We start from the raw sequence: 110,736 nt of genomic DNA on the forward strand, positions 1-110,736 counted from the left end.
GCCGACAACAATCGCAAACAAGACAGAGCTTGTCAGCCACAGTAGAGGTTGAGTGTTGTGTTGATGCTTGGTTTTCAGCCACATGGCGGCACATACTCCCGAGGCCAGTGCAAGCATGATCATGGCCCGTGAGCTTTGACTGCCCTTTACGGCAAGCAGGTGATGCCAAATAGCCCATTCAGGCAGAGGGTGAACGTGATGAACAAGCACCACCAAACTTGTAAATAGCCCACCCCAGACCAGACCCTTGAATGTGATCAACCGCTCTGAAGATGTCGTCATCAAACCCATTTGTAGCATCAAGGCGACTCTCGCCATGTGGAACAAACGTGTGGTGGTATCGATGTACCAACCGGAATAAGCTGTAACGATGAAAGGCCACAGTGCAAAAGCAGCAAGCAGCAGCATGATCGTTTTTGGTGGCATGCGCTGGATATGCAAATGCCGTTGTTGACTTGAAACTAGCCACAGAATCAAGACAAGCAGCAAAGCTGCTGCACTCAATCCCTGAGGAAGAAATGCTGAAAATCCGAAAACAAAAAACAATGCATGGATGCTTATCTGTGTTCTGTTCATTTTTGTAGCGGTTGTTTCAGTCACTTTGTTCTCGCGGGTGTCACTGCAAGATCGAATTTTCGCATGCTACTGTAACCTTTGGCTGGTCAAATAGTTGGCAAAAATGCCCAATAGCTCTGCTAAGTCGGTCGCATAATTGGTAAAAACTGCCTGTGCTCATTGGGTATCGGACGACCTGGATTATCACGTTGCCTCACTCGATGGACGATTCAAAGAAATACCCATGGAACTTGTTTACCTATGTCATCCCATTAAAAAAGCAGTGGGTGGCGTCAAAGTCATCTATCGTCAGGCTCAGCTTGTCAACCAATTGCTCCGTAGCCGTGGCCACTCTGCGTCAGTCATGCATCCAAACACTTGGACATTCAAGGTTCGGTGGTTCGAGTCCCAAGTGCCTGTCAAGCATGGTTTTTTTAAATGGCGCTGGGTCGGCAAGCCTTCGCGCTCGCGTATTGATGGCTGCTTTGATCCTCAAAGGCACATGGTTGTTTTGCCCGAGTTGTGGGCGCGTAAATATGGTGATCAACTTGCTTGCATGAAGGTGCCTTTCGCCATATATGTTCAAAACGGCTACTACATCAGCAAAGGGCGAGCAGAAGTACTGAACGAAGCTTATCGGAGTGCTCGTTGTATTTTGACCATTTCCGATGATGCCAGTCGCTGTGTTGCTATGGCATTTCCGGGTACCGAGTCCAGAATTCTGCGTGTTCACTATTCGGTAGATGCCAGTCGTTTTAATCCGTTGCAGCCGAAAGAAAATTTGATCACTTACATGCCGCGTAAGCTGGTTGATCATTCGTCAAAGGTGCTGTTTTTTTTGCGGAACCATTTGCCTGCTCACTGGCGCGTGGTTCCCATTGATGGCCTCAATGAGACTGGCGTAGCTGAGCTATTGCAGCGCTCCAAAATTTTCATGTCCTTTAGCCATTTCGAGGGATGCCCTTTGCCGCCGCTTGAGGCGGCTCTTTCCGGCAACCAAGTCATTGGGTATACAGGGCAAGGCGCTAAAGAGTACTGGGCGCCGGAGGTATTTGAAGAAGTCGAGTCAGGTGACGTTGTGACTTTTGCGCAACGTGTTCTGAACAAGGTTCAAGTCCTAGACGAGATGGATCACTTTCCGATTTATGCTGAAGCGATTGAGAAATTGGCCAGTACTTACAGCCCTGATCATGAGAGTCAAGACATGAAAACCTTTCTTGACTTGATGCGACTCTGAAAAATGCCATTAAATTACTTGGCACTGCTCCCATTTCCAGCTGTGCGTCACAATGGTGCGCAGGTCTGTATATTGCGGGTTCCAACCCAATAATTGCTTTGCGCGCGTTGCATCGGCGACCAGGTGGGTGGGATCTCCATTCCGGCGTGGGGCATCGAGCACTGAAATGGGTTTTCCAGTGATCCACTTGGCAGTGTCGATCACTTCCTGCACTGAAAACCCATTGCCATTACCAAGGTTGTAGTGCTGGCTACCCGCACCGTGCATCAGACTTTGCAATCCCAACCAGTGCGCCTCACACAAGTCGCTGACGTGCACATAGTCACGTATGCAGGTACCGTCAGGCGTGTCGTAATCACGCCCAAAAACCGAAATGTGCGATCGTTTGCCGGACGCAGCTTGTAGCACCAATGGGATCAAATGTGTTTCAGGTGAATGTCGTTCTCCCAGTTTGCCCTCTGGGTCCGCGCCTGCTGCGTTGAAGTAGCGGAGACAAACGGATTTCAATCCATACGCCCGATCAAAGTCCTCCAGCATCTGCTCTACCATCAGTTTGCTGCGCCCATAGGGATTGATGGGATTTTGGGGGTGCGTTTCGTCAATGGGTGTGTATTGTGGCACCCCAAAAGTAGCGGCTGTAGATGAAAAAATGAACCGCTTGATGTTGGCTATTCGCATGGCCTCAAGTAAGTGCAGTGTGTTGGCCACATTGTTGTCATAGTACTTGGCGGGCTGCTCGACAGACTCGCCGACCTGAATGAACGATGCAAAGTGCATGACGGCGTCAAAACGACCGGCATGCAAAACTTCTGCCAATAAGGCGCTGTCGGCCAGATCCCCCATTACAAACTTCCCGTGCAACACGGCATCACGATGGCCGTTGCTCAAGTTATCCAGTGTCGTCACTTGGCAGCCCATGCCCCCGAGTTGTTTCACCATGTGTGAACCAATATAGCCTGCGCCACCAATCACCAAAATATTCATGTTCGTTTTTGATTCATGGATTCAAAACCAAGTTTAAAAACCTGGAATTTCAGGGCGTCGTCATGACCTGTGATTGGGTAAAGCTAAGTGCGGCACTGTAATTTTTTTAAATCATTTCTGCAGCAGGTCGTTGATGCTTTGCACGTCTTCAGCCTTGAGAACCCCCGCAGCCTGGCGCAGTTTCAGTTGTCCTTGCAGCACGTCGTAGCGTGCCTTTGCCAGATCGCGTTTGGTTTGGAACAGCTGGGTTTGGCTGTTGAGCACATCCAGGTTGGTTTTGACGCCCACTTGGTAGCCCAGCTTGGTGGCATCCACCACACTTTGACTGGAGGTTTCTGAGGCCACGAGTGCTTTGACCTGGCTCAAGCCTGTCAACAGGCCAAAGTAGGCCGAACGCGTGTTTTGATCGACCGTGCGCTCTGCCGCTTCCAATTCGGCTCGGGTTTTCTCTTGCAGTGAAACGGTTTCTTTCACACGGTTTTGTACAGCGAAGCCGGCGAACAGCGGGATGTTGAGGGTCAAACCCAAGGATTTGGCGTCGTTGGGGCTGCACAAAGTCCCAGCGGTGCCAGAGCACCGTGTTTCACCGTATTTGGCCGACAGCTCCAGCGTCGGCAAATGTCCGGCTTTTGCTTTGTCGGTATCGAGTTTGGCTACTTCATGGGCCACGCGCAGTTGCTGGAGTGTCGTGTTGTTCTCCAGTGCCTGTTTGACCCACGCTTCCACATCTTGTGGCTGGGGCGCAGTCAATGCCGACTTGAGGTTCAGGGGCGCTGGTTGCAAGTTGGTTTTGCCCGCCAACTGGTCCAGCGCGAGCTTTTTGGTCCGCAGATCGTTTTCTGCACTCAACTCCAGAGAAATGACCCGGTCATAACTGGCTTCAGCTTCGCGCGTGTCCACAATGGTGGCTGTGCCCACTTCAAAATTGCGCTTAGCAGAGGCCAATTGTTCAGAAACGGCCTTTTTTTGCGCCTGCACCGATGTCAAGGCTTCTGCGGTGGTCAAGACGTCAAAGTAGGCTTGACTGACCCGCAGGATCAGTTCTTGTTCTGCCACCAGCAATTGTGTTGCTGAAAGCTGCAGCGATTGCTCGCCTTGCTTGTATGTTGCCCAGTTGGAGGCAGAGAAGATGGGTTGAGTCAAGCTCAGGCCTGCGCTTTTGTTGGTGTAATCCGCCAAAGCAATACCTGAGGGCCTGTCAACCTCGTTTTTCGTTTGAGAGAAGCTCATCCCCAAAGTGGGCAGCAACGCTGCTTTGGCCTGCGCCGCTTTGGCTGCCGTGGCTTCTGATTGGGCTTTGGCTGCCGCATAAGTCGCATCGTGCCCCTTGGCTTCTTGGTAGATCTGCAACAGGCTTTGCGCTTGCGCGCCGCTGGCCGCAACCAATGCGGTGGCCAGCACCAAGGACAGGTTCAGGGGATGCAGTTTCATGGAGACTTCTTTCGGAATTCGGTGTGACCAGTGGGCTCAATAGACCGGAATGGTCGGATCGACTTGCGCAGACCAGGCATGGATGCCGCCTGCGATGTTGGCCACCTGGAAGCCATGTTGGGCCAGGAAGGCGGCCACTTGCATGCTGCGGCCACCGTGGTGGCACAGGCAGGCAATGGGCCGTGATTTGTCCAGCTCATCCAGTCGCGCAGGAATGGTTTGCATGGGCATGTGCACCAAGTCCATGGCGGCGCATTGGGCGCTGGCGGTCTGGCATTCCCAGCCTTCACGCACATCGAGCAGGACAGGGCGCTGCGACTGGTTTTTGGCCCAATCGGCAACTTCGGCTGGCGAGATCTGTTCCATTGGGCTGTGCAATCAGAACTGGAAACGGGAGTGCTCGGCAAAACCGCTCAAGCGTGGGGCATTGCAGTCCCAAGGCTCGGTGGTGGTCCAGCTGCTGTCGCTGGTGCGGGTGATCACGGTGGCGCGCATGATGGGCTCATCCCCCACGATGGCAGCCAATCGGCCACCCACGGCCAATTGCTGCAGCAAAGCCGCAGGCACTTCGGCCACGGAGCCATTGAGCAAAATCACATCGAACGGACCGTCTGCAGCTGCGCCTTGACTGCCGTCCGCGTTGCGCACGGTGACATTGGTGATGCCGGCTTTTTGCAAGTTGGCCTGGGCTTGCGCGGCCAAACCAGAGTCGATCTCAAGACTCAGCACCTGTGCGGACTGGTGGGCCAGCAAGGCGGCCATGAAGCCGGAGCCGGTGCCAATGTCCAGCACTTTGTCGGTTTTCTGCACGGCCAAGTCTTGCAGCAGGCGAGCCTGCACGCGGGGGGCCAACATCACCTGGTTGGGCACCGAGCCCAAAGGGATTTCCATGTCAACAAAGGCCAAGGCTTTGTGCGCCAAAGGCACAAAGTCTTCGCGGCGCACGACCGAGAGCAGTTCCAGCACTTGCGGGTCCAGCACTTCCCATGGGCGGATTTGCTGTTCGATCATGTTGAATCGGGCTTGATTCAGATCCATTCGGGTACTCCTGAGAGGGTTATCGCTAAATAGGGGTGATTTTAAGGGGCTGGCGCGTCGTGGTCCTGACGGGCGGGGGCAAGGCCTGCTTTGCGTCGAATCCATTGCGCCAGGTCATCCATGTAGCAATAAACCACGGGCACGACCACCAGGGTGAGCAAGGACGAGGTGATGACCCCGCCAATCACGGCCTGGCCCATGGGGGCACGTTGTTCCGAGCCTTCGGTCATGGCAAAAGCCAGTGGCACCATGCCGAAAATCATGGCAAGGGTGGTCATCAAGATGGGGCGCAGTCGGACGCGCGCGGCCATCAAGAGCGCTTCGCTGCGTTCCATGCCTTCTTCTCTGGCGCGGATCGCAAAGTCCACCAGCAAAATGGCGTTTTTGGTGACCAGGCCCATCAGCATGATCACGCCAATGATCGAGAACATCGACAAGGTGGAGCGGAAGGCCATCAAGGCCAGCACCACACCGATCAGTGTGAGCGGCAAAGCCGTCATCAAGGCCAGTGGTTGCAAGAAGCTCTTGAACTGGCTGGCCAGAATCATGTAAATGAAGATCACCGCCATCGCCAGGGCCGAGACGGCATAGCCAAACGATTCGGCCATGTTTTTGGTCGAGCCGCCAAACTGGTAGCGGTAGCCTGGGGGTAAATTGACACCGTCCATGATTTTGCGGATGTCTGCGGATACTTCGCCAGCGGCGCGACCATAGGTGTTGGCGTTGATGGCCACTTCACGGGTCAGGTCGCGTCGGTTGATCTGGTTGGAGCCGGTGGACTCGCTGACCTTGGCCACTTGGCCCAGGCGCACCACACGCGGGTTCCCGTCAGGACCGGTGCCCACTGCAAAGGGCAGCCGTTCGAGGTCTTGAGGGGCATTTCGGCTTTCAGGTGAAAGGCGCACGTTCACGTCGTAGGTTTGGTCATCGGGCGCACGCCAGTTGCCCACAGTTTGGCCTGCGACCAAGGTGCGCAAAGGTCCGGCAATTTGACCCGTGCCCAAGCCCAAGTCGGATGCAGAGTCACGCAGCAGCTCTACGCGAATGGTCGGCTTGTTGGCCTTGACGCTGGAGTCCAGGTCGACCAGTCCGGGAATGCTGCGGACCTTGTCCATCACACCCAGGGCCAAACGTTCCAGCTCGCGCTGGTCGGGGCCTTGCAAGGAAAACTCCACCTGCTTGTTACCGCCCACCGAGTCGAGCAGGCCGACGTGGGTGACGGTGATGCCAGGCACTTTGCTCAAGCGGTCGCGCAAGATGCCCGACATCTCGTCCACGTTGCGCTGACGGTCCTTGCGGTCAATCAGGCGGATGTAAATGCTGGTGCTGTTTTTGCCCAAGGCATTGCCCGTGTTGATCGTGGCCAAGGTGTAACGCACCTCGGGAAACTCGCGGATGATGGCCTCCACCTGACGTGATTTGGCCTCGGTGGCCTCCAGCGAGCTGCCAACAGGGGTTTGGAAATTGACGGTGGTCTCTGAAAAGTCGGCCTTGGGCACAAATTCGGTGCCCACAAAGCGCAGCATGAAGATGCTCAAGACAAAAATGCCCACCGCCAGCAGCACGGTTTTGCGTTTGTGCACCAGAGACCAGGCCAGAACCCGCTGGTAAGCCTCTGCCATGCGTTCCGTGGCTTGGTCAAACCAACCCGTGACCCGGCCAATGGTCTTGTCATACAACGTCACGGGTGCGTGGTGCTTGCCGTGTGCCTCAATGCTGGGGTCGTGCCAAATGCTCGACAGCATGGGGTCGAGCGTGAAGCTCACGAACATGGAGATCATGACGGCAGCCACGATGGTGATGCCAAACTCGTGGAAGAACTTGCCGATGATGCCTTCCATGAAGCCAATCGGCAAAAACACGGCCACGATGGACAAGGTGGTGGCCAGCACCGCCAGACCAATCTCTTGTGTGCCGTCCATCGAGGCATTCCAGGCATTTTTGCCCATTTGCACATGGCGCACGATGTTCTCGCGCACCACAATGGCATCGTCAATCAGCAAGCCCACACACAGCGACAGCGCCATCAGCGTCACCATGTTGATGGTGAAGCCGAACATCTGCATGAACATGAAGGTGCCGATCAGCGAGATCGGCAGCGTCAGGCCCGTGATGACCGTGGAACGCCAAGAGTTCAGGAACAAAAAGACGATCAACACCGTCAGGATGGCCCCTTCAATCAGTGTGCGGCGCACGTTGTCCACCGCCACGCGAATGGGGCGTGAGTTGTCGGTGATGGGCTCCAGCCGGATGCCTGCGGGCGTCTGGCTTTTCATGTCGGCCACGGTTTTCACCAGGCCATCGATCACGTCAATGGTGTTTTCGTCCTGGGCTTTTTGCACCGTCAGCAGCAAGGTGCGCTGGCCGTTGTAAAGCGCCATGGTGTCGAGTTCCTGCGCGCCGTCTTGCACGCGGGCGACTTGGGACAGCCTGATCGCAGTGCTGCCTTTGCGGGCCACGATGATGGGTTCGAAGTCTTCGGGCCGTTTCATGCGCGACTCGATCTGGACCATGCGCTCTTGCTCGAGCGAGCGGATCGCACCCACCGGCAGATCCTGGTTTTCGTTGCGCACGGCAGTCACCACTTGGTCTGCCGTCACACCCAGGGCTTCCATGGCGGCGGGCTGCAGGTACAGGTTGATCTCACGCCGCGTGCCGCCGACCAAAGACACGGAGCCGACGCCGCGCACGTTCTCCAGGCGCTTTTTGAGCACTTGCTCCGACCAATTGGTCAACTCCACGGCGTTGAGGGCCTTGCCCTGGGCCGCCTGCGGCACCACGGCGAGCGACCAGATGGCGCGTGCAGAGGGGTCAAACCGCAGGACTTTGGGCTCTTTGACTTCGGTGCGCAGCGAGGGGCGAATGGCGGCCACTTTTTCGCGCACATCTTCGGCGGCTTTGCGGCCGTTGATGTTCAGTTGAAACTCGATCACCACCACCGACTGGTTTTCGTAGCTGCGCGAGGTGAGGGCGCTGATGCCGGCGATCGAGTTGACGCCTTCTTCGATCTTTTTGGAAACTTCGCTCTCGACGATTTCAGGCGATGCGCCGGGGTATTCGGTGCTGACCACCACCACGGGGAAGTCGATGTTGGGGAACTGGTCAACTTTGAGGCGTTGGTAAGAGAACAGACCCAGCACCACCAGGGCCAGCATGACCATGGTGGCAAAGACGGGGTTTTTCAGGCTGACGCGGGTGAACCACATGGATCAATCCCTCTCAGCGCACGCCAGCGGTGAACTTCACCGGGGTGCCTTCGCGAACCGCGCCAGCGCTGGCCGTGAGCACTTGGGCTCCTTCGGTGAGTCCTTGTACCTCCACCCAAGTCAGCGTGGTATTTTTCAGGGTTCTTTCGGTACGGGCGCCGGTTTGCACGGTCACATGACGCACTTGCCCGCCATCGACCACCTGGACGTAGGCTTGAGGCTTGTCAGTGCGCACACTTGACAAAGGCACGGCCAGTGCTTGCACGGTTCGAGTGCCCAGGCTGCCCTCGGCAAACAGGCCTTGTCGCAAGCCACCCTGACCCGCGAGGCCCAGATAGACCAGCACGCTGCGGCTGCCCGCTTGGGCTGCTGGGTTGATGCGCAAGACCTTGGCAGAGACAGGCTCTTCCATGCCTTCGATTTTCAGTTGTGCCTTCATGCCGTTGCGCACCAGGCTGGCATCGGCAGCGGGCAAAGCCGCTTCGAGTTCAAGTTGGCTGAGGTTGACCACCTCCACAATGCGGGCGTCGACCGCCATGCGTTCGCCGGGTTGCGCCAGACGTTGGGCAATCTGGCCGCTGATCGGCGAGCGGATACTTGCATCTTCCAAAGCCTTGCGTGTCACGTCGAGTGCTGCCAAGGCCGCCATGTGCGTGGCCTTGGCACCGTTGAGGCTGGCGGCTGAAGTTTGCAAAGCGGTTTGCGAGATGAAGCCTTGGTCTACCAACGCTTTGTTGTTGTCGAATTGCTTCTGTGCAATTTCGACTTGGGCCTGTGCCGCATCGGCTTGCTGTTTGGCTTGACGCTCGCGAGCTTGGTATTCTGTGGGGTCGATTCGGGCAATCAATTGGCCTGCTTTGACCAAATCGCCCTCACGCACGACCAAATCCATCAGTTCGCCTGCCACGCGGGCTTTGACCATCGCGCTTTGGCTGGCTTTCAGCGTGCCCGAAACCGGCAGACCCAAAACCATGTCCATTTTCTGGGCTTCGATGACATCGCTGGCGCTCAGCTCAATCTGGTTGGTCACCGGTGAACTCGTTTTTGTGGTTTCTACCGCGGTCTTGCGCAGGCTGGCCCATCGGGCACCCCCAGCGAGCAAAGCGGCCACAGCCACGCCAGAGAGGATCCAGAGGGTAGAACGTTTCATAAGCATGTAGGTAATGAAAGTCCACGCACCAGCAACTGGGCGTGTTGGGTGATGAATTGTTCGGGCTTGACTTGCTCCGACACCGGACAGCAAGGGCCCATGGAGTGTTTCCACATGACCAAGAAAAGCAGAGGTGCCATGACCGAGTGCAAAGCCAATTCGACATCGACCGGCCGAAATTCGCCCCGGTCAATCGCACGTTGCAGCACGGTGCGCACCAAAGCTTGGCCGGGTTCGATGACTTCTTGGCGGTAAAACGCTGCCAACTCCGGGAAGTTGGTGGCCTCGCTCATGATCAGTTTGGAGATTCCCGAAGCTTTGGTGGCGCCATAGCGGTGCCACCATTGCAACATCATCCATTCGAGCAATTCGCCAGAGGTGCCCTTGAAATGTTCAATTTCGGCTGCGCCCTGGGTCACAGGGTGAACCACGTTCTCGCGCACCACGGCTTTGAACAGGTCTTCTTTGCTCGGAAAGTACAAAAACAGGGTGCCTTTGGACACGCCCGCGCGTGCCGCCACTTCTTCGACCCGTGTCGCGGCAAAGCCTTTCTCGACAAACAAGTCCAACGCGGCATCAAGCAGCTCGCCGGGGCGGTCTTGCTTGCGGCGCTCGCGTTTGTGCGGGACGGGGAGGTCGGTGGGGTTCACGATGTTTTGTTAATGACTGACTGGTTAGTAATGTAAGCCCTGCGCAGGGCTTCGTCAAGGTGGTGGCGCACCCTGAGCATCCAACAAAAAAGGCTGCCCCTTGGCAGCCCCTCTTGTGCTTGAAAGCTCCGACTCAGTTCGAGAAAGCCGGAATCCCGGTGATCGCCCGGCCCAAGATCAGGGCGTGCACATCGTGCGTGCCTTCGTAGGTGTTGACCACTTCCAGGTTCACCAGGTGGCGGGCCACGCCGTATTCGGCGCTGATGCCGTTGCCGCCCATCATGTCGCGTGCCATGCGGGCGATGTCCAGCGCCTTGCCGCAGCTGTTGCGCTTGAGGATGCTGGTCACTTCCACCGGGGCGTTGCCCGCATCCTTCATGCGGCCCAGCGCCAGGCAGCCTTGCAGGCCCAGGCTGATTTCGGTCAGCATGTCGGCCAGTTTCTTCTGGATCAGCTGGTTGGCGGCCAAGGGGCGACCAAACTGTTGGCGGTCCATCACGTACTGGCGGGCGCGCAGGTAGCAGTCTTCGGCTGCGCCCAATGCACCCCAGGCGATGCCGTAGCGTGCGCTGTTCAGGCAAGTGAAGGGGCCTTTCAAACCGCGCACTTCGGGGAAGGCGTTTTCTTCGGGGCAGAACACCTCGTCCATCACGATCTCGCCGGTGATTGAGGCGCGCAGGCCCACCTTGCCGTGGACCGCAGGAGCCGACAGGCCTTTCCAGCCTTTTTCGAGGATGAAGCCACGGATCTGGCCGCCGTCGTCCTTGGCCCACACCACGAACACATCGGCGATCGGGCTGTTGGTGATCCACATCTTTGCACCGCTGATGCTGTAGCCGCCGTCCACCTTTTTGGCGCGGGTGATCATGCTGCCGGGGTCGGAGCCGTGGTTGGGCTCGGTCAGGCCAAAGCAGCCGATCCACTCGCCACGGGCGAGCTTGGGCAGGTATTTCTGCTTTTGTGCTTCGGTGCCGAAGTCGTTGATCGGCACCATCACCAAGGACGACTGCACGCTCATCATGGAGCGGTAGCCCGAATCCACGCGCTCGACTTCGCGGGCCACCAGGCCATAGCAAACGTAGTTCAGGCCCGCGCCGCCGTACTGCTCGGGGATGGTGGGGCCCAGCAGACCCAGCTCGCCCATCTCGCGGAAGATGGCCACGTCGGTGGTTTCATTTAGGAATGCGTCTTTCACGCGGGGCAGCAGTTTTTCCTGGCAGTAGGCGCGGGCAGCTTCTTGCACCTGACGCTCGTCGTCGGTCAGTTGGGCGCTGAGGTTGAAGGGGTCTTCCCAGTTGAAAGTGTTTTTGGGGTTGGCCATGTTGGAGGTCTCCGTTTAAAAATCTTGAAGTGGATTGTCAGGGTGAGATGAATAGTTGTCTAATATCAATTATCGATTCATTAATACATTTTTTAAATACATGGAATTTCGTCACCTGCGCTATTTCCTCATGTTGGCCGAGGAGTTGCATTTTGGTCGGGCTGCGCAGCGCCTGTCGATTTCGCAACCGCCTTTGAGTCTGAACATCCAGCAGCTCGAGGCCTCTGTGGGGGCGCAATTGTTCAATCGCAACAGCCGTGGCGTGCAACTGACGGCTGCGGGGTTGGCCTTTGTGCCTGCCGCACGGGCCTTGCTGGCGCAAGCCGGTGCTGCTGCCCGGGAAGCGCGTGACGTGGCCGAAGGCCAGTCGGGTCAGCTGCACATCGGCTTTGCCGGGACCATGCTGTATTGCGGTTTGCCGCAAATCATGAGCCGTTTCCAGGCCAGCCATCCGCGCTTGCGTTTGGTTTTGCGGGAGTTGAGCTCGACCGAGCAGCTGTCCGAGCTGTTGCGCGATCGCCTGGACGTTGGATTTGTCCACACGCCCCGGGTGCCACCCGGCTTTGAGCATATTTTGGTGGCCAGCCAACCCTTGGTGGCCTGCCTGCCCGCCAGCCACCCTTTGGCGGGTGCGGCCAGCCTGGGCTTGAATGCGCTGTCAGGACAAGACTTGGTGGTGGTGTCCCGCACTGTCTCGCCCGATTACCACGAGCGCATCCTCCTGTTGTGCGAGCAAGCCGGCTGGATGCCTCCCGTGGTGCACGAGTTGCGCCATTGGCTGAGTGTGGTGTCTTTGGTTTCGCAGGGTTTGGGCGTGGCGCTGGTGCCGCAGGCCTTGCAGCAATCTGCGCTGGCGGGCGCGGTGTTCGTGCCGCTGCGCGAGGTGGATGTGCGTTACGACACGCGTTGCCTCTGGCGCAGCGACCGAGACCAGACAGCGCTGGGGGACTTTGTGCAGGCGGTGCAGGCGGGGCTTGTGGGCGACTGATAATCCAAATTGCCTGGGGTGGGCTTGGTGGGCGCATTTGTCACCCCGGACTTGATCCGGGGTCCATCTTCAACATCGTAAAAGGAACAAACATGACAGAAACATTGGTGTTGGGTGGAGGGTGCTTTTGGTGCACCGAGGCGGTGTATGTCAAGGTGCGCGGCGTGACCGATGTGGAGTCGGGTTACTGCAATGGCCAGACAGTCAATCCCACTTACGAAGAGGTGTGCACCGGCCGCACCGGACACAACGAAGTCGTCAAGCTCGAATATGACCCTTCACAGATCAGCATCCGTGAACTGCTCGAAATTTTCTTTGTCATCCACGACCCGACCACGCTCAACCGTCAGGGCAACGATGCAGGCACGCAGTACCGAAGCGGCATTTACTTCACCACTGCCGAGCAAGCCCAAGTGGCGCAGGCGCTGATCGCCGAGCTGACCGTGGCCGATGCCTTTGGCCAGCCTATCGTGACTGAGGTGCTGGCTTTGGCCAATTACAGTGGGGCGGAGGCATACCACCAGGACTTTTTTGAACGCAACCCCTATCAAGGTTATTGCATGGCGGTGGCAGCGCCCAAAGTGAGCAAGTTCAAAAAGACGTTTGCACGCTTGGTGCGTGAGTGACCAAAGACCGAGTATTCTTGTCTTGTGCCCAGTTCAAAGGGTATGGTCAAGCTCCTTGACCCCATCGCCAAAAATCAGACCATGAATAAAATTGTTTTTTGCTTAGTCACTTTGACCTTGTCCTTCGGGGCTGCAGCCCAGCACAGCACCAAGGAAGTCCAGGAAGACATTGCCCGTCACCGTGCCGTGGCCGAGGCCCACGAGGCGGCGGCCAAATGCCTAGAGTCCGGCAAGAAGCCCGATCAATGCACCAAGGCGTTGCAAACAGCCTGCAAGGGCTTGGCCTTGGGCAAGTATTGCGGCATGAAGCACGCGCATTGATCCACCACTGACCACGCGCCTGCCATGAGTTCTGCCCGTTCAAGCCTGCCGCGCTGGCTGAATATCCTGCTGCTGGGCGCCTTGTTGTGGGCCCCGCTTTGGGGTCAGTTGCATGGCATTGCGCACGGGACCCGGCAGGCGCTCTCGGTTCCCGTTGAGCGGCACGAGGGGCATGTGCTTGCTGGGCCTGTCCAAGATGAACATCGACACGAAGGCCATTCGGCTGACCTGGGACATGAGGCCGACTCTGACCTGTGTCGTGTACTGGATCACCTATCCCAAGCCGAACGGCTGAGTGCATCGTGCTCATCCGGCCTGGCCCCGATGGGGACGACCGCGCCCCCCATCTTTCGGCTTGCTTTTTCTTCAGACCGGGACCGCTGGTCCCCGGCGCAAGCCCGTGCGCCGCCTGTGTTGATTTGAATCCCTGATCTTGTCTGGCTGGCTTTCCGTCTGAAGCGGAAGGCGCTGGACTGTTCCTGTTTTTCAAATCACACAGATATGACCCATTCTTTTCAGCTTTCGGCCTTGGCTTGCGCCTGCTTGGCCACTTTGTCTTTTTCAAACGCTTGGGCGCAAAACGCCGCACCAAGTACGCTCCCAGAAATCGTCATTACCGGCAACCCCTTGGGCCGCGACAGCACTACCGTGCCTGTCAGCACCATGGGTCGTGCCGAGCTGCTCGAACGCGGGCAAAGCACTTTGGGCGAAACCCTGAACGGCTTGCCCGGCGTGTCCAGCACTTACTTTGGACCCAACGCCAGCCGCCCCACGATTCGCGGGCTCGATGGCGACCGCATCCGGGTGCTGAACAACAGCGCCTCCAGCCTGGATGCCTCGGCGCTCAGCTACGACCACGCGGTGCCACTCGATGTCTTGTCCACCGACCGCATTGAGGTGTTGCGCGGCCCGGCCGCCTTGCTTTATGGCGGCAGCGCCGTGGGCGGTGTGGTCAACGTGATCGACAACCGCATCCCGCGAGAAGCGGTCTCGGGCGTGTTGGGCAAAGCCCAGCTGCAAGCGGGCACAGGCAACGACGAGCGCAGCGTGGCCGGTTTGGTGGAGGCGGGCAACGAACGTTATGCCCTGCACCTGGACGGTTTTGACCGCCGCACCGGCGATGTGCGGGTGCCGGTGGCACTCGACTGCACAAAACCTGGCGCACCTGCCAACGCCCGGCGCATCTGCAACTCGGCCAGCTCCACCTGGGGTGGGGCCATCGGGGCCAGCACCTTCTGGGACCATGGCTATTTGGGCGCATCGGTCAACACCTACCAAAGCGATTACGGCACCGTGGCCGAAGACGAGGTGACGATTGGCATGAAGACCACCCGCTACGCGCTGGAGGGCCAAGTGCGCCAATTGCCGGGCTGGTTTGAGAGCGTCAAAGCCCGCCTGAGCCACACCGATTACCAGCACACCGAGTTTGAAGGCGCCCAAGCGGGCACCGTGTTTGCCAACAAGGGCCAGGACCTGCGCATCGAGGCGCGGCACCGCCCGCTGGCGGGGTGGCAAGGCGTGGTGGGTGTGCAGACCGAGTCGAGCCGTTTTTCTGCGGTGGGCTCAGAAGCTTTTGCCCCCTTCAGCCGCACACGCAGCCAATCCCTTTTTGTGCACGAAGAGCTGCCCACCGCCTGGGGCCAAGTCACGGCCGGGGCGCGTTGGGAGTCGGTGCGGGTTGAATCCTTGGGCAACCCCGAGCTGGAGCGGTTTGACGAGGGCATCGGGTCCAAAAAATTCACCCCCTTCAGCTTGGCCGCTGGGGCGGTGTTCAAGCTCTCGCCCACTTGGTCGATGACCGGCAATGCGGCCTTGACGCAGCGTGCCCCCAAAGACTACGAATTGTTTGCCAATGGCCCACACCTGGCCACCCACGCCTGGGAAATCGGCAGCGCAGCATTGGGCCTGGAAAAGTCCAAGAGCCTGGATGCGGGTGTGCAGTGGAAGTCCGGCCCTAACAGTGCCAATGTGACGGCCTTTGCCAGCCAGTTTGCCAACTACATTGGCCTGATGAACACGCAAGACGTGGAAGACGATTTGCCCGTGCAGCGCTACCAAGGCGTGAAGGCCCAATTCAGAGGCTTGGAGGCCAGCGGTCGTCAGCGTCTGTGGCAAAACACCTCTACGCTCGATCTGGACTGGCGTGCCGATACCGTGCGGGCCACCAACACGAGCACCAGCGAGCCATTGCCCCGCATTGCGCCCATGCGTGTGGGCGCCACGCTGGTGTATGGCCAAGGCCCATGGAGCGCCAAGATGGGCGCTGACTGGCATGCCGCGCAAAAGCGTGTGCCCGAAGGCAGTGTGGCCACGGGTGCCTACACCTGGGTCAACGCCAGTGTGGCTTACCGCCAAAAGCTCGACGCCACGGTGCTGCATTGGTTTGCTCGCCTGGACAATCTGAGCGACCAACTGGCCTACAGCGCCAGCTCGATCCTGACCAGCACCGCGTTTGGCAAGTCGCCCTTGCCGGGCCGCAGCTTCAAGCTGGGGGTTCAGGCCACGTTTTGATGGCCTGCGTGGCGTCGCCTAGGCGGCGGCGCTACGTGGTTTCCGCCATTTGAGCGGCTGAGTCAACGGGATAATCCGGGCATGTACCTTGATCATCCCGTTTTGTCGTCATTGCTGCCCGTGGTGTTGCTGATCTTGATTGGCTTTGTGGCGGGCAAGGCCAAGCTGGTGCGCGGCGAGTCGGTGCGCGACTTGTCCAATCTGGTGTTTTTGGTGCTGACCCAAGCACTCTTGTTTCGCACCATGAGCAGCGTGCGCATTGAGCAGCTGGATTTCAAACCTGTGGCGCAGTATTTCCTGGTGGCTGGGGCCTTGTTTGTCACCATGCTCTGGCTCTATGGTCGTAACAGCCGCGCTTCGGTGCTGGCATTGGCCAGTATTTTCAGCAACACCTTGATGATCGGCGTGCCCTTGATCGGCTTGGCCTATGGGCAAGAGGGACAGGTGTTGCTGTTCACCTTGATCTCATTGCACGCCTTGGTCTTGCTGAGTGCGGCCACGCTGGTGCTGGAGTTGCAAGTCGCCAGCGAGCACGCCGCTCTGTCCGGCGAGCGCCGGGCTGTTTGGCGCACGGTGGCGTCTGCGGTGCGCAACGCCATCATCCACCCCGTGCCTTTGCCGATTCTGGTGGGTTTGGTCTATGCCCAGACCGGCTGGGGCTTGCACCCGGTGGTGGACCGACCCTTGGCCTTGCTGGGCAGTGCTTTTGGTCCGATTGCTTTGGTGCTTGTGGGCATCACGTTGTCACAAACGCCGATTGGCAAGCAGTTCATGTCTGCCCTGAAATTGTCTTTGGTGAAAACCGTGGTCCATCCCGTGCTGATGCTGGCGGTGGGCTGGTTGCTGGGTTTGCGTGGGCTGCATTTGGCCGTCATGACGGTGGCGGCGGCTTTGCCCATCGGAGCCAATGTCTTTTTGTTCTCGCAGCGCTACCGCAAAGAAGAAGACGCTGTCACCGCGGGCGTGGCCGTGTCCACCGCGATGGCCGTGGTGAGCGTGACGGCGGTCATGGCGGTGTTGCCTTTGTTGCCCGTCTGACCGTGTCGCTGGTTCAGGGGGCCAGGCGCTCGCGCAACCACTGGCCACCGTCTTGCGTGTAACGCAGGCGGTCATGCAGGCGGCTCTTTCGACCTTGCCAAAACTGCCATTGGTCGGGTACCAGTCGGTAGCCGCCCCAGTGGGGTGGGCGAGGGGGGTTGAGCATGAACTGCGCCGCGTATTTGGCGGCGTTGGTCACCAGCACCGTGCGGCCGTCGATCACTTGGCTTTGGGGTGAGGCCCAAGCGCCGATGCGCGAGTCCAGTGGGCGGCTGTGGAAGTATGCATCGCTTTCTTCGTCGCTGATTTTCTCCACACGGCCCTCGATGCGCACCACCCGTTCCAGCTCGACCCAGTGAAACTGCAGCGCCGCAAAGGGGTTGCCTGCCAACTCCTGGCCTTTTTGGCTGGCGTAGTTGGTGTACCAGACAATGCCGCGTTCGTCGTAACCCTTGATCAGCACCACCCGAGTGCTGGGACGCAGGTTGCTGGCCACCGTGGCCAGTGTCATGGCGTTGGGCTCGGGGACTTCCGAAGCGATGGCCTCTTGCAGCCATTGCTCGAATTGCTTCAAGGGGTTGGCGTGGGAGGCGTTTTCGTTGAGCTCTGCTTTTTCGTAGCTCTTGCGCAGGTCGGCGATGTTCATGGTGTCAAGTATAGGCAGCGGTTTCGGTGCCGCATGGCTTCAGGTCAGTCAGGGGTCGGAAAGCGTCAGAACATCTCAGTCGGCATGACGCAGCAAGGCGGCCAGGGCCCGGTCTTCGATGCCATGGGCCTGCAAGCTGCGGTAGGTTTGCAAAGCGTAGTCGCGTGTGGTGCCAAAGCGCCCGCTGGCTTGCTGGAAGATTTGCCGGTAAGTGTCGGCGGTCAAATTGCCGGTGAAGCTGGGGCTGCTGCGGGGCAGGGTGAATGCCAGGGCCTTGACCGGACCCTTGGGGGTTGAGCAAGGCAGCCAGTTGGGCGTGTAAACGTCCATGGGCATTTCTCTGGCCCACAGCCGGGTCAGCACTTCGTCTGCTTGGTCCTTGGCAATCTTGTAGGCCACGCCTTGGCAGCTGCCGCCAGGCAGCAGGGCAAACACCAGCCCCGGGCATTGCGGACTGCCCCGGTTCAGGCGGCTCCACATCTTGAGTGCGCGGTGCCATCCCCAGACCTTGGTGGTGTGCTGCTCAACGGCCTCAAATTCAGGCCGCCACAACAAGGATGCGTAAGCAAACACCCACAAGTCCTGGCCCATGGCGCATTGGCTGCGAAAGCGTTCCAGCAAGTCACTTTGAAATGCCGTGGCCTCCTCTGGTGGCGAGGGGTGGGTTTCGGTTTGGGTGAAGCTGTCAGTCATGTGCAACAAGGCCCCATTACAATCTCGCCACTATTTTCGGAGAAAACACACATGTCGACCCCTCAAGATGACAATCAACCCGTAGTTTGGGCCGTTTTGGTGGCTGTGATCGTGCTGGCCGTCGGCCTGGCGATTGGCTTTGGCATTGCCAAAAGCAAAAAAGCAGCGCCTGCAGCGCCAGCGGCCGTGACCGCCCCAGCCGCTGAGGCCTCTGCACCCGCAGCCGAAGCCTCCGCCGCCCCTGCTGCTGCCGAGGCATCTGCCGCCAAGTGATCCGTCACTGGCCTTCAAAAAAACCCGCCTTGGCGGGTTTTTTTACGCCTTCAATCCAGCGTTTGCGAGTTGTACCCCTTCTGTAACTCGCCAAACGCCCCCAAACCATGGAACGCGGTTACCATCGGTTATGTAATTTAGTTACCACGCCGACCCCGGCGTCAAAACATGACACTCCATCCGATTTTGGCCGCTGTGACCGCCCGCATCACCGAGCGCAGCCGCCCGACCCGTCAGGCCTATTTGCAGCAGGTCGATGCCGCTGCCCAGCGCGACCCCGGGGCCCAGCGCCTGGGTTGCGCCAACGTGGCCCATGCCTTTGCTGCCATGCCCGAGGGCGACAAGGGCCGCGCCACGGCGCTCGACAAAATCAAGGTGGTGGCCCCGCGTGCGCCCAACATTGGCATCGTCAACGCCTACAACGACCTGCTCTCGGCCCACGCCCCGCTGCAACACTACCCCAACCTCATCAAAGACGAAGCCCGCAAACTGGGCGCCACCGCCCAGGTGGCCGGCGGCGTGCCCGCCATGTGCGACGGCGTGACCCAGGGCACACCGGGCATGGAATTGAGCCTGTTCAGCCGCGACGTGATCGCCATGGCCACGGCCGTGTCGCTCAGCCACGATGTGTTTGACGCCGCCCTGATGCTGGGCGTGTGCGACAAGATCGTGCCAGGCCTGCTGATCGGCGCTTTGCAGTTTGGCCATTTGCCCACGGTGTTTGTTCCCGCAGGCCCCATGACCAGCGGCCTGTCCAACAGCGAAAAATCCAAGGTGCGCGAACAAGCAGCGGTGGGCCTGGTGGGCCGTCCAGAATTGCTCGAAGCCGAATCCAAGGCTTATCACGGCGAAGGCACCTGCACTTTTTATGGCACGGCCAACAGCAACCAAATGCTGCTCGAAGCCATGGGCTTGCATGTGCCGGGCACGGCCTTCATCAACCCGGGCGAGGGCGTTCGCGCTGAACTCACCCGCGAAGCGGCCCGCACCGTGCTGGCGCTGGTCAAAGGCCAAAACTTCACCCCCATCGGCCGACTGGTCGACGAGCGCTGCATTGTGAATGCCATGGTGGCCCTGCTGGCCACCGGCGGCTCGACCAACCACCTGATCCACTGGGTGGCGGTTGCGCGTGCGGCGGGCATCGTGATCGACTGGGACGACTTCTCGGCCCTGTCCGATGTGGTGCCCCTGCTGACCCGCGTGTACCCCAACGGCAGCGCCGACGTGAACCAGTTCCAGGCCGCAGGCGGCCCGGGCTACGTGATCCGCGAGCTGCTCGACGCCGGGCTGATGCACGCCGATGTGCTGACGGTGCGCGCTGGCGGTTTGCGTGAATTCACCCGCATCCCGTCTGCCCAAAATGGCCAATTGGTCTGGTATGACGCCGGGGCTAGCAAGGACGATACCGTCGTGCGTCCTGCGTCCAGCCCGTTCAGTGCCTCGGGTGGCCTCAAGTTGTTGCAAGGCAATCTGGGTCGCAGCGTGATCAAGATCTCGGCCGTGCCCGAAGAACTGCACACCATCGAAGCCCCTGCGCGTGTGTTCAGCTCGCAAGACGAGCTGCATGCCGCGTTCAAGGCGGGCGAGCTGGACCGTCTGTGTTTGAGCCACCCTTCGGGTGGGGTCGTGTGTGTAGTGCGCTGGCAAGGCCCGCAGGCCAATGGCATGCCCGAGCTGCACAAACTCACCCCGCCCATGGCCGTGCTGCAAGGCAAGGGCTTCAAGGTGGCGCTGGTCACCGATGGCCGCATGAGTGGTGCTTCGGGCAAAGTGCCCGCCGCCATCCACGTCTCGCCCGAAGCCGCCGCCGGTGGCCCGCTGGCCAAAGTGCAAGACGGTGACCTGATTCGCCTCGATGGCGTGAATGGCACCTTGCAGGTGCTGGTCAGCGAGGCCGAATGGGCCGCCCGCCCACTGGCCCAAATGCCCGCCGGGCTGCGCGCCGCCAACGGCGTGGGCATGGGCCGTGAACTGTTTGCCAACCTGCGCCGCAATGCGCTCAAAGCCGAAGAAGGAGCCTGCACATGGCTGTGAATCTGAGTGGAAATTTGACCGCCCTGCAAGTGATGCAGGACGCCCCCGTGATCCCCGTGATCGTGCTCAACGACGTGGCCCACGCCGTGCCCATGGCCCGCGCCCTGGTGGCAGGCGGCATCCGCATGCTCGAAGTGACCCTGCGCACCCCGCAGGCACTGGCCTGCATGGAAGCTATAGCCAAAGAAGTGCCCGGTGCCGTGGTCGGCGCGGGCACGGTGCGCAGCGCCGCCGATGCGGCTGCAGCCGCCAAAGCCGGTGCCCGTTTTGCCGTCAGCCCCGGTTACACACGCACGGTGGGCCAGGCTTGCCGCGACAACGGTTTGTCGCTGTTGCCTGGCGTGGCCACCGGCAGCGAAATCATGATGGCCCAAGAAGATGGCTACACCGAACTCAAGTTCTTCCCGGCCATGCAAGCGGGCGGCCCCGCCATGCTCAAGGCCTGGGGCGGCCCGTTCTTTGATGTGAAGTTCTGCCCCACGGGCGGCGTGACGCAGCAAAACGCGAATGACTTGCTGAGCTTGCCCAACGTGGCTTGCGTGGGCGGCTCATGGTTGGTGCCTGCGGATGCGCTGGCCCAAGGCGACTGGGCACGCATTGAAGCGCTGGCGCGTGAGGCGAGCCAGTTGCCGCGTTGAAATTGGCAGTGGTGTATGAGCGAACCCGCTCATGAGTCATCGCTTCCCTTGTGGGAGCGAGCCCCTGCTCGCGAATGGCGGCCAAGCCACTGCATTCATTCGGCTGCGGGGGCAGCCTCCCACAAAACAGCCTAAGCCCAATAAACAGTCCAAAGTCCTCCCTCAGTGGAGGTGCCTCTCTTCTTTGTGGGAGCGAGCCCCCGCTCGCGAATGCCGGGTGTGCAAGTGCATCCATTCAGGCCACGATGACCATTCGGCCGCAGGGGCAGCCTCCCACACCAGAGCAATGGGGTGACCATCTGCACCAGCGCACTGGGTTGACCACCCACACCCGTCAGGTGTCAGGCTTCAGCGAAGCCCCTGCCCACCCGCGTATTCGGCCCGCTGGATCAGCTCCACCTTGTAGCCATCGGGGTCGGTCACAAACGCAATCACGGTGGTGCCGCCTTTGACGGGGCCTGCTTCACGCGTCACTTTGCCGCCAGCAGCCTTGATCTTTTCGCAAGCGGCATAGGCGTCGGGCACACCCAGCGCGATGTGGCCGTAGGCCGTGCCCATCTCGTAGGTTTCGACGCCCCAGTTGTAGGTCAACTCCAGCTCGGCATGATCCGGGTTGTTGCCGTAACCCACAAAGGCCAGCGAATATTTGTACTCGGGGTTTTCCGAGGTGCGCAGTAGTTTCATGCCCAGCACCTGGGTGTAGAAGTCGATGGAGCGTTGAAGGTTGCCAACGCGCAGCATGGTGTGTAGAAGTCTCATGATTTCGATTGTGCAGGCATTTCAAAAACAAGGCAGGCCGTGCTGGCATGGGCGTACAAGGTGCCATCCGGGCCGACCAGTCGGGCCTCGGCGGTGGCCAGCTGGCGGCCGCAGTGCACCACCTGGCCAATGGCCCGCACGCGCTGCACTTTGGGGGTGAGGGCCTTGACCAGTTTCACGCTCAGGTCGGCCGTGGTGTAGCCCCGCCCGGGCGGCATCATGGTGTGCACCGCGCAGCCCAGGGCCGAGTCGAGCAGGGTGGCAAACCAGCCGCCATGCACGGTGCCCAGTGGGTTCATGTGCTGCAGGCCAGGCGCCCCTTGAAAAATCGCCTGGCCCGGGCTGACTTCGATCAGCAAAAAGTCCAGTGTTTTGGCAATGGGGGCGTAGGGCAGCTCGCCGCTGAGCAGGCCTTGCATGACCTCCAGCCCGGTTTTGCCGGCCACTTGGTCAGGGCGGGCTACGCCGGGGCCTGCGCCTGCGTCCAAGCGGGTTCGTATTTCTTGCTCTTGCGCCAGCCAGGTGTCGAGCAGGTTGGTCGGTGTGTTCAAAGTCGTGTCCAGATTTAAAAAGGGCCTTGCAGCCTGGGTTCAGATGGAGGATGGCATCGAGGGCAGAGCTTGCCGCATGGCCACCCGCCAAGGCAACCACCTTGGCGACTTTGTGGCTCGGTTGCTTGTATCTCATGGCACAGCGCTTCAAGTACCATTGCCAGATTCAAATCGCCCGATCCCGGGTTCTAACGGAGAAAAGCCATGTTCAGTCATGTGATGTTGGGTGTGAATGACCTCGAGGTCTCTAAAAAGTTTTACGACGCCGTGCTCGGCACCTTGGGTCACGGCCCGGGCGTGGCCAACAAGAACCGCTATTTCTACCGCAGCCCCACGGGCACCTTTGCCATCACCACGCCCATCAACGGCGAGCCCGCTACACATGGCAACGGCAGCACCATTGGCTTCACCGTGCAGTCGGCTGAGCAGGGCGATGCTTTTCACGCGGCGGGCGTAGCCAACGGCGGCACCACCTGCGAAGACCCACCGGGTTTCCGTGAAACCCCTGCGGGCAAGCTGTACCTGGCCTACTTGCGCGACCCGGACGGCAACAAGCTCTGCGCCTTGCATCGCCCTGGATGAAGGCTCCGCCCAGACTGCAGACCCTCGTGGAAGAGGGGCTGATCGACACCGTGGTGCGCCAGCTCATGAGTGGCAAAGAGGCCATGGTGTTCGTGGTGCGCTGCGGGGACGAAACCCGCTGCGCCAAGATTTACAAAGAAGCCACCCACCGCAGTTTTCGCCAAGCGGTGGACTACACCGAAAACCGCAAGGTCAAAAACTCGCGCTCGGCCCGGGCCATGGCCAAGGGCAGCAAGTTCGGTAGGCAAGAGCAAGAAGCCGCCTGGCAAAGCGCCGAAGTGGATGCGCTGTACCGCTTGGCCGCAGCCGGCGTGCGCGTGCCCAAACCGTTCAACTTTTTTGATGGCGTGCTGCTCATGGAGCTGGTGACCGACGCCCATGGCGACGCTGCGCCACGCCTGAACGATGTGGCTTTCACGCCTGCTCAGGCCCTGCAACACCACGCTACCCTGATCGCCGAAGTGGTGCGCATGCTGTGCGCGGGTGTGGTGCATGGCGACTTGTCGGAGTTCAACATTTTGCTGGCGCACATCCCTGACGAGGGCGATCAGCCTGGGGTGGACGAGCCCGTCATCATCGACTTGCCCCAGGCCGTGGACGCGGCAGGCAACAACCACGCCCAGCGCATGCTGATGCGCGATGTGGGCAACTTGCGGGATTTCTTTGGGCAGTTCGCGCCCGAGTTGCGCCAGACCGAATACGGCCCCGAAATCTGGAGCCTGTACCAAGCCGGTTTGCTGAGCAACGAGACCCCGCTCACCGGCCGCTTCGAGCGCTCGACGGCCGATGTGGACATGCAGGCCGTGTTGCGTGAAATTGACGACGCTCGCGATGAAGAAGCTGCGCGCCGTTTGCGCATGGCTGCGGCGGTTTGACGATTGACTCAGCGCATGAGTTCGACAACGTCTGAGCTGGACCCCATGCCGCACGCGGTGTCGCGCTTGCGCACCGCCCGGCTGGCCCGCAGCGCCAAACCCTTTCTGGCGCGGGGCGGCATCAAGGGCGAGCGCTGCCCCGGCTGCCGGCTGGTGCCCAGCCACTGCCTGTGCGACTTGCGGTCTGTTGTGCCCACAAAGGCTGGCGTGTGTTTGCTGATGGCCGACATTGAGCCGCTCAAACCCAGCAACACCGGCTGGCTGATTGCGGATGTGGTGCCTGACACCTTTGCTTTTGGCTGGGCCCGCACGGAGGTTGACCCCGCTTTGCTGGCGCTGCTGGCCGATCCGCAGTGGCAGCCGGTGGTGGTTTTTCCGGGTGAGTTTGTCGAACCCGAGCGGGTCACTGACACGGTTCAGACGCCGGATGCTGGCAAGCGAGTCTTGTTCATCTTGCTCGATGCCACATGGCCCGAAGCGCGCAAGATGTTCCGCAAAAGCCCGTATCTGGACAAGCTGCCGGTGCTGAGCCTGAACCCCGAACAGGTCTCGGCTTACAAGCTACGACGCTCGCGACGCGACGACCACTTTTGCACCAGCGAAGTCGCCTCGCTGTGCCTCGATCTGGCAGGCGAAGCCCATGCGGCACAGACCCTGCAGGCTTGGCTGGCGGTGTACACCCACCATTACCTGCAAGCCAAACACCAGCTGCCGCCTGACTTGGGCGGGCCAGCGCATTCACAATTGAGGGGTTTGAAGTCGGGCTGAGCCCGAGCCCCCTGAACTTGAACAAGGAGCCCCCATGTCCAACACCCCATCTACCGTCCATATGTCCCGCACCATCGAGCGCCTGGTCACCGGCCAGGCCACATCGGATGGCGCAGGCGTCAAGCTCAACCGTGTGCTCACGCAAAACCTGCAGCAGCGACTGGACCCGTTTTTGATGCTCGACGCCTTTGGCAGCGACAAGCCCGACGACTACATCGCCGGTTTCCCGGACCACCCGCACCGGGGCTTTGAAACCGTGACCTACATGCTGGCCGGGCGCATGTTGCACCGCGACAGCGCGGGCAACGAAGGTTTGTTGGAAAACGGCGGCGTGCAATGGATGACCGCAGGCAAGGGCGTGATCCACTCCGAAATCCCGCAGCAAGAAGAAGGCGTGATGGAGGGCTTTCAGCTGTGGCTGAACTTGCACAGCAGCGAAAAAATGAACGCGCCCTGGTACCGCGACTTCCAGAACGAGCAGCTGCCCAAACTGACCACGCCCGATGGCGTGCAGGTCACGGTGATCGCGGGCTCCAGCCACGGTGTGCAAGGGGCCGTGACCCGCGAGATCACACAGCCGGTGTATCTGGACGTGCACATGCCGCAGGGCGCACGTTTTGAGCAGACGCTGGCCGAAGGCCACAACGCCTTCATCTATGTCTACCGTGGCGAAGTGCAAATCGTTGGCCAGGCCGTGCCCGTGCAGCGCATGGCCATTCTGGCGAACACCTCGCAGGCCGATGGCGTGGTGATCGAAGCCAGCACCGATGCCCGGTTCATTCTGGTTTCGGGCAAACCGCTCAAAGAGCCCATCGTGCAGTACGGCCCGTTTGTGATGAACACCACCGAAGAGATTTACCAGGCGCTGGCGGATTTCCGCGATGGGCGTCTGGGTGAGACCGCCTGAGGTTCATCGCCTCTGAAAGGGCCTCGACATCCCTGTCTGCACCGAACCCGGCGGTGCTGTGTTGCGCGTGCTGGTGGGCGAGGCCTTGGGCCAGCGCAGCCCGGTCCGTGCTGCATCGCCCACCTTGTATCTGGATGTGCAGCTGCCAGCGCACAGCAGCTGGGCCTTGCCTGCGATGGCCCGCGAGATGGCCATTTACAGCCCGGAACAGGCCTTGCAGGTCAACGGGCAAGACGTGGCTGCGCAGGAGATGGTGGTGCTGGTGCCCGGCGAGACGTCTGCCATCGCTGCAGGCGCGCAGGGCGCACGCTTTGTGGTGATCGGCGGTGCGCCTTTGGCACAAGCTGTGCGCATGTGGTGGAACTATGTGTCGGTTGACCCCCAGCGGATTGCCGCTGCGGCCAGACGCTGGAACGAGGGCGGGTTTGACGCCATTGCGGGTGAGACGCAGCGTGTCGCCGGGCCTGCGGTGCCGTTTTAAGCCGGTGTAAATGCAAGGCCGAGGCCTTGGCTCGTGGGTCACCCAGGTGCAGCCAAAGTCGTGACATCAAAACCAGCTACCAAGCTTGTGGCAGATGGGGTCACGAGACACGGGCTCACGAGGGTAAAGAAGCCTGATTGAAATACATTAATAACAATAATTTCATTAAAATTAGATTATAAATTGAAATTCATATTTTCATTGGAAACGTGAAGCGCCGTGGTGTTTTGACACAGGCCTCATCAAGTCAGGAAATACCGTCCATGAACGAACCGAACAAGCCACTGGTCAGCGCAGCCGAATTGGAAGCGCTCATCGTCGGCTGGGGTCAGCAAAACAGGCCGTTGGTCGACCGCTTTTTCCCGCTGCGCTTCTGGTTTGTGGCCGCAGTGGTTTTCACTTATGCCCTCGCATTGCTGCTTTATCCGCATGTGCTTGCAGCGCGGCTGTCGTCGGAGCCCATGGTGGTCAACCAGATGGCCAATTTTCTGTATTTCCGCGGCTGGTTCCTGTCGGGGGTGCTGTTCATTGGCGTTTACGCTTACCTGCGCACTTGGTATCCGGGCATCGTCTTCGGGTCCTTTAGCCTTGTAGGGGCCATCAATCTCGTGTTCGATTTGTTCACGGTCTATCCGGAACGCCTGGCCAATCCCTCTGTCTCGTTCACCCTGCTCATGCTGTTGCGCTTGTTGGCATTGAGCATGGTGTTTGTCAGCATGCGCAACGCAGGCCGTTTGCCTGCCGTGCGTGATCGCTTTGATCTTTTTTTGCCATGGAAGAAAGAATCTGACATGGCGTGAGCCCGCGCGACAGGCTTCATTTTTCGCGCTGCACAGGTCATGCCCAGTCAGCGTAGCCTGCCAAACGCCCGCACAAACAGTTGCGCCTTGTTTTGCACTTCTTGTGCATTGCACCCCGGCGCATACAAAGCCGAACCCAAACCAAAACCGGTGGCACCTGCGGCGCGGTAAGCTGCCATGTTGTCGGGGGTGATGCCGCCCACGGGCATCAAAGCAGCGTCTTTCGGCAGCACGGCGCGCAAGGCTTTGACGGTGGCCGGTGAAATCATCTCGGCCGGAAAAAGCTTGAGGCCATGTGCGCCCGCGTCGAGCGCGGCAAAGGCCTCTGTGGGGGTGGCCACACCGGGCAGCACCACCATGCCCAGCGCCAGGGCTTGCGTGACCACGGCGGGGTTGAAGTTGGGCGAGACTACGAGACGGCCGCCGGCGGCATGCACGTCCTTGACTTGCTGCATGTTGAGCACCGTGCCTGCGCCGATCAGGGTTTGCGGGAACAGCTGCGTGAGCGTGGCGATGCTTTGCAAAGGCTGGGGCGAGTTCAGGGGCACTTCAATCAAGGCAAAGCCGCTGTCTACCAGCGCCTGTCCTGTGGCTGACGCTTCGGCCGGGGTCAGACCGCGCAAGATGGCGATCAGGGGCAGCTGGGTCATGGCTTGGGCCAATGCCTCTTTCGGGTCGTAGGCGGTGTTCAAGGTGTTCATGGCGGGTTCGTCAAGTTGGAGGCCAGGGCATGCAGACCCGCCCAGGTGGCCTCGGCCCCCCGGCTTTGGCAGGCGATGCCCAGGTGTTGCAGGGCCAGGGTGTAGCGCAAGGTGAGGGCATCGCTGCCGATCAGGATCACTGCTCCCTGCGCTGGGTGCACCTCTTGGATGCGCAGTTCTTCGCCAATCAGCAGGCCCGACAAGTAGCTGGGCAATGCTGCTGCGGGCAGTCGGTCAAACAGACCCAGGGTGCGCACTGCAAACAGTTTGTTGAGCACGCTGCCCGCTTTCTGGCTTTGATCCACGCCTTGCAGGAACGCTGCTTCATCGAAGGCGCCGTTCAAATCGAGGGTCTTGCCCAGGATCGAGTGTTGGCTGAGCAAGGCGTAGACCTCGCCCGTCATGAAGGTTTGGAAATGCGTGACGCGGCCACTTTGCACTTGCACCCATTTGCTGTGCGTGCCCGGCAGCACCAGCGTGGCGCTGTCTCGTCCGGCCAGTTGCAGCGCTCCGAAAATTTGCACTTCTTCGCCCCGCATCACATCGGGCGTGTGCAGGGCGTCCTGGCCCATGCAGCTCAGGCCCGGCACCAGAGCGATGCGTCCGGGCTGCAGCCACAGCAGGTGCTGGCCCAGTTCGGCAAAGCCCGCAGGGCAAGGGCAGTAGGGCGCTTCTTGCCAGCCCTGTCGGTTGCCCGCCATGCCCGAGATCAGGCACAGTGCATCGGGCGCGTGCATCCAGTCGCCAAAGTGCTCATCGAACACCGCTTCGAACTGGCCTGGTGGCACGGTGAGGATGCCACGCGCAAATTCGCGTGACTCAAGCACTTGACCGTCTTGGCCCAAGCGTGCACCGCGCAGCGAAGAGGTGCCCCAGTCGATGGCGATCACAGGTCGTTGGTGTGCCGAAGTGCTCATGGGTGTGTGGTTTTCATCAACTGGCCCAACACGGCATCGCGCCGAGGCAAGGGTGCCACGGCACCGTAGCCTTGCACCGACAGGCAAGCTGCGGCATTGGCATAAGCGGTGGCGTCCCACAGGCTGTCACCTGCCGACAAACGCGCCAACAGGTTGCCCGCAAAACAGTCCCCTGCGCCCGTGGCGTCTACCGCTGGCACGGTGTGGCCCGGCACGATACGTTGCGTCTGGCCATCGCTGGCCAACGCGCCATCGGCCCCCAGTTTGAGTACCACCTGCGATGCGCCGTGTGCATGGCTCCAGCAGATGATGTCCTGCGCTTGCGTCAGGCCCGTGAGTGCGGTCATGTCTTCGAGGCTGGGTAAAAAGAGATCGCACAGGCCCACGGCATGGCGGATGCAAGCCTGCGCACGCGCCAGCGGCCACAGCGACAGGCGCAAGTTGGAGTCGAGTGCCACGCGCGTGCCCACGCTGCGAGCATGCTGCATGGCGGCCAAGGCCGTGTCGCAGGCTGAGCTTGAGATCGCCAGCGAGATGCCCGACAGGTGCAGCCACTGGCTGCTGGCGATGGCGTCTTGCCAATGCGCCAAGTCTTGTGGTTGCATGCGGCTGGCCGCAGAGCCTGCACGGGCGTAACTGAAATGGTGGCCTTGCGCGTCGTGGCTCACAAAGTACATGCCGGTGGGCGCTTGGGCGTCGCGCAGCACGGTGGTGGTGTCCACGTTCTCGCGCTGCCACAAGTCCATGAGGCGGTCGCCCCAGCGGTCGCTGCCCAAGCGGCTCAGGTAGGCCACGCGAGCCCCCGCCCGTGCTGCGGCAATGGCGGCGTTGCTGGTGTCGCCGCCAAAGCCTTGCAAGTACAGCGGCGCTTCATCGGGCTCTTGGCCTTTGGTTTGGTTGAACTCGACCATGGCTTCGCCGAGGGCCACAATGTCGAGGGTTTTGGCGGTATGGATCATGTGAATAAAAGCATAAAGGGCTCAGCCCGCAGTGGGAAAATCACAGGCAAGCGGTCCACGCGATGAACGGAGCACAGCAACATGGAACACGATTTTGTATTGAATGCCGCTTGCAAAGGCTACCCCTTGGCGGCCGAGCCCTGCGCGGTGTCGCAGTTGGGTGAGCGTGGCTGGAACCTGCTCGACGACGCGCTGGCCTACCCGGTGGCCGTGCTGCGCCGACCGGCGCTGACGCACAACCTGGCCTGGATGCAGGACTTTGTGCAGCGCAAAGGCGTGGCCTTGGCACCGCACGGCAAGACCACCATGTCGCCCGAGTTGTTCCGCATGCAGCTGCAGGCGGGCGCTTGGGGCATGACCTTTGCCAACGTGCACCAGCTGCGCGTGGGCCTGGCGGCGGGGGCGCAGCGCGCCATCATCGCCAACCAGCTGGTGTCCGATACCGATCTGGATGGACTGGATGGCTTGTTGCGTCAGCACCCGCAGTCGCGGGTCTGGTTTCTGGTCGATTCGCTGGCGCAGCTGCAGGCCCTGGCCGATTGGGGCACGCGGCGCGGCAACGGCCGGTGTTGGGACGTGCTGCTGGAGCTGGGCATTGCGGGCTACCGCACCGGTTGCCGCACGCACGAGCAAGCCTTGGCCTTGGCGCAGGCCATTGCGGCCTCGCCAGTCGTGCGCCTGGGCGGGGTGGAGTGTTACGAGGGTGGACTGGGCCGGTGCGACAGTGCGCACGACATCGAGGCCGTGAGCGCTCTGGTACGCAGCGTGAATGCGCTGGTGCAGCAGATCGATGCGCAGAACCTGTGGGGCAGTGACGAAGTCCTGCTCTCGGCCGGTGGCTCGGCCGTGTTCGATCTGGTGATACCGATGTTGAAACTGCAGGTTCAAAGTCGCCCGGTGCAAGGCGTGTTGCGCTCGGGTTGTTATGTGACGCACGACCACTGGAACTACGCCCGCTACCTCAAGCTGGTGGAGGTGCGTGAGGGCTTGAGCGTGTCGCTGCAGCCCGCGCTGGAGGTCTGGGCCGTGGTGCAGTCGGTGCCTGAGCCGGGGCTGGCGATTTTGAGCGCCGGTCGGCGTGATCTGTCGTTTGACCAGTGCATGCCCATGCCGGTGCGTTGGGCGGCACGCGGGCAAAGCGGGCCGGATACCTTGCAGACCACGCCGGTCAGCTGGCAGGTCAAGGCGCTGAGCGATCAGCACGCCCACATGGCGTTCGATGCACAGGGCCTTTGGCCGCAGGTGGGGGATCGGGTGGCTTTGGGCATTTCTCACCCCTGCACCACCTTTGACAAGTGGCGCTGGATGGCGGTCATCGAAGACGATGGCCGCATCAGCGGGGCGATCAGCACGCATTTTTAAAAAACAAAAAGCCGCCACGCAGCATCCACGTGGCGGCTTTGTGGCAACTCACTTCAAACCACTCAGGGCTTCGGCAGGGTAGCCGGGGCGTGTTTTGCAGTCGGCAATGTATTGTTCGATGATGGCCTCGAAGCTGGCATCGGCGCGCAGCCCCAAGGCATATGCGCGTTCAAATGTGCAGCCTTTGGCCCAGTTGTCCACAATGCCCGCGATGCGTTCATCGCGTTCAAATTTCACGCGGGCACGGACTGCAGGGCCTGCAACTTTTTCGAGTGCTGCCAACATCTGGCCCACGGTCACATTCAGGCCCGGCAGGTTCAGGGCCATGCGGCCACCCATGGCTTCTCGGCTGGCCTCGAACACGGTGATCAGGCCGTGGATGGTGGTGCCTGGCGATGACAAAGGGTGCGAGACGCTGGCATCTACCGGGCAAGTGGTGTCGGTGCCTGCCAGAGGCTCGCGGATGATGCCGCTGAAAAACGAAGACGCTGCGCCGTTGGGCTTGCCGGGGCGCACCGCCACCGTCATCAAACGGGCCGAGCGGCCGTCGATGTAACCCTTGCGCGTGTAATCGGCCACCATGTACTCGATCATCAGCTTGTGCGTGCCGTAAGAAGTTTGCGGCGTGGGCAATGTGGTGTCGGCCACCAGCGCTGGCATGGGGTTGGCGGCGTCAGGACCAAACACGGCCACCGAGCTGGCAAACACCAGGCGTGATGCCTTACCCGAGGCGCGGATGCTGTCCAGCAGCAAGCGCGAGCTGTCCACGTTGGAGCGCAGGCCCAAATCAAAGTCGAGTTCGCACTCCCCCGACACGGCCGAGGCCAAATGGAACACGCCGTCAAACCCGGTCTTGAACAAGTCACCTTGCTCCAGCATGGGGCCAGCGTGGCCTTTGACGCGGGGATCGGCCAGCAAGTCGGCAGGGGCGGGGAACAGGTCGGCAATCACCACTTCTGTCACGGTTTGGCCATTGAGCTGGCCTTTTTTCAAAATCTCGCGGGCCAGTCGTGCGCCCAAAAAGCCGGCACCGCCGGTGATCAAAATTCGCATGCTTTTCTCCGTGAATCAGTGATTGTCTTTGGGTACTGCCGCGCCGCGCTGGCCGACCAAAAAGTCCATGTCTGCGCCTTCGTCGGCTTGCAGCACATGGTCGATGTAGAGCTTCCAGTAGCCCGATTGCATGGCCGGGGCAGGTTTTTCCCAAAGGGCCAAGCGCTTGGCCAGCTCTTCATCGCTGATGAGCAGTTGCAGTTTGCGCTCGGGCACGTTCAGCTCGATCATGTCGCCGTTTTGCACCACGGCCAGTGGGCCGCCCGCTGCAGCCTCGGGCGTGGTGTGCAGCACCACGGTGCCATAGGCCGTGCCGCTCATGCGGGCATCCGATATGCGCACCATGTCGGTGATGCCTTTGCGCAGCACCTTGGGCGGCAGCGGCATGTTGCCCACCTCGGCCATGCCGGGGTAGCCTTTGGGGCCGCAGTTCTTGAGCACCAGAATGCAGTTTTCATCGACGTCCAGACTCTCGTCGTCGATGCGTTTGTGGAAGTCGTTGCTGTCCTCAAACACCACGGCGCGCCCGGTGTGCACCATCAGCGCAGGGGTGGCCGCGCTGGGCTTGATGACCGCGCCACGCGGCGCCAGGTTGCCGCGCAAGATGGCGATGCCCGCTTTTTCCTTGAAGGGCTCGTCGAACTTCTTGATGACGCGCGGGTCGTAGTTCACAGCGCTGGCAATGTTCTCGCTCACGGTCTTGCCGCTCACGGTGACGATGTCTTTGTGCAGCAGGTGCTCGATCTCTTTCATGACCACGGGCAGGCCACCGGCGTAGCAGAAGTCTTCCATCAGGTGCTCGCCAGAAGGCTGCAGGTTCAAGAGGCAAGGCAGTTCGCTGCCCAAGCGCTCGAAGTCGTCCACGGTGAGTTTGAGGCCCAGGCGGCCTGCAATCGCGATCAGGTGGATCACCGCGTTGGTCGAGCCGCCAATGGCGGCCAGCGTGCGGATGGCGTTTTCAAAGGCTTCGCGCGTCAGCACTTGGCTGATGGTCTGGTCGGTGTGCACCATCTCGACGATGCGCCGACCAGCCTCGCGGGCCAGCACATTGCGGCGGCCGTCCACTGCAGGGTAGGCGGCGTTGCCCGGCAGGCCAATGCCCAGGGCCTCGACCATGCTGGCCATGGTGCTGGCGGTGCCCATGGTCATGCAGTGGCCGTGGCTGCGGTGCATGCAGCTTTCGGCTTCAAAGAAGTCCTGCAGTTTGAGCGTGCCTGCACGCACCTGCTCGCTCATGCTCCACACGCCGGTGCCCGAGCCGAGTTCCTGGCCGCGCCACTTGCCGTTCAGCATGGGGCCGCCCGACACGCCGATGGTGGGCAGGCCTGCGCTCGATGCGCCCATCAGCAAGCTGGGGGTGGTTTTGTCGCAGCCCATGAGCAGTACCACGCCGTCGATGGGGTTGCCGCGGATGCTTTCTTCGACGTCCATGGACGCCAGATTGCGGTAGAGCATGGCGGTGGGGCGCAGCAGCGTTTCGCCCAGCGACATGACGGGGAATTCGAGTGGAAAGCCGCCGGCCTCGTACACGCCGATCTTGACCTGCTCGGCCAGGGTGCGGAAGTGCGAGTTGCAGGGCGTGAGTTCGCTGAAGGTGTTGCAAATACCAATGACGGGGCGGCCGTCGAACTGGTCGTGCGGCACGCCTTTGCCCTTGACCCAGCTGCGGTAGGCAAAGCCATCGCGGTCCTGGCGGCCAAACCATTGCTGGCTGCGGAGTTCTTCGGGTTTTTTGCGGGGAGAGGAGGACATGTTGTGTGCCTGAGTCGATGGTTTGGTGAATAAATTCAATCGTATGATGAATGGGTTTGGGTTGCCACCATGTAAACCCTGAGACAACGTGAACTTCTTGGCATGAAATGCCTTTCTTCAGGGTTTTCCGCAGGTTTGGAATTATCCATTCATCATATGATTGGCTGAAATCAGTTTCTTACTTATGGTCAAAAACGCACACGGTCACACCCTCGATTTGCTCGGGCAAGCCATCTTGTCGGGCCAGTATGCAGTGGGTGCGAGTTTGCCGCCAGAGCCCTTGCTGTGCGAGCAGTTCGGGGTCAGCCGCACGGTGGTGCGCGAGGCCATCAAATCGCTGGTGGCCAAAGGGTTGATTTCCACTGGCCCCAAAGTGGGCACGCGGGTGCTCCATGATGACCAGTGGAACTGGTTTGACCCCGATGTCATCACCTGGCAGGCCCAAGCCGGTTTGACGCCGGAGTTCTTGCGCGACTTGCAGGAGCTTCGCCGCGTGGTGGAGCCTGCCGCTGTGCGGCTGGCCGCAGAAAAAGCCACAGACGAAGACATCGCCGCTATCGAAGAGGCCTATGCCGGCATGAAGCGTGCGGTGGAGCAGGGCGGTGACTATGTCGTGCACGACCTGCGATTTCACCAGGGCTTGCTGCATGCATCGCACAACCGCATGCTGATCCAGATGGGCAAGGCCTTGAGTGCTTTGCTGCGCACCAGTTTTGAAATTTCCACCCGAGTCCAGGATGGACCCCGCAGTTCGCTGCCGCTGCACCGCGCTGTACTCGATGCAGTGATCAAACACGCACCAGACAAGGCCGAACGGGCCATCATGGTGCTGATCAATGGGGCCCATGAAGACATTGAACGCGTGGTGTCCACGCGCAAAAAAATACCCGGTATGTCGCGCTCTTCCGCGCGCCTGCGCAAAGTGGCTTAGCGTTTTCGTGCTGATTTTTACACCTGTGTTTTATAAAAGGAGACAAACATGTTTAAACGCAGAAATCTGGTGACCCTGTTGGCAGGCACCGTCTTGGTGGCCAGCAGTGCCATGGCGCAGTTCTCGGAGCGCAACATCAAATTCACCAACGGCATCAACGAAGACCACCCGGTCGGTGCGGGCGTGAAAAAGATGCAGGAAATCATCACCGCCAAATCCGGCGGCAAGATGAAGATCACCGCCTTCTGGGGCGGCATGGCGGGCGGTGACCTGCAGGCCACACAGGCCCTGCGTGCAGGCACGCAAGAGATGGTGTGCACCTCCAGCTCGCCGCTGGTGGGCATTGTCAAAGAGCTGGGTGTGTTCGACTTGCCCTTCCTCTTTGCCAACGAAAAAGAAGCGGACATGGTGCTCGACGGCCCGGCTGGCAAGTACTTCAACGCCAAGCTTGAAGCAGCAGGTCTCGTGAACTTGGCTTATTGGGAGAACGGTTTCCGCAACCTGACCAACAGCAAGCGTCCCGTGACCAAACTCGAAGATTTTGACGGCGTCAAGGTCCGTGTGATGCAAAACAACATCTTCCTGGACACCTTCAAGACCTTGGGCACCAATGCTGTGCCCATGGCCTTCCCTGAGGTGTTCTCTGCTTTGGAGAGCCGTGCAATCGACGGTCAAGAAAATCCCTTTGTGACCATTGAAACCTCCAAGTTCAATGAAGTTCAAAAGTACCTGAGCGTGACACGCCACGCCTACACACCCTTCCTGATCCTTTACAGCAAAAAATTGTGGGACCAGCTGAACCCCCAAGAGCAGGCGCTGTTGCGTGAAGCGGCCATTGAGGGTCAGAAAGTCGAACGCGCGGCCAACCGCGCCTTGAACGAAAAGTCACTTGGCTCGCTCAAGACCAAAGGCATGCTGATCAACGAAGTCAGTGCTGCGGAGCAAAACCGCATCCGTGCCAAAGTGGCATCGGTGTATGAAAAGCACAAGGATTCGATTGGTGCTGACGCCATCAAGATCGTGCAAGACGAGTTGAAAAAAGCACGCGGAGGTTGATCCACATCTGCCAGCCCCACGGTCTCAAGCTGTGGGGCTTTTTTATTGTCTGATATTGACGTTGCCATGAAAATTACCCAGCTTGAAACCATTCGCCTGGACGAATTCCCCAACATCATCTGGGTGCGTCTGCACACCGATGAGGGCCTGGTGGGCTTGGGCGAGACTTTCATGGGCGCACAAGCGGTCGAGGCCTATCTGCACGAATGGGCGGCCCCCAAACTGCTGGGCCAAGACCCCCTGGCCATCGAGTCACGCCAGCGTGACATCACGGGCTACTTGGGCTGGCGCGGGTCTGGTGCCGAAACACGCGGCAACTCTGCGGTGGACATTGCGCTGTGGGACATCTTTGGCAAGGCCGCAGGCATGCCGGTCTACACCGCGCTGGGTGGCAAGAGCCGTGACGAGATCCGCGTCTACAACACCTGCGCGGGCTACCAATACATCCGCAGCAACGTGAACCAGACCAGCAGCAATTGGGGCTTGGAACAGGGCGCCGGCCCTTACGAAGACCTGCAGGGATTTTTGCACCGTGCCGACGAGGTGGCCGAGTCACTGCTCAGCGAGGGCATCACCGGCATGAAAATCTGGCCTTTTGACATGGCCGCCGAAAAGTCACACGGCCAGTACATCAGCCCGCAAGACTTGAATACGGCACTGGAGCCCTTTCGCAAGATCCGCAAAGCGGTGGGCGACAAGATGGACATCATGGTCGAGTTTCACAGCCTGTGGCGCTTGCCGATGGCCCAAAAAATATCCCGTGCTTTGCAGGAGTTCGACACCTTCTGGCACGAAGACGCGATCCGCATGGACAGTCTGGACTTGCTCAAACAATACGCGGTAGATTGCAAGGCGTTGATCTGTGCCAGCGAGACGCTGAGCTACAAATCGGGCTTCAAGGACTATTTGCAAACAGGTGTGGCCGGTGTCGCCATGCTTGACCTCAGCTGGTGCGGGGGGCTGACCGAGGCGCGCAAGATCGCCGCCATGGCCGATGCCTGGCAATTGCCTGTGGCCCCGCACGATTGCACCGGACCTGTGGTGTGGGCCGCGTCCACGCATTTGTCTTTGCACGCGCCCAATGCGTTGATTCAGGAAAGCGTGCGCGCTTTCTACACCGGTTGGTACAAGGAACTCGTGACCGAATTGCCCCAAGTGAAAAACGGCATGATCAGCCTGAACGGCAAGCCGGGTTTGGGCCTGCAGCTGTTGCCCGATTTGCACAAGCGGGCCGATGCGGTGGTGCGCGTGAGTCGTTGAACCTGGCCCGCTGCCGCTGCGCTGGGCGCAGCGTTAGGGCCCGCAGATGCTCAGTTGCCCCAACGCGTGTGGAACTTGCCAGGGCGGTCTACACGCTGGTAAGTGTGTGCGCCAAAGTAATCGCGTTGGGCCTGCAGCAAGTTTGCAGGCAAGCGGGCAGAGCGGTAAGCATCGTAATAGCTCAGTGAGCTCATGAACGAGGGGGTGGCCACACCGTGCAATGCACTCATGGCCACGACTTCGCGCAGGTCTTGCTGACATCGAGCCATGACTTGGGCAAAGTGACTGTCCATCAAGAGGTTGTTCAGGTCGGGTGATTGGTCATACGCGTTTCGGATGTCTTCCAGCAAGCGGGCCCGAATGATGCAGCCTGCACGCCAGACCGAAGCCACTGTGCCCATGGGCAGTTGCCATTGGTGTTCTTTGTCCGCGGCCTTCAGCAAGCTGAAACCTTGCGCGTATGCGCAAATCTTGGCGGCCAGCAAGGCGCGTTGAATCTGCTCAAGCACCTTTGGGCGGTCAAATGCTGTCAGCAGGGAAGGGCCTTGCAAGCACTTGGCAGCCTCTACGCGCTCGGGTTGCAGCGCGCTGATGGTGCGCGCAAACACCGCATTGGCAATGGTCGGGGCCGTCACACCCAGGTCGAGTGCGATCTGGCTGGCCCATTTGCCCGTGCCTTTTTGTTCTGCGGTGTCCAGAATTTTGTTGACCAATGCATCGCCCGATTCGGGGTCGGTGTGCGTCAGGATGTCGGCGGTGATGCCCATCAAGTAGCTGCCAAGCTCGCCTTGGTTCCACTCTCGGAAGACATCGGCCATTTCGGTGGGTTGCATGCCCAGCATCTCGTGCATCAGCCAGTAGGCTTCGCAGATGGTTTGCATGTCCGCGTATTCGATTCCGTTGTGCACCATCTTCACGAAGTGCCCTGAGCCGCCGGGCCCCATCCATTCGCAGCAAGGCTGGCCGTCATCGGTTTTGGCCGCGATGGCTTGCAGCATGGGCTGCAAGCGTGGCCAGGCGGCGGCGTGGCCACCGGGCATCAGGGCAGGGCCGCGCAGTGCGCCTTCTTCGCCGCCGCTCACGCCCGCGCCCACATAGTGGATGCCTGAGCCTTCGAGTGCGTCCATGCGTCGCTGGGTGTCGGTGTAGAGGGTGTTGCCGCCGTCTATGACCACATCCCCGGCGCGCAGCAAGGGTTGTAGATCGGCCAGCACCGCATCGACCGCCGCGCCTGCAGGCACCATCAGCCAGATGCAGCGCGGGCTGTGCAAGGTGTCCACCAGCGCGGCCAGCGAGTGCGCGGCTTGGGCACGCAGGCCCTGTGTGCGCTCGCTAAAGCTCTGGCGTTTGCCCGCGTCGAGGTCAAAACCGCAGACCGAAAACCCGTTGCGCTCCAGATTGAGTGCGAGGTTTTCGCCCATCACCCCCAGGCCCACCAGGCCAATGTCCATCTGTTGCATAGGCCTGGTTCAGCCGCGTCCGACAAAGGGCATGTTGGTGGCCATCACCGTGGTGAACAGGATGTTGGCCGACAGCGGCAAGCGCGACATGGTTAGGAAAGTGTCGACCACGGCCGACATGTCCATGCGCGGCTCGGCCTTGATGGTGCCGTCGGCCTGGGGCACGCCCTTGACCATTTTTTCAGTCATGTCCGAGGCCACGTTGCCGATGTCGATTTGCCCCACGGCGATGCTGAAGGCGCGCCCGTCCAGCGAAGCGGCGCGGGTCAGGCCAGAGATGGCGTGCTTGGTAGCGGTGTAGGCAATGGAGCCGTAACGCGGCACATGGGCCGAGATCGAGCCGTTGTTGATGATGCGACCGCCCTGTGGGCTTTGTTCCTGCATCAGTTTGAAGGCATGCGAGAGGCAGTAGAACGCGCCGTTGAGGTTGACATCGACCATGCGGCACCAGTCATCGCCCGTCACATCGCCGGGCAGGGTGGTGGGCAGCGAGATGCCTGCGTTGTTGAACAGCAAGTCGAGACGGCCGAATTGGGCGCGGACTTTCTCGAACAAGGCCTTGACCTGTTCTTCGCTGGACACATCGGCGGGCATGGCCACGCCATTGGCGGCATTCGGTCCAGCTTTGGCAATGGTCTCTTGCAAGGCCTCCGCACGGCGACCGACCAGCACGACATGCCAGCCTTCATGGAGCAAACCGAGGGCGCAAGCTTGGCCAATGCCAGAGCTGGCGCCAGTGACGAGGGCGACTTTTTTCATGTATCAAACTTTCAGGGATGCAACAAACTGACGAGATTTTCACGCATCTGCAAAGGCAATCTGCACTTTGAGCGACTGGCTTTTGTCGGCAGCCAGATCAAAGGCTTCGATGGCGCGGTCCATGGGCAAGATGCCGGTGATCACGGGCTTGCCATTGACCAGACCTTCGTTCAAGAAACGCACTGCGGTGGCAAATTCGGCATGGAAGCGGAAGGTGCCGCGCAGATCGACTTCTTTGGCCACGATCTGCGTCATGGGCAGGCTGATGTCGCCACCCATGCCCACGGTGATGAGCACGCCCCGTGGCACGATGACGTCCAGCCCCGTGCGCAACGCCGCTTCGCTGCCCGAGGCCTCGAACACCACATCGAACTGGCCTTTGTCCACCTTGTACTTGTCCAGCGCCTGGGCTTGAGTCTTGAGGTTGATGGTTTCGTCGGCGCCCATTTCTTTTGCGCACTTCAGGGGCAGGTCGGCGATGTCGGCCGCCACGATGCGGGCAGCGCCTGCGCGTCGTAAAGCACCGATCAAAAGCGAGCCAATCGGGCCACAACCGGTCACCAGCACCTGCTTGCCCAGCACACTGCCTGCGCGCTGGATAGCGTGCAGGCCCACCGACAAAGGCTCGGCAAGGGCCGCTTCAGACAGGCTCAGGTGGTCGGCAATCGGGTGGGCCTGGTAGCCCTCGATGATCAGTTGTTCGCTGAATGCGCCCTGGATGTGCGGAAAGGGCATGGCGCTACCGTAAAAGCGCATGTTCAGGCAATGGTTGTGCTGACCTGCTTGACAAAAGCGACATTGACCGCAAGGGCGCGAGGGCGAGATGGCAATACGCTGGCCTGCGGTAACGCCTTGGACGTCGGCACCCACGGTCCCCACGATGCCGGACACCTCGTGTCCCAAGGCAATCGGCTCCTTGATGCGCACGGTGCCAAAGCCGCCATGTTGGGCGTAATGCAAATCCGAACCGCAAATGCCCCCGTAGGCAACTTGCACCTGTATTTGATGGGCTTGCGGTGCAGGCAGATCGCGCTGCTCGAGTCGCAAATCGCGGGGGCCGTGGCAGATCAAGGAGAGCATGTGAGAAGACTTTCTGAATTTGAAGAGTGAATGCAGATGAATCAATACATCCAGCGTGCAGGCACCATGACCAGGGCAGGGAACATCACCATCAAGAACATGACGATGAACTGCACAGTCATGAAGGGCAAAACGCCGCGCGTCACGTCGTCCATGCGCATGCGGCCCACGCCGGCCACCACGTTGAGCACCGTGCCCACGGGTGGGGTTACCAGGCCAATTGAGTTGTTGATGATGAACAGCACGCCGAAATACACCGGGTCAATGCCCGCTGCCTTGACGATGGGCATCAGCACCGGCGTGAGGATCAAGATGGTGGGGGTCATGTCCATGGCCGTGCCCACCACCATGCACAAGATCATGATCACGAACATCAACAAGGTCGGGTTGTTGATCAGGGGTTGCAGCAATTCGACCAATTGCATGGGCAAGTTGGCCACAGCGATCAGCCAGGCCGAGACCATGGCGGCGGCCACCAAGAACATGACCAAAGCGGTGGTCATGGCGGCACGTTCAAACACCTCGTACAGCTGCTTCCAGCTGAGTTCGCGGTACACCACGCCCGCCACAAACAGGGCGTAGACAGCAGCCACCACAGCGGCTTCGGTGGGGGTGAAGACGCCCATGCGCAAACCCACCAAAATGATCAGGGGCAGCATCAGGGCCCAGCCCGCACTGCGCATCGCACCCATGACTTCCGAGAAGTTTTTGCGGGGCGGCGGCAGCAAGTTCTCCTTGCGGGTCAGGTACCACCAGGTGATCCACAGACCCGCGCCCAGCAGGATGCCGGGGAAGATGCCTGCCAGAAACAGCTTGCTGATCGACACGTTGGCGGCCACGCCAAAGATCACGAAACCGATGGATGGCGGGATGACCGGGCCGATCACGCCGCAAGCAGCGATCAGGCCACCGCTGCGGGCCTTGTCATGACCTGCCTTGACCATCATGGGCAGCATCAGGGCTGTCAAGGCAGCGGCATCGGCTACCGCCGAGCCCGACAGGGCCGACAGCAAACAGGCAGCCACAATGGTCACATAACCCAGACCGCCGCGGATGTGGCCAACCAGCGCCATGGCGAAGTCCACAATGCGGCGTGACAGACCGCCGGTGTTCATCACCTCGCCGGCCAGCATGAAGAAAGGCACTGCCAGCAATGGGAAGCTGTTGGCACCCTCGATCACGTTGAGCGCCAGAATTTGTGCGTCAAAAATGTTCATGTGCCACATCAGGGCCACGCCACAAATGAGCAATGAAAAAGCAATCGGTACGCCGAGTGCCATGGCTGCCAGCAAAGAACCGATGAAGATGAAAATGGTCATGTTGTTCTCCTTTGCTCAGCGTTGGGCTGTGGGAAGGTCGAGGGTGTCTTCTTCCGACTCGCGAACCCCAATCAGTTCAGCGTCCTGGAGTTTTCCGGTCGCCATGCGCCACATTTTGTAAAGCAAAACAGCCCCCCCCGCCACAGCGGCAAAAATGCCACAGCCATAAAACAAGGCCTCGGAAAGTTCCATGACCGGACTTTTTGTGGTGATGTTCATGGCCACAATGAGCCATGTGCCTTTGGCCAGCAATGCGCAGCAAAACAGCATCAGCAAGTTGGCAATGACAAAGCAAATCTTTTGACCCCGAAGCGAAAGCCGAGAAATCAGGGTGTCGGTGCCCAGGTGGGTGCCCTCTTTCATGGCCACTACAGCGCCCAGAAAAGTGATCCAGACGAACAACCAGCGCGAGAGTTCGTCTGATACGGCCACACCCGAATTGAAGCCGTATCGCAGCACCACGTTGCCGAACACGAGTACCACCATAATGGCGAGAAAAATCACCATGATGATTTTGATGAACTTGCAAAGATGGTCTATGAACTGGTCAATCATGAAAGGGCCTTTTGAGTGCAAAGATGATCGAAGGGATGCGTGATCATGGAATAAAAGTAGGGGGGAGGGTGATCATTTCGATCACAAGGTGGCGGTCACACCGCCGTCCACATACAAAACATGGCCGTTCATGAAGCGCGACGCCTCGCTGGCCAAAAAGACGGCTGCGCCGCCGAGTTCTTCGACATCGCCCCAGCGGCGGCTCGGGGTGCGGCCGACCAGCCAGGCGGTGAAGGCCTCGTCCTTGACAAGTTTCTCGGTCAACTCGGTTTTGAAATAACCCGGGCCAAGGCCATTCACATTGAGGCCAAACTGGCCCCAATCGATGGCCATGCCCTTGGTGAGCATCTTCACCGCGCCCTTGCTGGCGGTGTAGGGCGCAATGCCGGGGCGACCCAGCTCGCTTTGTACCGAGCAGATGTTGATGATCTTGCCCTGGCCGCGCGGAATCATTTTTTGGGCAACGGCCTTGCTGACGAAGTACACACTGTCCAGGTTGGTCTTCATCAGGGTGTGCCAGTCGTCATCGACGAACTCGTGCAGCGGGCCACGGATCTGCATGCCTGCGTTGTTGACCAGGATGTCGATGGCAGCCTGACTCTCCAGTCCTTCGATGGCAGCGCGCACCTCGGCGGCGTTGGTCACGTCGAATGCGCAGGTGCTGATGGACAGGTTTTCTGCTTGCAGTGTGGCAGCGGCTTGTTGCAGTTTGTCGGCGTTGCGGCCGTTCAAAATGACGTGTGCACCCGCTTGGCCCAAGGCGCGTGCCAGGGCAAAGCCAATACCGCCGGATGATCCGGTGACCAGGGCCCTGCGGCCATTCAGCTGAAAAGACTCAAGAATGCTCATGCGAGAAAGCCGGTCGCCCGGCTGAAAAGAGTCCCCCTCGGCACGAGGGGGACGGGTGACAACAACTTACTTGGTGGCTTCGATGGCTTTGAGCAGGGCCGTGCCGTTTTTCTCGCCAAAGGTCTTGGCGATTTCAGCCGACACGATCTTCTGGAACGGGGCCATGTCCACGTTCTCGATCACTTGCATGCCCGATTTCTTCAAGTCGGCCACCACCTTGCCCGCGTTCTGTGCGTTCAGATTGCGCTGGTAGGTGGCGGCTTCGCGGGCCGAGTCCACCACGATTTTTTGGTAGTTGGCAGGCAGGCTGTCGAACTTGGCCTTGTTCATGGCCACGATGATGGGCGAGTACACGTGGTTGCTCACCGTCAGGTGCTTTTGCACTTCGTAGAACTTGGACGACCAGGTCACGTTGATGGGGTGTTCCTGGGCGTCAAAGGCCCCGGATTCGAGCGCGGTGTACAGCTCGGCGATCGGCATGGGCGAGGGGTTCATGCCCAGCAGCTTGAAAGCCTGAATGTGGTACGGGTTGGGCGTGGAACGGATTTTCAGGCCCTTCAGGTCTTCGGGCTTGTTGACGGGGCGCTTGTTGTTGGTGAAGGCGCGCCAGCCGTTTTCCCAGTAGGCCAGGCCCTTCATGTTGTGCGGGGCCAGTTCGTTCAAAACACCGGTGCCGATGTCACCGTCCAGCACGTTGTAAGCGTGCTGCGCGTTGCGGAACACAAACGGCAGCTCCATGGCGGCGGTGTTGGCCACCAGGCCGTTGTAGTTGGATGCGCCACTCGAGACGATATCGATGGTGCCGCCGCGCACGCCGTTGATCATGGCGCCATCGTTGCCCAGCTGGTTGGACGGGAAGACGGTGATTTCGACATCGCCGTTGGTGCGTTGCTTGACCAGCTCGGCCAGCTTCATGGCGGCTGCGTGTTGACCGTCGGTGGCATTGACCGCGTGGCCCATTTTGAGGTTGAACTTGGCGGCGTAAGCGCTGGAGCCGACGGCAGCCACGAGGCAGGCGAGAAGGATGCGTGAAATTTTCATGGTTTTGTCTCCTGGTTGAAAAGGTCTGTCGAAAAACTCAATCGGTGGGCAACGCATATTCGTCTGCGCTGAAGACGGTGTGAAACACAGTGCCATCGAACATGGCAATCAAATCCTTGGACACCTCGCGGCTTTCCATGCGCACGGCCGATGCCAAAGCGATCTCAATCGATTCGCGGCTGGGGTAACGCACCGACAACACCATGCCAAAGTGCGGGTCTGCCACGTCGCTTTCGACTTGGCGCAGCACGCGCACTTCTTGTGCGCCGGGAAAGCGGGTCCACAGCGGCACCAGTTTTTCGCGGATGTAACGGTTGAAAGCGTCTTCCATGCCGGGTTTGACATTCCCTTGGAAGAAGGCACAGCGGATGAACATGAAAAATCCTTTTTGAAAATCAGAGGGCAGGGTGAAGACGAGAAGTCGCGCTGGCCTGCAAAGCGACCAGCGCCTGGGCGACCATGTCCTGCACTGGTTCGGTGATGGGCAGGCGGATCACATCGGTCTCGTCGGCCTGGGGTTTTTCGAGGGTGCGGAACTGGCTGTCCAGCAAACCCGCTTGCATGTAGTGGCCTACGCGCTGGCGCATGCGTTGGTCAATCAGCTCAAAGTCGCCGTCAAGGAAAACAAAACACACCTCGCCCGCTTGTGTGCGGATGCGGTCGCGGTAGACCCGCTTGAGCGCTGAGCAGGCCACCACGCGACCGTTGCTTTCGGCTTGCGCCAGGTAGTGGCCAATGCGGTCCAGCCAAGGCCAGCGGTCGGCGTCTTCCAGGGCAATGCCCGAGCGCATCTTGGCCACGCTCTCAGGCAGGTGCAGGTCGTCGCCGTCCACCATCTGCAGGCCCAGGCGCTGGCCCAGGGCGGTGGCCATGGTGGACTTGCCGCAGCCGGACACGCCCATGACGATGAGGCGCAAGGGTGGGGTGCTCATGTCAATTCGAGGCATCGGGGCCGTGGTTCATTTCAGCAAAGCCGCGCATTCGGGCACGGGCGTGCGCAAGGCTTGGCCCGATGTGCCAGCCTGCATGTTGGCAAAAGCCAGATCGGCCATGGCCTGGCGTGTCTCGGTGGTGGCGCTGGCCATGTGCGGCGTCAGCACCACGTTGCTCAGGGTCCAAAGCGCTTCGGGCACGTTGGGTTCGTTGGCAAACACATCCAGGCCTGCGCCTGCGATGGTGCCTTTTTGCAAGGCCTCGATCAGGACTTGCTCATCGACCACGCTGCCTCGCGCCACGTTGATCAAGAAGCCCCGCGAACCCAGCGCCTTGAGCACTTCGGCATTGATCAGGTGCTTGGTGCCTGCACCACCGGGTGTGATGACGACCAAAAAATCCACGTTCGCCGCCAGTTCGGCTGCCGAGGGAAAGAACTTGAAGCCCGAGTCGGTTTTTTCGCTGCGTGCGGTGTAGGCGATGGACATGCCAAAACCGCTGGCGCGCCGTGCAATGGCTTTGCCAATGCGGCCCAGACCCACGATGCCCAGCCGTGCGCCCGATACTTTGCGGCCCAAAGCCATGGGGCCGTTGGGCCATTGGCCTGCACGCACAAATTGGTCCGCTTGCGGGATGGTGCGTCCCACCGACAGCACCAGTCCCATGGCCAAGTCGGCCACGTCGTCGGTCAGCACGTCAGGCGTGTGTGTCACGGGAATGCCGTGCTCGATGGCGGCCGCGACATCCACACCGTCATAGCCCACGCCAAACACCGACACCACTTTGGCGTTGGTCACTTGGGCCAGCAGGCTGCGGGGCACGCTGGCTTCGCCTGTGCCTGCCACGCCCACAATGCGCGGTGCCAGAGCGGCAAATGCCGAAGGGTCGGTGATGTGGGTACGGTCGTGCACGGTGTAAACCGATTCCAGTGCTTTCAGATAGAAAGGGTGGAGTTTGGCAACGGCCAAGACATCGGGTTTGGACAAATCAAAACTCCTGGAATGACGATCTTGGACAGCGCTGTCCAAGAGGGGTAAAAAAAACAGAGCCTCAGATGGGGTCGTTTCGTATGGGTATTTATAAAATACCCGGCTGCGATCAGCTGATTGACCCCACACTTTGGGATAGCGCTATCCTATCGGAGCCCATCGGCCATTTTTCTACGGATTAACCCTTGCCCACTCAGCCTTTGCCCAACAAAAGTCACCGTGCCACAGGCCGCGTCACGCTCAGTGACGTGGCACGCGCCGCAGGCGTCAGCCCCAGCACCGTGTCGCGGGCTTTGCGAGGCGAGCGGGCGGTGGACCCGGCCTTGATCGAGCGCGTCACAGCCGTGTCGAGCATGCTGGGTTACGTGCCCGATCCCGCTGCCCGTGCGCTAGCTTCGCAGCGCAGCGACCACGTGGCGATTTTGATTCCCTTGCTTTCCAACGCCTTGTTTGTGGACTTGCTGGATGCTGCGCAGACCACCTTGCGCGCTGCGGGTTACCAAACCCTGATGGGCGTGACCCATTACGACGCCAGTGAAGAAGAGCAGTTGCTGCGCGAGCAATTGCTGCACCGCCCGGCCGGTTTGCTGGTCACGGGCCTGGACCACAACGCGGCGACCCGCAAGCTGATGGCGAGCAGCCAGGTGCCTTGTGTTCACCTGATGGATTTGCCTGCGAGCGGTCAAAACGACGAGGCCTATTGCGTGGGCTTTCGCCAGACCGACGCGGGTGCCGCCATGACCCGTCACTTGTTGTCCAAGGGCTACCGGCGCATTGCGTTTGCCGCTGCACAACTCGACCCGCGGGTGATGCAGCGCCTGTATGGCTGGCGCAGCGCCTTGCAAGAAGTCGGGCTGTACGAGCCGACGCTCGAATGGCTGAACCCGGCCCCTTCGTCATTGGCTTTGGGGGGTGTTTTGTTTGAGCAAATCATGAAACAAAGCCCTGCAGTCGACGCCATCTTTTTCTGCAACGACGACTTGGCACAGGGGGCCTTGATGGCGGCTTTGCGTCTGGGCATCTCGGTGCCAGACCAAGTGGCGATTGCCGGCTTCAACGATTTGACCGGCAGCGACCAGATGTTGCCCACGCTCACTTCTGTGCGCACACCTCGCGCTTTGATCGGGCAGGCTGCCGCCAACATGCTGCTCAGCCTGATGCGAGGCGATGAGCCCGAAGCGCGGCAATTGGATCTGGGTTTTGAGATCGTTCAGCGACAAAGCAGCTGACTTTGTGGGAGCGGGCCATCGCTCGCGAAAGCTTGTTCAGAGATTCGGCCGCAGGGGCGACCTCCTACAAAAAAAGAATCGCGGTTTTGTTGGCAGCTGACTTTGTGGGGGGGCGAGCCCCCACTCTCGAAGGTGTTGTTCAGCGTGGGCCGTGCAGCACGTTGATCAGTGCTTCGCCCCGGCTCAGGTGGCCGATGTTCTCGGCCAATGTTTCTTGACGGCGTCGCACGGTGCCGGCTGTCCAGCCTGACATGTGGGGCGTCATCAGCACGTTGTCCAGCGCTGCAAAGTTGTATTGCGAGGGCGCGCATTCGGCCTGTGTGGGTGTGGGGTACTGGTACCAGGTGTCGATCACGGCACCGCCAATTTGACGCGCCACCAGCGCATCGTAGAGCGCCTTTTCATCGATCACCGCACCGCGTCCCACGTTCATCAGCACCGCATCGGGCCGCATCGCAGCGATCGCGTGTGCATCCACCAGGCCTTGCGTGTTGTCGGTCAGCGGCAAGCTCACCACCACGGCATCGGCCGAGCCCATGAAGTCGTGCAGGGCATCGAGCGTCCAGCTTTGGTCCACGGCGGAGTGATCGATGGGGCTGCGGTTGGCCACATGCACCCGCATGCCCATGGCTTTGGCACGCAGTGCCACGGTCTGGGCAATGTGCCCAAAGCCCAACAGGCCAATCGTTTGCGAGCCCAGTTCGGTGCGCAAGGCGGTGGGGCGGCCAGCCCAGTAAGTCCAGCGTTGTTGGCGCAGGTCCTGGTCGGCGCGGGCCAACGGCACATGGCGCATGAGCAGTGCGGCGATCACGTATTCGGCAATGGCGTTTTCGTGGCCAAAGCAATTGGCCAGTGTGCATTGCGCGGGCAACAAGGCGGTGTTGACGGCGTCGGTGCCTGCAGCCGGCGCATGAAACAGCCGGGCTTTGCTCGGGGCAGGCATGCTGTCGTTCAGCTTGATGCCGATCACGACATCGGCCGTTTCGTAATGCGAGCGCTCGCCGGGCTGGTCAAGTGCATCGCTCAAGTCGAGGATCTGGTGTTCCGGCGCAACGAGGTCTTCAAAACCCTGGCGGAAATTGGCGGCGTTTTGGCCATGGAAAACGATTTTCAAGGGTATGAGGTTCCTGTTGTCTCTGTTTTTTGCTTCGCATCAGCGTGGTCAATTGGGCTGCACTATGCCAGAAGGCGGCCATCGGCTTGTTGGCTGGGCGACAATCGGGCCTTCATTTTGATGGACGAACGCCCCACCATGACCCAGCTGAAAAAAGTCATTCTGTTCACCGACACCGATGGCCGTGCGCGTTTCCGGGACGAGTTTGTGCCCTTGACCGAAGGCACGCCCCAAAGCCAGCTGTCGGCTCTGATGGCGGCCACGGGGTGCCAGTTGCGCCAAAGCCCTGTGGGTTTTCGCAGCACGTTCCATTGCACGGGTCACCCGCAGTGGTTGTTTGTGCTGGGTGGGCAAATGGAGATCTTTTTGCAAGACGGCAGCTCGCGCATTTTTGGCCCAGGCGAGTTTTTCTATTCGGCCGACACCCTGCCCGAAGGGGCCACGTTCGATGCCACGGTGCACGGTCACTGGAGCCGTCAGGTCGGCCCCGACCCGCTGGTGACCTTGTTCGTGCGCGATTGAGGTTCACGCAGACAAAAAAAGAGCCCGCATTTGCGGGCTCTTTCAATTCTTGGGCGAGTGTGGGTCAGCGACCGAAGCCACGGCCACCGCCGCCACCGCCAAAGCCGCGGTTGCCGCCGCCGCCATTGCCACCCCCGTTACCGCCGCCGTAACCACCACCGCCGCCGCCGCCACGGCGGCGGTTGCCGCTGGCCAGGCTGTCGATGCTTGTACGTGTTGGATCAGGTTGGCCGCTGGTGCGAACCGGGTTGCGGTTAGGCAAATCCAGGCGCGCAAACTGCGTGGTCTTCAAGGGGTCGATGTGGCGTGGCAACTCGTCGCCATCCTGGCGACGGCGGTCTTGACCGCCCTGGCCGCCTTGACCACCTCGCGCAGGACCGCGGCCCTCAGGACGTGGACCACGCGGTGCGGGACGGCCTTGGCCATCGCCACGGTTGTCAAAACGCGGGTCGCCACGTTGCTCTTGGCCGCGACCACCTTCGCGACCGCCTTCACGGCGGCCATCGCCCTGACCTTCAAAGCGCGGCGCGCCTTGTGGGCCATTGCGGCGTGATGGAGGAGGACCGTTGCGCGATGGACGGGCAGGGCCCTGACCTTCGCCACGGGCTTGACGGGGACCGCCACCACCGCCAACCGCGACCTTATTGTCACGGATGCGTTGCATCATGTCCTGGCGAGCAGCCTTGGCCGCAGCAGCCATCACATCGCGGCTTGGGGGCTTGCCTGCACCACCCCACAGGGTCTGGCGACCCATGGCGATGGGCTCGGCCACTTCGCCCGCGTCGGGGCCAAAGCCTTCGAGCAACTGCACTGGAATCTCTTGCTTGGTGAAGCGCTCGATGTCCATCATGAAGCCTTCTTCGTCCAGACACACCAAGCTCACGGCCTCGCCGCTGGCACCGGCGCGGCCGGTGCGGCCAATGCGGTGCACGTAGTCTTCGGACACGTTCGGGATTTCAAAGTTCACGACGTGTGGCAAGTCTTCGATGTCAATGCCGCGCGCGGCAATGTCGGTGGCCACCAAGGCGCGGATGTCGCCGCTCTTGAAACCGGCCAGCGCTTGTGTTCGGGCGGTTTGGCTCTTGTTGCCGTGCAGGGCCATGGCCTTCACGCCGTTTTTGGTCAGGAAGTCGGCCACATTGTTGGCACCGAACTTGGTGCGGGTGAACACCAGCACTTGGCTCCAGTCGTGCTTCTGGATGATGTGCAGCAGCACGTCTTTTTTCTTGTTGCGGCCCACGGGGTGGATCACTTGCGTGATGCGCTGCACCGTGGTGTTGCTGGGTGTGACCTGGATGCTCTGAGGATTTTTGAGCAGGTTGCCGGCCAGTTCGCGGATCTCGTCACTGAAGGTGGCCGAGAACAGCAAGCTCTGCTTTTCTTTGGGCACCAAGGCCAGCACTTTTTTCACGTCGTGGATGAAGCCCATGTCGAGCATGCGGTCGGCTTCATCGAGCACCAAAATCTCGATGCTGGACAAGTCCAGGAAACCCTGGCCTTGCAGGTCGAGCAAACGGCCGGGTGTGGCCACCAGAATGTCCACGCCTTTTTTGATCTTGCTGATTTGCGGGTTCATGCCCACGCCACCAAAGATCACGGTGGAGTCGAGCTTGAGGTATTTGCCGTAGTCGCGCACCGACTCTTCGACCTGAGCAGCCAATTCGCGGGTGGGGGTCAGCACCAAAGCGCGGATGGCTTTGCCGCCAAAACGGTTTTGACCCGCTTCGCTCAGGCTCAGCTTGTGCAGCAAAGGCAAGGTGAAGGCGGCGGTTTTGCCGGTGCCGGTTTGGGCGCCTGCCAGCAAGTCTTGCCCAGCCAGAACGGCGGGGATGGCTTGCGCCTGAATGGGCGTGGGGTTCTCGTAGCCGAGTTCACGCACGGCTTGCATGATGGCCGGAGCCAGGTTCAATTCTTCAAAGTTCATTTTTACAGAGCGCCATGTCCGGCGCGGGTATCGGCTCATTCAACTGCTGTTGGCAGTTACCAGTGTTGGCCGATAGGTCTTAAGGTGGGCATGGAAACCGCAGGCGCTTGTTTTGAGCGTTGCCTGGGTCAGGCCCCAGCAGAAGTGCTGATGTTGCGACAACTGGAGGTCACAACGAAGTGCATTGTCGCACAAAGCAGGAAAAGCCCCCGGATGTCCCCCACAGGTCAGGGCATGGGTTCAAACCCCAATGCCATTCAACACACGCCACACCTAGACTGCACGGCATCCACAAACCGCTCACGCGCATGACCATGAAGCCTTTTTCTGACCGCCGTTCCTTTTTGCAAACAGCCGCTTTGGCCGCCACCGGCGTGGCCACCAGTGGCCCGCTGGTCAGTGCCTGGGCGCAAACCAAGTGGCCCGCCAAACCGATCCGGATCATTGTGGCTTTTCCACCTGGTGGCCTGACCGATGCATTGGCCCGCAGCTATGGCGACCACTTGGCCGCCAAGCTGGGCGTGCCCGTGGTCATCGACAACAAGCCAGGTGCAGGCGCCATCATCGGCATTGACGCGGCGGCCAAATCGCCCGCCGATGGCTACACCCTGGTCATGAGCACCTCGGGCACCTTCTGGCAAAACCGCATCTTGTATTCCAAGCTGCCCTACAACCTCGACAAAGACCTGACCCCTGTCACAGTGTTCCCTTCAGGGCCGCTGGTTGTAGGCATCAACGACAAAATTCCCGCTAACAACATGGCCGAATTTGTGGCTTGGGCCAAGAAAAACCCGGTGTCCATGGGCACTTACGCACCGGGTTCGTACCCGCACATGGTGGCCGACCAGACCAACCGTGTGCACGGCACCAAGATTCAGTCAGTGCATTACCGGGGCGAAGCCCCCATGTGGCTCGACGTGGCTTCTGGCCAATCGCAAATTGCTGTGGGCAGCTACCTGGCCTTCAATGCCGTGGCCAGCCGTGGCGTGCGCCCGATTGGGGTGACCGGCAGCTACCGCTCCCCCAAACTGCCCAACGTGCCTACCCTCATGGAGCAAGGTGATACCGCCAAGTTGGTGACCTTGGAAGGTGGCTTGCCCCTGGTGGCCCCGGCTGGCACACCCGAAGCCGTGCTGAAACTCCTGGCCGATGAAGCCGTGGCCTGGTCCAACACCGACAAAGCGGCCAAATTGCGCGAGACCTTCGCCATCCCCAACAAACCCAAAAACCTGGCCGGTACCCGCAAAGACTGGGAAGGCGAAGTGCCCGTGTGGATCAAGTTGGCGGTGGACTTGGGCATCAAGCTCGACTGAAACCTGCGCTTTGGCATCTGCCTCATTCTTGTTTGATCCTGGGTCTGCGGACCCTGAAGTCGCGGTTTAATCTCGGCTTATGAGCAAAACAGACCAGATGAGTTTTTTCGGCTTCGAGCCCGAAGCGGCCGAAAAACCGGCCAAACCCGCCAAAGCTTCAAAGCTTGCCAGCCCTCCAGCCACGGCGGTGATGCCTGCCGAGGCCGTTGCGGTGGGGCCTGTGGCTGCGCCCTTGGTGGCGCAGGCCAGCGACCCCGAGGCCATGGCCCTAGTGCTGGCGCAACACCCCGACTTTCGCGTGCTGCGCCGTTTGCAGCCGGTCACCGACTATGGTGGGCTACAGGGCCAGGCTACGCAGTGCGTGATCGTGCTGGACACCGAAACCACCGGACTGGACAGCAAGAGCGAAAAAGTCATTGAGTTGGCCATGTTGTCGGTGCTGGTGGACAGCGCGACCGGCTTGCCGGTGGGGCCCGTCACGATTTACGAGTCGTTTGAAGACCCGGGCCGACCAATTCCGCCCCAGATCACCGAGATCACCGGCATTGACGACAGCATGGTGCAGGGCCAACGCATCGACGACGCGGCCGTGAACGCCTTGGTGCAAGAGGCCGATTTGGTCGTGGCGCACAACGCCGGGTTTGACCGGCCGTTTGTCGAGGCGCGTTGGCCTGTGTTTGCGGGCAAGGCTTGGGGCTGTTCGTTTCAGGGCATTGACTGGAAGAAAGAGGGCAGCGGCTCGGCCAAGCTGGAGTTTTTGGCGTCGGAGCGCGGCTGGTTTTACGACGCCCACCGGGCGCAGGTGGACTGCCATGCGCTCTTGCAGGTGCTGGCTTCGCCGCTGGCCGATGGGCAAAGCGGGCTGGTACGGCTGCTGACCGGGGCAGATCAGACGCGCTACAAGCTGCGCGCCACAGGGGCACCGTTTGAAGCCAAAGACAAGCTCAAGGCACGCGGCTACCGTTGGGACGGCGAAGGCCGGGTTTGGTGGTGCAGTTTGGGCTCTGACGCTTTGCTGGACGCCGAGTGCGCCTGGCTGCGTGCAGAGGTCTATGGCCAGCGCAGCGCCCGGGTGCAATTGGAGGCGATGGACAGCCGGGTGCAGTTTTCCAGCCGTTCGGGCGCTTTGAGCGAGCGTTCAGTTTGATTTTTGTCGGCCCGGTCCGACAAGCTGGGATAATGCCGGGTTGCGCACGCCGCGCCTGATTCCATCAGCAGGCTTGCGGCGCAGAGCGGGCACCCTTGGGGTGCAAGGTCTCTGCCTACTTTTATTCAGGGTGATACATGGCTCAATACGTATTTTCGATGAACCGGGTCGGCAAGATCGTGCCGCCCAAACGTCAGATTCTCAAAGACATTTCCTTGTCTTTCTTCCCCGGTGCCAAGATCGGCGTGCTGGGCACCAACGGCTCGGGCAAGTCCACTTTGCTCAAGATCATGGCCGGCATCGACAAAGAGATCGAAGGCGAAGCCATCCCCATGGCGGGCCTGAAGATCGGCTACCTGCCACAAGAGCCGCAGCTCGACCCCACCGAAACCGTGCGTCAGTCGGTTGAAAACGGCATGGGCGAGATCAAAGCCGCGCAAACCCGCTTGGAAGAGGTGTATGCCGCCTATGCCGAAGAAGACGCCGACTTTGACGCGCTGGCTGCTGAGCAGGCCCAACTCGAAGCGATCATTGCCACTGCAGGCGATGCTTCTGACCACCAACTCGAAATCGCGGCCGACGCGCTGCGCCTGCCCCCATGGGACGCCGTGATCGGCAACCTGTCGGGCGGTGAAAAGCGCCGTGTGGCGCTGTGCCGCTTGCTGCTGTCGCGCCCGGACATGCTGCTGCTCGACGAACCGACCAACCACTTGGACGCCGAATCGGTGGACTGGCTGGAGCAGTTCCTGTCGCGTTTCTCGGGCACCGTGGTGGCCATCACCCACGATCGCTACTTCTTGGACAACGCTGCCGAGTGGATTTTGGAACTCGACCGTGGCCACGGTATCCCTTACAAGGGCAACTACTCCACCTGGTTGGAGCAAAAAGAAGCCCGTCTGGAGCAGGAGCAGCGCACAGAAGACGCCCGCACCAAGGCCATGAAGAAGGAACTGGAGTGGGCCCGAGCCAACCCTAAGGGCCGTCAGGCCAAGAGCAAGGCCCGTCTGGCCCGCTTCGAAGAGCTGAGCGACTATGAATACCAGCAGCGCAACGAAACCCAGGAAATTTTCATTCCTGTGGCGGAGCGTTTGGGCAATGAGGTGTTCGAGTTCAAAAACGTCAGCAAGTCCTTTGGCGACCGTTTGCTGATCGACAACCTGAGCTTCAAGGTGCCTGCGGGTGCCATCGTGGGCATCATCGGCCCCAACGGCGCGGGTAAATCGACCCTGTTCAAGCTGATCGCTGGCAAAGAACAACCCGACAGCGGTGAAGTCACCATCGGCCAGACCGTGCGCATGGCTTTTGTGGACCAAAACCGTGACGACCTGGACAACAACAAAACTGTTTGGGAAGACGTCTCGGGCGGCCTGGACATCATCAACGTGGGCAAGTTCCAGATGGCCAGCCGCGCGTATTGCGGGCGCTTCAACTTCAACGGTGGCGACCAGCAAAAGAAAGTCGGCATGCTGTCGGGCGGTGAGCGCGGTCGCTTGCACTTGGCCAAAACCCTGATCGAAGGCGGCAACGTCTTGCTGCTGGACGAGCCATCCAACGACTTGGACGTGGAAACCTTGCGCGCTTTGGAAGACGCGTTGCTGGAGTTCGCAGGCTCGATCATGGTCATCAGCCACGATCGCTGGTTCCTGGACCGCATTGCCACCCACATCCTGGCCGCCGAAGGCGACAGCCAGTGGGTGTTCTTTGACGGCAACTACCAGGAATACGAAGCCGACAAGAAACGCCGTCTGGGTGAAGAGGGTGCCAAGCCCAAGCGCGTGCGCTTCAAGGCTTTGAAGTAATCAGCTGCTTTGCACCCAGCAACGGGCCCTTCGGGGCCCGCTGTCATTTGGGGGCTGCAGGTCGGCCGCTCCCGCCCCCACATTCGGCCGCAGGGTGGTCCTAAGCGAAATACAGGGCGTGTCTTGTGGGAGCGAGCCCCTGCTCGCGAATGCTGGCGCACCACGCTGCCTGCACAGTCGCAAAGCCTGAACCACCATTCGGCCGCAGGGGCAGCCTCCCACAGAAAACAATCGCAGCCGCTGTGAAAACCATGACCGTTGATTGTTGGTTACAGGCTGGTCAGCTTGGCGCGTGCCTTGTCGGCCCACAGTTGCAGGTTGTCGAACAGGCCTTGCTGGCTGAACGAGCAACTTTCACCGCTGAACAGGGCGCTGGACTCGATGCGGTCAAGCAAGTCGCCCAGCACGACGCCAAATTTTTCGGGCAAAGGCAGGTTGGCCGCACCGGTGCGCCACAGCTGGATCATCTCGTTTTGCGGCAAACCGCCCTGCGCGCAGGCGGTCAGTGCATCTGTCATGCGGGTCAGGGTGTCAAGGTCGGTGCGCATGGGCCGTGTGTCTCCTGAAGGGCCCGGCGCCTTGGCGGCCAGCGGGCGAGTGGGTGGCTTGGTTTCGAGGCGACAATCATGCCCCATGAAAGCCAAATCTCTCAAACCCATGCGCCTGGAAGACATCTTGTTCAGCCAGGGCTTTGGCACCCGCCGTGTGTGTGCCGGACTGGTCCAGCAAGGCTACGTGCAAGTCAAGGGCGAAACCATCACCGATTCGGGTGAATTCTTTGAACTCGAAGGCCTGCATTTCAGCGTGCAGGGCACCAACTGGCCGTTCAAGGAGCACGCCTATGTGCTGCTGAACAAGCCCGCAGGCACCGAGTGTTCACAAAAACCCTCCACCTGGCCGAGCATTTACACGCTGCTGCCCGCACCTTTGCGCCAGCGCCCGCAAAAAGCGGCGGTGCAGGGCGTGCAGGCCGTGGGCCGACTCGATCAGGACACCACGGGTTTGCTGCTGTTGACCGACGACGGCAAGTTCATCCACCGCATGAGCTCACCCAAGCACCACGTGCCCAAGGTGTACGAAGTGACCACCAAGCACCCGATCACGCCCGAGATGGTCGACAAGTTGCTGACGGGTGTGGTGCTCGACGACGACCCCAAGCCCGTCAAGGCCGCCGCCTGCGAGGCCGTGGGTGAGTTGCACCTGAAGCTGACGCTGACGGAGGGCAAATACCACCAGGTCAAACGCATGCTGGCGGCGGTGGGCAACCGGGTTGAAGGTCTGCACCGCTCACAAATCGGTGGCCTCGTCTTGAATGATCTGGCCCCCGGGCAATGGCGTTGGTTGACCGAAGAAGACCTGGCCTTGCTCAAGCCCTGACGTTGGGCACCCCTGGCGCCAACGGGAGCGAGCCCCCGCTCGCGAATGGATGCTCTGCCAGCGCACGCATTCGGCCGCAGGGGCGACCTCCCACAAGAGAGCTTTCCATGCGGGCGACCGCCTACGGAGGCAAGCCTCCACAAGGGCTGCCTTTTGCAGGGATTGAACTGCACACGCATTTTGTGGGAGCGAGCCCCCGCTCGCGAATGCTGGCGCGCCACAGCCTGTGGCGAATGACGCCATCAAAGTTGTTGCATGAAGGTTTGCATCGCCTTTTCCACGGCCTCAGGCTGGTCCCGGTGGGGTGAATGCCCGCAGTCGGGCAGTTTCAGCAATTGCGCCTGCGGCACGCAAGCGGCGATGTCGTCGATCTGGGCCATGGTGCCGTAGGGGTCGGTCTCGCCCTGAATGGCCAGCAGGGGCGCTGAAATGCCCCCCAGCTCCGGACGGATGTCGAACGATCGGAAGGCTTCGCTCAGCCACACATCGTTCCATTGCCAGAAGGCGCAGTCCACATCCGCGTGGTACGTGTCCAGACGCTGGCGCAGGGGGCCGTTTTCGTAAGCTTGGCGTGCGGCGGTGATCGCCTGCACAGAGATGTCTTCGACCATGACATGCGGAGCCATCGCCACGCACCCGGCCACATCAAAACGGCTGGCGTGGATCAGGGCGATGGTGCCGCCGTCTGAATGGCCCAACAGCACGGGGCGCGCAATGCCCAACAACTGCAACAAAGCGGGCAAGACAACCAGGGCTTCGTGGTGCATGTAGTCGGGCAACAGGCGCCCCACACGTTGCCCCGCCGACTCGCCAGACGGACCACGCACACCGGGCACGGCGTCCGATTGACCATAGCCCCGGCGTGAATAGACCAAGCCAGCGCACCCCAGCCGCTGGCAAAGCCGCGTGGGCCAGTCGCGCCACATGGCCACGCTGCCCAGTCCTTCGTGCAAGAAGACCAAGGTGGGCAAAGGGTCGGCGCTGGTGGCAGGGATCTGCAAGACCTCCAAGGTGACGCCTTGAATGCTTATTTTTGAGGGCGGCTTGATCTGCATCTGGGTTCCTGTGGGTGGTCCGATTACACTTGAACGTGATTTTGAAAGTGTTTTTGTGATTTCCTTGCTTCCTGTTGTTCGATTTTTGGCGTTGGCTGTTTTAGGCCTTCAGTTTTTCGGTGCTTCGGCTCAAACACCGGCCCCCGCACCCGTTTTTGTCCTCAACTCCCTTGATGGCACGGTCAGCGTGATCGATCCCGTCAGCTGGACCGAAAAAAAACGCATCCCCACGGGCAAAGAGCCCCACCACCTGTACATGACGCCCGATGAAAAATCGGTGATCGTGGCCAATGCGCTCAGCGATTCGCTCACCTTCATCGACCCGCGCACTGCCGAAGTTCAGCGCACAGTCACGGGCATTCTGGACCCTTACCAGTTGCGTTTTTCACCCGACATGAAGTGGTTTGTCACCGTGGCCAACCGCCTCAACCATGTGGACATTTACCGCTGGGATGGCCACAACCCCACCTTGGTCAAGCGCATTGCCACGGGCAAAACGCCCAGCCATTTGTGGATTGACAGCAAAAGCACCACCGTGTGGGCCAGCATGCAAGACAGCAACGAGCTGGTCACCATTGACTTGGCCACGCAAACCCTGAAAAGCCGTGTGCCCACGGGCCCCATGCCTGCTGACGTGTTTGGCACGCCGGATGACAAAACCTTGCTGGTGGGCCTGACCGGGGGCGAAGGTGTTGAGGTGTATGACGTGAGCAGCGGAACGCCGCGTTTGGTCAAGACCGTGCCCACTGGCAAAGGCGCTCACGCTTTTCGTGCGCTGGGTGACCGCAAGCATGTGCTGGTGAGCAACCGCGTGGCCAACACCGTCAGCCAGATCGACTACACCAGCATGCAGGTGGTGGCCGAGTTTCCTGGACCTTCGGGGCCCGATTGCATGGACGTGAGCAAAGATGGCAAAACCTTGTTGCTCGCTTCCCGCTGGGCCAAAAAACTCACCGTGATCGACATGGCCAGCCGCAAAGTGGTGCGCCAGGTGAGCGTGGGCAAGTCGCCCCACGGCGTGTGGACGCTCGACCATGCGGGCCGCAACTGACGTTCTGCTAGGTTTGGCGCTGGCCGTTGCGGCCATGGCGCTGCCTGTGCTGGCGCAAACAGCACCGCCCCCGTGTACAAAACCCGTTTACCTGACTTTTGACACTGGTCACATGGGCGTGGCCCCGTTGATCGCGGATGTGCTGCAACGCCAGCAGGTGAAGGTCACCTTTTTTGCGGCCCACGAAAAAACCCAGCAAGGCGATGGCACCTTGGGCCAGCACTGGGCACCGTGGTGGAAAGCCCGCGCTGCCGAAGGCCATGCTTTCGCCTCACACACTTGGGACCATGCCTATTGGCGCGCTGATGCGACCGATGCGGGCGAGGGTCGATTCCGCATCCGCCCCAGTGCCGGTGCGCAGGCTGGGCAAACCTTGCTGTGGACCGCCCAAAATTATTGTGACAACCTGCGCCAAGCGGCGAGGCGCTTGCAAGAGGTGACGGGTCAGGCACCCTTGCCCTTGTTCCGTGCGCCGGGTGGCAAAACCTCGGCGCGTTTGCTGGCTGCGGCCAAGCAGTGCGGCTTTGCCCATGTGGGCTGGGCCGATGCGGGCTTTTTGGGTGACGAGTTGCCCAGCGACGCCTATCCCAACGCACAGCTGCTGCAAAAAGCCCTTCGCAACATTCGCCCCGGCGACATCCTGGTAGCGCATCTGGGCATCTGGTCACGCCAAGACCCTTGGGCACCGGCTGTGCTGGAGCCACTGATTGAGGGTCTCAAGGCCAAAGGCCTGTGCTTTGCCACGCTGCGCGAGCACCCCGCCTACCGCGATTGGATTGGCCAGCACCCCTTGCAGCTTGTGGCTTTGCCCGATTCGCGACAATAAGCACATGGACTTTTTGCTCGACGGTTTTTCCTGGCTTCAGCAAACGCTTTACGAAGCGGTGGTGCAGCCCATCGCCTTTGCCGCAGGGCAGGGCCACCTGCTGGAAAAAGCCTATGAAGGCACGGGTTGGGTGGTGGTGGGCCTGCTGCAAATCGCCGTCATGCTTGCGGTGATCGGGCCACTGCAACGCTTGTGGCCTGCCGAGAAGCAGCACGACGCCAAGGCGGTACGGGTCGATGTGCTTTACACCTTGATTCACCGCTTGGGCTTGTTCAAACTGGGCATGTTTTTCACGCTCGATTACGCTTTTGAGCAAGGCTGGGGTGTGCTGCGCAGCATGGGCTGGCCTACGCTGCACCTTGACGGCCTGTGGCCCGGGGTGACCGACCTGGCGTTGCCGAGCTTTGTGCTTTACCTCGTGGTGTTTGACTTTGTGCATTATTGGGTTCACCGGGCGCAGCACCAGTCCAACGGCTGGTGGGCTTTGCATTCGCTGCACCATTCGCAACAACACATGAGCATGTGGACTGACAACCGCAATCATCTGCTGGACGACGTGGTGACCAGTTTGATTTTGTCCACCGTGGCGGTGCTCATTGGCGTGGGCCCTGGGCAGTTTGTTGCGCTGGTGGCCGTTAGCCAGCTGAGCGAGAACTTCCAACACGCCAATGTGCGCATCTGGTTTGGCCGCGTTGGCGAGCGCCTGTGGGTCAGCCCGCGCTTTCACCGCCGACACCACAGCATCGGCATCGGGCATGAGTCTGAAGTGCAGGGGCGAACCGTGCTGGGCGGCTGCAACTTTGGCGTGCTGCTGCCTTGGTGGGACATGCTCTTTGGCACCGCCGACTTTCAGTTGCGCTACGACCCCACAGGCGTGCGCGATCAGGTGGAACAGGGCCGTGACTATGGGCGCGGATTTTGGGCGCAGCAATGGCGTGGCTTGCTGCGTCTGGTGGGCCGGGCCTGACATCCGCACAGCGCTGGCGCTTCTTGCGCAACTGCTAAGCTTCTACACATGAAACTCTTGATCGATTCCTTCTGGCGTTCAGCCATGTATTGCCTGTATCCCCGGGTGATCGGCTTGTCGTTTTTGCCGCTGGTGCTGATCGTGGCGCTGTCCTGGTTGCTGGGCTATTTGTATTGGGACACCGCTGTCACGGGCGTGCGGGCTTGGCTGGATGCCTCCAGTTGGCTCACAGTGGTGTGGCGCTGGCTGGAGGGCATTGGTTTGCCTGACCTCAAGACCGTGGTCGCGCCCTTGATGGTGATTTTTTCGGTCACGCCGCTGGTGGTGGTGGCCTCGCTACTGGCGGTGTCCTTTTTGATGACCCCCGCGCTCACGCGCTTGGTGGCTGAGCGGCGTTTTGTGGGCCTACAGCGCAAGCACGGCGGCACTTGGCTGTTCAGTTTGTGGTGGACTTTTTTGTCATTGTTGCTGGCGCTGGGCGCGTTGTTGCTGACGCTGCCCATGTGGCTGGTGCCGCCTTTGGCCATGTTGCTGCCTGCGCTCATTTGGGGCTGGCTCACCTACCGCATCATGGCGTTCGATGTGCTGGCCGAGTTTGCCAGCGCCGACGAGCGGCACACTTTGATGGCCCGCCACCGCATGAGCTTGTTGGGCATGGGTGTGATCACGGGCCTCATGGGCGCCGCGCCCAGTCTGGTGTGGGCATCGGGGGCCTTGTTTGCCGCAGCGTTCGTGATCCTGGTGCCGGTGGCCATCTGGATTTACACCTTGGTGTTTGCCTTTTCTTCGCTGTGGTTCGCTCACTTTGCGCTGGCTGCATTGCAAGCCCTGCGCTCCGAGCCTTTCAATGTTGTGGTGGACGAAGTCTTGTCCGCTGTGCCACCTTCGCCCCATGCCACAGCCAAATTGGGCGTTGAACCCAATGACCCATCCGCTGATGTGACCGATGTTGAGCCACGCCGCGTGAACTGATTTTTTGCAGAAAGTCCCTCGACCATGACCCCCACTTTTGGCCTGATCATCATCGGCGACGAAATCATGTCCGGCAAGCGCCAGGACAAGCACATGCCCAAAGTCATCGAACTGATGTCGGCACGCGGCCTGACCCTGACTTGGGCCGAGTACGTGGGCGATTCGCCCGAGCGCATCACCGCCACCTTGAAGCGGGCTTTTGAATCGGGCGATGTGGTGTTCAGTTGCGGTGGCATTGGGGCCACGCCCGATGACCACACCCGCCAGTGCGCGGCACGGGCGTTGGGCATGCCGCTTGCGCTGCACCCCGAGGCCAAGCGGCTCATTCAAGAGCGCATGCAAGACACCGCCAAAGAGCAGGGCTTGCCTTACGAACCCGAGCGAGACGACAACGTGCACCGCCTCAACATGGGCGTGTTCCCCGAAGGGGCCGACATCATCCGTAACCCGTACAACAAGATTCCGGGTTTTCGCTGCTGGGGCGCTGGCGGCGGGGCCGTGCACTTTGTGCCGGGTTTTCCGGTCATGGCCTGGCCCATGATCGAGGCCGAGCTGGACACGCATTACGCGAGCCACTTTCAGCAAAACGCTTGGCTGGAAAAGTCGGTCATCGTGCTCGGTTCAATGGAGGCCACCCTGACGCCCTTGATGGAGGCCATTGAAGCGCGGCACCCCGGTGTCAAGGTGTTCAGCTTGCCCAGCGTCGACCACCCGCAGTGGGGGCGTCACATTGAGCTGGGCGTCAAAGGTGAGCCCGGCAGCGCCGAGTCGGCCTATTTGGACTTGCGACAGGGCCTGATGGCCTTCAATCTGGAATATGGCCCCGAATTGGTGCGTTGATATAAAATTCACCTTAATGGTGCAAAATTGCACAATTAAGGTGCAACTCTACTCGCCCCGTCTTTGGGCGCATGGGGTTCAATGACCGGAAAATCCCGTGTCGAGCTGATGGGGTGCTCTGTGAGTTGCCCGACGTGTTCTTTTTTCTGCGTCTGAAGTGGCCAATCGGGCCTGCTCAGGGCACAATCTTGGGCTGTTCAGGCGCAGTTTATTGAGTCAAGTTGGCACAAAAACTGCAATACCCGAGCGTAAGCTTTTTAACCCCTTTCCATTCAGGAGAATTTGATGGCCAAGACCGTCGCAGACGTGATGAAGATGGTGAAAGAGAACGAAGTCAAGTTCGTTGACTTCCGTTTCACCGATACCCGTGGCAAATGGCAGCACATCACTGCGCCCGTGTCGCAGTTCGACGAAAGCAAGTTCGAAGACGGTCAAGCGTTTGACGGCTCTTCCATTGCTGGCTGGAAAGGCATTGAAGCCTCCGACATGCTGTTGATCCCCGATCCAAGCAGCGCCATCATCGACCCCTTCTTCGAAGAAGTCACCCTGGTTCTGATCTGCGACGTGATCGAGCCCACAGACGGCAAGGCCTACGAGCGTGACCCACGTTCCATCGCCAAGCGCGCTGAGACTTACCTCAAGCAATCGGGCATGGGCGACACCGCCTACTTTGGTCCCGAGCCAGAATTCTTCTTGTTTGACGACGTGCGCTGGAGCACCGAGCCGAACAACACCTTCTACGCCATCGACGAAGCTGAAGCCCCATGGAACAGCGGCACCAAGATGGAAAACGGCAACAGCGGTCACCGCAACCGCGTCAAAGGTGGCTACTTCCCAGTGCCTCCAGTTGACAGCACACACGACATGCGCAGCGAAATGTCGCTGATCCTCGAATCCGTGGGCATCCCGGTCGAAGTGCACCACCACGAAGTGGCTGGCGCAGGTCAGTGCGAAATCGGCACCAAGTTCTCCACATTGGTTGAGCGCGCTGACTGGACGCTGCTGCAAAAGTACGTGATCCACAACGTGGCCAACGCTTACGGCAAAACCGCCACTTTCATGCCTAAGCCTTACGCTGGCGACAACGGTTCCGGCATGCACGTTCACCAGTCCATCTGGAAAGACGGCAAGAACCTGTTTGCAGGCAATGGCTACGCTGGTTTGTCTGAATTCGCTTTGTTCTACATCGGCGGCATCATCAAGCACGCCCGTGCCCTGAACGCGATCACCAACCCTGGCACCAACAGCTACAAGCGTTTGGTTCCTCACTACGAAGCCCCTGTGAAATTGGCTTACTCGGCCAAGAACCGCTCTGCTTCGATCCGCATCCCCAACGTCGCCAGCGACAAGGGCCGCCGCGTGGAAGCCCGCTTCCCCGATCCATTGTGCAACCCTTACCTGGGCTTCGCTGCCTTGTTGATGGCTGGCCTGGACGGCATTGAGAACAAGATTCACCCCGGTGAAGCTGCGACCAAAGACCTGTACCACTTGCCTCCAGAAGAAGACAAGTTGGTGCCCACAGTTTGCTCCAGCCTGGACCAGGCTCTGGACGCACTGAATGCAGACCGTGCCTTCTTGACCAAAGGTGGCGTGTTCACCGACTCGTGGATCGACGCTTACATCGAATTGAAGATGCAAGAAGTCAACCGCAGCCGCGTCGAAGTGTCGCCTGTCGAATACGACATGTACTACTCGCTGTAAGCGGTATGCGCCATATTGCACACCCCCGTGCAATAGAAAAAAAGGACGGCTTCGGCCGTCCTTTTTTTTGTAAAGCCGTGACACCATGACCGCGCCAGTTTCCCGATTTCAGGCATTTGATTTGTTGGCCACACCTGTGGCGGTGTTGCAGGGGCAGGGGCGTGTGCGCTTTGTCAACGCTGCGCTGGAAGATGCCTTGGGCATGTCCAGACGCACGCTGTTTGACACCCACATGCCCGATTACTTTCTCGATCCCCAGCCACTGATCACCGCCTTGGTGGGGGCGCAGTCCAACGAGTTTGCAGCCTTGCGCTACGAAGCCCAAATGCGGCGCGTGCACCACGAAGACCCCTTGCCGGTGCATGTGATCGTGGCCCCGTCGGATCAGGAGGGTGAAGTGATCGTGGAGTTGTTGCCGGTTGAGCAGCAAACCCGCCAGGAGCGTGAAGAGCGCCTGCTTGACCAGGCGCAGGCCAACAAAGAGCTGATCCGTAACCTGGCGCACGAAATCAAAAATCCCTTGGGCGGTATCCGTGGCTCAGCCCAGCTGCTGGAGATGGAGCTGGACAGCAAAGAGTTGACCGAATACACCCAGGTCATCATCCACGAAGCCGACCGCCTGCAAACGCTGGTGGACCGCTTGCTGGCCCCGCACCGCCGCCCGCATGTGGTGGGCGATGTCAACATCCACGAAGTTTGCGAGCGCGTGCGCGCACTGATTCTGGCCGAGTTCCCCAAAGGCCTGAAGGTGGTGCGCGATTACGACATTTCGATTCCCGAGTTCCGGGGTGACCGGGAACAACTCATCCAGGCCGTGCTCAACATCGCACACAACGCTTCTCAAGCCTTGCACGAACGCATTGCACAAGGTGATGGCCAGATCACGCTCAAGAGCCGCATCTTGCGACAAGTCACGTTTGGTAAGCAGCGTTATCGCCTGGCATTGGAATTGCATGTCATTGACAACGGGCCTGGTGTTCCAGACTCGATCAAGGACCGCATTTTCTACCCGTTGATTTCGGGGCGTGAAGGCGGCTCCGGCCTGGGGCTGACATTGGCGCAAACTTTTGTTCAGCAACACCACGGCATGATCGAATGTGACAGCGAGCCCGGTCGTACGGATTTCAAAATTTTGATTCCGTTGCCTTGAGAACCACAGAAAGTGCCACGTTGATGAAGCCGATCTGGATCGTAGACGATGACCAATCCATTCGCTTTGTGCTTGAAAAAGCACTGTTGCGCGAAGGTTTGCCCACCCGCAGCTTCACCAACCCACGCGAGGTGCTCAAGGCGCTGGACGCAGAAGGTGACGGCGATGGCCCGCAGGTGTTGGTCAGCGACATCCGCATGCCCGGTGGCTCGGGCCTGGATTTGCTGACCGCGATCAAGCAACGCCTGCCTGGTTTGCCCGTGATCATCATGACCGCGTTCTCTGATCTGGACAGCGCCGTGTCGGCCTTTCAGAGCGGTGCGTTTGAATATTTGCCCAAGCCTTTTGACTTGCCCAAAGCGGTTGAGTTGATTCGCCGCGCTGTGGGCGAGAGCCAACGCGAAGACGTGGCGGAAGAAAAAATGACCGACGCGCCCGAGATGCTCGGCCAAGCGCCGGCCATGCAAGACGTGTTTCGCGGTATTGGCCGCTTGGCGCAAAGCCATGTCACGGTGCTCATCACGGGTGAATCGGGCTCGGGCAAAGAACTGGTGGCGCACGCGCTGCACAAACACTCGCCACGCGCCAACCAGCCCTTTGTGGCCATCAACACCGCCGCGATTCCCAAAGACCTGTTGGAGAGCGAACTCTTCGGCCACGAGCGTGGTGCCTTCACGGGCGCACAAGCCTCGCGCCGGGGCCGCTTTGAACAGGCCGATGGCGGCACGTTGTTTTTGGATGAAATCGGCGACATGCCATTCGACCTGCAAACCCGCTTGCTGCGCGTTTTGTCGGACGGCAACTTTTACCGTGTGGGTGGCCACAGCGCGGTCAAAGCCAATGTGCGCGTGATCGCAGCGACCCACCAGGATCTGGAGCAGCGCGTCAAGGAAGGCGTGTTCCGCGAGGACTTGTACCACCGCTTGAACGTGATTCGCCTGCGCTTGCCCGCCTTGCGTGAGCGGCGTGAAGACGTGCCCATGTTGGCGCGCTACTTTTTGCAGCGCAGTGCACAACAATTGGGCGTGGAGCCCAAGCGCATAGCCGACGCTGCCCTGGAACGGCTGAGCCATTTCCAGTTTCCGGGCAACGTGCGTCAACTGGAAAACATTTGCCACTGGCTGACCGTGATGGCACCTGCGCAAGTGATTGAAGTGAAAGACTTGCCGCCCGAAGTGCTGGATGCAGGATCGCAGCTTGCTGCCTTGCCTGCACAGGCAGCTTGGGCGCCTGCGCCATCGGATGCCGAGGCCGTGCAGGGTGCAGCCTCAGGCGATGTGCTTGAGCAGATGGCCTCGGTGGCGACCAGCGTGCCTGCGTCTCACCCGATGGCCAAAGTCTGGGAGTCGGGTCTGGAAGAGGAAGCCTTGGCGTTGTTAAACGCGGGCCGAACCGACGTATGGGATGTGTTGACCCGGCGCTTTGAAACCAGCCTGATTCAGGCCGCCTTGGCGACCACACGGGGACGTCGAATCGAGGCAGCCCAAAAGCTGGGCATTGGCCGCAACACCATCACCCGCAAGATCCAGGAACTGGGCATCGACGACTGAACTGCAAAACAGGCTTTCTCGAGCAGGGGGCTCGCTCCCACAGAGGTCTGTCAGTTCTTGCGGGCCACCCAATAAGTGGCGCCTTCGGGGCCATATTGCTCGGCATGAGGCTCGTCGCGATTCAGTGAGAACTCGTCGCCGGGTGTCAGGTAGCGCTTTTGTGGGCTGCCGTCGGGCGCAGCGCAGCTCAGCCACAGCTGGCCTGCCGTCACCCGCGCTTTGACCGCAAAGGGGTGCGTGTGCGTCTCCAGCACCACGTTGGGCTCCCAAGTGCGTTCCAGCACTTCGTCAAAACCTTCGGCCAGCGCTTGCTGCTTGAATGCTTCAAAACGCATGGTGGGAACCTCCGTGAAATGGCCGTAAGGCGCGTGGGCTGACCAGTCGGTTGGCACTTCAAACGCCATGGGTGCATCGGTGAACGGGTGCGGAAAAGCCAGCGACTGCGCATGCAGCATCAAGCGCGGGCAGAGCGCTCGCACAGGGGCTGGCGCATACAGCGCGTCGCCCAGCATGGGGTGGCCAATGCTTTGCAGGTGCACCCGCAGTTGGTGGGTGCGCCCGGTGAATGGCTCCAGCTCCACCAGCGTGGCGGTGTCGCTGCTTTGCAGGGCGCGCCAGCGGCTGCGGGCTGGTTTGCCATCCGGGTGCACGATGTGCAGGGGGCGGCGTTCCCAGTCGAGCAAGATGGGGCCGTCAATCGTGCGCCAGCCGTCTTCGTCGGCGGGCACCGCTTTTTGGGTGTGCAGGGGCTGCCCGGCCACCACGGCCACATAGCGTTTGTGCACCTGGCGGGTTTCAAACAGGCGGCTCATGCGCCGCTGTGCCTCGATGCCGCGCGCCATGACCAGCAGGCCTGAGGTGTCCTGGTCGAGCCGGTGCACCACCAGCGCTTCGGGGTAAATGGCCTGCACGCGGCTGGCCAGACAGTCTTGTTTGTCGGGGCCGCGCCCGGGCACCGACAGCAGGCCGCTGGGCTTTTGCAGCACCAGCAGGTGTTCGTCTTCGTGGATCGGGGTCATGCCTGAGGGTCCTCTTAGCCTGCGGTGGCGGCGGGCTGTTCCAGCACCACATCCGACAGGGGCCGCGCCACGCAGGGCAGCACATAGCCTTCGGCTTTTTCTTCGGCCGACAGGCCCGGCCATTCCACCGTGTAGGCCACCTGGCCGCTGACCAGCTGGCAAATGCAGGTGCGGCAAGTGCCGTTGCGGCACGAACTGGGCAACTGCACCCGCCCCATGTCGGCCGCTTCGAGCAGGGTCAGGTCACCCTCCACGTCGAATTGCAAGTTGGCGGGCAGCACGCGAGCCGTGAAGATCTGAAAAGGAGCGGTCATGGACAGGAGGGAGGCCTTGCCAAGCGCTTGGCTTAACAAGGCTCGGGGCGCTTTATTTGTCTTTGACTTTGCCGCGAGGCGCCACAAAGGTGGACGGGGCCATGGGGCGGTCAGAGGTGAACGTCTTGGGGGGAGACGTGTCTTTCTTTGGCTTCTTGGCCATTTTGTTGCTGCGTTGTTCGCCTTTGGCCATGGTTTTTCCTTGGGTTGCTTCCCGGCTTGGGAGTGCCCTGATGTTAAAGCACAAAGCCGCAGAATCTGCGGCTTTGTGGGGGGCATCACCTGACGCTCCAAGAGCGGAAGGTGTGTTGCGACCTTATTTGACTTCGGTCACAAACTGCGCGGTGGGGCGGCGCACTTTTTTCAGGTTCGCCAACCAGTCGCCTTCGGCTGCACGGTAGCCCAGCGGCACGATGACCACGCTGCGCAGACCGCGAGCGCTCAGGCCCAAAATCTCGTCCACAGCTTTCGGGTCAAAGCCTTCCATGGGCGTGGCGTCCACTTCTTCGAAAGCGGCAGCGATCAAAGAAGCGCCCAAACCAATGTAGGCCTGACGTGCGGCGTGCTCGAAGTTCACTTCGGGCGTACGCGCAGGGTAGTTCTTGAGCAACATCTGGCGGTAGTTTTCCCAGCCTTCGTTGGTGCCGCCGCGTTGTGCGTTGGTCAGGTCAAACATCATGTTGATGCGATCGGCCGTGTAGTTGTCCCAAGCAGCAAACACCAGCAGGTGCGAGCCTTCGGTGATCTGGCCCTGGCCCCAGGCTTTGGGCTTGATCTGCTCGCGCACGGCGGCGTTGGTCACCACGATAACTTCGAAAGGCTGCAGGCCGCTCGATGTGGGGGCCAGACGGGCGGCTTCGACGATGCGGTCGACCTTGTCTTGGGCCACGACCTTGGTGGGGTCCATTTTTTTGCAGGCATAGCGCCATTCGAGTTTGTTCAGCAATTCAGACATGTGAAATTCCAGAGAGGGTTAATTGAAAGTGTGCGGCGATTGTGGCCCAAGTGCGCCAACGCGCCTGTCGCCTTTGACAAAGCAGGGCTTCAGGCGGGGACTTCTTGCCAAGTGCCTGAGGGCAAGTCGTTCAGGTTGTAAGGCCCCACGGCAGTGCGGATCAGCCGCAGCGTTGGCAAGCCCACGGCGGCGGTCATGCGGCGCACCTGGCGGTTGCGGCCTTCTCGGATGCACAGTTCCAGCCAAGTCGTGGGAATGCTTTTGCGCTCGCGAATCGGCGGGTTGCGTGGCCACAGGTCAGCGGGCGGCTGCACCGCGCGAGCGCGGGCGGGCAGGGTGGGGCCATCGTTCAGCGTCACGCCCCGGCACAAAGCGGTCAGGGCCTTGTCGTCCACCACACCCTCCACCTGCACCAAATAGGTCTTCTCCATCTTGAAGCGGGGGTCTGAAATGCGGGCTTGCTCCTTGCCGTCATCGGTCAGCAGCAGCAAACCTTCGCTGTCGGCGTCCAAGCGCCCGGCCACATACACGCCGGGCAGGTCGATGTGGTCCTTCAGACCCTGCCAGCGCCCCTCGGGGGTGAACTGGCTGAGCACGCCATAAGGTTTGTTGAAGCGGATCAGCATGGGCGTGAGGGTATCAGGTCGGTTAGCATCCCCCGCATGAGTACCCAATATGAATGCCTGAAAAGCGCCGACCTGTATGCCGAGGCCTTTGGCGTCGCCCCCCCCGAAAAACTGCCCGGCAAAGAAGTTTGGCCGCGCCAGCAGGGCCTGTTCATCCGCAAAGCCGCAGTGGCAACCACTGATCCCGAAGCACAAGCGCCAGCAGATGCCGCCCCCGCCAGCCCATTGGTGCTGGAATTGGCCCAAGGCCAATTTGGCTTGGTGCCCACTTGGGTCAAGTCGGCTTCGGACGCCAAACTGCGCTCAACCAAGCTGGCGGTGACCCGCTACGAAACCATGAGCACCGCCACGCCCACACGCGAGACATGGCTCAATGCCCAGCGCTGCATCATTCCCATGCAAGCGTTTTTAGAAGACGATTGGCGCAGCGGCAAGGCGGTGCCCACACGTATTGCCCGGGTCGATGGGAAACCCATGGGGGTTGCGGGCTTGTGGGAGCGTTGGACGCAGGGCGACGAAGAAATTGTGAGCTACACGCTGCTCACGGTGAACGCCAACAGCCACGCGCTGATGAACCGCTATGGCCAAAACGGCAACGAAAAACGCATGCCCGCCATCCTGAACGAAGGCGCCTGGAACGCCTGGCTGACCGCCCCGCTCGACAAAGCCCGCGAGTTCATGCGTGCCTACCCGACCAACCTGTTGTTGGCCAACCCGGTACAGAAAAAGTAGTTGCGCCATACCCGTGAACACGGGTGGCCAGGTACATCAAGCCGTCATGAGACCCCGACCAGTCGAGTCCTCAGCTCAAAGCGACTGCTGGTAACGCTGCACCATCTCGGCCTGCGTTTCGATCTCAATCGTCTCGCCCTTGAAGGCCTGAATTTGGTCGCGCAGCATCTCTCCCATGGTGGGCAGTTTGCTGCGCTCAGGGTGCCGCGATGCATCCCAAAGCTGCGAACGCATGAAGGCCTTGGCGCAATGCAGATAGACCGATTCCACCGTCACGCGGATCACCAGCTTGGGTGTGCGCCGAGCGTCCACGCAAAGCGCCAAGTCGGCCGGGTCGGTGCTCAAAACCGCTTGCCCGTTGATGCGCAAAGTCTCGTCAAACCCCGGCACCATGAAGAGCAAACCCAAACGCCCGGTGCTGACAATGTTCTCCAGCGTGTCCAGCCGGTTGTTGCCCGGTGAGTCGGGCACCAAAAGCGTCTGCGCGTCCAGCACCTTGATGAAGCCCGCATCGCCCCCGCGAGGCGAGGCGTCCATGTGCCCATCCGCATCGCTGCTGGCCAACACCACAAAGGGCGACAGCGCGACGAAGCGGATCGCATGCGCGTCCAGCGACGGCATTTCTTTTTTAAGCGAACGCTCACTGGCGGGCCCGTAGAGCTGGCGCAGGGCTTCGAGGGTGGTGATGTGGTGGGTGGTCATGGGCGGAGAGTTGAATTGTTGGGCATACCCAAATTGGGTTGGTTCATGCCCATTTTGGGTATTTGGTAAGCGCTGCTTCCAAAGGTGTAGCTTTAGCTTTCCATGTCAGCGAAATCCACCAGCGGAATACCAGAACGTCTGGCGGCATCGGTCACGCAAGTCAGTAACTGGCGTGAGCCTGGCTTGACCAGCGGCAGCGAAGAGACTTTCTTCACCTGCGCCATACCGGATTCGAACAGTGCAACGCAAGCATGCAAGGGGTGTTGGGCCGATGCATAGACGATACCGTCCAGTTGTTGCGCCCGGCACTCTTGGGCAAAGCCTTGGGTGATGGCGATCCGTTGGGCTTGGAGCACAGGGTAGGGCTCGGCCAGCGCCCGCACATCGGCCAAACGCAAACGCCCTTTGGTGGCGAACGTCACCAGCGACTTGCGGGCCAAGTCGTCGAGCGAGCGGCTGTGCACATCGCGCCGAAAAATCGACTCATATAAGGCGGTGTGCTCGCTGTCGGCCAGATATGCCGTGGCCTCGGACGGCAAACAAAAGCGCCCCGCTTGCAAACCGGTGGGTGCCAACAACAAACCGTTGATTCGCACGCTGGTTTTGCGTGCACGCGTCAGCTGCACGCGGTGAAACGTCTGGCCGGGGGCCAGCTCAAGGATGGGTGGATGCAGGTCTTTGAATTTCATGGAAAGAGGCGGTTAATGCCCCTCTGCCGTCGCCAGATCGATCACGCGCTGGGCGGGTGTGCCTTGCTCCAGTGCGGTGCGGGGTGACTGGCCGTCCAGTGCCGGGTGCGGGCTTTCCAGGAAAGCCAGCAGTTGCCAACCGTCGGTCGAACCCAAGGCAGCGGCCATGGGCGCGATGACTGGAAAGATGAACGGCTCGAATTGCCAGCGGGGCAGCTTGTAGCCCCGGCGCAGGTGCGACACGCCAATGCAGCGGCCGCTTTTGATCCAGGCGTTCATGGTCACGCGGGTGGTGCCTGAGAGGGTGGCTGCTTCGTCGGTGGTGATCATGTCAGCCGCCTGAATGCGTTGCAGCCGGTACTGCGCGCCAAAGCGCAGCAGCGCATTGGTTTGCGCTTCTGAGGCATAAGGGTCTTGGCCGCTGGCTTCGTCACGGGGCACTTCCGTGACGGCCGAAAGGGGGAAGGTGAGCGTGTTCATGGTGTTTTTCCTGGTGCTCCCGCTTGACCATCGAAACGGGGCCAGCTCTCAAGATGCTGGCCCCGTGATTTTAAACCGCTTTGTTAATCTCGTAAAGTTCGTTATTTACGTAAGCCATGGGGTAGGGCCACCCATGGGCTTTCAATATGGCTTAAAACCACGACCCCAGTTCGCTCAAAAACGCCAGCTTCTCAGGCGTGGATGGCTGTGCCTGTAGCTCGTAAGTTGGCAAAAAGTTCAGGCAGTCTAGAATGTGCAGAATTCTGCAATGTCATAGGAGCCGGTCATGGGTTTTTCTGCCAGCGATGTCGTGCCATTCACACAAGCACGCTCCCATCTGTCCGAACTGGCCGACCAGGCCAAGGCTGGGGCAGAGAAGATCATCACCAAAAACGGCGAGAGCTATGTTGCGCTGATCGACTCTGACCGACTCGACTACTACCACCGTCTGGAGCGCGAACGCATTCACCTGCTGTTGATCGACGACGCCAAGCGCGGCTTGGCCGACATCACCGCAGGCCGCACGTTTGAAGCAGACGCCGCCCTGGCCCAGCTGCAACAGCAGCGCAAGACCGCCACCAAACTCCCTGCCAAGCAACGTGGCTGACCAGCTGTACCGGGTCGAGCTGACCTCCAGCTTCCTGGAGCGCCTTGAATCCATTGAGGCGTTTTTGGTGGAAGCGGATGCGGGCTTGGCGTTCGATGACCTGCTGGCCGAGATTCGCGCCACCGTCATCCCGAACCTGCGGCGCTTTCCGCGCATGGGGCGGCGCTACTTGGCCAACCCACCGCAGTCCGCCGAGGCGCTGGCGCTGCTGGCGGCCATGCCTGCGGGAGCGCCGGATGCGCTGCGCGAATACCTGCATGGCGACTACCTGATGCTCTACGCGGCCATGGAAGCCCAAGAAACGGTGGTCCTGCTGACGATTCGGCACCACCGCCAACTTTCGTTTGATTTTGCGCGGCTGTGGCCGTCAGCACCATCGACGAATGACTGAACCCAACAGCCAAACCAAACACCCCCAATTCACCCCAAACAACAACAAGGTTTCAGAATGACGAGTATTCAACAACGCGCAGCTTTGCAAAGCCAAATTTGGAAAATAGCCAACGACGTCCGGGGTGCCGTGGATGGCTGGGATTTCAAGCAATACGTGCTGGGCACTTTGTTTTACCGCTTCATCAGCGAAAACTTTGCGGCCTACATCGAAGGCGGTGACGACAGCATCGATTACGCCGTGCTGTCCGACGTGGTCATCACGCCCGAAATCCGAGACGACGCCATCAAAACCAAGGGTTACTTCATTTACCCCAGCCAGCTGTTTGCTCGCGTCGTCGCCAGCGCCAACGGCAACGAAAGCCTGAACACCGATTTGGCGGCCATCTTTCAATCCATTGAAAACTCCGCACTGGGCTACCCCTCAGAGCGAGACATTCGCGGCCTGTTTGCCGACTTCGACACCACCAGCAACCGCTTGGGCAACACCGTCAAAGACAAAAACACCCGCTTGGCCGCCGTGCTCAAGGGCGTGGCCGAGCTGGACTTTGGCGACTTTGGCGGCAGCGATTTCGAGACCCACCAGATCGACCTGTTTGGCGACGCCTACGAATTCCTGATTTCCAACTACGCCGCCAACGCGGGCAAATCGGGCGGTGAGTTCTTCACGCCCCAGCATGTGTCCAAGCTGATTGCCCAGCTGGCCATGCACAAACAAACCAGCGTGAACAAAATTTACGACCCCGCCTGTGGCTCCGGCTCTTTGCTGCTGCAAGCCAAAAAACACTTTGACCAGCATTTGATTCAAGACGGCTTTTGGGGGCAAGAGCTCAACCACACCACCTACAACTTGGCGCGCATGAACATGTTCTTGCACAACGTCAACTACGACAAGTTCAACATCCAGCTGGGCGACACCCTGATTGACCCGCACTTTGGCGATGACAAACCGTTTGACGCCATCGTCTCCAACCCGCCGTACTCGGTGAAGTGGATCGGCAGCGACGACCCCACCCTGATCAACGACGACCGCTTTGCCCCCGCTGGCGTGCTGGCCCCCAAGAGCAAAGCCGACTTTGCCTTTGTGCTGCACGCGCTCAGCTACCTCTCCAGCAAAGGCCGCGCCGCGATTGTTTGCTTCCCCGGCATCTTTTACCGGGGAGGTGCGGAGCAAAAAATTCGCCAATACCTGGTGGACAACAACCATGTGGAAACCGTCATCTCGCTGGCGCCCAACCTGTTTTACGGCACCACCATTGCCGTGACCATTTTGGTGCTGTCCAAACACAAAGCCGACACCACCACCCAGTTCATCGACGCCAGCGCGTTGTTCAAGAAAGAAACCAACAACAACACACTACTGGATACGCACATCGACCAAATCATGGCCGTGTTCGACAGCAAGGCCAATGTGGACCACTTTGCCCGCTCGGTCAGCCACGCCGACATTGCCGCCAACGACTACAACCTGTCCGTCAGCAGTTACGTGGAGGCCAAAGACACCCGCGAAGTGGTGGACATTGCCCAGCTCAACGCCCAGCTCAAAACCACCGTGGCCAAGATCGACCAGCTGCGCCAAGACATTGACGCCATCGTGGCCGAGATTGAAGGCGTGGAGCAAGAGGCATGAGCGGCGCTGACTTTTTGGACAAGCTGCTCGATGGGGTTGCGGTTGAGAGGAAACCGCTTGGTGATCTTGGCGAGTTGGTTCGTGGCAATGGATTGCAAAAGAAGGACTTCACTGAAACTGGTGTTCCCGCTATTCACTATGGCCAGATTTACACCTATTACGGCTTATCCACCAAGGAAACAAAATCTTTTGTCTCCCCCGATTTGGCTAAGCAGCTAAAGAAAGTAAATAAGGGGGATGTTGTCATTACCAACACAAGTGAAAACCTTGAGGATGTGGGAAAAGCACTGGTTTATCTTGGGGAGCAGCAAGCTGTTACGGGCGGACATGCATCGATCCTGAAACCTGGCGAATGTTTGCTGGGCAAATATTTTGCCTACTTTACGCAGACGGAAGAATTTTCCGGAGCAAAAAGGAAATACGCAAAAGGTACAAAGGTGATTGATGTTTCAGCCACCGACATGGCCAAGATTCAAATCCCCATCCCTTGCCCAGACAACCCCAAAAAATCGCTTGGAATCCAAGCCGAAATCGTCCGCATCCTGGACGCCTTCACCGAGCTGACCACCGAGCTGACCACCGAGCTGACCACCCGCAAAAAACAATACAACCACTACCGCGACCAGTTGTTGAGTTTTGAAGATGGGGAGGTTGAGTGGAAGACGTTGGAAGAAATCACATTAAGTATTGCTTCTGGCCGAAATAAGATTCGAAATACCGAAGGTGTGATTCCTGTGTATGGATCGACGGGTTTGATAGGGTTTACCAAGGATGCAGCCTACTCTGGCGATGTTCTTCTTGTAGCTCGTGTCGGTGCGAATGCAGGACTAGTCAATGCTGTCTCTGGTGAATTTGATGTATCTGATAACACGCTCATAGTGCGACCCAATGACTCTTGGAATGTGCGGTTTGCTTTGCATCAGCTAACGCATATGAATTTGAATCAGTACGCAGTTGGTGGTGGACAACCGCTAGTAACTGGCGGCCTTTTAAAGAGCTTGAAAGTCCCTTATCCACCAATTAATGAGCAAGAACGCATTGCCTCAGTGCTGGACAAATTCGACGCACTGACCAACTCCCTCACCGAAGGTTTGCCCCGCGAAATCGAACTGCGCCAGAAGCAGTACGCGCACTACCGCGACTTGCTGCTGAGCTTTCCCAAATCGCAAGAGGTGATGGCATGAGCGATACGGACAGCAAAGTCAAACTGTTTGAGTCGCAGCTGATTCGCAACGAGTGGGATGCGGAAGCCGAGAAATGGTGGTTTTCGGTGGTCGACGTTGTGGCGGTGCTGACCGATCAGCCTGACTACACGCGGGCGCGCAAGTACTGGAGCGTGCTCAAAGTGCGCCTGAAAAACGAAGGCAGTCAGTTGGCTACAAACTGTAGTCAACTGAAATTGCCCGCCGCCGACGGCAAAAAATACCTGACCGATGTGGCCGACACCGAGCAAATCTTGCGCCTCATCCAGTCCATCCCCAGCAAGCGGGCCGAACCTTTCAAGCTCTGGCTGGCCGAAGTGGGCAACCAGCGACTGGACCAGCTGCAAGACCCGGAACTCAGCATCGAGCAAGCCATGCTCGATTACAAGCGCCTGGGCTACACCGACAACTGGATCAACCAGCGGCTCAAGAGCATCGAGATCCGCAAGGAGCTGACCGACGAATGGAAAAAACACGGCTTGCAAGAGGGGCCGCAGTTCGCCTTTTTGACCGACGTCATCTACAAAACCTGGGCCGACAAAACCGCCAAGGAATACAAGCAGCACAAGGGCCTGAAGAAAGAAAACCTGCGTGACAACATGACCAACAAGGAGTTGATCATGAGCATGTTGGCCGAGCTGTCCACCAAAGAAATCTCAGAAGCTGTGCAGCCGCAAACCCTGGATGAACACGAATCTGTGGCCAAGCGCGGTGGCGGCGTGGCCCGGCAGGCGCGACTCAAGCTGGAAGCCGAAACGGGCAAAAAGCTGGTGAGCCCGCAAAACGCCAAGCAGTTGCGGCAGATCAGTCAAGACAAGAGCAAAAAATAAATGAGGAGTGCCAGGGAGTGATCGACTACAAAACCATCGCCGAGTCCAAAAACTTCATTGTTTTGGACCAGTACACCAAAGATTGGCAAGTCAATGACAGCTACCAGAGCGAGAGCGAGCTGGAGCGGGAGCTGATTCAGGACTTGGTCAACCAAGGCTACGAATACTCGCCAAAACTGAACACGCCCGAGTCTTTGCTGGCCAATGTGCGTGTGCAGCTGCAAGCGCTCAACGCCGTGCAGTTTTCCGACGCGGAGTGGCAGCGCTTTGTGGAGAGCTGGCTGGACAAACCCAGCGATGGCATTGTCGAAAAGACCCGCAAGGTGCACGACGACTACATCCACGACTTTGTGTTTGACGATGGGCGCATCCAGAACATCTATTTGCTCGACAAAAAGCACGTCGCTCGCAACAAGGTGCAGGTCATCAAGCAGTTCGAGCAAACGGGCACGCAGGCCAACCGTTATGACGTGACGATTTTGGTCAACGGCTTGCCGCTGGTGCAGGTGGAATTGAAGAAGCGCGGCGTGGCCATTCGCGAGGCCTTCAACCAGGTGCACCGCTACAGCAAAGAGAGCTTCAACAGCGCGAACTCGCTGTTCAAGTTTTTGCAGTTGTTTGTGATTTCCAACGGCACCGACAGCCGTTACTTTGCCAACACCACTCAGCGCAACAAAAACAGCTACGACTTCACCATGAACTGGGCGAAGGCGGACAACAGCCTGATCAAGGACCTGAAGGACTTCACGGCCACGTTCTTTCAAAAAGACACGCTGCTCAAGGTGCTGCTGCGCTACTCGGTGTTTGACACCAGCAACACGCTGTTGGTGATGCGTCCTTACCAAATTGCCGCCACCGAGCGGATTTTGTGGAAGATTGGCGGCAGCCACCAAGCCAAGAACTGGAGCAAGCTGGAGGGCGGCGGCTTCATTTGGCACACCACCGGCTCGGGCAAAACGCTGACCAGCTTCAAGGCGGCGCGTTTGGCCACCGAGCTGGACTTTATAGACAAGGTGTTTTTTGTGGTGGACCGCAAGGATCTGGACTACCAGACCATGAAGGAATACCAACGGTTTTCGCCCGACAGCGTGAACGGCTCAGACAGCACGGCAGGCCTCAAGCGCAATCTGGAAAAAGACGACAACAAGATCATCGTCACCACCATCCAGAAGCTCAACAACCTGATGCGCACCGAGGCCGACCTGGCCATTTACGGCAAGCAGGTGGTGTTCATTTTTGACGAGTGCCACCGCAGCCAGTTTGGCGAGGCGCAGAAGAACCTGAAGAAAAAGTTCAAGAAGTTCTACCAGTTTGGCTTCACGGGCACGCCCATCTTCCCGGAAAACGCCCTGGGCGCAGAGACCACCGCCAGCGTTTTTGGCAGCGAACTGCATTCGTACGTGATCACCGATGCCATCCGCGACGAGAAGGTGCTCAAGTTCAAGGTGGACTACAACGATGTGCGCCCGCAGTTCAAGGCCATCGAAGCCGAGCAAGACGAAAAGAAGCTGACTGCCGCCGAGAACAAACAGGCCTTGCTGCACCCCAAGCGGATTGAAGAAATTTCGCAATACATCCTGAACAACTTCCGCCGCAAAACGCACCGCCTGCAGCCGGGCGCTTCACAGGCTGGCAAAGGCTTCAACGCCATGTTTGCCGTCAGCAGCGTGGACGCGGCCAAGCTGTATTACGAGACGCTCAAAGACCTGCAAAAGGACGCCGACAAGCCTTTGCGCGTGGCCACGATTTTTTCGTTCGCCGCCAACGAAGAGCAAGAAGCGATTGGCGACATTCAGGACGAGAGCCTGGAAGTGTCCGCCCTGAACAGCAGCGCCAAAGAGTTTTTGACCGCAGCCATTGCCGACTACAACGCGCACTTCAAGACCAGCTTCAGCGTGGACAGCAACGGCTTCCAGAACTACTACCGCGACTTGGCCAAGCAGGTGAAGCTGGGCGAGATTGACTTGTTGATTGTGGTGGGCATGTTCCTCACGGGTTTTGACGCGCCCAGGCTCAACACCTTGTTCGTGGACAAAAACCTGCGCTTCCATGGCCTGATTCAGGCGTATTCGCGCACCAACCGCATCTTTGACGCCACCAAGACCTTCGGCAACATCGTGACCTTCCGCGATCTGGAAAAAGCCACGGTAGACGCCATCACCCTGTTTGGTGACAAGAACACCAAAAACGTGGTGCTGGAGAAAAGCTACAGGGAATACATGGAAGGCTTCACCGACGTGGTGACGGGTGAGGCCCGGCGTGGTTATGTGGAAGTGGTGGCCGAACTGGAGCAGCGCTTTCCTGACCCGTCGGCCATCGAGAAAGAGGCCGACAAAAAAGCCTTTGCCAAAGTGTTTGGCGAGTATTTGCGCATTGAAAACGTGCTGCAAAACTTTGACGAATTTGCCAGCCTGCGCGCCGCGCAAAGCCTGGACGTGCGGGACACGGCAGCGGTCGAGGCCTTCAAGGCGCAGCATGGGCTGACCGATGCCGAATTTGCAGCCATGCAAAGCGTGCAGATTCCCAGTGAGCGTGCGATTCAAGACTACCGCTCGGCCTACAACGACATCCGCGATTGGCTGCGCCGCCAGCGTGAGGGTGGGGCGCCAGAGCAGTCCAGCGTGGATTGGGACGATGTGGTGTTTGAGGTGGATTTGCTCAAGTCGCAGGAGATCAACCTCGACTACATCCTTGAGCTGATTTTTGACAACAACAAAAAGACCAAGACCAAAGCCGCTTTGGTGGAAGACGTGCGCCGGGCCATTCGCGCCAGCTTGGGCAACCGCGCCAAAGAAAGCTTGCTGGTGGACTTCATCAACCAGACAGACCTCAGCCAGTTCGACGACAAAGCCAGCGTGATCGAAGCCTTCTTCACCTTTGCGCAAGCCGAACAACTGCGTGAAGCGCAAGAGCTGATCAGCTCAGAAAACCTGAACGCCGACGCCGCCAAGCGCTACATCGTTCACTCACTCAAGCGCGAATACGCCAGCGACAACGGCACCGAACTCAACGCCATGCTCCCCAAAATGAGCCCACTGAACCCGCTCTACCTGACCAAAAAGCAGACTGTGTTTCAGAAAGTGGCTGCGTTTGTGGAGAAATTTAAAGGGGTTGGTGGGGCGATTGGATAGCCTGCGTTTGACTTTGATAGGTTGTGGCCGTCTGCGCCTTGACTGCTGGGATGAGGGTAATCAAAAGTTGCACAGCGCTTTGAACAAAAATTGGAAACTGGTGGATCGGTTTCGTTCGGGCACCATAACGCGTGATATGCGCCGTGCACCATCGCGCTTGCCATAAAAAGGGAGAACGCGCTTGAGCTCCTCGGAAGGGCTGCCCAATTGATCAGGTGCTCTGAACTTGGCGGAGCGTGCATGTGCTCCCAAAGCAGGTTTGTCAAAGGCTGCTGCGACGGCTTCCCAATCACCGACAAAAAATGTTTCAAGCTCACGGCAAGCAATGCGGATGACGGCTTCTGGTCTGCTGGCTTCATCACACAAGGCACGAAGCCGCTGTTTGATTTGAATGCAGTCACCACTGTCTTGGTCACGCATGACCAGAAATTGTGAATTTGGGAGACGCCAATAACGGATGCGCCGCGCCAGTTGTTTTTCCAGATCTTGTTTGCCTTCAAAAACCTGAAAGTGCAGCGTGACATCGGCAGGCGTGCGACTGGCAAGAAAGCCACGCAAGAAATCCTCTGCGGAGGGTTCTTCCAGAAAAAATACCCAATTTCGACTCAAGGGTTGGCTCCTGGAAAGAGGCCCTGTTTCCACAAGTAACCCATTTGGTCGCCAGCCTCCATATAGGCTTTGATCTGCTCATCGTCAGCAGCGCGATGAACTTGGGTGTAGCCGTTTTCTTTGACCAGCCAGAACACTTCACCGAGTTCAGCAGCGTTCAGGAAGTCGGGCGAATGGGTTGTCACAAAGACTTGACCACCACGCATGGCGTAAGTCCTGAACTCTTCGGCCAAATCCCATTGCAAGGACGGGTAAAGCTGATTTTCTGGTTCTTCGACACACAGCAAGGGGTGGGGTGCTGGGTCGTACAACAAGACCAAATACGCCAGCATTTTGATGGTGCCGTCCGAGACAAATTTCGCCAGAAATGGGTCTTCAAAACTGCCATCTGAAAACTTGAGCAAGACGCGGCCCTCTTCGGTGGTTTTGGCTTCCACCTTGGTCACACCAGGCACCGTCTGTTTCAGACGTTCCAGAATCCGATCAAACACAGAGCGGTGGTTTTTGTAGAGAAACTCCACAACCAAAGACAAGTTTTCGCCTTCACGCGACAGATGCTCGGCATAGCCTGATTCGGCCTCGGGCCTTGCACGGTTGATGTGAAAGTCAGACAGGTGCCAGTTTTCGATCAGGTTTCCCAAGGCCACAACAGCTGGGAAACGTTCGAACTGGGCCAAGCCCTTGATGGCCAGAATGTCGGGGCTTTTGAGTGTTTGGCTCTCACGTTGCAATTGCCGCTCATCTTCCACGGTGTCCAGCTCATTGGTGACCGCTTCGCCTTTGCCCATTGAAAAATCCAGAAATTTCCAAGGCTGTCCACGGCTTCCACGGCGGTACTGCAGCACCTCTCGCGTGACAGCGGGGCGGCCGTCGAGTTCATCCACATGCAACTCGTAAGTGATGAGGCGTGAGCGTCCATCGGCCAGTGTGGCGCGCAGTTTGATCTCGATTTCTATGGGGCCGCTGCTGCCCCGGCTGCGCACTTCTGCCAGACCACGGCTGCCGCCCAAGCGGCCTAGCGCTGCCGTGACGTTGGTGGTCATGGCATCGCGCAAAAAAGCGAACACCGAAAACAAGGTGCTTTTTCCCGTGCCATTGGCACCCACCAGCACGCAAAAGCGCGGAATATTCTTCAGGTGCACATTTTGAAAAGCGCGGAAGTTCTTCAGGCGCAAGGATTCGATTTGTTGCATGGCTTTTTGGTGTTTGGCGCTACCCTGGTGTTTTTCTGGTCTTAAAACTAAGAGGCGTGACCGTTACTTTCCCCAGCCATCTTTCAACCCCGTCACCCGATTAAACACCGGCTTGATACTAGGAATGTGATCCAGGCGGTCCGCCACAAAGTACCCAAACCGCTCAAACTGAAACTTCTGGTCCGGCTGCGCCCCGGCCAGTGAAGGCTCCACGTAGGCGATAACGACCTTCAGGCTGTCCGGGTTGAGCGATTGCAAGAAGTCTTTGCCGCCCGCATCGGGGTGCGCTTCGGCAAACAGGCGGTCGTAAAGGCGCACTTCTGCTTGCACGCCGTCGGCCACGCCCACCCAGGTGATGGCGGCTTTGGCTTTGACGCTGTCGGCGCCGGGCGTGCCGCTCTTGGTGCCGGGGATCACTTTGGCGTGCACCTCGGTCACATTGCCCGCCGCGTCGCGTGCGCATCCTGTGCATTCGATCACGTAGCCGCCCTTCAGGCGCACCACGTTGCCGGGGAACAATCTTTTGTAGCCCTTGGGCGGCACTTCTTCAAAGTCTTCGCGCTCGATCCACACTTCTTTGCCGATCAGGAAAGTGCGGTCGGCAGGCGGCGTTTGGCCTTCGGCCACGGCGCTGTGGGGCAGGGCGGGTTGGGTGCAGGCTTCGGTGTAGCTGTCGCTGCCAAAGGCTTCGGCCCAGTTGCTCAGCACCAGCTTGACGGGGTCGAGCACGGCCATGCCGCGGTGGGCTTTGTTTTCCAGGTCTTCGCGCAGGCACCCTTCGAGCGTGCTGTAGTCGATCCAGCTGTCGCTCTTGGTCACGCCAATGCGGTCTGCAAACAGGCGCAGGCTTTCGGGCGTGTAGCCCCGGCGGCGCAGGCCCACTATTGTTGGCATGCGCGGGTCGTCCCAGCCGCTGACTTTGCCTTCGTTGACCAGTTGCGCCAGCTTGCGTTTGCTGGTGATGACATAGGTCAGGTTCAGGCGGGCAAATTCGTATTGTTTGGGGCTGGGCGCGGCCAGCAGGCCGCATTCGCACAAGCGCTCCATCAGCCAGTCATAAAACGGGCGCTGGTCTTCAAACTCCAGCGTGCAGATGCTGTGGGTGATTTGCTCCAGCGCGTCTTCGATGGGGTGGGCAAAGGTGTACATCGGGTAGATGCACCATTTGTCGCCCGTGTGGTGGTGGGTGGCGCGGCGGATGCGGTAGATGGCCGGGTCGCGCATATTGATGTTGGGCGAAGCCATGTCGATCTTGGCGCGCAGCACGGCGGCGCCGTCATCGAGCTTGCCATCGCGCATCTCGCGGAATCGCGCCAGGTTTTCTGCCACGGTGCGCGTGCGGAAAGGGCTGTCCACGCCGGGTTTGCCAAAGTCGCCCCGGTTGGCGCGCATGTCTTCCGCGCTTTGTTCGTCCACATAGGCGTGGCCAGCTTCAATCAAGGCCTCGGCGGCGCGGTACATGAAGTCGAAGTAGTCGCTGGCCTGGTAGGGCGCGGCGCTGCCGGCGGCTTGGCCGAGCTGTGCCCAGTCAAAACCGAGCCATTTCACGGCGTCGATGATGCTGTTGACGTATTCGGTGTCTTCTTTTTCGGGGTTGGTGTCGTCAAAGCGCAGGTGGCACACACCGCCGTACTCTTTGGCCAGTCCGAAGTTGATGCAGATGCTTTTGGCGTGGCCCACATGCAGGTAGCCGTTGGGCTCGGGCGGAAAGCGGGTGCGGATCTTGGCCGGGTCGGGCTCGCCTGCAGCGTGGTGCGCGGCGTCGCCGGGGCTGCCTGCCCAGCGGCGGCTGGCGTAGGTGCCTTGCTCCAGGTCTTTTTCGATGATTTGGCGCAGGAAGTTGCTGACTTTGTGTTCAGCAGAGGCGGAATCGGAGGCTTTGTCGGTGGGGGAGGTCATAGCGCTTGATTTTAGGGGGTGCAGGCAAGTCTGAGCTTGCCCGCCCCGTTACGAATGGAAACCACTGTGAAGCGTTGACGGTGCACCAAACGCCCGGCTACCGCGCTAAAGGCCCAGGGAGTCCGCTTTCAAGAAAAGCCAACGTGATCAGAGGACCTTTGTCATGCGTTATCCATTTAGATCGTCATTTTCAAGAGCCATGGCACTGCTGGGCCTGTTGGGCTTGGGTGTTGTGCAAACGGGTTGCGCTCATCCGGTGGTGATGGAGCCTTCGGTGGTGTTTTCGTCGCAAATCGGCCATGCCCCTGTTTATGCGCAAGTGGGCGTGCCCGGCACAGTGATTTATGGGCCACCCCGGGTGATCTATGCCCCACCGCCGCCACCGCGAGTGATTTATGCACCGCAGGTGTACCGCCCGGCACCGGCTTGGGCTTATGGGCATGATCATCACTGGGGCCATGACCGTCATGAAGGCGGCCGGGGTGAACGCCGTGACGAGCGTCGTGATGGCCGTCGCGGTCATGGCGACCGCGACGATTGGCGACGTTGACCGTTCTGGCGCGGGTGTCTGTTGAACTTTTAATTTATCCGGGTCATTTTATTTAACCCGGATATAATTTGGGCTTGTCATTTTGAAAGCCTTTGTTGACCGACGCTGCCCACCCAGTTTCCCCGCCTGATTTCATCGCCTTTGAAGGGCCTCGCTGTCTGGCCCGTGGCCCTTTGGCCGATGTGGCTTTGCAGGTCAAGGCCGCCACCGAGGCTCGGCCTTTGGCCCGGTTCATGGTGTTCAATGCGCTCAGCAGCGAGATCATTGACTATGACCACCGTGGCAGCACAGACGAGGTGTTGGCCCGGCTGGCACTGGCGCACCCTTTGGCCCAGGTCCTTGCTCCCGCATCCGCATCCTCACCCACCCCCACATCAGATGCCAGCACCGATAACGGTGCCTTGCCAAGGTCTGGTCCCGGTCGACCCAAGTTGGGTGTGGTGGCGCGTGAGGTGACTTTGCTGCCACGCCACTGGGCCTGGCTGGCGGGTCAACCCGGCGGGGCGTCGGTGGCACTGCGCAAGTTGGTCGATCAAGCCCGCAAAGACAGCCTGGCGCACGATCAGCGGCGTTTGTCGCAAGAGGCCAGCTACCGCTTCATGTCGGCCATGGCGGGTAGTCTCGAAGGGTTTGAAGAAGCCGCCCGCTCCTTGTTTGCCGCAGATCGTTCGCGTTTTGAGGTACTAATATCGCCCTGGCCTGCCGACATTCAGACCCATTTGCTGCAACTGGCGCAGGCCGCGTTGGTGCCTGTCAACACTTTGAACCCATCGGAGCAGCCCCATGCGTGAACGTTTGCAACGTCGATTCCGCTCCCGTGAGGCGGCCATGCCTTTCATCATGTTGGCCGTGTTGATCGACATGGCGGCCATTGGCCTGATCATTCCGGTGCTGCCCGAGCTGGTGGGCAGCTTTGCCACCACACAGGCCGATCAGGCGTATTGGTATGGCGTGGCGGCGGTGGCCTTTGGTGTGGCCAACTTTTTGGCATCGCCGGTGCTGGGGGCTTTGTCGGACCGTTTTGGTCGCAGGCCCGTGTTGTTGCTGGGCTTTATGGGGCTGGGCGTGAGCTTTTTTGGCACGGCCCTGAGCAATTCCTTGTGGGGCCTGATCGCGGTGCGCACGCTGGGCGGGGCCATGCAGGCCAACGCGGCGATTGCCAATGCCTATGTGGCCGACATTTCAGCCCCTGAGCAACGCGCCAAACGTTTTGGCCTGCTGGGCGCCATGATGGGGCTGGGCTTCATCATCGGCCCGGTGATGGGCGGTTTGCTGGGGTCGATTCACTTGCATTTGCCGTTTTATGTGGCGGGCAGTCTGACCTTGCTCAATTGGCTGTATGGCTATTTTGTGTTGCCCGAGTCTTTGCCTGTGGCGCAGCGCAAACCGTTCACTTGGGCTGCGGCGCACCCGGTCACCTCACTGCGCAAGCTGGCGCAGCTCAAAGGTGTGGGGCCCCTGGTGGGCGTGGTGGCGCTCAGTGGTCTGGCTCAGTTTGTTCTTTACACCGTTTGGGTGCTCTACAACAGCTTCAAGTTTGGTTGGGGCCCCCGAGAAAATGGCTGGTCGTTGGCCGTGGTGGGCATCGTGGCAGTGCTGGTGCAGGGCTTGCTGATGGGGCGCTTGCTCAAACGCTTCGCGGTGCAAAAGCTGGTCATCATGGGGCTGGTGTCGTCTTCGCTGGCCTACATCCTGTTTGGCTCGGCCACACAGGGTTGGATGATGTACGCAGTGATTGCCTTCAACTTGTTGGGCGGCACGGTGGCCGCTTCGGTGCAAAGCCTGATCTCGTCGGCCGCTGACAGCCGCAGCCAGGGTGAGACCATGGGCGCGGTCAGTGCGCTGACCAGCCTGACGGCGGTGGTGGCCCCGATGCTGGGTGCGCCCTTGCTGGCCGCCGTGTCGGACCTGCCCAAGGGAGACTGGCGCATGGGCGCGCCGTTTTACTTTTGTGCGGTCTTGCAAATGGCGTCATTGGGCATGGCGGTCTGGCACCTGAAACGCCATGCACGCCGGATGCGCCAGCCCGCAGCCTGACGCCCTCACATCGCTTTGAACAAATGCGCGTAAAGGCGGCTGACCGCGAGCCGGTCGGGCTGGCCTTTGAGCCGCAAGCTCAGACGCCCTGATTCGTCGCGGCTGACGGATTCAATGGCGGTGGCGCGGACCACGCTGCCCCGGTGGATTTGCCAAAAGACCTGTGTGTCAAGCCGTTGCATGAGTTCCTTGAGCGGGGTGCGCAGCAGCACTTCGCCGCCGTCCTGGGTGAACACACGCACGTATTTGTCGGCGGCTTCCAGGCGCAGCACTTCCTCCACCGGCACCATGCGCAGTTGGTTGCCCACGCTCGCTTGCAGCAGTTGCAGGTGGGGCTGGTTTTTTTCTGTCGTGGGGGCATGCAGCAGTGCGCGAAGCTGCATGAGCACTTGGTCTTGCTGCTCGCGGTTGTCGGGGCTGGGTTGTCGCAGGGCGGCTTGCAGTCGGGCCACGGTTTTGGCTAGGCGGTCTGTGCGCACGGGCTTGAGCACGTAGTCGATGGCTTGTGCGTCGAAAGCTTGAATGGCGTATTGGTCGTAGGCCGTCACAAACACGAGCAGCGGAAAAGCGGCGTGATCAGGCCATTCGTCGGCCAGCGCCGCAGCGGCTTCCAGCCCACTTTGGCCGGGCATGCGGATGTCCAAAAACAGCACATTGGGCAGGTGCTGCAGGGCCAGGTTGACGGCGCTCAGGCCGTCACCTGCGGTGGCCACGATGTGCAAGTCGGGCCACAGGCTGTGCAGCTCTTGCTGGAGGGTTTGCGCCAGCAGGGCTTCGTCTTCGGCGATCAGGGCGGTGGGCCGGGTGTTCATGGGCTCAGTCGGGTGTAAAGGTGTACGGCAAGCTCACTTGCATGTAGGTGCCGCCTGTCGGGGATCTTCTTGAGCAGTTGAGCCGGGCGCGCTGGCCATACAAGGCGTTCAGGCGTTGGCGCACATGGGCCAAACCCCAAGACGCGGTGTTGTCGGCCGCCGGTTCTCCATCGTTGACTTGGGCCATCACCAGATCGCTGATGCCGCAGCCGTTGTCAGTCACGGAGAGCTTGAGTTCATCCAACAGCACGAACGCCTTCAACGCGATGTGTCCGCCAGCCACTTGGGGCTCGAGTCCGTGGCGAATGGCGTTTTCCACCAAGGGCTGCAAGATGAAACTGGGCACCAGGGTTTTGCCCAGCCCTTCCGGCAAGTTCAGCTCAAACGTCAAGCGGGGGCCCATGCGGATCGCCATCAGGCTGAGGTAGTCGTGCAGGCGAGCAAACTCATCTGTCAGCGGGTGCAGCGGTTGGCGCGAACCCTGCAGCGTGGTGCGCAGGTAGTCGTTCAGGTGGTCGAGCATGGTCAGGGCGCGTGCCGAGTCGTGTCCGATCAGCGCCCGCAAATGCGCCAGCGTGTTGAACAGCATGTGCGGCTCCAGCTGCGATTGCAGCAGCATGAGCTGCGCCTGTGTGACTTGGTTGGCCAAGGATTCGGCCTTGCCGCGTTGGTAGAAATAAGCGACAAAGGCGGCGCTGATGGCGACGGAAGAGACCAACATGCCCTTGAATCGCCCCGGGTTGAAGTGCCACAAATCCCAGGTGGACCAGCCCGCATATGCATCGCCCACGAGCGTGCCCAGCACATAGCCCAGCGGAATGCCCACCAGCAGCATGAGTGTGGCGGGCAGGGCAGGAGGCCAGTAATTGGGCGCTTGAACATGCAGCAGCCGCTTGAACACAAAGCGCGGCACATCGGTCAGCAGCCAGATGACGGTCGAGATGGCGTAAGCGTAGACCAGTGCTTTGTCAAAGGTTTGGTGAGTTTCTTCGTGTGCAGCCCAATTGCCCAAGGCAATGAGCAAGGCGATGCACCAAACAATCAGCAGGCGTTGCAGCAAGGGTTTGCGGTGCTCGGCAGGCAGCCAGGCGAAGAGGGGGGATGAAGTCATGCGGTGCTCAGAGCTTTTGCTTGAAGAATAACGCGATCTGGTCAAAGGCCTTTTGGCGGTCGGCGTCGGTGAAGGCGGGGTTGGGCAAGCCGCCACGCATTTGAGTGGCCGCCACGGTTTGCGCCACGCTGGCAGGCCAAGGGGAGAGCCAGTCAAAGTGGCCCGCTTGCGGGTGGTCGCTCAGGGTCGTGCAGGTGTGGCAGTGTTGCAAAACATGCCGGCTGTGAAATCGGGGCAGCAGCACGCTGTCTTGGCCTGCGGTGGTCAGACCCACGGGGATGCGGATGCGAGAGAGGCTTTCGGGGGTGAAGATGACGCCGACGGGCACCGCCAGGGTGACAGCGGTCACACGGGGGTCGGGGCGCGGGTCCGAGGATGCGCTGGGGCTTGCACCGCCGTGCAGGGTTTTAAAGCTGGCAGGTGCAGTGGTATAGGTCAGCATGCGGCCCAAGGCAAATTGGCTTTTGCGCAGCAGTTGCACGGTAGGGTGTGCGGCCAAACCGTTGAGGCAAAAGCCGATGTCCTCATCCAGGTTGTGTGCGCAGTGCTGGATCACATTCAGCATCCGCCATTGGGCGCCAGCCAGTGCCAGTCCGGTCACGCCACCGGCGGACATGCCGTGCACGCCCACGCGGCGGAAGTCCACCAGCGGGGCCAGTTGCGGGTCTTGGGTCACGGCGTCGATGGTCTCGCTCACATCTTGCGGGCGGGTTTTCCAGCTCTCGGGTCCGGCGCGGCTGAAGTCTTGCCAGTTGTCGCCCCGGTGCTCAGGCTGGGCCACCACAAAACCGGCACGGGCCAGTGTGGCGGCCAGTGCGTGGTCGGGCAGGGCGCTGCCTGCGCTGCCGTGTGACAGCACGATCAAATGCCGTTTGCCTGTTACAGACGGCAAAAGCTGGGCGTTGTGGGCCACTTGCCGTGTGAACGCGCCTTGTGTCTCAGACTGGGCTGTGGCTGCTGTGGGGTAAACCAGCGTGATGGGCATGCCGCCCGACTGGATCTGACGCAGGCCCACTTGGGCTTGGCTCACGCCGGAGACGAGCAAGATGAAGATGCAGGCCCATTGCTTGAAATTTTTCAGGACGTTTGTCATGTGATTTTGCGCAGCTTCAACAAGCGCCACGCCCGCGCGTTGAGCAGCCCCGAAAACAGCCCGTACACGGCACTGATACCGATCGCGCTAGCAAGGTTGTTGATTTGCTCTGGTGCGGTGGCGGTCAGCATGCCCACCACAAACTTGCAGGCAAAGATGGCCATGAACAAGGCCAGGGGCAGCCAGCTGCCCGGCACGGTGTAGCGCCGGGTATCGGCGTTGTAGCTTGCGCCTGTCGGTGCTGGGCCTTGGCCCAAGGCCCAGCCCACGAGTGCACAGCTGGCGGCCCAGCTGAACAGGCCCAGTGCCAGCCAAGGCGTGGGCCACCACTGTTGGACCACCCCCACCAGCGTGAACACCGTGAGCGCGATGTTGATACCCAGCAGCCGCTGAAGGGGGATGTGGCGAGTACGGCTTTGTTGCAGTCCCAGCGCGATCAGGCCGAGCAGCAAGAAGAAAACCCAGACGGGGATGTGTCGAAGTGTTTGCATGTTGAAGTCCTTAAATTAAACCCAGCCATTGGCCCCAAACGAGATCGCCCAAATACCGCCCCGGCAACAGGGTGAACAGCCCCGCAATCATGCAAGCACCGATGTAAAGGCCTTGCATGCTTTTACGGTGGCCAACGATGTTGCCTTGGGCTAAAAAACGGAAGGCTTTGAACAAAGTGAACAGTGTGAGCGGGATCAGCAGGTGGATGGGTGTGTAGCCCCCGATGTTGGGCAGCTTGAAATCCCTGATGAAAACCCCTGTGAGTGCGGCACCCAGCATGCAGGTGACCCAGGCATAGCCAAAGGCGCGGTGAAGTTGGGGGCGTTTTGTGACGCCCATTCGCGCCCAAAGCGCAACGGGGCCGATGGCCACAGCAGTCAACGCCAGGCTCATGTGCACAGCGATAAGAGGTGTCTGTTGCATGTTTCTTCCTGAAACTTTGTTGTGGGTGAACTGTGCCTGTGAGGCGCACGCCGATCAATGGGCTTGCGATGAAAGCCCATCGGTCAGGCGCAAAACGCCGATGGGCGGGGTGAGCGACCGCCGGTGAGCGCGTTTGGGTGAATCGGGCTTGACCGGTCTAAGCGCGTCCTGCAGCGATAATTGGGTACAGATTTCAGGAGTTTTTGTGGATACTTTGTTGCTGCTCAAAGCCGCCGTCATGGGCCTGGTTGAAGGTTTGACCGAATTCTTGCCAATTTCTTCAACGGGGCATCTGATCCTGGCCGGGTCTTTGTTGGGTTTGGACGGCGAAAAAGACAAGGTGTTTGACATCGCGATCCAGACGGGTGCGATCTTGGCGGTGATCATTGTTTACTGGCAAAAGATCAGCTCGACCATCAAGGCTATGCCACATAGCGCCGCGGCGCAGCGCTTTGCTCTCAATGTGTTCATCGGATTTGTTCCTGCGGTGGTGCTGGGCTTGCTGCTGGGCAAAGCGATCAAGGCGCATTTGTTCACGCCAGGTGTGGTGGCCAGCACCTTCATCATTGGCGGGTTGATCATTTTGTGGGCCGAGCGACGCCCAGCCAGTGCGGTGCGCATTCACGAGGTGGAAGATATGCGCGGGCGCGATGCGCTCAAGGTGGGTCTGGTGCAGTGCTTGGCCATGATTCCAGGCACAAGCCGCAGTGGCGCGACCATCATTGGTGGCATGTTGTTGGGCATGTCGCGCAAGGCCGCGACCGATTTTTCTTTTTACTTGGCCATTCCCACGCTGATTGGCGCGGGGGTTTATAGCCTTTACAAAGAGCGCGCCTTGCTCAGCATGGCCGATGCGCCCATGTTTGCGGTGGGCTTACTGGTCTCGTTTGTCAGCGCCTGGGTGTGTGTGCGCTGGTTGCTCAAGTTCATCTCGACCAACAGCTTTGAGGTGTTTGCTTGGTACCGGATCGTGTTTGGTCTGGTGGTGCTGGGCACCAGCTACACCGGCGTGGTGACCTGGGCGGCTTGATCAAACGCCCAGGTTGCGCAGCGCCGCCTCAATGGCCGCTGCCGTGGCCAGGGGTTTTTCCATCGGAAACAGGTGGGAGCCGTCGAGCATCATGATGCGGCCTTTGACCACCTTGTGCGTCAGCTCGGCCCCGGCTTGGCGCATTTCGGCCGAGTGGGTGCCTCCGATGAAAGATACGGGGCACTTCAGGGGTTTGCGCTTGAGCAGGCTGTCGAGTTTGTGGGGCAGGCTGTTGTAGATGGCGGTTTCGACGTCGCGGTCAAAATTCAAAACCCGCTGGCCGCCTTCGTCGCGGGTGCCGTGTTCGATGTAATCGCGCAAGACTTGTGGGTCCCACTTGGCAAAGGCTTTTTTGTTGCTGAAGTTATCGAGCGCAGCTTCCAGGCTGGGCCAGTGGTTGCGGCGTTTTTGGCTGATGCGACCGGGTGATACGCTGCCCACCAGCGAGGTGCGTTTAGCCAAGCCCAGTGTGGTGGCACGCCAGCCACCCAAAACAGGAGAGTCGATCATCAACACGCCCCGCGCCAGCTCGGGGTGGCGGGCGGCGCACATCAGGCTCAAGATGCCGCCCAGCGAGTGACCGACTAAAAAAGCAGGCTCGCCATCAACTTGTTTTTCACGCGCAAAGTCGGCCAATTGGTCGACCAAGTGTGGCCAGTTGTTGGTGACCGGGTACTTCGGGTCATGCCCATACTTTTCCACCGCATCGACCGTGAACCCACGCTGGCGCAGGTTGTCGAACATTACCTTGTAAGTGCTGGCCGGAAAACTGTTGCCATGCGAGAAGATGATGCGCGGCATCAGATCAGCTTCTCATCTGGCGTGGTGATCTTTTTGAGCAGGGCGTTGCGCACGGGCGGCACCATGAGCGGGATGTCGGTCGCGCCGCCGTTCCACATGGGGTCTTCTATGCTGTCGAACATCTGGCGCAGCTTGTCGCCCCAGCTGGAGCGCAGCATCTGAAAGTAAGGGTTGTGCTCGTCGATGCACATGATGCGGTCGGTGTGCAGGCTGCCCGCTTTGTAGACCACCATGTCCAGCGGCAAGCCGACCGACAGGTTGGATTTGAGGGTGGAGTCCATCGACACCAAGGCGCATTTGGCCGCTTCGTCCAGCGGGGTGTTGGGGGTGATGACACGGTCGAGCACGGGCTTGCCGTATTTGGATTCGCCAATCTGAAAGTAGGGCGTCTCATCGGTGGCTTCGATGAAGTTGCCGGGCGAATAGACCTGGAACAGGCGCATGCCTTCGTTGCCGATCTGGCCGCCAAAGATCATGGACACGTTGAACTCCACACCCGATGCCCGCAGGGCGGCGGCGTCGCGCTCGTAAACGCGGCGCACGGCGGCACCCAGCACGCGAGTGGCGTCGAACATGCTCTTGGCGTTCCAAATGGTGAGCGGCTCGTCCTGGCCGGGTTCGACCAGTTTTTCGATTTGCAGCACTTCGCGCACCGACTGCGAAATGCTCAGATTGCCCGCCGACAACAAGGTCATGAAGCGGTCGCCTGCTTTTTCATAGACGATCATTTTGCGGAAGGTGCTGATCTGGTCCAGGCCCGCGTTGGTGCGGGAATCTGAGAGGAACACCAGACCGGCGCGGGTTTTGACGGCAACGCAATAGGTCATGTTGTGGCTCTTTAACTTTTAGGCAGCAGGCGCTGCAGGGCATAGAGGGCGTCGAGCGCTTCGCGTGGGCTGAGCGCGTCGGGGTTGATTTGGGCCAAGGCCGCTTCGATCGGGCTGGGGCCTGTGGCTTCGGCATCGGGCGGGGCGGCAAACAAGTCCACCTGCTGGCGGCTTTCAGTAGCCCCAGCCTCCAGTGCGCTGAGCGCATGGCGGGCGTGGTTGAGCACGGCCGCAGGCATGCCGGCCAACCGCGCTACTTGCACGCCATAGCTCTTGCTGGCGGGGCCGGGTTGCAGCTCGTGCAAAAACACGATGGACGCGCCGGACTCGGCGGCGCTCACATGCATGTTCACCGCCGCCGTGTGCGTGGCCGGGAATTCGGTCAGCTCGAAGTAGTGCGTGGCAAACAAGGCAAAGGCCTGCGTTTTGTTGTGCAGATGTGTGGCGATGCCGCTGGCCAGCGCCAGTCCGTCAAAAGTCGAGGTGCCACGGCCGATCTCGTCCATCAGCACCAGGCTGTGGGGTGTGGCGCTGTGCAGGATTTGCGCGGCTTCGGTCATCTCCAGCATGAAGGTCGATTGGGCGTTGGCCAGGTCGTCGGCCGCGCCGATCCGGGTGTGGATGGCGTCAATGGGGCCGAGGCGGCAGCGGCTGGCGGGCACGTGGCTGCCGATGCTGGCCAGAAGCACGATCAACGCCACTTGCCGCATGTAGGTCGATTTACCGCCCATGTTGGGGCCGGTGATGATTTGCAGGCGCTGCTTGGGGCCCAGCACCGTGTCGTTGGCGATGAAGCTGGCACCGGACAGTTCAGCCAGGCGCGCCTCGACCACCGGGTGGCGGCCTTGGCGAATTTCGATGCAGGGCTCTTTGGTGAACTCGGGTGCGCACCAATTGAGGGTGAGCGAGCGCTCGGTCAGGGCGCAAAGCACGTCGAGCGAGGCCATGGCTTGCGCCAAAGCGGTGAGCGCGGGCACAAAAGGCTGCAGCTGGTCGAGCAGGCCTTCATAAAGCCACTTCTCGCGGGCCAAGGCGCGTTCTTGCGCCGACAGGGCTTTGTCTTCAAAGGTTTTGAGCTCGGGCGTGATGAAACGCTCGGCGTTTTTCAGGGTCTGGCGGCGGCGGTAGTCGTCTGGCACTTTGTCCAGTTGCCCTTGTGTGACTTCGATGTAGAAGCCGTGCACCTTGTTGAACTGCACGCGCAGGTTGGCAATGCCTGTGCGCTCTTTTTCGCGGGTTTCCAGGTCGAGCAAAAACGCATCGCAATTGGTCTGGATGCCTCGCAACTCGTCCAGTTCGGCGTCCAGGCCGTCGGCGATCACGCCGCCGTCGCGCACCAGCGCAGCGGGCTCTTCGAGCAGGGCCATTTGCAGCAGTTCGGCGCAATGGGTGGGCGGTGTGAGCCAGCGGGCCATGCCAGCCAAAAGCGTGCCTGGCTCAGGCTGAAGGGCTTGCAGTTGTGTGGACAGCGAAGCCGCACGCGCCAGCGAGTGGCGCAGGGCCACCAGTTCGCGTGGGCGCACTTGGCGCAGGGCGGTGCGGGCGGTGATGCGCTCCACGTCGCTCGCGCCTTTGAGCTGTTCACGCAGGCCGCTCCAGGCGCCAGCGCCGCTCTCGCCGCGCAACACGGCTTGGGCTTGCAGGCGGTCCACGGCGGCTTGCCGGTCACGCGGTGGGCTGAGCAACCAGCTTTTGAGCAAGCGGCTGCCCATGCCGGTCATGCAGGTGTCGAGCAGCGAAAACAGGGTGGGCGAATCTTCACCGCGCAGGGTTTGCGTCAGCTCCAGATTGCGGCGGGTGCTGGCGGGCAGGTCAATGAGTGCGTCCGAGCGTTGCACTTGCACGCGTTGCACGTGGGGCAGGCTGCGGCCCTGGGTGTGTTCGGCATAGGTGAGCAAAGCAGCGGCAGCGGCGTGTGCGTCGGCCAGCGCATCGGCGCTCCAAGCCGCAAGCGATGCGGCTTGCAGTTGTTCGAGCAGCTTGCGTTGGCCCAAGCCTGCGTCAAACTGAAAGTCGGGCCGCAGGGCCAGCGCCCAGCTGCCGCGCCCGGTGGTTTTGAGGCTGCGCAGTTTTTGTTCAAAGGTGGGCGTCATGCCCGCGCTGGCCAGCAGCTCGCTGGGGCTGATGCGGTCGACCCAGTCGGCCAGCTCGTCTTGAGCGCATTCAGCCAGGTGCACCACACCTTGCGTGACGCTCAGCCATGCCAGGCCGCAACGGTTTTTGGGGGCCTGGTGCACGGCCAACAAGATGGCTTCGCTCTTGTCGGGCAGCAGCTCGGTGTCGGTGAGCGTGCCGGGGGTGACCACGCGCACCACTTTGCGCTCCACCGGGCCTTTGGCCGTGGCCACGTCGCCCACCTGTTCACACAGAGCGACCGATTCCCCCAGCTTGATCAGCCGGGCCAGATACGTCTCAACCGAATGGAAGGGCACGCCCGCCATGACCACCGGCTGCCCGGCCGACTGGCCACGGCGCGTCAAGGTGATGTCGAGCAGGCTGGCGGCTTTTTCGGCGTCGGCAAAGAACAACTCGTAAAAGTCGCCCATGCGGTAGAACACCAGCGTGTCAGGGAACTCCGCCTTGATGCCCAGGTACTGGGCCATCATGGGGGTGTGGGCACTCAGGTCGAGCGCTGACATGGCTTAAAACGGGGCGTCTTTGGGTTCAGCGCCGTCAGCAGCGTCGGGCGCGACCTCGGCGTCAGATGCATCGCTGTCTGAGGCGCGTTCGCGGCTCAGGGTTTCGACGGCGGTGCGCACAGCCGCTTTGTCGCCAGCACTGGCAAATTTGCTGTACTTGCCCAAGATGGTGACCAGCTGGCCGTAAATGCGCGGCGCACCGGCCAGGCATTCTTTTTGTTCCAGGAAGTCGGATTCGCCGGTGAAGTTACCAATCAGGCCACCGGCTTCAGTGACCAGCAGCGAGCCTGCGGCGACGTCCCAGGACGAGAGGCCTGTTTCAAAGAAACCGTCGGTGAAACCAGCGGCCACATAGGCCAGGTCCAGCGCAGCGGAACCTGGGCGGCGCAGGCCTGCGGTGCGTTGCATCACGTCGCCCATCATGCGCAGGTATTGGTTGAAGTTGTCGCCCTTGCGGAAAGGGAAGCCTGTGGAAATGATGCATTCCTGCAAACGGATGCGCTTGCTCACGCGCAGGCGGCGGTCGTTCATGAACGCGCCACGGCCTTTGGTGGCGGTGAACAGGTCGTTGCGGGTGGGGTCGTAAATCACGGCTTGCTCGATCTTGCCGCGCACTTGCAGGGCAATGCTCACGCAATAAACAGGGAAGCCGTGGATGAAGTTGGTCGTGCCGTCCAGGGGGTCGATGATCCAGATGTGGTCAGCGAGCGGGTTGCCATGCTGGCTACCGGACTCTTCGGCCAAGATGCCGTGGTCAGGGTAAGCGGTCAGCAGGGTGTCGATGATGACTTTTTCACTCGCATGGTCGATCTCGGTGACGAAGTCGTTGACTTGTTTTTGCGAGATGCGAACCGCTTCAACGTCGAGCGCGGCGCGGTTGATGATGGCGCCAGCGGCGCGCGCAGCCTTGATGGCCACGTTGAGCATGGGGTGGAGATTGGACGACATAAATTGTGTGAAGAACTGGACTGGCCCACGCACGATCGCGGCGGCGAAGGGGGCATTTTCTCATGAAAAGTGGGTGTATTCGTCATTTTGGCGTCATGAACCGGATCTGCATGTCGTCTGCGTGCCATTTCAGCATGGACAATCGGGGCATGAAAACGCGATTCATCTTGATAGAGACCAGCCACGCTGGCAATGTGGGCGCAGCGGCCCGGGCCATGAAGGTCATGGGTTTTGACGAGTTGGTGCTGGTCAAGCCGCGCTGGCCCAATGTGCTGCGCAAGGAAGAAACCATCCAGCGCGCCAGCGGTGCCAACGATGTGCTGGACAAGGCCCGCGTGGTGGAGACGCTGGACGAGGCCCTGGACGGCGTGACCCACCTGTGTGCCACGGCCATGACGCCGCGTGACTTTGGGCCGCCGACCCGGTCGCCCCGCGAGCACTTTGCGCAGTTGACCCAGCCAGGCGCACCCGAGCAGAGTGTGGCGTTCTTGTTTGGCTCCGAGCGCTTTGGCATGAAAAACGAAGACGTTTACCGCTGCCATGTGGCGCTGTCGATTCCGACGAATCCAAAGTTCGGTTCGCTCAACCTGGGCTCGGCCATCCAAGTGATTGCCTACGATTGGCGAGAGGCGCTGGGGGGCTTTCCGGTGCAGGATGCGATTGCACCTGTCGACAAGGCCGATGCCCAGCAGGTGGCGGGCATGCTCACGCACTGGGAGCAGGCGCTGAGCGACATCGGTTTCTTGGACCCGGCCGCGCCCAAAAAGCTGATGCCGCGCTTGAACCAGTTGTTCAACCGGGCTGATTTGAGCCCGGAGGAAATCCACATTTTGCGCGGGGTGGCCAAGGCCATGATCCAGACCGCCAGCGGCAAGCGATAGACTCAGCGCCTATGTTTTCTCGTCTTCGCTCCGACATCCAATGCATCCTTGACCGGGACCCCGCTGCCCGCACCGCTTGGGAGGTGTTGACGTGCTACCCAGGCCTGCATGCCCTGGTGTTGCACCGCCGCGCGCACTGGTGCTGGAACCATGGCTTCAAGTGGCTGGGGCGCTTTATTTCGCACATTTCGCGTGGCTTGACCGGCATCGAAATCCATCCTGGCGCCAAGATTGGCGAGCGCGTGTTTTTTGACCATGCCATGGGCGTGGTGGTGGGCGAAACGGCTGAAATTGGCGACGGCTGCACGATTTACCAAGGCGTGACCTTGGGCGGCACATCGCTCTACAAAGGTGCCAAGCGCCATCCCACGCTGGGCAAAGACGTGGTGGTGAGCGCCGGGGCCAAGGTGCTGGGCGGCTTCGAGGTCGGCGATGGCGCCAAGATCGGCAGCAACGCGGTGGTCATCAAGCCGGTGCCCGCTGGGGCCACAGCGGTGGGTATTCCGGCGCGCATCATCCCGTCCAAAGCGGGCGAGAGCGCCGATGTGTCTGGCACCGAGCGCAAGTTCAACGCCTATGGCATCACGCAAGACGACGATCCTGTGAGTCAGGCGCTGCGTGGCCTGATCGACAACGCCGCCGGGCAAGAACACCAGATCGCCATGATCTGGAAGGCGCTGGCGCAATTGTGTGCACAGCAGCAGGTGCAAATGCCCGGCGATGCGGCCACCAGCGAAACCTTCGAGGCCGACAAGCTCAATCAGTTGCTCGACAAGTGATGCCCGCCTGAACAAGTGCTGCCCACCTGAATTGCTCTTGTGGGCGGCTACCCTCGCGGCCTCATGCTCTGAGTTGTTCCTGTGGGAGGCCGCCCCTGCGGCCGAATGCCGAATGGGCTGCGTCGCTTGCAGCAGGTTTTTCAGCTGAAAAACCCTTCGCGAGCAGGGGCTCGCTCCTGCAAAATCCAGCCTGCTTGATGGCCGCCAGCTTTTCTGAACAGGCGTGGCTTACTGTGAAGCCAGCAATGCCGCTGCCGCCGAAGCCATCAGTTCCTTTCGGCGCTCGTGCAGGCTGCGCCAGCGTTGCTGGGCTTCGGGGTCCTGGCCGGTGCTGGCTTGGGCCAGGGCTTCGGTTTCGAGCTGTTTGAGGCGGTCAATGAGCAGCATGTTGAGCAATCGGCGCAGCTCTTGCCTAGCTTCTTGTGGGTCGGGTGGGGTGGCGTCTTCGTTCCCGGCCGTGACCCCCAGATTGTCTTGGGCCATCCAGCGCACGGCATCTTCGGCAAAGGCCTGGCTTTGCATCTCGGTTTGCAAGGCCGTCCAGCCCAGAGCCCCTTGCTCATGGAACACAGATTCGAGCCAGGCAAACAAAGGCCCGTGCGGTGCGGGCAGGGCGCAGAGCATGGCGTGGTCTTCTCCGGCCAGCGTTTCCCACAGCGCCATATTGCCCAGCAGCAGGCGCGCCGCATGGTCGGCCCGGCTGGCGGGTACGGTGCGCGGGCCGGTGTAAACGGGGGCTTGGTCGCGCTTGTAGCGGCTGTTGCCGAACTTGCTGTTGGGTGTCCAGTTGGGGTTTTTTCGGGGCCAGTTGTTGCCCGAGAACTTGCCGCCTGCGTTGCTGTATGCACCGCCATAAGCGGGTGCGCCCGATCCGCTGCCATAGCTGCTGTCGCTCGCCCAAGCAGGTGGCTCGCCGTAGTGCGGCTCAAACGCGTGGTGCTCGTCACCGCCAGCATGGGTGGCTTGTTGGAGGGCCGCGTTGGCGGTCTGCATGGATGGGGCCGCGGCGGGCGCGTTGCTGCGGGGCGCAAAGCGTTGGTCGCTGGCGGCTTGCTGACCCCACAGTTTTTCGAGACCTGCAGTCTCCAGCTGGATCAGTTGCGCCAGCTCCGACAGCAGTTGTTGCTTGAGCGCGCCGTCGGGCAGCAGTTGCCACAAAGGCCTTGCCTGACTGGACAGGCGGGCGCGGCCTTCGGCGGTTTGCAGGTCGCAGTCGGCACTGGCCGCTTCGATCAAAAAACGTGACAGCGGCATGGCTTGTTTGATCTGCTCGGCAAAAGCGTCCTGGCCAAACTCGCGCACATAGCTGTCGGGGTCGTGCTCGGCGGGCAAAAACAAAAACTTGATGCTGCGCACATCGGTGGCATAGGGCAGGGCACCGTCGAGCGCTTTGCGGGCAGCGCGGCGGCCTGCGCCGTCGCCGTCAAAGCTGAACACCACCGCATCGGTGAAGCGAAACAGCTTTTGCACATGGTCGGGCGTGCAGGCCGTGCCCAGTGTGGCCACGGCGTTGGCAAAGCCCAGCTGGGCCAGCGCCACCACGTCCATGTAGCCTTCGGTCACCAGCACATAGCCTGCGCTGTGCAGGGCTTCGCGGGCTTCGTACAGGCCATACAGCTCGCGGCCTTTGTGAAACACCGGGGTTTCAGGTGAGTTGAGGTATTTTGGGGTGCCGCTGCCAATCACCCGTCCGCCAAAGCCGATGCACTCGCCTTTGATGTTGCGGATCGGGAACATGATCCGATCGCGAAAACGGTCGTAGCGTTTGTCGTCTTCTTCGTTGACGATGACCAGGCCCGACTCGGCCAGCAGCGGGTCGTCGTATTTGGGGAACACGCTGGCCAGCGAGCGCCAGCCTTCGGGCGCATAGCCCAGGCCAAAGCGCTTGGCGATCTGGCCCGACAGGCCCCGACCCTTGAGGTATTCGACCGCGCGGGGCGTGATGCGCAGTTGTTCACGGTAGGCCTGACCGGCTTTTTCGAGCACATCGCTCAGGCTGTCTTGCTTGGCTTTTTGAGCGGCGGCTTTGGCGCGGTCTTCGGGAGATTGCTGTTCTTCGGGCACCTGCATGCCGGTTTGCTGGGCCAGGTCTTTCACCGCTTCGATGAAGGTCATGCCCGCGTGCTCCATCAGGAAACCGATGGCGTTGCCGTTTTTTCCGCAGCCAAAGCAGTGGAAAAACTGCTTGGTGGGGCTGACGCTGAAGCTGGGAGACTTTTCGCCGTGGAAGGGGCACAGGCCCATGAAGTTGGCGCCGCCTTTCTTGAGCTGCACGTATTTGCCCACAATGTCGACCACGTCGACGCGGGACAGCAACTCCTGGATGAAAGACTGGGGGATGGCCATAAGGAGCTTATTTTCGCCGATTGGGCTTCGTCTTTGGATGCATCTGTGAACTGGATTTCAGGATACGGTCAGGCAAATGGCATCCAATGAAGCCATAACCCGTTTCAGGAGTCCTTATGACCTCAATTTACGACCAGGATTTGCCCCAGACCCCCGCCAACCATGCCCCGATGTCGCCGCTGTCGTTCATCGAGCGCACGGCCGAGGTCTATCCCAAGCGCCTGGCCATCGTGCACGGTGATTTGCGTCAGGACTGGGCCACCACTTACCGCCGCAGCCGCCAGTTGGCCAGTGCCCTGAGCCAGGCGGGCATTGGCAAGAACGACACCGTGGCGGTCATGCTGCCCAACACGCCCCCGATGGTCGAGGCGCACTTTGGCATCCCCATGGCAGGTGCGGTGCTCAATGCGCTGAACACCCGGTTGGACCCGGAAACCATCGCTTTCATGCTCGACCACGGCGAGGCCAAGGCCGTGATCGTGGACCCGGAATTTTCGGGCACCCTGAAGAAGGCGCTGGCGCTGCGCCAGGCTCAAACGCCCTTGCTGGTGGTGGATGTGGAGGATGCGCTCTATACCGGGCCAAGTGAAAAGATCGGCTCGCTCACCTACGAAGCCTTGGTGGCCAGCGGCGATGCCGCTTTTGCCTGGAGCCTGCCCGCTGACGAGTGGGATGCGATTGCCCTGAACTACACCAGCGGCACCACCGGCAACCCCAAGGGCGTGGTCTACCACCACCGGGGCGCGGCCACCAACGCGATCTCGAACATTCTGGAATGGGACATGCCCAAGCACGCGGCCTACCTTTGGACGCTGCCGATGTTCCACTGCAACGGCTGGTGCTTCCCGTGGACGCTGGCGGCGCGTGCGGGCGTGAACGTGTGCCTGCGTCGGGTCGAGGCGCAGGCGATTTTTGACGCCATCCGCCAGCATGGGGTCACGCATTACTGCGGTGCACCCATCGTGCACGGCTTGCTGGTCAACGCCCCGGCGGCGATGAAGGTGGGGGTACCCGCAGGCGTCAAGGCCATGGTGGCAGGCGCTGCGCCGCCTGCATCGATGATCGAAGGCATGGAAGAAATGGGTTTTGATTTGACCCATGTGTATGGCCTGACCGAGGTCTATGGTCCGGCCACGGTCTGCGCCAAAAACGATGACTGGAATGCGCTGGACATCGGTGAGCGCGCCCGCCTGAATGCCCGCCAGGGCGTGCGCTACCACCTGGAGCGCGATGTGCGCGTGCTCAACCCCGAAACCATGCAGCCCGTGCCGCAAGATGGCGAAACCATGGGCGAGATCATGTTCAAGGGCAACATCGCCATGAAGGGTTACCTGAAGAACCCCAAGGCCACGCAGGAAGCTTTTGCAGGCGGATGGTTCCACAGCGGTGATCTGGCGGTGCAATACCCCGACGGTTACATCAAGATCAAGGACCGCAGCAAAGACATCATCATTTCGGGCGGCGAGAACATCTCGTCCATCGAGGTGGAAGACGTGCTGTACCGCCACCCCGATGTGCTGGCCGCAGCCGTGGTGGCCAAGCCCGATGCCCGCTGGGGCGAAACGCCGTGTGCTTTTGTGGAGCTCAAAGCCGGTGCACAAACCACGCCCGAGCAGATCGTGGCGCACTGCAAGCTGCATCTGGCGGGCTTCAAGGTGCCGCGCGCGGTGGTGTTTGGTGAGTTGCCCAAGACCAGCACCGGCAAGATTCAAAAGTTTGAGCTGCGCAAGTTGGCAGGCTCCGCTCAGGCGATTGATGTTTGATGGCGGGTTTGGCATTGCGCTGAATGTGTCACCCCAAAACAAAGGCCACCCGAAGGTGGCCTTTGTTTTTTAAAGCCTGAATTTCTCAGGCCAGAAAAGACGAGCTTTAGTCGATTACTTGGCTTTGCTTTTCTTCGATTTCTTGCTTTTTTTGCTGGCTTTGTGGGCTGCTTTTTTCTTGGCTGGGGCTTCGGCTTTAGGGGCCGCTGCTGGCGCGGGGGCTACGGCCGGGGTGGCTGTCACGGCGGGGGCCGCAGCAGGTGCTGGCGCTGGTGCCGCAGTTTGTGCCATGGCGGCAGCAGCCAGCAAGCTGCTCAGAACGGTGGTGATGGACTTGATCATGCTAAGCCTTTTGGAAATCTGGTGAAAGTAAAAAACACCACCGTATTATGAGAGTGCGTCGATGCCTTTTGGGGAGGCGATGTTGATTTTTTTACGCGATGTCAAATGCATGCGTACCAAAGCGCCCTGCGCGTCGGTCGGCAAAGTAGTGCTCCAAGGTTTCCTTGACCGTTCTGAATGCCAACTCATCCCAAGGAATCTCTTCCTCCTTGAACAGTCGCGCTTCCATGGTTTCATGGCCGGGGTCAAACACGTCGCTGGTGAGCCGGGCCAGGTAATACAAGTGCACCTGACCTACCCGAGGGACACTCATCACGGTGAACAGGTCTTCCATGATGAATTGGGCACCCGCTTCCTCCGTGGTTTCCCGTGCAGCACCTTCCGACGTGGATTCACCCAGTTCCATGAAGCCTGCGGGCAAGGTCCATTTGCCTTTGCGGGGTTCGATGTTGCGTTTGCACAGCAAGACTTGATCGCCCCAGCAGGGCACTGTGCCCACCACGTTGAGCGGATTTTCGTAATGGACGGTGTTGCAAACCGTGCAAATGGCCCGTTCGCGGGTGTCGCCATCGTCCGGCAGGCGACGGGCGACCAGTGCGCCGCATTGTCGGCAGTGTCGAATGGTGCGGTCAAACATCATGAAGGGAGCTCAAAGTGAGGAATAAACAGACAAGGCGTCAACGCTGTAAGTCTAACCAGTCCGCCATAAAAAAGCCTCCAAGGTCATGAACCATGGAGGCTGTTTCGGGTCATGCACCTGATCAGGTCAGGTACTGGATCAGGAAAAGTGAAATGCCGGGGAAGAACAGCAGCAGCAGGGTGCGGATGGTGTCGCTGATCAGGAAAGGCATGATGCCTTTGTAGCTTTCGCTCAGCGGCACGTCTTTGGCCATGCCGTTGACCACATACACGTTCAGACCCACCGGCGGTGCCAGCATGCCAAAGCCCACGGTCATCAGCACCATGATGCCGAACCAGATGGCGGTGTGCTCGGGTGTCATGCCGAAGTCGAGCTTCATGATGATCGGGAAAAAGATGGGGATGGTCAGCAGCAGCATGGACAGCTCGTCCATCACTGCACCCAGCACCACATACAGCAGCAAGATGCCAGCCACCACCATCAACGGTGCGAGGTTCATGGCGACCACCATTTCGGCCAACTGGCCAGGCACCTGGGTGCGAGCCAGTGCCGCATTCATCACGTCGGCACCCATGAAGATCATGAAAATCATGGCCGAGCTCATGGCGGTTGCATGGAAGCATTCAAGGAACTTGTCCCAAGTCAGCTCCCGCTTGAGTAAAGCCGCCACAAAGGTGGATGCTGCACCCACGGCTGCGCCCTCTGTGGGCGTGAAGAAACCGGCATAGATGCCACCGAACACGATGATGAAGATGGTGGCAATCGGCAAGATGCCCTTGAGCGATTCGAACGTCAGCTTTTCGCGTTCTTCCTGATCAGGGGCTTGGCCAGGCACGACGCGCACGTAAATGGCGATGGCAATCATGTAGCCCACCATGGCAATGATGCCGGGCATCATGGCCGCTGCAAACAGTTTGGCGATGTTCTGCTCGGTCAAGATGGCGTAGATCACCAGCGGCACCGATGGGGGGATCAGGATGCCCAAAGTGCCCCCTGCGGCCAGCGTGCCGGTCGCCAGTCGGCCTGAGTAGCCGTGGCGTTTCATTTCAGGCAAAGCCACGCCAGTGATGGTGGCTGCTGTGGCCACAGAAGAGCCGCAAATGGCACCAAACGCGCCACAAGCCAGGACAGCGCCCATCGCCAGACCGCCTTTGAAGCGGCCCATGACCGCTGCCGCAAACTGGAACAGCGCCTTGCTGATGCCGCCTTGCGTGGCAAAGTGGCCCATCAAGATGAACAGCGGAATCACCGACAGGTCATAGTTGGCCAAGCGGGCAAAAGCGAGGTTGTTCAGGAAGTTCAAAAAGGGCTGTACACCCGTCTGAAGGATGAAGCCAGCGGCACCCGCCAAGAACATGGCACCCGCGATCGGTACGCGAACCACCATGAGAAACAGCATGATGCCAAAAATCAGCAAAGCCAAAGTGATCGGGGTCATGACGATGCCTTGTCGTTGTTTTCAAATTTGGAGAGCGCTTGCATGGCCGCAATGAATGCGGTGATGCCAAACGGGATGCTCATGCTGGTGAACACGATCCAGTCGGGGAAGCCCAGCAGCATGGATGCGCCCATGGTTTCCTTGGCGTTGATGGCCGCCGCACCGCAGCGCCATGACAACAAAAAGAAAATCACGGTCATGAACAGGTCGCCCAGTCGGTCGAGCTTGAAGTTCGTGGCCTCAGTGCACTTCGCCGTGAAGAAGTCGACGATGATGTTTTCGCGCTTGAATTGGCAAATGGGCATGAACAAGGCGATGGCCGCACCTGCGCCCACGCCTGTCAGCTCAAAGTCGCCGATCAATGCGGAGTCAAAAAAATTGCGGCCAATCAGGCTGTAGCAAGTCATCAGCATCAGGCCGGTCATGACCAGCCCGCCCAATATGCTGCAGAGCCGGGCAATCCGCTCCAGTGAGTTTGAAAACATCATGGTGTTTGACAGGTATAAATAAAAACGAAATCGGAAAGCCGATCGGTGTAGCGCTCAGGCCGCTTGAATGCCCTGTACTTATAAAAAAACCTGAGCAGACCGCAGAGGCTGCTCAGGTTGTCTTTGCCACGGATTTACTTCGTGTATTGCTTGATCAGATCGGTGGCTGTTTGCAGCATGCCTTTGCCGTCAAAGCCTTTGCTGGTCATTTCAGCCACCCAAGCATCGTCCAGTGCATCGGTCGCTTTTTTCCACTTCTCGAGCTCTGGCTTGGGGATGATGCTGATCTTCTGGTTGGCCGAAGCTTCAAACACTTTCTTGCCAGGAACGTCTGCACCGGCTTGGGTCTTGCCCAAGAAGGCGGACAGTTCGCGGCCCGAGTTTTTGTCGATCACGGCTTTCAAATCTGCTGGCAGCGAGTCGTACTTGGCCTTGTTCATCGGCACGACAAACACGGTGGTGTACAGCGCGTTGTAGCTGCGGTCGGTTTCGGCGGTGAAGTTGGTCAGTTCGTTGACCTTTAGGCCCGGGGCCACTTCGTAAGGAATCACCGCGCCGTCGATCACGCCTTTGGACAGGGCTTCGGGCACTTGTGGCACCGGCATGGCCACTGGGGTTGCACCCATCATGGCGACCATTTTGTTGACTTGGCGGGTTGGGGCGCGCACTTTCATGCCTTTGAGGTCCGCCATGGTGTGGACAGCTTTGCTCTTGGTGTAAATGTTGCCTGGGCCGTGCACGTGGATGGCCAGCATCTTGACGTCTTTGAAGTCGTCCTGAGCATACTTTTGCGCGTAGTCCCAAGCAGCGCGGCTGGTGGCTTCGGCATTGGTCATCATGAAGGGCAGCTCAAACACTTCCAGTTTGGCCAGCTTGGGGGTGTAGGCCTGCAGGGTCCAAGCCACATCGATCACGCCATCGCGGGCCTGTTCATACAACTGGACAGGTGTGCCGCCCAATTGCATGGCCGGGAAGATGTCGCACTTCAGGCGGTCTTTGGAGTCGCGCGCGATGTTCTTGCACCAGTCACCCATCATGGTGGTGTGCTGAACCGATTGGGGGCCGAGGAAGTGGTGAACCTTCAGGGTCACGGTTTGGGCGTGTACGCCAAAACCCACAGCCAGCAATCCAACGGCCAGAGCGGTTTGTTTCAAGAGTTTTTTCACAGGATTGTCTCCTTTGCGTTTGTCAAAAGGGGGTATTAGCCAACCGACCGGTTGGTTAATTGGCTAAAACATGAATTATGTTGCAAGATTTCTGAGTTCAAATAAGGGTAAACGAGTGCTTTTAATTTTTGGTGCACTTTCGTTCATCATTTGACCGTGACTTGAAGGCTGCCCAAGCCGGTCACTTGGCCCGCCAGGACATCTCCTGCGACCACTGCCGCCACGCCTTCGGGGGTGCCTGTATAAATCAGATCGCCCGGTTGCAGTTCCCAAGCTGCAGACAGGTGCTCGATGGTTTCGGCCACATTCCAAATCAGCTTGGCCACGTTGCTGCGCTGGCGGTCAGCGCCGTTGACCTGCAGGCTGATCTCGGCGTTGTTTACATCACCGGCTTGGGCCATGGGGGTGATGGGGCCAATCGGTGCGGAATGGTCAAAGGCTTTGCCAATGCACCATGGGCGGCCTTGCTTTTTCATTTCGTTTTGCAGGTCGCGGCGCGTCATGTCCAGGCCCACGGCGTAGCCATAAATGTGCTTGGCCGCATCGGCGGCCAATATGTTGCGTCCGCCTTTGCCAATGGCCACCACCAGTTCGATCTCGTGGTGCAGGTTCTGTGTCAGGCTGGGGTAGGGCATTTGTCCGGTTTGGCCTGCTTCCACAACGACCAGGCTGTCGGTGGGTTTGAGAAAAAAGAAAGGCGGCTCACGACCTGTGAAGCCCATTTCTTTAGCATGTTCTTCGTAATTACGGCCCACGCAATAAATACGGTGCACCGGAAAGCGTTCGGGCTGGCCCAGGACCGGCACTGAAACGGTGGGCGTTGGGGGAAATACAAAACTCATGAAGCACTTTCAAAGTAGAAGATGGAAGAGGGGCTAAAAATTTTGCTAAGCGCGCTTACTATAGAAGCCTGAGTCGGGACAACGACTGGTACTAACCCTGCATTTGATGGAGCAACGCGGCAATGACCCCCAACTTTGATTTGAACGCAGCGCCAGGGCATTTGATCAGGCGTGCGCACCAAATCTCCGTGGCCATATTCAATGCGCACTTGGCCGCAGCCGATGTCACGCCGGTGCAATTTGCCTTTTTGAACGCGCTGCTCGACAGCCCGGGCATTGACCAGATCACGCTGGCCAAACGGGTCGCGTTTGATCCCGCGACTTCGGGCTCTGTGATTGGCCGTTTGGAGAGCAAGGGCTGGGTGGCGCGTCGTGCCGACGAGACCGACCGACGCCGCAAGTTGCTTGTGTTGACCCCCACGGGTTTGGAGGCGCTGGCAGGCATGCAGGCCGATGTGGTGCGGGTTCAGGCCGACATTCTGTCTCCACTCGCACCGCACGAGCAAGCGCAGTTCATGCACTTGCTCAGGCAGTTTGTGGCGGGTCACGAGGCGCCTTGAACCCGTTGGGATGCTGGGGCCCGTGTGTTCACTCGGACTTGGATGTCAACTCAAAGTGTTCGACGTGGGGCGGTGCAGCGAAGAACGGGCCCACAATGGCGCGCCATTCCGTGAAGAGTGGTGATTCGCGAAACCCCACGGTGTGGTCCTCCAGGGTGTCCCAGAAGATTTGCAAAACGTAGCGTTCGGGGTTTTCAATGCCTCTGTTGACTTTGCCGCCTTGAAAGCCCTTGGCTTTGCAAGCCACGGTGTTCAGCCCCAGTTCAATGGCTTTTTCAAATGCAGCTTGCTGTCCAGGGTGGATGCGGATGTCGGCGAGTTCGAGGATCATGGTGTGGTTCAGATCAAAGTGAATTGACCCTCAACCTTAACCCATCTCGTTGCCTCAAGCGCAGGCTCGGGCCCTATCGTTTATACCGTGGTGGCCCGGCTTGGCAAGGGCCGAGAGGCGTGCCAGACCAGGGCTGCAAACAGCACCGACACCAGTGCCAGCGCGGATGTGCTGGTGATCCAGAAGGTGTCCACGCTGGCGCGCATGGACAAACCCGCCCAATCCAAGCCTTGGTAAGCCAGGCGATAACCGCCGTACAGGCCCACACCCCAGAGCAAGGCCGTGTAGACCACCAAAGGAAGTATGGTGATTCGGTAGCAACGCAGCAGGTAGGCGCAAACCGCTTGCACCGCATCGGCCAGGTGGTACAGCGCCACCCAAGCCAGCCACACGGTGGCCGCTTGCACCACATCGGGGTCGGTGCTGAATGCATGGGCCAGTGTTTCGCGGCCCATGAACAAGAGCGCAGCCCCCAGCAAGGCGGCGCCAATGGCCAGACCGATGCCCAAACCCGCAGCCCGACGTGCTTTGTGGGCTTGCCCGGCGCCGAGCCAATAGCCTGTGCGTGCGCTGCTGGCAATGCCCAAAGCCAGCGGGACCATGTAGAGCACGGCGGCCAGACTGGCCGCAATCTGATGGCTGGCCAATGCCACCGCGCCCAGCCGTGCAATGAACAAAGCCATCAAAGTGAATGAAGTGACTTCCACCATGATGGACAAGCCTGCTGGTACTCCCAACGCCAAAAAGCGCCGGATCACGGGCCAGTCCGGTTTTTCAGGACGTCGCCACAAACGATAGGCTTGGTAAATGTCTTGTGTGCGCAAAAGCCACAGGCCCGACAGCATCATGAGCGTATTGACCGCCAGCGTTGCCCAAGCGCAGCCCACAACGCCCATGCCCGAAAAACCCGCACCACCAAAAGTCAAAACAAAAGACAAAGGCACCTTGACCAGCAAGGCACCCGCTTGCAGCCAGGTCACCAAGCGCGGGTGACCCAGACTTTGGTTCAGGGTGCTGTACATGCGAAACAGCAGCGAAGGCACCAAAGCCAACGCCAGGATGCGCAAATAGGCCCGCACATCGGGCCAGAGATCCGCGGGCACTTCGGTGGCGGACAGCCAAAGATCTGGGAACCACAGACCGCTGATGCCGATGACCGCAGCACCTGCCGCAATGTAGAGCGCTTGCCTCACTGAGCGTCCGACTTCTGCTTGGCGGCCACCCCCGTGGAGCTCGGCCCAAACGGGCAGCAAAGCTTGCAGCAGCCCGTTCAAGGCCACATAAATGCTGATGTAAATGGACGAGGCCAGCGATAAAACCGCCAGCGCTTGAGGGCTGTACCTGCCTGCGATCAAGGTGTCGGCAATGCCAAATGACATCACGGCCAACTGCCCCACCAAGACGGTGCCGGCATGGCGAGCGATGGTGCGCAGTTCGGACATGGCTCAGTTCAACGGCTTCTCTGAAAGCGTGTTCAGGGGTGTCGCCGGACGGTAAACGAGCAGGGTTTCGTCTTTGTCGGTGGGGCGCTTGATGGCGGCCTCTTCAACCCAACCGATCGATTCGATTTTTGCTGACAACAAGGAGCGGTTGGTTTTGTCGATGATGAGCCAGGGGCAGTCGGACTGCGGTGCTTGCATGGGCATCAACCGGGCATGAGCGTGGTACCTGAGCGCTGTACCTTGGGCTTTGCTGATGCCAGCATATTGCAGGCAACTGGTCGGGCCAGTGATTCGGGTGACTTTTTCGACCAAGGGCGCGTAGCTTCGGGCGTAGTTGAGCAACGGTAACCACAGGCTGGTCAACAGCAGCCAACAAAGAACAGCACCGCCTGCGGGGAGCACCAGGCTCTTCCAGATGGCTGCGCGGTGGTAGCCCGTGCGCCATTTCACCAGTGCGCCCCAAGCGATGGTGGCGACCAGTGCCAGAACAAACGCGCCGACTGAAAATTCGGGTGCAAACTCGGGGGCCAGGCGCGCCACATTTCGGGCCGGTGTCGCTGGGCTACCCGTTTGCATGGCCAACCAGACGATCCAGATCACCAAGGCACAAATGCTGAAAAACAGCAAAGTGAACCAGTCGATCAAGGCCCCTAGGCTGCGTTTGAGTGTGGGCAAAGCCAAGGCTGCCAAAGTGGCAATGGCTGGCAATGATGTCAAAAGTGCACGGTCAGTCAGTCCCGTGAACCAGGTCGCGCCGACCGTCACGGCTGCAAACCACAGTGGCAAACCCAGGTGGGGGTAACGCCAGACTTGTGACAATTGCCCGCGCCAGCGCCACAGAGACCACAGTGCCAAAGGCCAGGCGGGCCATGTGAACCAGGCGATCAGTTTGGCCAAAATATGCAAGTCGACCATTCTGTGGGGCACCACGCGCCAACGCCACAAATCCAGTGCACCTGCCGTGGTGACGCACAGCAGGCATACCAGCGCCAGAAGCCCCAAGTCGAGCATGCTCAAACGGCGTTGTGTTGGGGTCGGTTGCGCTGCAGCGCAGATGACTGAGCCACCGATGCCCAGCCACAAAGCCAAAGTAGGGGCACCCGACAGGGTCAGGCCCAGCATGCCTGTGGTGATGGCCAGGGCACTTTGCAGGCGATGGCGAGTCAATGTGGACAGGCCAAAAAACAACAAGGCAGCGAAGCACAACTGGCTGAGTGCCGGGGTGGTTTCGTGTGAGAGTTGAGCCAAGCCCAGACAGGCCAGCAGCGCCAGCAAACCGCCGTCGGCCATGGCGCGTGCGTAGTCCGCAGGCTTGGCCTCGCCACCAAATGCAAATGCCACGGGTTGCGCAGCAGGGTGTCGGGTCAGTGC

At 60.0% G+C, this 110,736-nt stretch carries 111 protein-coding genes (2 of these 111 running past the window's edge); 49 read left to right on the top strand and 62 right to left on the bottom strand.

Translation table 11 applies throughout. The features are described from left to right. Positions 1-600 carry the 5' portion of an O-antigen ligase gene (locus B9Z33_RS07585; RefSeq protein WP_146183840.1) on the bottom strand. Its footprint begins 606 nt before the window's first position, so the window shows 600 of its 1,206 coding nt (coding positions 1-600); its start codon is at positions 598-600; the stop codon falls past the left edge of the window. Between the two features lie 199 nt (positions 601-799). Between B9Z33_RS07585 and B9Z33_RS07590 the strand changes: the two genes are divergently transcribed. Continuing rightward, positions 800-1,792: a glycosyltransferase family 4 protein gene (locus tag B9Z33_RS07590; protein ID WP_146183841.1), complete on the top strand. Its 993-nt coding sequence runs from the start codon at positions 800-802 to the stop codon at positions 1,790-1,792. A gap of 9 nt (positions 1,793-1,801) precedes the next feature. On the opposite strand, the gene galE is transcribed toward B9Z33_RS07590, so the two are convergent. The 8 genes from galE to B9Z33_RS07630 form a co-directional block, all read right to left on the bottom strand. After that, a complete protein-coding gene (gene galE / locus B9Z33_RS07595; RefSeq protein ID WP_108286421.1) occupies positions 1,802-2,776 on the bottom strand; it encodes a UDP-glucose 4-epimerase GalE in 975 nt (324 codons plus the stop codon). A gap of 111 nt (positions 2,777-2,887) precedes the next feature. Then, positions 2,888-4,207 (bottom strand): TolC family outer membrane protein, encoded by a 1,320-nt coding sequence (locus B9Z33_RS07600; protein ID WP_108286422.1) that lies wholly within the window; start codon positions 4,205-4,207, stop codon positions 2,888-2,890. Between the two features lie 36 nt (positions 4,208-4,243). Next, a complete protein-coding gene (locus B9Z33_RS07605; protein ID WP_108286423.1) occupies positions 4,244-4,573 on the bottom strand; it encodes a rhodanese-like domain-containing protein in 330 nt (109 codons plus the stop codon). Positions 4,574-4,585: 12 nt separating this feature from the next. Then, entirely contained in the window at positions 4,586-5,245 is a 660-nt protein-coding gene (locus tag B9Z33_RS07610; RefSeq protein ID WP_108286424.1) for a protein-L-isoaspartate O-methyltransferase, read from the bottom strand. Positions 5,246-5,286: 41 nt separating this feature from the next. Then, positions 5,287-8,451 carry an efflux RND transporter permease subunit gene (locus B9Z33_RS07615; RefSeq protein WP_108286425.1) on the bottom strand — a complete coding sequence of 1,055 codons (3,165 nt, stop codon included), beginning with the start codon at positions 8,449-8,451 and terminating at the stop codon, positions 5,287-5,289. Between the two features lie 13 nt (positions 8,452-8,464). Then, positions 8,465-9,601: an efflux RND transporter periplasmic adaptor subunit gene (locus B9Z33_RS07620; RefSeq protein ID WP_108286426.1), complete on the bottom strand. Its 1,137-nt coding sequence runs from the start codon at positions 9,599-9,601 to the stop codon at positions 8,465-8,467. After that, complete coding sequence (locus tag B9Z33_RS07625; RefSeq protein ID WP_108286427.1) at positions 9,598-10,251, bottom strand: TetR/AcrR family transcriptional regulator; 654 nt, start codon at positions 10,249-10,251, stop codon at positions 9,598-9,600. Before B9Z33_RS07625 ends, B9Z33_RS07620 begins: the two co-directional genes overlap by 4 nt. 133 nt (positions 10,252-10,384) lie before the next feature. Continuing rightward, complete coding sequence (locus B9Z33_RS07630) at positions 10,385-11,572, bottom strand: acyl-CoA dehydrogenase (protein WP_108286428.1); 1,188 nt, start codon at positions 11,570-11,572, stop codon at positions 10,385-10,387. Positions 11,573-11,672: 100 nt separating this feature from the next. Here B9Z33_RS07630 and B9Z33_RS07635 point away from each other — a divergent pair, with 100 nt between their 5' ends. The 6 genes from B9Z33_RS07635 to B9Z33_RS07660 all read left to right on the top strand — a co-directional run bounded on the left by B9Z33_RS07635 (position 11,673) and on the right by B9Z33_RS07660 (position 17,056). Then, a complete protein-coding gene (locus tag B9Z33_RS07635) occupies positions 11,673-12,560 on the top strand; it encodes a LysR family transcriptional regulator (protein WP_108286429.1) in 888 nt (295 codons plus the stop codon). 92 nt (positions 12,561-12,652) lie between these two features. Beyond that, positions 12,653-13,186, top strand: a complete 534-nt coding sequence (gene msrA, locus B9Z33_RS07640; protein ID WP_108286430.1) for a peptide-methionine (S)-S-oxide reductase MsrA — start codon at positions 12,653-12,655, stop codon at positions 13,184-13,186. 81 nt (positions 13,187-13,267) lie between these two features. Beyond that, entirely contained in the window at positions 13,268-13,507 is a 240-nt protein-coding gene (locus B9Z33_RS07645) for a hypothetical protein (RefSeq protein WP_108287047.1), read from the top strand. A gap of 24 nt (positions 13,508-13,531) precedes the next feature. Next, entirely contained in the window at positions 13,532-13,930 is a 399-nt protein-coding gene (locus tag B9Z33_RS15825; protein WP_108286431.1) for a DUF2946 family protein, read from the top strand. Positions 13,931-14,008: 78 nt separating this feature from the next. Then, a complete protein-coding gene (locus B9Z33_RS07655; protein ID WP_108286432.1) occupies positions 14,009-16,018 on the top strand; it encodes a TonB-dependent receptor in 2,010 nt (669 codons plus the stop codon). An 81-nt stretch (positions 16,019-16,099) separates the two neighbouring features. Then, the gene (locus B9Z33_RS07660; protein ID WP_108286433.1) at positions 16,100-17,056 is read left to right on the top strand and encodes an AEC family transporter; all 957 of its coding nucleotides are present in this window, start codon (positions 16,100-16,102) and stop codon (positions 17,054-17,056) included. A 13-nt stretch (positions 17,057-17,069) separates the two neighbouring features. Here the strand turns inward: B9Z33_RS07660 and pdxH are convergent, their stop codons facing one another. After that, a complete protein-coding gene (gene pdxH, locus B9Z33_RS07665) occupies positions 17,070-17,702 on the bottom strand; it encodes a pyridoxamine 5'-phosphate oxidase (protein ID WP_108286434.1) in 633 nt (210 codons plus the stop codon). A 75-nt stretch (positions 17,703-17,777) separates the two neighbouring features. Next, the gene (locus B9Z33_RS07670; RefSeq protein ID WP_108287048.1) at positions 17,778-18,395 is read right to left on the bottom strand and encodes a gamma-glutamylcyclotransferase; all 618 of its coding nucleotides are present in this window, start codon (positions 18,393-18,395) and stop codon (positions 17,778-17,780) included. Positions 18,396-18,446: 51 nt separating this feature from the next. On the opposite strand from B9Z33_RS07670, the gene B9Z33_RS07675 reads away from it, so the two are divergent. The 3 genes from B9Z33_RS07675 (at position 18,447) to eda (ending at position 21,340) form a co-directional block, all read left to right on the top strand. Continuing rightward, a complete protein-coding gene (locus B9Z33_RS07675; protein ID WP_108286435.1) occupies positions 18,447-18,668 on the top strand; it encodes a hypothetical protein in 222 nt (73 codons plus the stop codon). Between the two features lie 168 nt (positions 18,669-18,836). Next, positions 18,837-20,702, top strand: a complete 1,866-nt coding sequence (edd, locus tag B9Z33_RS07680; RefSeq protein WP_108286436.1) for a phosphogluconate dehydratase — start codon at positions 18,837-18,839, stop codon at positions 20,700-20,702. Continuing rightward, a complete protein-coding gene (gene eda / locus B9Z33_RS07685) occupies positions 20,693-21,340 on the top strand; it encodes a bifunctional 4-hydroxy-2-oxoglutarate aldolase/2-dehydro-3-deoxy-phosphogluconate aldolase (protein WP_108286437.1) in 648 nt (215 codons plus the stop codon). The genes edd and eda overlap by 10 nt, the downstream gene beginning before the upstream one ends. A 348-nt stretch (positions 21,341-21,688) precedes the next feature. Here the strand turns inward: eda and gloA are convergent, their stop codons facing one another. Then, complete coding sequence (gene gloA, locus B9Z33_RS07690) at positions 21,689-22,099, bottom strand: lactoylglutathione lyase (RefSeq protein ID WP_108286438.1); 411 nt, start codon at positions 22,097-22,099, stop codon at positions 21,689-21,691. Then, the gene (locus B9Z33_RS07695; RefSeq protein WP_108286439.1) at positions 22,096-22,650 is read right to left on the bottom strand and encodes a PaaI family thioesterase; all 555 of its coding nucleotides are present in this window, start codon (positions 22,648-22,650) and stop codon (positions 22,096-22,098) included. Before B9Z33_RS07695 ends, gloA begins: the two co-directional genes overlap by 4 nt. Positions 22,651-22,854: 204 nt before the next feature. Between B9Z33_RS07695 and B9Z33_RS07700 the strand changes: the two genes are divergently transcribed. The 6 genes from B9Z33_RS07700 (at position 22,855) to B9Z33_RS07725 (ending at position 27,063) form a co-directional block, all read left to right on the top strand. Further along, positions 22,855-23,232 (top strand): VOC family protein, encoded by a 378-nt coding sequence (locus B9Z33_RS07700; RefSeq protein ID WP_108286440.1) that lies wholly within the window; start codon positions 22,855-22,857, stop codon positions 23,230-23,232. Beyond that, on the top strand, positions 23,229-24,107 hold the full coding sequence (locus B9Z33_RS07705) for a PA4780 family RIO1-like protein kinase (protein WP_108286441.1): 879 nt from the start codon (positions 23,229-23,231) through the stop codon (positions 24,105-24,107). The genes B9Z33_RS07700 and B9Z33_RS07705 overlap by 4 nt, the downstream gene beginning before the upstream one ends. 45 nt (positions 24,108-24,152) lie before the next feature. Then, positions 24,153-24,875, top strand: a complete 723-nt coding sequence (locus B9Z33_RS07710; RefSeq protein WP_369916735.1) for a tRNA-uridine aminocarboxypropyltransferase — start codon at positions 24,153-24,155, stop codon at positions 24,873-24,875. A 34-nt stretch (positions 24,876-24,909) separates the two neighbouring features. Continuing rightward, positions 24,910-25,782 (top strand): pirin family protein, encoded by an 873-nt coding sequence (locus tag B9Z33_RS07715; RefSeq protein ID WP_108286443.1) that lies wholly within the window; start codon positions 24,910-24,912, stop codon positions 25,780-25,782. Positions 25,783-25,840: 58 nt separating this feature from the next. After that, positions 25,841-26,263 carry a pirin-like C-terminal cupin domain-containing protein gene (locus B9Z33_RS07720; protein ID WP_158270193.1) on the top strand — a complete coding sequence of 141 codons (423 nt, stop codon included), beginning with the start codon at positions 25,841-25,843 and terminating at the stop codon, positions 26,261-26,263. Between the two features lie 263 nt (positions 26,264-26,526). Continuing rightward, positions 26,527-27,063 (top strand): hypothetical protein, encoded by a 537-nt coding sequence (locus tag B9Z33_RS07725; protein ID WP_108286445.1) that lies wholly within the window; start codon positions 26,527-26,529, stop codon positions 27,061-27,063. 47 nt (positions 27,064-27,110) lie between these two features. On the opposite strand, the gene B9Z33_RS07730 is transcribed toward B9Z33_RS07725, so the two are convergent. From B9Z33_RS07730 to B9Z33_RS07740, 3 genes are read right to left on the bottom strand one after another with little or no spacing between them, the layout of a single operon-like run. Further along, the gene (locus B9Z33_RS07730) at positions 27,111-27,764 is read right to left on the bottom strand and encodes a 2-dehydro-3-deoxy-6-phosphogalactonate aldolase (protein ID WP_108286446.1); all 654 of its coding nucleotides are present in this window, start codon (positions 27,762-27,764) and stop codon (positions 27,111-27,113) included. Continuing rightward, complete coding sequence (locus tag B9Z33_RS07735) at positions 27,761-28,681, bottom strand: 2-dehydro-3-deoxygalactonokinase (protein WP_108286447.1); 921 nt, start codon at positions 28,679-28,681, stop codon at positions 27,761-27,763. The genes B9Z33_RS07730 and B9Z33_RS07735 overlap by 4 nt, the downstream gene beginning before the upstream one ends. After that, positions 28,678-29,640, bottom strand: coding sequence for a sugar kinase (locus B9Z33_RS07740; RefSeq protein ID WP_108286448.1), 963 nt, complete (start codon positions 29,638-29,640; stop codon positions 28,678-28,680). The genes B9Z33_RS07735 and B9Z33_RS07740 overlap by 4 nt, the downstream gene beginning before the upstream one ends. Before the next feature lie 81 nt (positions 29,641-29,721). Between B9Z33_RS07740 and B9Z33_RS07745 the strand changes: the two genes are divergently transcribed. Beyond that, positions 29,722-31,002, top strand: coding sequence for an alanine racemase (locus B9Z33_RS07745; protein WP_108286449.1), 1,281 nt, complete (start codon positions 29,722-29,724; stop codon positions 31,000-31,002). Positions 31,003-31,050: 48 nt separating this feature from the next. On the opposite strand, the gene denD is transcribed toward B9Z33_RS07745, so the two are convergent. Together denD and B9Z33_RS07755 are read right to left on the bottom strand one after the other, a co-directional pair. Further along, positions 31,051-32,055: a D-erythronate dehydrogenase gene (gene denD, locus B9Z33_RS07750; RefSeq protein WP_108286450.1), complete on the bottom strand. Its 1,005-nt coding sequence runs from the start codon at positions 32,053-32,055 to the stop codon at positions 31,051-31,053. Positions 32,056-32,070: 15 nt separating this feature from the next. Further along, positions 32,071-33,807 carry an IlvD/Edd family dehydratase gene (locus B9Z33_RS07755; RefSeq protein ID WP_108286451.1) on the bottom strand — a complete coding sequence of 579 codons (1,737 nt, stop codon included), beginning with the start codon at positions 33,805-33,807 and terminating at the stop codon, positions 32,071-32,073. Positions 33,808-33,991: 184 nt separating this feature from the next. Here B9Z33_RS07755 and B9Z33_RS07760 point away from each other — a divergent pair, with 184 nt between their 5' ends. The 3 genes from B9Z33_RS07760 (at position 33,992) to B9Z33_RS07770 (ending at position 37,054) form a co-directional block, all read left to right on the top strand. Further along, a complete protein-coding gene (locus B9Z33_RS07760) occupies positions 33,992-34,738 on the top strand; it encodes a FadR/GntR family transcriptional regulator (RefSeq protein WP_108286452.1) in 747 nt (248 codons plus the stop codon). 48 nt (positions 34,739-34,786) lie between these two features. Beyond that, positions 34,787-35,794: a TRAP transporter substrate-binding protein gene (locus B9Z33_RS07765; protein WP_108286453.1), complete on the top strand. Its 1,008-nt coding sequence runs from the start codon at positions 34,787-34,789 to the stop codon at positions 35,792-35,794. A gap of 66 nt (positions 35,795-35,860) precedes the next feature. Then, positions 35,861-37,054 carry a mandelate racemase/muconate lactonizing enzyme family protein gene (locus B9Z33_RS07770; protein ID WP_108286454.1) on the top strand — a complete coding sequence of 398 codons (1,194 nt, stop codon included), beginning with the start codon at positions 35,861-35,863 and terminating at the stop codon, positions 37,052-37,054. Between the two features lie 50 nt (positions 37,055-37,104). Here the strand turns inward: B9Z33_RS07770 and gndA are convergent, their stop codons facing one another. From gndA to B9Z33_RS07820, 10 genes are all read right to left on the bottom strand, one after another. Continuing rightward, positions 37,105-38,514: an NADP-dependent phosphogluconate dehydrogenase gene (gene gndA, locus B9Z33_RS07775; protein WP_108286455.1), complete on the bottom strand. Its 1,410-nt coding sequence runs from the start codon at positions 38,512-38,514 to the stop codon at positions 37,105-37,107. A gap of 9 nt (positions 38,515-38,523) precedes the next feature. Beyond that, on the bottom strand, positions 38,524-39,273 hold the full coding sequence (locus B9Z33_RS07780) for an SDR family oxidoreductase (RefSeq protein WP_108286456.1): 750 nt from the start codon (positions 39,271-39,273) through the stop codon (positions 38,524-38,526). A 39-nt stretch (positions 39,274-39,312) separates the two neighbouring features. Then, positions 39,313-40,353 (bottom strand): L-idonate 5-dehydrogenase, encoded by a 1,041-nt coding sequence (locus B9Z33_RS07785; protein ID WP_108286457.1) that lies wholly within the window; start codon positions 40,351-40,353, stop codon positions 39,313-39,315. Positions 40,354-40,394: 41 nt separating this feature from the next. Next, positions 40,395-41,672, bottom strand: a complete 1,278-nt coding sequence (locus B9Z33_RS07790; protein ID WP_108286458.1) for a TRAP transporter large permease subunit — start codon at positions 41,670-41,672, stop codon at positions 40,395-40,397. A 15-nt stretch (positions 41,673-41,687) separates the two neighbouring features. Continuing rightward, entirely contained in the window at positions 41,688-42,227 is a 540-nt protein-coding gene (locus tag B9Z33_RS07795; protein WP_108286459.1) for a TRAP transporter small permease, read from the bottom strand. An 81-nt stretch (positions 42,228-42,308) separates the two neighbouring features. Beyond that, on the bottom strand, positions 42,309-43,076 hold the full coding sequence (locus B9Z33_RS07800) for an SDR family oxidoreductase (RefSeq protein ID WP_108286460.1): 768 nt from the start codon (positions 43,074-43,076) through the stop codon (positions 42,309-42,311). A 66-nt stretch (positions 43,077-43,142) separates the two neighbouring features. Beyond that, the gene (locus B9Z33_RS07805) at positions 43,143-44,117 is read right to left on the bottom strand and encodes a TRAP transporter substrate-binding protein (RefSeq protein WP_108286461.1); all 975 of its coding nucleotides are present in this window, start codon (positions 44,115-44,117) and stop codon (positions 43,143-43,145) included. A 37-nt stretch (positions 44,118-44,154) separates the two neighbouring features. Further along, the gene (locus B9Z33_RS07810; protein ID WP_108286462.1) at positions 44,155-44,493 is read right to left on the bottom strand and encodes a hypothetical protein; all 339 of its coding nucleotides are present in this window, start codon (positions 44,491-44,493) and stop codon (positions 44,155-44,157) included. Between the two features lie 19 nt (positions 44,494-44,512). Continuing rightward, a complete protein-coding gene (locus B9Z33_RS07815; protein ID WP_108286463.1) occupies positions 44,513-45,049 on the bottom strand; it encodes a gluconokinase in 537 nt (178 codons plus the stop codon). Between the two features lie 27 nt (positions 45,050-45,076). Beyond that, positions 45,077-46,036, bottom strand: coding sequence for a 2-hydroxyacid dehydrogenase (locus B9Z33_RS07820; RefSeq protein ID WP_108286464.1), 960 nt, complete (start codon positions 46,034-46,036; stop codon positions 45,077-45,079). 188 nt (positions 46,037-46,224) lie between these two features. Between B9Z33_RS07820 and B9Z33_RS07825 the strand changes: the two genes are divergently transcribed. Then, entirely contained in the window at positions 46,225-47,268 is a 1,044-nt protein-coding gene (locus tag B9Z33_RS07825; protein ID WP_108286465.1) for a LacI family DNA-binding transcriptional regulator, read from the top strand. A gap of 139 nt (positions 47,269-47,407) precedes the next feature. Here the strand turns inward: B9Z33_RS07825 and B9Z33_RS07830 are convergent, their stop codons facing one another. Then, positions 47,408-48,382, bottom strand: coding sequence for a 2-hydroxyacid dehydrogenase (locus tag B9Z33_RS07830; protein WP_108286466.1), 975 nt, complete (start codon positions 48,380-48,382; stop codon positions 47,408-47,410). A gap of 138 nt (positions 48,383-48,520) precedes the next feature. On the opposite strand from B9Z33_RS07830, the gene B9Z33_RS07835 reads away from it, so the two are divergent. Beyond that, positions 48,521-48,904, top strand: coding sequence for a hypothetical protein (locus B9Z33_RS07835; RefSeq protein WP_108287049.1), 384 nt, complete (start codon positions 48,521-48,523; stop codon positions 48,902-48,904). Between the two features lie 64 nt (positions 48,905-48,968). Here the strand turns inward: B9Z33_RS07835 and B9Z33_RS07840 are convergent, their stop codons facing one another. Beyond that, positions 48,969-50,828 carry a DEAD/DEAH box helicase gene (locus B9Z33_RS07840; RefSeq protein WP_108286467.1) on the bottom strand — a complete coding sequence of 620 codons (1,860 nt, stop codon included), beginning with the start codon at positions 50,826-50,828 and terminating at the stop codon, positions 48,969-48,971. 314 nt (positions 50,829-51,142) lie between these two features. Here B9Z33_RS07840 and B9Z33_RS07845 point away from each other — a divergent pair, with 314 nt between their 5' ends. The 3 genes from B9Z33_RS07845 to ettA all read left to right on the top strand — a co-directional run bounded on the left by B9Z33_RS07845 (position 51,143) and on the right by ettA (position 55,087). Then, complete coding sequence (locus tag B9Z33_RS07845) at positions 51,143-52,141, top strand: tripartite tricarboxylate transporter substrate binding protein (RefSeq protein ID WP_233252768.1); 999 nt, start codon at positions 51,143-51,145, stop codon at positions 52,139-52,141. A gap of 79 nt (positions 52,142-52,220) precedes the next feature. Further along, positions 52,221-53,288, top strand: coding sequence for a 3'-5' exonuclease (locus B9Z33_RS07850; RefSeq protein WP_108286469.1), 1,068 nt, complete (start codon positions 52,221-52,223; stop codon positions 53,286-53,288). A gap of 137 nt (positions 53,289-53,425) precedes the next feature. Further along, complete coding sequence (ettA, locus tag B9Z33_RS07855; RefSeq protein WP_108286470.1) at positions 53,426-55,087, top strand: energy-dependent translational throttle protein EttA; 1,662 nt, start codon at positions 53,426-53,428, stop codon at positions 55,085-55,087. A 269-nt stretch (positions 55,088-55,356) separates the two neighbouring features. On the opposite strand, the gene B9Z33_RS07860 is transcribed toward ettA, so the two are convergent. Next, positions 55,357-55,635, bottom strand: a complete 279-nt coding sequence (locus tag B9Z33_RS07860; RefSeq protein WP_108287050.1) for a hypothetical protein — start codon at positions 55,633-55,635, stop codon at positions 55,357-55,359. A 109-nt stretch (positions 55,636-55,744) separates the two neighbouring features. On the opposite strand from B9Z33_RS07860, the gene B9Z33_RS07865 reads away from it, so the two are divergent. After that, on the top strand, positions 55,745-56,464 hold the full coding sequence (locus B9Z33_RS07865) for a pseudouridine synthase (protein ID WP_108287051.1): 720 nt from the start codon (positions 55,745-55,747) through the stop codon (positions 56,462-56,464). A gap of 242 nt (positions 56,465-56,706) precedes the next feature. On the opposite strand, the gene B9Z33_RS07870 is transcribed toward B9Z33_RS07865, so the two are convergent. Next, positions 56,707-57,519 carry an alpha/beta fold hydrolase gene (locus B9Z33_RS07870; protein ID WP_108286471.1) on the bottom strand — a complete coding sequence of 271 codons (813 nt, stop codon included), beginning with the start codon at positions 57,517-57,519 and terminating at the stop codon, positions 56,707-56,709. Between the two features lie 58 nt (positions 57,520-57,577). Here B9Z33_RS07870 and B9Z33_RS07875 point away from each other — a divergent pair, with 58 nt between their 5' ends. The 8 genes from B9Z33_RS07875 to ntrC all read left to right on the top strand — a co-directional run bounded on the left by B9Z33_RS07875 (position 57,578) and on the right by ntrC (position 66,576). Beyond that, positions 57,578-58,570 carry a YncE family protein gene (locus B9Z33_RS07875; protein ID WP_369916736.1) on the top strand — a complete coding sequence of 331 codons (993 nt, stop codon included), beginning with the start codon at positions 57,578-57,580 and terminating at the stop codon, positions 58,568-58,570. Then, entirely contained in the window at positions 58,554-59,396 is an 843-nt protein-coding gene (locus tag B9Z33_RS07880; protein WP_108286472.1) for a polysaccharide deacetylase family protein, read from the top strand. Before B9Z33_RS07875 ends, B9Z33_RS07880 begins: the two co-directional genes overlap by 17 nt. A 4-nt stretch (positions 59,397-59,400) precedes the next feature. Next, positions 59,401-60,363 (top strand): sterol desaturase family protein, encoded by a 963-nt coding sequence (locus B9Z33_RS07885; protein WP_108286473.1) that lies wholly within the window; start codon positions 59,401-59,403, stop codon positions 60,361-60,363. A 48-nt stretch (positions 60,364-60,411) separates the two neighbouring features. Next, a complete protein-coding gene (locus B9Z33_RS07890; protein ID WP_108286474.1) occupies positions 60,412-61,335 on the top strand; it encodes an EI24 domain-containing protein in 924 nt (307 codons plus the stop codon). Positions 61,336-61,359: 24 nt separating this feature from the next. Beyond that, positions 61,360-62,175: a molybdopterin-binding protein gene (locus tag B9Z33_RS07895; protein ID WP_108286475.1), complete on the top strand. Its 816-nt coding sequence runs from the start codon at positions 61,360-61,362 to the stop codon at positions 62,173-62,175. Positions 62,176-62,460: 285 nt separating this feature from the next. Continuing rightward, the gene (gene glnA, locus B9Z33_RS07900; protein WP_108286476.1) at positions 62,461-63,876 is read left to right on the top strand and encodes a type I glutamate--ammonia ligase; all 1,416 of its coding nucleotides are present in this window, start codon (positions 62,461-62,463) and stop codon (positions 63,874-63,876) included. Between the two features lie 85 nt (positions 63,877-63,961). Then, entirely contained in the window at positions 63,962-65,026 is a 1,065-nt protein-coding gene (glnL, locus tag B9Z33_RS07905; protein WP_108286477.1) for a nitrogen regulation protein NR(II), read from the top strand. Positions 65,027-65,049: 23 nt separating this feature from the next. Then, positions 65,050-66,576 (top strand): nitrogen regulation protein NR(I), encoded by a 1,527-nt coding sequence (ntrC, locus tag B9Z33_RS07910; RefSeq protein WP_108287053.1) that lies wholly within the window; start codon positions 65,050-65,052, stop codon positions 66,574-66,576. Between the two features lie 50 nt (positions 66,577-66,626). Here ntrC and B9Z33_RS15830 read toward each other — a convergent pair whose 3' ends face one another. From B9Z33_RS15830 to B9Z33_RS07930, 5 genes are all read right to left on the bottom strand, one after another. Beyond that, positions 66,627-67,595 carry an RluA family pseudouridine synthase gene (locus B9Z33_RS15830; protein WP_108286478.1) on the bottom strand — a complete coding sequence of 323 codons (969 nt, stop codon included), beginning with the start codon at positions 67,593-67,595 and terminating at the stop codon, positions 66,627-66,629. A gap of 14 nt (positions 67,596-67,609) precedes the next feature. Further along, entirely contained in the window at positions 67,610-67,909 is a 300-nt protein-coding gene (locus tag B9Z33_RS07920) for a 2Fe-2S iron-sulfur cluster-binding protein (RefSeq protein ID WP_108286479.1), read from the bottom strand. Between the two features lie 52 nt (positions 67,910-67,961). After that, positions 67,962-68,102, bottom strand: a complete 141-nt coding sequence (locus B9Z33_RS15605) for a hypothetical protein (protein WP_019427071.1) — start codon at positions 68,100-68,102, stop codon at positions 67,962-67,964. Between the two features lie 123 nt (positions 68,103-68,225). After that, positions 68,226-68,864 carry an NAD(P)H-dependent oxidoreductase gene (locus B9Z33_RS07925; RefSeq protein WP_108286480.1) on the bottom strand — a complete coding sequence of 213 codons (639 nt, stop codon included), beginning with the start codon at positions 68,862-68,864 and terminating at the stop codon, positions 68,226-68,228. An 89-nt stretch (positions 68,865-68,953) separates the two neighbouring features. Beyond that, on the bottom strand, positions 68,954-69,490 hold the full coding sequence (locus B9Z33_RS07930) for a pseudouridine synthase (RefSeq protein WP_108286481.1): 537 nt from the start codon (positions 69,488-69,490) through the stop codon (positions 68,954-68,956). Positions 69,491-69,526: 36 nt separating this feature from the next. On the opposite strand from B9Z33_RS07930, the gene B9Z33_RS07935 reads away from it, so the two are divergent. Beyond that, entirely contained in the window at positions 69,527-70,222 is a 696-nt protein-coding gene (locus B9Z33_RS07935) for an SOS response-associated peptidase family protein (RefSeq protein ID WP_108286482.1), read from the top strand. A 75-nt stretch (positions 70,223-70,297) separates the two neighbouring features. On the opposite strand, the gene B9Z33_RS07940 is transcribed toward B9Z33_RS07935, so the two are convergent. The 3 genes from B9Z33_RS07940 to B9Z33_RS07950 all read right to left on the bottom strand — a co-directional run bounded on the left by B9Z33_RS07940 (position 70,298) and on the right by B9Z33_RS07950 (position 72,093). After that, a complete protein-coding gene (locus B9Z33_RS07940) occupies positions 70,298-70,924 on the bottom strand; it encodes a pyridoxamine 5'-phosphate oxidase family protein (protein WP_108286483.1) in 627 nt (208 codons plus the stop codon). Positions 70,925-71,016: 92 nt separating this feature from the next. Beyond that, complete coding sequence (locus B9Z33_RS07945; protein WP_108286484.1) at positions 71,017-71,613, bottom strand: RES family NAD+ phosphorylase; 597 nt, start codon at positions 71,611-71,613, stop codon at positions 71,017-71,019. A gap of 12 nt (positions 71,614-71,625) precedes the next feature. Beyond that, positions 71,626-72,093 (bottom strand): helix-turn-helix domain-containing protein, encoded by a 468-nt coding sequence (locus B9Z33_RS07950; RefSeq protein WP_108286485.1) that lies wholly within the window; start codon positions 72,091-72,093, stop codon positions 71,626-71,628. A 286-nt stretch (positions 72,094-72,379) separates the two neighbouring features. Between B9Z33_RS07950 and B9Z33_RS07955 the strand changes: the two genes are divergently transcribed. Genes B9Z33_RS07955 through B9Z33_RS07980 form a run of 6 tightly spaced genes read left to right on the top strand, consistent with a single transcriptional unit; the run spans position 72,380 to position 79,883 of the window. Beyond that, the gene (locus tag B9Z33_RS07955; RefSeq protein WP_108286486.1) at positions 72,380-72,700 is read left to right on the top strand and encodes a type II toxin-antitoxin system Phd/YefM family antitoxin; all 321 of its coding nucleotides are present in this window, start codon (positions 72,380-72,382) and stop codon (positions 72,698-72,700) included. Next, positions 72,693-73,091, top strand: a complete 399-nt coding sequence (locus B9Z33_RS07960; RefSeq protein WP_108286487.1) for a type II toxin-antitoxin system RelE/ParE family toxin — start codon at positions 72,693-72,695, stop codon at positions 73,089-73,091. The genes B9Z33_RS07955 and B9Z33_RS07960 overlap by 8 nt, the downstream gene beginning before the upstream one ends. A gap of 57 nt (positions 73,092-73,148) precedes the next feature. Then, positions 73,149-74,720: a type I restriction-modification system subunit M gene (locus B9Z33_RS07965; RefSeq protein WP_108286488.1), complete on the top strand. Its 1,572-nt coding sequence runs from the start codon at positions 73,149-73,151 to the stop codon at positions 74,718-74,720. Beyond that, positions 74,717-75,904, top strand: coding sequence for a restriction endonuclease subunit S (locus B9Z33_RS07970; protein WP_108286489.1), 1,188 nt, complete (start codon positions 74,717-74,719; stop codon positions 75,902-75,904). Before B9Z33_RS07965 ends, B9Z33_RS07970 begins: the two co-directional genes overlap by 4 nt. Next, positions 75,901-76,752 (top strand): Bro-N domain-containing protein, encoded by an 852-nt coding sequence (locus tag B9Z33_RS07975; protein ID WP_108286490.1) that lies wholly within the window; start codon positions 75,901-75,903, stop codon positions 76,750-76,752. The genes B9Z33_RS07970 and B9Z33_RS07975 overlap by 4 nt, the downstream gene beginning before the upstream one ends. Before the next feature lie 17 nt (positions 76,753-76,769). Beyond that, positions 76,770-79,883, top strand: coding sequence for a type I restriction endonuclease subunit R (locus B9Z33_RS07980; RefSeq protein ID WP_108286491.1), 3,114 nt, complete (start codon positions 76,770-76,772; stop codon positions 79,881-79,883). Between the two features lie 60 nt (positions 79,884-79,943). Here the strand turns inward: B9Z33_RS07980 and B9Z33_RS07985 are convergent, their stop codons facing one another. The 3 genes from B9Z33_RS07985 to B9Z33_RS07995 all read right to left on the bottom strand — a co-directional run bounded on the left by B9Z33_RS07985 (position 79,944) and on the right by B9Z33_RS07995 (position 83,584). Then, positions 79,944-80,492 carry a DUF4276 family protein gene (locus B9Z33_RS07985; protein ID WP_108286492.1) on the bottom strand — a complete coding sequence of 183 codons (549 nt, stop codon included), beginning with the start codon at positions 80,490-80,492 and terminating at the stop codon, positions 79,944-79,946. Then, the gene (locus B9Z33_RS07990) at positions 80,489-81,685 is read right to left on the bottom strand and encodes an AAA family ATPase (RefSeq protein ID WP_108286493.1); all 1,197 of its coding nucleotides are present in this window, start codon (positions 81,683-81,685) and stop codon (positions 80,489-80,491) included. Before B9Z33_RS07990 ends, B9Z33_RS07985 begins: the two co-directional genes overlap by 4 nt. A 63-nt stretch (positions 81,686-81,748) precedes the next feature. Further along, a complete protein-coding gene (locus tag B9Z33_RS07995) occupies positions 81,749-83,584 on the bottom strand; it encodes a glutamine--tRNA ligase/YqeY domain fusion protein (protein ID WP_108286494.1) in 1,836 nt (611 codons plus the stop codon). A gap of 199 nt (positions 83,585-83,783) precedes the next feature. Here B9Z33_RS07995 and B9Z33_RS08000 point away from each other — a divergent pair, with 199 nt between their 5' ends. From B9Z33_RS08000 to B9Z33_RS08010, 3 genes are all read left to right on the top strand, one after another. Continuing rightward, on the top strand, positions 83,784-84,134 hold the full coding sequence (locus B9Z33_RS08000) for a hypothetical protein (RefSeq protein WP_233252769.1): 351 nt from the start codon (positions 83,784-83,786) through the stop codon (positions 84,132-84,134). A gap of 95 nt (positions 84,135-84,229) precedes the next feature. Further along, complete coding sequence (locus B9Z33_RS08005; RefSeq protein WP_199220312.1) at positions 84,230-84,925, top strand: DUF2239 family protein; 696 nt, start codon at positions 84,230-84,232, stop codon at positions 84,923-84,925. Next, positions 84,918-86,171 carry an MFS transporter gene (locus tag B9Z33_RS08010; RefSeq protein WP_233252770.1) on the top strand — a complete coding sequence of 418 codons (1,254 nt, stop codon included), beginning with the start codon at positions 84,918-84,920 and terminating at the stop codon, positions 86,169-86,171. Before B9Z33_RS08005 ends, B9Z33_RS08010 begins: the two co-directional genes overlap by 8 nt. A gap of 5 nt (positions 86,172-86,176) precedes the next feature. On the opposite strand, the gene B9Z33_RS08015 is transcribed toward B9Z33_RS08010, so the two are convergent. From B9Z33_RS08015 to B9Z33_RS08035, 5 genes are read right to left on the bottom strand one after another with little or no spacing between them, the layout of a single operon-like run. Then, on the bottom strand, positions 86,177-86,983 hold the full coding sequence (locus tag B9Z33_RS08015; RefSeq protein ID WP_108286495.1) for a LytTR family DNA-binding domain-containing protein: 807 nt from the start codon (positions 86,981-86,983) through the stop codon (positions 86,177-86,179). 4 nt (positions 86,984-86,987) lie between these two features. Beyond that, positions 86,988-88,094: a sensor histidine kinase gene (locus B9Z33_RS08020; protein ID WP_108286496.1), complete on the bottom strand. Its 1,107-nt coding sequence runs from the start codon at positions 88,092-88,094 to the stop codon at positions 86,988-86,990. 7 nt (positions 88,095-88,101) lie between these two features. Further along, positions 88,102-89,187, bottom strand: a complete 1,086-nt coding sequence (locus B9Z33_RS08025) for a prolyl oligopeptidase family serine peptidase (RefSeq protein ID WP_108286497.1) — start codon at positions 89,185-89,187, stop codon at positions 88,102-88,104. After that, positions 89,184-89,678, bottom strand: coding sequence for a DUF6622 family protein (locus tag B9Z33_RS08030; protein WP_108286498.1), 495 nt, complete (start codon positions 89,676-89,678; stop codon positions 89,184-89,186). The genes B9Z33_RS08025 and B9Z33_RS08030 overlap by 4 nt, the downstream gene beginning before the upstream one ends. Positions 89,679-89,688: 10 nt before the next feature. Next, a complete protein-coding gene (locus B9Z33_RS08035) occupies positions 89,689-90,102 on the bottom strand; it encodes a DUF2306 domain-containing protein (RefSeq protein WP_108286499.1) in 414 nt (137 codons plus the stop codon). A gap of 205 nt (positions 90,103-90,307) precedes the next feature. On the opposite strand from B9Z33_RS08035, the gene B9Z33_RS08040 reads away from it, so the two are divergent. Continuing rightward, on the top strand, positions 90,308-91,132 hold the full coding sequence (locus B9Z33_RS08040) for an undecaprenyl-diphosphate phosphatase (protein WP_108286500.1): 825 nt from the start codon (positions 90,308-90,310) through the stop codon (positions 91,130-91,132). Here B9Z33_RS08040 and B9Z33_RS08045 read toward each other — a convergent pair whose 3' ends face one another. From B9Z33_RS08045 to B9Z33_RS08060, 4 genes are read right to left on the bottom strand one after another with little or no spacing between them, the layout of a single operon-like run. After that, positions 91,133-91,933, bottom strand: a complete 801-nt coding sequence (locus B9Z33_RS08045) for an alpha/beta fold hydrolase (protein WP_108286501.1) — start codon at positions 91,931-91,933, stop codon at positions 91,133-91,135. It lies immediately after the preceding gene. Continuing rightward, positions 91,933-92,760 (bottom strand): proteasome-type protease, encoded by an 828-nt coding sequence (locus B9Z33_RS08050; RefSeq protein ID WP_108286502.1) that lies wholly within the window; start codon positions 92,758-92,760, stop codon positions 91,933-91,935. Before B9Z33_RS08050 ends, B9Z33_RS08045 begins: the two co-directional genes overlap by 1 nt. An 11-nt stretch (positions 92,761-92,771) precedes the next feature. After that, positions 92,772-95,399, bottom strand: coding sequence for a DNA mismatch repair protein MutS (mutS, locus tag B9Z33_RS08055; protein WP_108286503.1), 2,628 nt, complete (start codon positions 95,397-95,399; stop codon positions 92,772-92,774). 3 nt (positions 95,400-95,402) lie between these two features. Further along, the gene (locus tag B9Z33_RS08060) at positions 95,403-96,347 is read right to left on the bottom strand and encodes an inositol monophosphatase family protein (RefSeq protein WP_108286504.1); all 945 of its coding nucleotides are present in this window, start codon (positions 96,345-96,347) and stop codon (positions 95,403-95,405) included. A gap of 149 nt (positions 96,348-96,496) precedes the next feature. On the opposite strand from B9Z33_RS08060, the gene B9Z33_RS08065 reads away from it, so the two are divergent. Further along, on the top strand, positions 96,497-97,228 hold the full coding sequence (locus B9Z33_RS08065) for an RNA methyltransferase (RefSeq protein WP_108286505.1): 732 nt from the start codon (positions 96,497-96,499) through the stop codon (positions 97,226-97,228). 11 nt (positions 97,229-97,239) lie between these two features. Then, entirely contained in the window at positions 97,240-98,007 is a 768-nt protein-coding gene (gene cysE, locus B9Z33_RS08070; RefSeq protein ID WP_108286506.1) for a serine O-acetyltransferase, read from the top strand. 228 nt (positions 98,008-98,235) lie between these two features. Here the strand turns inward: cysE and dnaG are convergent, their stop codons facing one another. Continuing rightward, entirely contained in the window at positions 98,236-100,353 is a 2,118-nt protein-coding gene (gene dnaG / locus B9Z33_RS08075) for a DNA primase (RefSeq protein WP_108286507.1), read from the bottom strand. A 116-nt stretch (positions 100,354-100,469) separates the two neighbouring features. On the opposite strand from dnaG, the gene B9Z33_RS08080 reads away from it, so the two are divergent. Continuing rightward, a complete protein-coding gene (locus B9Z33_RS08080) occupies positions 100,470-102,116 on the top strand; it encodes an acyl-CoA synthetase (RefSeq protein ID WP_108286508.1) in 1,647 nt (548 codons plus the stop codon). Between the two features lie 114 nt (positions 102,117-102,230). On the opposite strand, the gene B9Z33_RS08085 is transcribed toward B9Z33_RS08080, so the two are convergent. The 6 genes from B9Z33_RS08085 to B9Z33_RS08110 form a co-directional block, all read right to left on the bottom strand. After that, a complete protein-coding gene (locus tag B9Z33_RS08085) occupies positions 102,231-102,458 on the bottom strand; it encodes a hypothetical protein (protein ID WP_108286509.1) in 228 nt (75 codons plus the stop codon). A 91-nt stretch (positions 102,459-102,549) separates the two neighbouring features. Then, on the bottom strand, positions 102,550-103,098 hold the full coding sequence (locus B9Z33_RS08090) for an NUDIX hydrolase (RefSeq protein ID WP_108286510.1): 549 nt from the start codon (positions 103,096-103,098) through the stop codon (positions 102,550-102,552). A gap of 121 nt (positions 103,099-103,219) precedes the next feature. Beyond that, a complete protein-coding gene (locus tag B9Z33_RS08095; RefSeq protein ID WP_108286511.1) occupies positions 103,220-104,536 on the bottom strand; it encodes a TRAP transporter large permease in 1,317 nt (438 codons plus the stop codon). Then, entirely contained in the window at positions 104,533-105,024 is a 492-nt protein-coding gene (locus B9Z33_RS08100) for a TRAP transporter small permease (protein ID WP_108286512.1), read from the bottom strand. Before B9Z33_RS08100 ends, B9Z33_RS08095 begins: the two co-directional genes overlap by 4 nt. A 134-nt stretch (positions 105,025-105,158) precedes the next feature. Then, entirely contained in the window at positions 105,159-106,190 is a 1,032-nt protein-coding gene (locus tag B9Z33_RS08105) for a TRAP transporter substrate-binding protein (RefSeq protein ID WP_108286513.1), read from the bottom strand. 146 nt (positions 106,191-106,336) lie between these two features. Beyond that, on the bottom strand, positions 106,337-107,032 hold the full coding sequence (locus B9Z33_RS08110) for a fumarylacetoacetate hydrolase family protein (protein ID WP_108286514.1): 696 nt from the start codon (positions 107,030-107,032) through the stop codon (positions 106,337-106,339). Positions 107,033-107,154: 122 nt separating this feature from the next. On the opposite strand from B9Z33_RS08110, the gene B9Z33_RS08115 reads away from it, so the two are divergent. Continuing rightward, positions 107,155-107,592 (top strand): MarR family winged helix-turn-helix transcriptional regulator, encoded by a 438-nt coding sequence (locus tag B9Z33_RS08115; RefSeq protein ID WP_108286515.1) that lies wholly within the window; start codon positions 107,155-107,157, stop codon positions 107,590-107,592. A 28-nt stretch (positions 107,593-107,620) separates the two neighbouring features. Here B9Z33_RS08115 and B9Z33_RS08120 read toward each other — a convergent pair whose 3' ends face one another. From B9Z33_RS08120 to B9Z33_RS08130, 3 genes are all read right to left on the bottom strand, one after another. Next, positions 107,621-107,923 carry an antibiotic biosynthesis monooxygenase gene (locus tag B9Z33_RS08120; protein WP_108286516.1) on the bottom strand — a complete coding sequence of 101 codons (303 nt, stop codon included), beginning with the start codon at positions 107,921-107,923 and terminating at the stop codon, positions 107,621-107,623. A gap of 80 nt (positions 107,924-108,003) precedes the next feature. Then, positions 108,004-109,365 (bottom strand): MATE family efflux transporter, encoded by a 1,362-nt coding sequence (locus B9Z33_RS08125; RefSeq protein ID WP_108286517.1) that lies wholly within the window; start codon positions 109,363-109,365, stop codon positions 108,004-108,006. Between the two features lie 3 nt (positions 109,366-109,368). Beyond that, positions 109,369-110,736, bottom strand: the 3' portion of a protein-coding gene (locus B9Z33_RS08130; RefSeq protein ID WP_199220313.1) for a hypothetical protein. 366 nt of this gene lie beyond the right edge of the window; only the last 1,368 of its 1,734 coding nucleotides appear in the window; the start codon falls outside the window, past its right edge — the gene reads right to left on this strand; the stop codon is at positions 109,369-109,371.

The organism is Limnohabitans sp. T6-20, assembly GCF_003063505.1.
In the GTDB taxonomy this organism is placed as follows: domain Bacteria; phylum Pseudomonadota; class Gammaproteobacteria; order Burkholderiales; family Burkholderiaceae_C; genus Limnohabitans_A.

What these genes read in the sequence shown, in the direction of transcription:
- B9Z33_RS08015 (WP_108286495.1), bottom strand. Translation starts at nt 86,983, where the DNA reads ATGAACACCCGGCCCACCGCCCTGATCGCCGAAGACGAAGCCCTGCTG.
- B9Z33_RS08090 (WP_108286510.1), bottom strand. Translation starts at nt 103,098, where the DNA reads ATGATGTTTGACCGCACCATTCGACACTGCCGACAATGCGGCGCACTG.
- B9Z33_RS07620 (WP_108286426.1), bottom strand. Translation starts at nt 9,601, where the DNA reads ATGAAACGTTCTACCCTCTGGATCCTCTCTGGCGTGGCTGTGGCCGCT.
- B9Z33_RS07865 (WP_108287051.1), top strand. Translation starts at nt 55,745, where the DNA reads ATGCGCCTGGAAGACATCTTGTTCAGCCAGGGCTTTGGCACCCGCCGT.
- B9Z33_RS07990 (WP_108286493.1), bottom strand. Translation starts at nt 81,685, where the DNA reads ATGCAACAAATCGAATCCTTGCGCCTGAAGAACTTCCGCGCTTTTCAA.
- B9Z33_RS08045 (WP_108286501.1), bottom strand. Translation starts at nt 91,933, where the DNA reads ATGCCGCGCATCATCTTCTCGCATGGCAACAGTTTTCCGGCCAGCACT.
- B9Z33_RS07675 (WP_108286435.1), top strand. Translation starts at nt 18,447, where the DNA reads ATGTCGACCCCTCAAGATGACAATCAACCCGTAGTTTGGGCCGTTTTG.
- B9Z33_RS08125 (WP_108286517.1), bottom strand. Translation starts at nt 109,365, where the DNA reads ATGTCCGAACTGCGCACCATCGCTCGCCATGCCGGCACCGTCTTGGTG.
- B9Z33_RS07745 (WP_108286449.1), top strand. Translation starts at nt 29,722, where the DNA reads ATGGAACACGATTTTGTATTGAATGCCGCTTGCAAAGGCTACCCCTTG.
- B9Z33_RS07870 (WP_108286471.1), bottom strand. Translation starts at nt 57,519, where the DNA reads ATGCAGATCAAGCCGCCCTCAAAAATAAGCATTCAAGGCGTCACCTTG.
- B9Z33_RS07655 (WP_108286432.1), top strand. Translation starts at nt 14,009, where the DNA reads ATGACCCATTCTTTTCAGCTTTCGGCCTTGGCTTGCGCCTGCTTGGCC.
- B9Z33_RS07635 (WP_108286429.1), top strand. Translation starts at nt 11,673, where the DNA reads ATGGAATTTCGTCACCTGCGCTATTTCCTCATGTTGGCCGAGGAGTTG.
- B9Z33_RS08050 (WP_108286502.1), bottom strand. Translation starts at nt 92,760, where the DNA reads ATGACCTATTGCGTTGCCGTCAAAACCCGCGCCGGTCTGGTGTTCCTC.
- B9Z33_RS07660 (WP_108286433.1), top strand. Translation starts at nt 16,100, where the DNA reads ATGTACCTTGATCATCCCGTTTTGTCGTCATTGCTGCCCGTGGTGTTG.
- B9Z33_RS07975 (WP_108286490.1), top strand. Translation starts at nt 75,901, where the DNA reads ATGAGCGATACGGACAGCAAAGTCAAACTGTTTGAGTCGCAGCTGATT.
- gndA (WP_108286455.1), bottom strand. Translation starts at nt 38,514, where the DNA reads ATGCAACAGATGGACATTGGCCTGGTGGGCCTGGGGGTGATGGGCGAA.
- B9Z33_RS07735 (WP_108286447.1), bottom strand. Translation starts at nt 28,681, where the DNA reads ATGAGCACTTCGGCACACCAACGACCTGTGATCGCCATCGACTGGGGC.
- B9Z33_RS07740 (WP_108286448.1), bottom strand. Translation starts at nt 29,640, where the DNA reads ATGATCCATACCGCCAAAACCCTCGACATTGTGGCCCTCGGCGAAGCC.
- B9Z33_RS07945 (WP_108286484.1), bottom strand. Translation starts at nt 71,613, where the DNA reads ATGAAATTCAAAGACCTGCATCCACCCATCCTTGAGCTGGCCCCCGGC.
- B9Z33_RS07715 (WP_108286443.1), top strand. Translation starts at nt 24,910, where the DNA reads ATGTCCAACACCCCATCTACCGTCCATATGTCCCGCACCATCGAGCGC.
- B9Z33_RS07780 (WP_108286456.1), bottom strand. Translation starts at nt 39,273, where the DNA reads ATGAAAAAAGTCGCCCTCGTCACTGGCGCCAGCTCTGGCATTGGCCAA.
- B9Z33_RS08060 (WP_108286504.1), bottom strand. Translation starts at nt 96,347, where the DNA reads ATGTCGTCCAATCTCCACCCCATGCTCAACGTGGCCATCAAGGCTGCG.
- B9Z33_RS15605 (WP_019427071.1), bottom strand. Translation starts at nt 68,102, where the DNA reads ATGGCCAAAGGCGAACAACGCAGCAACAAAATGGCCAAGAAGCCAAAG.
- B9Z33_RS08115 (WP_108286515.1), top strand. Translation starts at nt 107,155, where the DNA reads ATGACCCCCAACTTTGATTTGAACGCAGCGCCAGGGCATTTGATCAGG.
- dnaG (WP_108286507.1), bottom strand. Translation starts at nt 100,353, where the DNA reads ATGGCCATCCCCCAGTCTTTCATCCAGGAGTTGCTGTCCCGCGTCGAC.
- B9Z33_RS07970 (WP_108286489.1), top strand. Translation starts at nt 74,717, where the DNA reads ATGAGCGGCGCTGACTTTTTGGACAAGCTGCTCGATGGGGTTGCGGTT.
- gloA (WP_108286438.1), bottom strand. Translation starts at nt 22,099, where the DNA reads ATGAGACTTCTACACACCATGCTGCGCGTTGGCAACCTTCAACGCTCC.
- B9Z33_RS07995 (WP_108286494.1), bottom strand. Translation starts at nt 83,584, where the DNA reads ATGACCTCCCCCACCGACAAAGCCTCCGATTCCGCCTCTGCTGAACAC.
- B9Z33_RS07710 (WP_369916735.1), top strand. Translation starts at nt 24,153, where the DNA reads ATGCCGCACGCGGTGTCGCGCTTGCGCACCGCCCGGCTGGCCCGCAGC.
- edd (WP_108286436.1), top strand. Translation starts at nt 18,837, where the DNA reads ATGACACTCCATCCGATTTTGGCCGCTGTGACCGCCCGCATCACCGAG.
- B9Z33_RS07935 (WP_108286482.1), top strand. Translation starts at nt 69,527, where the DNA reads ATGAGTACCCAATATGAATGCCTGAAAAGCGCCGACCTGTATGCCGAG.
- B9Z33_RS08120 (WP_108286516.1), bottom strand. Translation starts at nt 107,923, where the DNA reads ATGATCCTCGAACTCGCCGACATCCGCATCCACCCTGGACAGCAAGCT.
- B9Z33_RS07860 (WP_108287050.1), bottom strand. Translation starts at nt 55,635, where the DNA reads ATGCGCACCGACCTTGACACCCTGACCCGCATGACAGATGCACTGACC.
- glnL (WP_108286477.1), top strand. Translation starts at nt 63,962, where the DNA reads ATGACCGCGCCAGTTTCCCGATTTCAGGCATTTGATTTGTTGGCCACA.
- B9Z33_RS08100 (WP_108286512.1), bottom strand. Translation starts at nt 105,024, where the DNA reads ATGATGTTTTCAAACTCACTGGAGCGGATTGCCCGGCTCTGCAGCATA.
- B9Z33_RS08035 (WP_108286499.1), bottom strand. Translation starts at nt 90,102, where the DNA reads ATGCAACAGACACCTCTTATCGCTGTGCACATGAGCCTGGCGTTGACT.
- B9Z33_RS07835 (WP_108287049.1), top strand. Translation starts at nt 48,521, where the DNA reads ATGACCCAGCTGAAAAAAGTCATTCTGTTCACCGACACCGATGGCCGT.
- B9Z33_RS07815 (WP_108286463.1), bottom strand. Translation starts at nt 45,049, where the DNA reads ATGAGCACCCCACCCTTGCGCCTCATCGTCATGGGCGTGTCCGGCTGC.
- B9Z33_RS07725 (WP_108286445.1), top strand. Translation starts at nt 26,527, where the DNA reads ATGAACGAACCGAACAAGCCACTGGTCAGCGCAGCCGAATTGGAAGCG.
- B9Z33_RS07845 (WP_233252768.1), top strand. Translation starts at nt 51,143, where the DNA reads ATGAAGCCTTTTTCTGACCGCCGTTCCTTTTTGCAAACAGCCGCTTTG.
- B9Z33_RS07730 (WP_108286446.1), bottom strand. Translation starts at nt 27,764, where the DNA reads ATGAACACCTTGAACACCGCCTACGACCCGAAAGAGGCATTGGCCCAA.
- B9Z33_RS07890 (WP_108286474.1), top strand. Translation starts at nt 60,412, where the DNA reads ATGAAACTCTTGATCGATTCCTTCTGGCGTTCAGCCATGTATTGCCTG.
- B9Z33_RS07615 (WP_108286425.1), bottom strand. Translation starts at nt 8,451, where the DNA reads ATGTGGTTCACCCGCGTCAGCCTGAAAAACCCCGTCTTTGCCACCATG.
- B9Z33_RS07645 (WP_108287047.1), top strand. Translation starts at nt 13,268, where the DNA reads ATGAATAAAATTGTTTTTTGCTTAGTCACTTTGACCTTGTCCTTCGGG.
- B9Z33_RS07610 (WP_108286424.1), bottom strand. Translation starts at nt 5,245, where the DNA reads ATGGATCTGAATCAAGCCCGATTCAACATGATCGAACAGCAAATCCGC.
- B9Z33_RS08025 (WP_108286497.1), bottom strand. Translation starts at nt 89,187, where the DNA reads ATGACAAACGTCCTGAAAAATTTCAAGCAATGGGCCTGCATCTTCATC.
- B9Z33_RS08110 (WP_108286514.1), bottom strand. Translation starts at nt 107,032, where the DNA reads ATGAGTTTTGTATTTCCCCCAACGCCCACCGTTTCAGTGCCGGTCCTG.
- B9Z33_RS07950 (WP_108286485.1), bottom strand. Translation starts at nt 72,093, where the DNA reads ATGAACACGCTCACCTTCCCCCTTTCGGCCGTCACGGAAGTGCCCCGT.
- B9Z33_RS07930 (WP_108286481.1), bottom strand. Translation starts at nt 69,490, where the DNA reads ATGCTGATCCGCTTCAACAAACCTTATGGCGTGCTCAGCCAGTTCACC.
- B9Z33_RS07850 (WP_108286469.1), top strand. Translation starts at nt 52,221, where the DNA reads ATGAGCAAAACAGACCAGATGAGTTTTTTCGGCTTCGAGCCCGAAGCG.
- ntrC (WP_108287053.1), top strand. Translation starts at nt 65,050, where the DNA reads ATGAAGCCGATCTGGATCGTAGACGATGACCAATCCATTCGCTTTGTG.
- B9Z33_RS07885 (WP_108286473.1), top strand. Translation starts at nt 59,401, where the DNA reads ATGGACTTTTTGCTCGACGGTTTTTCCTGGCTTCAGCAAACGCTTTAC.
- B9Z33_RS07630 (WP_108286428.1), bottom strand. Translation starts at nt 11,572, where the DNA reads ATGGCCAACCCCAAAAACACTTTCAACTGGGAAGACCCCTTCAACCTC.
- B9Z33_RS07755 (WP_108286451.1), bottom strand. Translation starts at nt 33,807, where the DNA reads ATGTCCTCCTCTCCCCGCAAAAAACCCGAAGAACTCCGCAGCCAGCAA.
- B9Z33_RS08080 (WP_108286508.1), top strand. Translation starts at nt 100,470, where the DNA reads ATGACCTCAATTTACGACCAGGATTTGCCCCAGACCCCCGCCAACCAT.
- B9Z33_RS07765 (WP_108286453.1), top strand. Translation starts at nt 34,787, where the DNA reads ATGTTTAAACGCAGAAATCTGGTGACCCTGTTGGCAGGCACCGTCTTG.
- B9Z33_RS07800 (WP_108286460.1), bottom strand. Translation starts at nt 43,076, where the DNA reads ATGAGCATTCTTGAGTCTTTTCAGCTGAATGGCCGCAGGGCCCTGGTC.
- B9Z33_RS07940 (WP_108286483.1), bottom strand. Translation starts at nt 70,924, where the DNA reads ATGACCACCCACCACATCACCACCCTCGAAGCCCTGCGCCAGCTCTAC.
- B9Z33_RS07795 (WP_108286459.1), bottom strand. Translation starts at nt 42,227, where the DNA reads ATGATTGACCAGTTCATAGACCATCTTTGCAAGTTCATCAAAATCATC.
- B9Z33_RS07785 (WP_108286457.1), bottom strand. Translation starts at nt 40,353, where the DNA reads ATGCTCTCCTTGATCTGCCACGGCCCCCGCGATTTGCGACTCGAGCAG.
- B9Z33_RS07965 (WP_108286488.1), top strand. Translation starts at nt 73,149, where the DNA reads ATGACGAGTATTCAACAACGCGCAGCTTTGCAAAGCCAAATTTGGAAA.
- B9Z33_RS07760 (WP_108286452.1), top strand. Translation starts at nt 33,992, where the DNA reads ATGGTCAAAAACGCACACGGTCACACCCTCGATTTGCTCGGGCAAGCC.
- B9Z33_RS08095 (WP_108286511.1), bottom strand. Translation starts at nt 104,536, where the DNA reads ATGACCCCGATCACTTTGGCTTTGCTGATTTTTGGCATCATGCTGTTT.
- B9Z33_RS08030 (WP_108286498.1), bottom strand. Translation starts at nt 89,678, where the DNA reads ATGCAAACACTTCGACACATCCCCGTCTGGGTTTTCTTCTTGCTGCTC.
- ettA (WP_108286470.1), top strand. Translation starts at nt 53,426, where the DNA reads ATGGCTCAATACGTATTTTCGATGAACCGGGTCGGCAAGATCGTGCCG.
- B9Z33_RS07600 (WP_108286422.1), bottom strand. Translation starts at nt 4,207, where the DNA reads ATGAAACTGCATCCCCTGAACCTGTCCTTGGTGCTGGCCACCGCATTG.
- denD (WP_108286450.1), bottom strand. Translation starts at nt 32,055, where the DNA reads ATGCGAATTTTGATCACCGGCGGTGCCGGCTTTTTGGGCGCACGACTG.
- B9Z33_RS08085 (WP_108286509.1), bottom strand. Translation starts at nt 102,458, where the DNA reads ATGATCAAGTCCATCACCACCGTTCTGAGCAGCTTGCTGGCTGCTGCC.
- B9Z33_RS08020 (WP_108286496.1), bottom strand. Translation starts at nt 88,094, where the DNA reads ATGACTTCATCCCCCCTCTTCGCCTGGCTGCCTGCCGAGCACCGCAAA.
- B9Z33_RS08000 (WP_233252769.1), top strand. Translation starts at nt 83,784, where the DNA reads ATGGCACTGCTGGGCCTGTTGGGCTTGGGTGTTGTGCAAACGGGTTGC.
- B9Z33_RS07840 (WP_108286467.1), bottom strand. Translation starts at nt 50,828, where the DNA reads ATGAACTTTGAAGAATTGAACCTGGCTCCGGCCATCATGCAAGCCGTG.
- B9Z33_RS15825 (WP_108286431.1), top strand. Translation starts at nt 13,532, where the DNA reads ATGAGTTCTGCCCGTTCAAGCCTGCCGCGCTGGCTGAATATCCTGCTG.
- galE (WP_108286421.1), bottom strand. Translation starts at nt 2,776, where the DNA reads ATGAATATTTTGGTGATTGGTGGCGCAGGCTATATTGGTTCACACATG.
- msrA (WP_108286430.1), top strand. Translation starts at nt 12,653, where the DNA reads ATGACAGAAACATTGGTGTTGGGTGGAGGGTGCTTTTGGTGCACCGAG.
- B9Z33_RS07895 (WP_108286475.1), top strand. Translation starts at nt 61,360, where the DNA reads ATGACCCCCACTTTTGGCCTGATCATCATCGGCGACGAAATCATGTCC.
- eda (WP_108286437.1), top strand. Translation starts at nt 20,693, where the DNA reads ATGGCTGTGAATCTGAGTGGAAATTTGACCGCCCTGCAAGTGATGCAG.
- B9Z33_RS07705 (WP_108286441.1), top strand. Translation starts at nt 23,229, where the DNA reads ATGAAGGCTCCGCCCAGACTGCAGACCCTCGTGGAAGAGGGGCTGATC.
- glnA (WP_108286476.1), top strand. Translation starts at nt 62,461, where the DNA reads ATGGCCAAGACCGTCGCAGACGTGATGAAGATGGTGAAAGAGAACGAA.
- B9Z33_RS07955 (WP_108286486.1), top strand. Translation starts at nt 72,380, where the DNA reads ATGGGTTTTTCTGCCAGCGATGTCGTGCCATTCACACAAGCACGCTCC.
- B9Z33_RS07605 (WP_108286423.1), bottom strand. Translation starts at nt 4,573, where the DNA reads ATGGAACAGATCTCGCCAGCCGAAGTTGCCGATTGGGCCAAAAACCAG.
- B9Z33_RS07770 (WP_108286454.1), top strand. Translation starts at nt 35,861, where the DNA reads ATGAAAATTACCCAGCTTGAAACCATTCGCCTGGACGAATTCCCCAAC.
- B9Z33_RS08065 (WP_108286505.1), top strand. Translation starts at nt 96,497, where the DNA reads ATGAAAACGCGATTCATCTTGATAGAGACCAGCCACGCTGGCAATGTG.
- B9Z33_RS07805 (WP_108286461.1), bottom strand. Translation starts at nt 44,117, where the DNA reads ATGAAAATTTCACGCATCCTTCTCGCCTGCCTCGTGGCTGCCGTCGGC.
- pdxH (WP_108286434.1), bottom strand. Translation starts at nt 17,702, where the DNA reads ATGAACATCGCCGACCTGCGCAAGAGCTACGAAAAAGCAGAGCTCAAC.
- B9Z33_RS07920 (WP_108286479.1), bottom strand. Translation starts at nt 67,909, where the DNA reads ATGACCGCTCCTTTTCAGATCTTCACGGCTCGCGTGCTGCCCGCCAAC.
- B9Z33_RS07810 (WP_108286462.1), bottom strand. Translation starts at nt 44,493, where the DNA reads ATGTTCATCCGCTGTGCCTTCTTCCAAGGGAATGTCAAACCCGGCATG.
- mutS (WP_108286503.1), bottom strand. Translation starts at nt 95,399, where the DNA reads ATGTCAGCGCTCGACCTGAGTGCCCACACCCCCATGATGGCCCAGTAC.
- cysE (WP_108286506.1), top strand. Translation starts at nt 97,240, where the DNA reads ATGTTTTCTCGTCTTCGCTCCGACATCCAATGCATCCTTGACCGGGAC.
- B9Z33_RS15830 (WP_108286478.1), bottom strand. Translation starts at nt 67,595, where the DNA reads ATGACCCCGATCCACGAAGACGAACACCTGCTGGTGCTGCAAAAGCCC.
- B9Z33_RS07670 (WP_108287048.1), bottom strand. Translation starts at nt 18,395, where the DNA reads ATGACTGACAGCTTCACCCAAACCGAAACCCACCCCTCGCCACCAGAG.
- B9Z33_RS07880 (WP_108286472.1), top strand. Translation starts at nt 58,554, where the DNA reads ATGCGGGCCGCAACTGACGTTCTGCTAGGTTTGGCGCTGGCCGTTGCG.
- B9Z33_RS07590 (WP_146183841.1), top strand. Translation starts at nt 800, where the DNA reads ATGGAACTTGTTTACCTATGTCATCCCATTAAAAAAGCAGTGGGTGGC.
- B9Z33_RS07790 (WP_108286458.1), bottom strand. Translation starts at nt 41,672, where the DNA reads ATGACCATTTTCATCTTCATCGGTTCTTTGCTGGCAGCCATGGCACTC.
- B9Z33_RS07700 (WP_108286440.1), top strand. Translation starts at nt 22,855, where the DNA reads ATGTTCAGTCATGTGATGTTGGGTGTGAATGACCTCGAGGTCTCTAAA.
- B9Z33_RS07925 (WP_108286480.1), bottom strand. Translation starts at nt 68,864, where the DNA reads ATGTCTGAATTGCTGAACAAACTCGAATGGCGCTATGCCTGCAAAAAA.
- B9Z33_RS08010 (WP_233252770.1), top strand. Translation starts at nt 84,918, where the DNA reads ATGCGTGAACGTTTGCAACGTCGATTCCGCTCCCGTGAGGCGGCCATG.